Genomic DNA, 103167 nt, shown 5'->3' with positions numbered 1-103167 from the left:
ATTGAGACTTATAAGCCTGTCAGCTAAGGAGTTTCGCTTGGTCGTGAAATCTTTATCCACACCTATTAAAGAGCGAAAACCTATTTTGTCAAATAGAGAAATCAATACATTTAAACTCAACTGTGAGGAACTTAATACCCCATAAAGTAACAACTTAAATACAATTTTGCCTTCAAGTTTCTTGACTTGTTTATCAACATTATGTTCAACAGATAAACGCTCAATTAGTGAATCAGGTAAATATCCAAGTAAAGTCTTAACGGGAATGTTAGTAGCCATAATTTTAATTTTTAGGCTACTAATTTAAACGATTTAAACGTTTCGGACAATAGTGGAAATAAAGCCTTGCAAGCATTATATGCCTTTTCGGGTTCTTTTATTATTGTAGAGGGGAATAGTTACTCCATTGAAAAACTGACAGAAAATGAATTTATTTTTCAAGAAGTATCTCCTTCTAAACCTGATAATGAATTGATTAGGTATCATTATGTTTCAACCCCTGAAAGTTCAGGAAACTATTTTTATCGTCAATTTATTAAACCTTTTATCCGAATTACAGCAAAAGGAGATACAGCTTATGCTTTCAACGAATATATATACCCTAAATTTAAGTATGAATCAAACGGATATTCGGTAGAACTTGACCATTTTGATGATGTTTATGAAACATCTTATAATTACATAGAGAAAAACTTTGTGTATCCACCGCAAAAGAAAAGCAACTTTGCCGTTTCTTTCTCCGTAAATAAGAGCGGAGAACTGAAAAATGTAGCGATAAAAGAAAGCAGCGATTCAAGCTATAATGAAGCATTACTCAGAGCCGTTTATAAAACCGAAAGGCATTGGTTGCCAGCAGTTTATGCAAATAAAAAAGTAGAAACAATTTTTAATTATGTTTTTAAGTATGATAATTCCGAAGACGCAAATGTTGATTTTGATATGGAGGTGTATCTAAATAAGAAGTCTCGGGCTAATCATTTTTTTGAAAAAAAAGAGTACGTCAAAGCCATAAAACTTTACACAGAGTGTATTCTAATGCAAGACGAAGATATTGAACCACTTTTTAAACGTGCAGAGAGCTATTTTGCTTTGAAAATCAATAAAAATGCGTGTTTGGATTGGAGTTATTTAGCCAAAAAAGGACAAAAAAAGGCTGAAAAATTATTCATGGATAACTGCATGAAATGAAAATAAATTCATCAAAATATCACCATACTTACCAAAAACAAACATGAAAAAAAGCCTACTAACACTCCTTTCACTTGGAATTTTGGCTAATGTACAGGCACAAATACGCCGTCCGTTGGGACCACCTGTCAATTCTCCGCAGTTCAACGAGTACGCACCCTCCATTAGTGCCAATAACAAAACCATGATTTTTGAGACAGATAGAGCAGGAGAAGGTAAGTGGGAGCTTTATTACACAACCAAAAATGAAAAAAATAAATGGACTCCTCCCAAACCGATTGTCAATATCAATAAAGTAGCCAGTGAAAATGATTTAATTGGAGGACCTTCAATTAGTTATGATGGCAAAACACTTTTCTTCTTTTCATCATTTGACGGCGGTCAAGGTGACATGGATATTTATCATTCAACTTGGGATGGTACAGATTGGTCATCACCCAAACCCGTTGGTAATAATATCAATACCAAAGCCTACGAAGGTTTTCCGTCGGTTTCGGCAGATGGGAAAACTTTATATTTTATCCGTGATAATTTCTCAAAACGTAAAGACAAAGCCCTGTGTTACACGATATGGTCTTCCAAAAAACAAGAAGATGGTACTTGGGGAGTAGCCGAAAAATTACCAGCACCTATCAACGGAGACTGTGAAAAATCACCTCGAATTATGGCGGATAACCGCACGCTCATTTTTAGTTCAGTACGAAAAGATGGCGTTGGCGGTTTTGACCTTTACCAATCTTTTCAAGAAGATGATGGTACTTGGGCGACTCCCGTAAATTTAGAATATATTAATACCGAAGAAGACGACCAATTTGCATCGGTTTCGGCGGCTGGAGATTTGATGTATTATTATACCGCAGGCGATATTTATACGGTAACTATTCCTGACAAATACCGAAAATATAAATTAGTAACGGTAGATGGAAAAGTGATTGATGCTATCACCAAACAACCAATTGCCACTAAAATTACCTCAAAAAGTAATAATGCCAAAGAAAAAGCTATTTCAACGGTTGTAGATGCAAATGGTTTATTTTCAATGATTTATCGGGTTGGAAGTAAGTACGATTTAACCACAAGCCCCTTGAATGATTATTTTCCGTACAGAGGCTCAATGGATATGTCAACGGCAAAAGAAACGGATAATATTGAGAAAAATATTGAGTTAATTCCGAAGAAAATACCTTACCAGTTTCAATTGCTTGACAAAGAAACCAAAGCTATTTTGAAAGACCCCAAAGTCAAGGTAATGGACGTGGAGACGAAGCAATTATTGGACGTAAAAGTCGAAAAGGAAATCGCTACGGTTACGGTAGAAATTGGGAAACAGTACAAATTTGCGGCAAATGCCTTGGGTTATGCTTTTTTCTCAAGAGCTTTCAAACCTGATACTGCTGATGTTTTTAAAGACCGCTTGAAAAAAGTGCCTTTAGCCATTCTGAAAAAAGATGCCGTAGTGCAATTACAGGACATTACTTTTGAAACGGGCAAAGCAGAGTTAAAACCAGAATCTAATGAAGAATTAGACCGTTTGGTGAGTTTGTTAGAAGGAAATCAGACGATTAAAGTTGAGATTTCGGCACACACCGACGATGTTGGAAATGATGATTCTAATTTAAAACTATCCGAAAAAAGAGCTAAAACAGTCGTTGATTATTTAACGACTAAAGGCATTAAAGTTGATAGAATGACTGCCAAAGGTTACGGCGAAACTCAACCTTTAGTTCCGAATGATACCGACGAAAACAAAGCAAAGAATAGACGAGTGCAGTTTAAGATAAATTAAGTAACGCAGACTTTAGTCTGCACATAAATCAAATAGACTAAAGTCTGAGTTACAAAAAATCCCCATAACAAAATGCTATGGGGATTTTTTATACAATTCAGAAAAAATATTTTTTAGTTTTTCAATCTTTAGTTTGTTTTATTTCCAAACAGACTAAAAGCTGTGTTACAAAAAAAATTATCTTTTTGCTTTTTCAATGATTACAACGTCTTCAACATCTGCCAAAATACGTCCGCAGTGTTCACAAACGATGATTCTTTTCTTGTCTTTAATATCTGCCTGACGTTGTGGTGGTACTGCACTGAAACATCCTCCACAAGCACCACGTTTTACTAAAACTACGGCTAAACCATTTGGATAGTTACCACGTAATTTATCGTAAGGACGTAATAAACGTTCTTCAACGTGTTTTGCAGCTTTGTCACGGTCTTTATTTAACTTCTGCTCGTCATCTTCGCTTTCAGCAATAAGAACATCTAATTCTTTCTTTTTTGCGTCAAGGTCTTTTTTACGAGTGTTCAAACGTGTTTCAGTTTCAGAAACATCGTCTTTTTTGTTCAAAATCTTGAATTCAAATTCACGAGTACGTTTGTCTGCCAATTCCATTTCAAGTTGTTGCAATTCAATTTCTTTCGAGATTGCATCATACTCACGGTTGTTGCGGACATTCATTTGTTGGTCTTTGTATTTGTTTACCAACTTCTCTGCATCCTTTTTAGCATTACGATTTTTTGAAATTTCTTCATCTAAAGCAGCAATTTCTTTGTTGAATTTACTGATACGAGTTTCAATCCCTGCTACTTCATCTTCTAAATCACGTACTTCTTCTGGCAAATCGCCACGCATTTTCTTGATAGCATCTAAAGATGAATCTATATTTTGAAGCTTCAATAGGGCTTCTAACTTCTGAGCAATGGTTGTTTCGGTTGCTACTGCTGCCATTTGGTTGTATTTGGTTTATATTCAGTGAGTTGTGAACGTTCCGCCGTAGCGGTTGAGAGTTGTATTTGTAAGATAAAATAGGTTGCTTCATTGATGAAATAAACAACGTATGCCTTCACAAGTACAATTTACTAAATCACTAATCACAAATTTCTAAAATAACGGACAGGATTGGTATTGACCTGACTTTTGAGAACCGCAAAATTACTAAATTTTTCAGATAAATACCTAACAATTAAGTCCTTTGTGTAAACTTCTGATTCATAATGTCCAATATCACAGATTATAATTTGATTATCGGCATCAAAAAACTCGTGATATTTGTAATCGGCAGTAATAAAAACGTCTGCTCCTTGTCTGATGGCATCACCCAATAAAAAGCCTCCTGCACCTCCACAGACGGCAATTCTCTTGATTTCTTTTCCTCTGAGTGGTGTATGACGTAAGGTTTCTAAACCCATTTTTTCTACCAAATAATTTAAAAAATCTTTTTCGGATAAACTATTTGATAATGTGCCAATTACGCCCGAACCTACCTCCTGATTTTCATTTTCTAAGAGACTCAAATAATATGCAACCTCTTCGTAAGGGTGAGCCGTTTTTAATGCTCTCAAAATTTGATTTTCGAGATGCGAGTCAAATATTACTTCCAAACGATTTTCTCGTACTTCTTCGGCTTTATTGAGTGTTCCGATATGTGGATTAGCTTCTCCTGTGGGTGTAAAAGTGCCTGTGCCTTCTACCCGAAAACTACAATTTTTATATTCACCAATTTGTCCAGCCCCCGCCGAATGTAAGGCGTCTAAAACCGTTTGCGAGTTTTCAAGAGGAACAAAAACGACTAATTTCTTTAAAATCTGTTTTTGAGGGGATAGAATTTTAGGTTTTTCTAAACCCAATTTCTCGGCAATCATATAGTTTACACCACCTTTTACGCTGTCGAGATTGGTATGGGTGGCATAAATGGCAACATCATTTTTTATGGCGAGCATCACGGCACGTTCAACATAATTTTTACCATTAAACCGTTTTAAACCTTTAAAAACGATGGGATGATGAGCCACGATGAGATTACAATTGCGGGCAATGGCTTCTTCAATGATTTCTTCGGTGCAATCAAGCGTAGCTAATACGCCCGTAACTTCTGTTTGTGGATAACCCACAATTAAACCTGCATTGTCGTAACTGGCTTGGTATGAGAGCGGTGCAAGTTGCTCTAAATAATTGGTAATATCTCTGATGGTCATTCTTTTGGTATTCATTAAAACAAAACGTCTCGAATTTAGAGAAAAAATCGAGACGTTTTGTCAAAATCCTAAAACTAAACTAATCTCTTTCAACGGTACTTGCTCCAGAGGTACTAATGGTGGTTGTAGGATTTCCTCTATAACGCACTCTGCTTGCTCCCGAAGCATTTACTTTTAAGTATTTATAGACATCAACACGGGCAGAGCTTGCTCCCGATACTTTAATGTCCATTTCGTCTGAAGGAAAATTTAGCGTATTCAATAAGGACGCACCACTGATTTCGCCAATGATTTTTTGAGCATCTCCCGAAGGTGTAAATTGTGATGAACCCGAAATATCCATGTAAAGTTTGGAAGCGTCTATATCCAGAAATAATTTGGACGCACCCGATAAAATAACATCAAAAGTATTGGCATAAAAACCACTAACATCCGCCGTTGTTGCTCCCGAAAATTCAACCGATGAAAGCGAAGGGACGGTAATATCAATTCTCATGGTGTAATGTTTATTTCGTGCATTGTTTCTGTAGCCGCCATAAAGCGTGCCATTGCGAACATATAAATCCAAATCATCTATGTCAGTTTCATCGCCAGTGGCGGTGACTTTGTAGTAATTCCCTTGAATCACATTAATCTTAAAAGCACTTCCTGTTTTGATATTATTGAAGTTGGGGACATTAAAACTTTGACGTATTTCATAATAAGCAGAAAGTGGGAGAGGGTCATTGTCAATTTTAATGATACAACTATTTAGTATAATCATTAAAAGAATTAGAGAAGTTTTTAATAGATTTTTCATCGTTTCTAAGAGTTTAATTTTTATGTTTGTCAGAATAACGTTTTTGAGGTTTTTTTGAGGAGAAAAGGGAATTGCTCATCAACGTTAGCATGACAATCGGTAGAATAATTTACCCCTACTTAATCACAAAAAATATGAAAGTACGTCCAAGTGTAGCAATCATTGAAAATAACCGAATTTTACTAATGCGGTACCGTTATGGTAATACCGATGTTTATAATTTAGCGGGAGGGAATGTGGATAAAGGCGAAACGCTTGCTTCGACTGTTGTACGAGAATTACAAGAAGAATTAGGAATTGATATTGAATTGGGTGAGATGCTTTTGACAGGTGACGTCATTATGCCTGAAGGTAAAGAAGATGTTTTACATTGTGTTTTTAGTGCAAAAATTTTGAATGGAAAACCAGAACTGAACCCTAAAGAAACTTCAGCTTTGGAAGTGCTTTGGAAGCCCCTTGAAGAATTACACAATTTAGATATGTATCCAAATGTTGGTCTTGAATTGCAAAAAGTGCTTGCTCAAGGATTTGAATATATTGGAAAAGTTAGGCAAGAATGGAAGTAGATATGTTAAGCGAAAAGCGATTTGCGAGAAAGAGAATGAGTAAATCACCAAGAGTCAATCGCTTCTTTTTCAACATTAGACTTCCTGCGAAAGTGTTTTATGATTGAAAAATGGTATATTTTCGCTATTTGTAGCCGAAAAGATGTTGTTTTACGACTTAAAACACTTTCGCAGGAAGTCTATTATAAGTAGCAATCTTTCCCGTGTTTTGAAATTTACACGGGAAAGATTTTGCCTTACATACAACTCAATCGTCCACCATCAACGGGTAAATTTACGCCATTGATATACGCTGCGGCTGGACTACACAAAAAAGCAACGGCTGCACCAAATTCATGAGCTTCGCCAAAACGCCCTGCTGGAACGTCCGACATCATCATTTCTTCAACTTCACCAACTGCAATATCAGCAGATTTTGCTCTGGAATTTACTACAAAATCTAAACGAGCCGTTTTGGTATAACCTGGTAAAACATTATTGACTGTAATTCCGAATTGCCCTAATTCATTTGCCAATGTTTTTGACCACGATGCCACCGCTCCACGAGTAGTATTAGAAACTCCCAAACCATTAATTGGTTCTTTTACCGAAGTAGAAATAATATTGATGATTCGTCCAAACTGTTCAGCTTTCATACTTGGTACGCAAGCTTGTACCAGAATATGATTACAAATTAGGTGATTAGAAAATGCTTGCGTAAATTCTTCTAATTTAGCATCAATAATAGCACCGCCTGCGGGCCCGCCCGTATTGTTTACTAAAATATGAACAATTGGATTTTGCTTTAAATAATTTTCTATGCCTGCTTTCAATTCGTCAGGTTTAGAGAAGTCAGCAACGAAATAAGAATGGTGTTGACCTTGTGAACAGTCTAAACGGTGTAAAGTCTCATTGAGAGAATCTTCATTACGAGCCACAAGCGTTACATTTGCTCCTAACAGAGCCAATTCAATGGCAGAGGCACGCCCAAGTCCTTGCGTACTACCACATACAATGGCATTTTTATTTTTTAAATTTAGATTCATGTTCTTGTGCTTTAGGCTTTATGCTGTAAGTTATATGTAAAAAAATATTTACGCTTTACCTTTAGGCTTTAGGGGTTATGTTTTTTAGCATACCGCTTAATGCCTAAAGCTTATAGCTAATTTACCCACAAATATATGCCAAATCTATCATACCGAAGTAATGAAAAGGAGTTGATTGACGACCTTGAATTAGATAATGATGCCCTTCGTCAGAATCTGGAAGAATTGGCGTTGATAAATAAATATTTGGGCGGAAATCAAGTAACGGTTAGTGGATTGTCAAAATTGATAGCAAATACCAATTCACCAATCACCAATCACCAATCACAATTAAATATCGCAGACCTCGGTTGTGGGGGAGGCGATATGTTGGTGGTTATGGCAAATTGGGCAAAAAGAAAAGGGATTAATGCAGAGTTTATTGGTATTGATGCCAATGATTTTATGATAGATTTTGCTAAGAAACGAACCGCCAATTACGAGAATATTAATTATTTACACCAAAACATTTTCTCAGAAGCATTTAAAGAAAAGTCTTTCGATATAATCACCATGACGCTTTTCTGTCATCATTTCGACGATGAAAGTTTAGTCAAAATCTTTACGCAATTCAAAAAACAAAGTCGTATCGGAATAGTTATTAATGATATTCACCGCCATTGGTTTGCCTATCATTCCATCGCTTGGATTACCAAACTATTTCTAAAATCTTATTTGGTTAAGAATGACGCTAAACTTTCCGTTTGGCGTGCTTTTCGTCGTGATGATTTAGAGAAAATTATTCAACAAGCTGGTTTTACTAAATATTCCATTCGTTGGAAATGGGCATTTCGTTGGGAGGTGGTATTAGAAGTGTAGCAACGGACAGCCTTGTCCGTTGTTCAAGAAACTTTACGGACAGCCTTGTCCCTTGTGCAAAAAACTTTACGGACAAGGCTGTCCGTTGTTCAAGAAACTTTACGGACAGCCTTGTCCGTTGTTCAAGAAATTTTACGGACAGCCTTGTCCGTTGTTCAAGAAACTTTACGAACAAGGCTGTCCGTTGTTCAAGAAACTTTACGGACAAGGCTGTCCGTTGCTACAAATATGAAAATCTTACTTTGGTATCGTAACGACTTGCGAATTCACGACCACGAAGCACTTTTTAAGGCTTCCGAAAAAACTTCGGAAGTAATTCCCGTCTATATTTTTGACCCCCGTATTTTTCAAGAACATCATCTTGGATTCGCCAAGACAGGAGAATTACGTCGTCAATTCTTGATAGAATCTGTGCAGAATCTGCGAGAAAATTTACAGAAAATCAATTCCAATCTTATCGTCAGAATGGGTTTTCCTGAAGATATTATTCCCGCTTTAGCCAAAGAAATTCAAGCCGATGAAGTTTATACTTCGGAAGAAATTACACAAGAAGAAATAGATGTAGATTCAGTAGTAGAAGCACAACTAAAAGCTGATGGACGAAAAATAAAGTTCTTTTGGCAATCAACACTTTATCACATAGATGATTTGCCAATGGACGTGGAGAATTTACCTGATATTTTTACGCAATTCAGAAATAAGGTTGAACGAAATGCTAAAATTCGTCCTGTTTTTAAAACGCCTACCAATCTGATTTTTAAGGAAACTATAGGTTTAGTCGAAATTCCAAGCTTACCCCAAAACACCAATACTATTTTTAAAGGTGGAGAAGATGAAGGAATCAATCGTTTAAACGATTACTTCTGGGAAAAAGATTTATTGAAAGTCTATAAAGAAACTCGAAATGAAATGTTAGGGCTTGATTATTCTTCCAAATTCTCCCTTTGGTTAGCCAATGGCTGTATTTCACCACGATATATTTATGAAGAAATCAAGAAATATGAAGCAGAACGTACTCAAAATGAATCAACTTATTGGTTGATTTTTGAATTACTTTGGCGTGATTATTTCCGATTTGTAGCAATGAAATTTGGTAATAAAATCTTTTATAAATCGGGATTGAAAGGAAACCCCACCCAACCCTCCCCGAAAGGGAGGGCTATCGACATCAAAAGCCCTCCCTCTCGGGGAGGGTTGGGTGGGGTTTTCCCCATCTTTGAAAAATGGCGTTTAGGAGAAACTGGCGTGCCTTTAATTGATGCCAATATGAAAGAATTATTGGCAACAGGATTTATGTCGAATCGGGGAAGGCAAAATGTAGCGAGCTTTTTAGTAAAAGATTTACAAATTGATTGGCGTTGGGGAGCAGCATGGTTCGAGAGTCAGTTGATTGATTATGACGTTTGTTCTAATTGGGGAAATTGGCTTTATGTGGCAGGCGTAGGCAACGACCCACGAGAAAACCGCTATTTCAATATTCTGAAACAAGCCACCAATTACGACGGCAAAGGCGAGTATGTAAAATATTGGTTGCCAGAATTATCGGAAGTTCCCAACGAAAAAATACATTTAGTTGGACTATTGAGTAATGAAGAACAGAAGAAATTTGGCGTGCGGTTGGGCGTAGATTACCCCAATCCGATTGTTGATGTGAAAAAGTGGATTAAAGGATAGATTTTATGGAAATGTTAGTTTTACCAACTTTCAAAAAGTTGGTAAAACTAATTTATTTGACCATCAAAAACCCCAATTCATAATCAAAAACAACCGTTACCCCCTAAAACTCAAATATTCAACATAGATATTATTTGGATTTCAAAAAAATATCTACATTTGGACAGAATTTGAAACACTAATAAAGAAAACGAGTTAGATGTGTCCAAATCATTTTTTTATCGTTTCAAGGTTGATTTTCAAATTCCCAACAAATTCAAATTAAAAATTAATCAAAACTATGTCAAGAAACCTTCTTATCGGATTAGCCGTAGCTGCTGTGTTATTATTTTGGGGTATCGGTGTTAGAAACGGTATGGCTACCAGCAATCAAGATGTACAAGCATCATGGGCTAAAGTACAAACAGCTTATCAACGTCGTGCAGATTTAATCCCGAACTTGGTAAAAACCGTACAAGGTGTTGCCAACTTTGAAAAAGGAACACTTACCGATGTGATTTCAGCACGTGCCAGTGCAACACAAATTAAGTTAGATGCTAATGATTTAACACCTGAAAATATCCAAAAATATCAGGCAGCACAAAGCCAATTAAGTGGTTCGTTATCACGTTTGATGGCTGTGGCAGAAAACTATCCACAATTAAAAGCAACTGAAAATTTCTCTGAGCTACAGTCGCAATTAGAAGGAACAGAAAACCGTATCAAAGAACAAAGAGACCGTTTCAACGATACAGTTAAAGGTTATAACAACAAAATTGTTACTTTCCCTAATAGCTTAATTGCAAGTTTCTCAGGTTTTGCTACAAAAGGATACTTTGAAGCTGACGCAGGTGCATCAAAAGCTCCAACGGTTGATTTTGGAGGTTCAAAATAATATTTTTGGATAAACGGTTCATGGTAAATGGTTCACGGTAAACGGTGAATATTTTACCGTGAACCGTTTGCCGTTTTCCCTTCTCCATTAACCTGAAACTGAAAAATCATGCCCCAAAATTTTCTTACTGATTCCCAAAAAACAGAAATTACAAAGGCTATTCAAGCCGCAGAACTTAATAGCTCGGGAGAAATTCGTATTCATATCGAAAAAATTTGTGCTACCGAAAATGTTCTCGACCGTGCTGCGGAAGTTTTCGTGAATATTGGCATGAATAATACTGCTCAACAAAATGGTGTGTTGTTTTATCTTTCGATTGACGACCGCAAATTTGCCGTTTTAGGAGATAAAGGAATAGATAAAGTTGTTCCCGAAAACTTCTGGGAATCGACTAAAGCTTTACTAAAAACTCATTTTGCCCAAGGACTTTTTACGGAAGGTTTGGTAAAAGCTATCCACTTGGCAGGAGAGCAATTGAAGCATTATTTCCCTTATCAGTCCGACGATATTAATGAGCTTCCAGACGATATTTCGTTTGGATAAATTGTAGCACAGAATTCTACTTAATCGATGAGATTTGTAAAAGAGAAATTGTGTAAGTTTTGGTTTTTAGTGATTTACCCATTCGCTTTCTCGCAAATCGCTTTTCGCTTAGTACACATTACTAATCACCATAATTTCATGTTTAGAAAATTATTTCCATATATAATTACTGTCTTCTGTTTGATGTTCACAGCAATATCGAACGGACAGGATATTCCCGCAAAACCTAACCCTCCGAGATTGGTCAATGATTTTGTGATGAAATTATCACCAACGGAATTACAATCTTTAGAACAAAAACTAAGAGGTTATGCCGATAGTACCTCTACACAAATTACCATCGTAATTGTAAAAACTACGGGCGATTCTGCCCCTTATGATTATGCCATGAAAATTGCCAAAGATTGGGGCGTTGGACAAAAAGATAAAAATAACGGCTTGGTGCTTTTATGGGCTACGGAAACTCGTAAACTCAGAATTGTAACGGGACGAGGTATGGAAGCAACCATTACCGATGCCATTGCCAAAAGAATTATTAATACGATACTAAAACCCTATTTTCAAGCAGGACAATTTTATCAAGGTTTAGATGAAGCCACTTCCGAAATCATGAAACGTGCTTCGGGAGAATTTCAAGCAGACCCAGAATCAGATGAAGATGTTGGCTTTTGGGTTATCTTAATTATCATCATCGTTGTTCTTGTAATATTGTTTATAATTGGTTCGAGAAACGGCGGAGGTGGAAGCGGTGGCAGACGTAGTTACAGAGATTCTGGTTGGGGTGGTCCAATTATCTTCTCATCGGGCGGTTCATCAGGTTGGGGCGGAGGCTCAAGCAACAGTGGTGGCGGAGGCGGTGGCTTCGATTTCGGAGGCTTTGGTGGTGGTGATTTCGGTGGCGGTGGTGCTGGGGGAGATTATTAGAGGTTGATTTGAATATTTAAAGTGTTAATAGTCAGTCGCTTGCCTCTGGCGAGTGACTATTATTTTTAGGCATCTTGCCTATATGTTTTTTTGAAAGAATATATTATGCGTATTCTGCTGGAAGCCTTTTAATAGTCGTCACTCGTCAGAGGCAAGCGACCAATGTCATTAAGTTAAGGAAAAATTAGAACTTTGTCTAATGAAAAAAAGTCTAATTTAGTTATTATTGAGAGCCTTCGAGGCTTTTTATTGCTGACAGAAGTTTCTATAATTTACAAAGAAAAGCCGACAGGTTTTACTCGTAATCTTCAATTACCTTTTCCACGTTTAGTTACTTTTATTCTCATTTTTGGTTCAAGTGAGGGTTCAAGCGATGGTTCAAGCGTTCCAACTGGTTCAAGCGTCCTCGCTTGAACCAGTTGGAACGCTTGAACCAGTTGGAACGCTTGAACCAGTTGGAACTTTTAAAAAAATCATTGATGAACAAGTAAAAGATAATTAAGTGAATCTTCTAACGTCAGATTGCATTTGTTCTGACGTTAGAAAATATCCATCCATTCAAAACCACTCCGCCTTCATTTCCACCGTCACATTATCTTCACTCAAAAGTCGTTTCATCAAAGCGTCAATTTTTACTAATTCGTATTCATAAAAATAGCGAAGTGTAAAGATTTTCCCTTGGTAGAAATTAGCTTCATCGCCCGATGTGCCTGCTTGTAAAGTTTCTTCTGCTTTGATTCCCTGCACTAACCATTGCCAAGCAATCGTCATAATTCCGAAGAGTTCTAAATACAAAGTAGCGTCTGATAAAAAGATTTCTAAATCCTTACTTGCCAAGCCTAAAAGGTGTCGGGTTACACTGTCTGTTTTGCCTAAATAATGTTGTAATTTCTGAACAAAAGGCTTTAAATTCTTAAATTGATTCGCTTTTTCGAGCGTTTTTAGTATTTCGGCTATTAATAATTGAAGCGATTTTCCATTTTTGATAAGAATTTTCCGACCCAATAAATCCAAACCGTGAATGGCAGTTGTACCTTCATGAATCGGGTGAATTCTGGCTTCACGGTAGAATTGTTCTACGGGAAAATCCGTTGTATAACCTGCTCCACCCAAAATTTGCACGGCAGCGGAGGTTGTCAAACAACACATTTCGGAAGGATACGATTTGGCAATGGGCGTGAGCAAATCTAATAATAAATGATAGTTTTCACGTTCTTCCCCTTCGGTTACATGAGCTAAATCAGCATACATCGAGCATTGAATTAAAAGCGATAAAGAGCCTTCTACTACTGCTTTTTGGAACAATAACATCCGTTTCACATCGGCATGACGAATGATTTGAACTTGTGGTTTGGTTATGTCTTTATCCGAAATAATTCTTCCCTGTGGACGTTCTTTGGCGTATTCCAAAGAGGCGTAATAAGCGGCAGTTCCGATAGCGGTGGCGTTCATACCCACGCCAATACGAGCCTCATTCATCATTTGGAACATATAAGTAAGTCCCTTGTGGGGTTCGCCAACCAAATATCCAAAAGTATTATCATTCGAGCCAACCATTAAATGAGCAATTGGAGCTCCTTTATAACCCATTTTATGGTAAACCCCAGCGGTAATTACGTCGTTGTCAATTAATTGTGAGTGGTGAATTATGGATTGTGAGTTGTCAATGCGTTTTTGAGGGACTACAAATAATGATATTCCTTTTGCACCCGCTGGACCGCCTTTTATTTTGGCGAGCATGAGGTGAATTACATTTTCGCAACCATCGTGGTCGCCCGCAGAAATGTATATTTTTTGTCCTTTTATTTTAAAAACGCCTTCATTTTCAGTGTGTTCTGCCGTTGTTGAAATATCCGATAGCGAACTTCCTGCATCGGGTTCGGTCAATGCCATTGTGCCTTGCCACACACCTGCATACATATTGGGCGTGTAGGTATTTTTCAATGCTTCCGAACCAAAACTTCGAATTAAATTGGCAGCTCCCGAAGTCAAAAACGGAAAAACAGAAGCCGAATAATTAGCCGCTTGAAAAATAAAAGCTGCTGAATTAAGTATCGTTGAAGGAATTTGTTGTCCGCCTTCATCGTAAGAAAAACCTGCGTTTATCCAGCCATCTTCCCCAAATTTTTTCAAAATCGGAAACATTCCTTCGTGAATCCTGATTTTACCGTCCACCAATTGCGGTTCTTTTCTATCCATTTCCGTGAGAAGTGGTTTCAAAAGTTTTTCCGCAATTTGCTCCGCCGAATCCAAGACCATGTCAAACGTTTCACGGGCATGGTCTTGGTAATATTCGTACTGTGTAAGCGATTCAGCATTAAATACTTCGTACAAAAGGAATTGTAAATTTCGTTTTGAAAAAAATTGAGTAGCCATGTTTTAATTGTGATTTAGTGATTTTTAGCTTACGACTATTTACCAATAACTAATACCTACTAACTATTCACTAATCTATATCCTCTCAAAAACTCCTCAATACCCATGCGTTTTTTGCCTTCCAATTGTAAGTTTTCAATGGCTAAAATACCGTCAGCACATTGAAAATGAAGATATTTCTTACCGTCGGTTGTGTATGAACCAGCTGTGGTTGTCTGTGGAGACACAGACAACGGCGAAGGGGGTTGGGTGGGGTTTTCCACTATTGTGGCTTCATAAATCCGACAAGTTTTATCATTCAGCATCGTCCAAGCCACAGGATAGGGTGAAAGTCCACGAATAAAATCATAAATTTTCTTCACAGGTTGATTCCAGTCGATTTGGCAAGTCTCTTTAAAAATCTTAGGAGCATGATTCAAATGTACCGATTCATCTTGTGGTTCTTGCGGATAATTTCCTGCTTCGATAGCCTTAACCGTTTTCAAAACTAAACCTGCACCTTTGTGCATGAGTCGGTTGTAAACATCGCCAACATTATCGGTTAAAGAAATCGACTCTTTTTCTTGAAAAATAATTGAACCTGTATCAATATCTTGCTTTAAAAAGAAAGTTGTTACGCCCGTTTCTGTTTCACCATTGATAATTGCCCAGTTGATTGGAGCTGCTCCACGGTATTGTGGCAATAACGACCCATGTAAATTAAAAGTACCCAGAGAGGGCATATTCCAAACGGCTTCGGGCAACATTCTGAAAGCTACAACAATTTGTAAGTCAGCTTGGTAGCTTTTTAGTTCGGCAAGGAAATCTGGATTTTTGAGTTTTTCAGGTTGTAAAATGGGAATGTGCGGAGCATTAGCCAAAACATACTCTTTTACCGCCGACATTCCTAATTTCTGTCCACGACCAATCGGCTTGTCAGGTGCAGTAATGACTGCCACCACATTATAATTATTTTCTACTAAAATGCGTAAACTCTCAACGGCGAAGTCGGGAGTTCCCATAAAAATTATTTTCATTGAAATGCTCTTTAAATATGGTTTTTCTTTTTTGGAGTATTGCAGTTATCCAAGAATCAAATACACAGTTTAATAAGTTTTTGGGGGAAGCTTAATTATCCGAAAGAACTTCTCGAAAATTATTTACCCGCAATGGATATTGTTTCGAGAAGTTGAAACAACTTATTAAACAGCGTATTAAATAAACAGTGTAAAAAAAACCTTTGAAATCGTTAATCGTTTTTGTAATTTTGTTGTTCAAAATTTTACAACAATGCAACGAAAAGAAAAACAGGTAATTTTATATACTAATTGATGCTTCTGCAAAGGTCATAAAAAATCTTGTAGAACGGTCAAAAGCCGTTCTTTTTGTTTGTAAATAATAACGTTTTTTGCTGGGCAATTTCCAGTATTTTTATTTAATCATCAATTTAGAATTTCAGAAATTAATACCCAATTATGGCAAAGTTTCAATACTATACACAAGAGAAATTAGACGAATTAAGAGCTGAATTACAGTTTCTTAAAAGTCAAGGGCGTGCAGATATGGCAAAACAAATTGCTGAGGCTCGTGACAAAGGCGACCTTAGTGAAAATGCCGAATATGATGCTGCTAAAGATGCTCAAGGTTTATTGGAATTGAAGATTTCTAAAATGAACGAAATTGTGGCGAATGCCCGAGTGATGGATGAGACAAATATTGATACTTCTAAGGTGTCGATTTTATCTAAAGTGAAAATTCGTAATAAGAAAAACGGAATGGAGGTAGTTTATACCATTGTTTCGGAAGAAGAAGCGGATTTAAAAGCAGGTAAAATTTCTAATTCATCTCCTTTTGGAAAAGGTCTTTTCGGTAAATCAGTAGGTGAAATCGCTCAGATTCAAGCTCCTGCGGGTTTAGTAGAATTTGAAATTTTAGAAATTTCTCGATAATATTTCTTTAGATTTATAGATAGAAAAGGCTCTTGATGTTAAAATTCAAGAGCCTTTTTGTGTAAATTTAGTATTTATAATTACGCTATTTAACAAGTTATTTGAATGATTTTTATCCTAAAATCTTTGATTGGAGAACTTTCGGAAAGTTGAAATAACTTATTAAATAGGGTAATAATTTCGTAAATGAAATAAATCTTCAAGGCAATGTCATTACCTAAAATATCATACTACTCTCCCGAAGAATATTTGCATTTGGAAAGAGAGGCAAGCTACAAAAGCGAATATTTTCAAGGAGAAATATTTGCGATGGCTGGGGCAAGTTTTAATCACAATATTGTCAATGAAAACTGTTCGGTTCTTGTTGGTTCTTATTTGAAAAAGAAACCTTGTCAGTCTTTTTCCAGAGATATGAAACTCCATATTCCTGCAAATACGCTTTATACCTACCCAGATTTAATGGTGGTTTGTGGCGATAAAAAGTTTTTAGATGACGGCAAAGATGTTATTCTGAATCCTGTTATCATCATTGAAATTCTCTCAAAAAGTACGGAGGCTTACGATAGAGGCGAAAAATTTGCCTTGTATCGCAGTATTCCAAGTTTGAGAGAGTATGTTTTAATCAGTTCTACAAGTATCCGTGCGGAAGTTATGCGAAAAGAAAGTGATTTAGGACTTTGGTTTTTAGCTTCCGAAGCAGACACTTTAGAAGGCTCAATAGAAATTAAAAATATTAATTTAACCCTTTCTTTATCAGATATTTATGAAGAAACGGAAGGTATTGTCTAAGCCGTCTTTTTCACCTGATTTTCAATCATTTGAAACAAATAACCAAATACAATTACCAATACACAACCAATGAGATTTAACCATAAAAATGCCGTTAAATCTATCCACCAAGTGTAAATAACGACGATTTCTGCCAAAATAGTTGCCCAAAATACTGCCGTACTTCCGATAAATTTGAAGTAAAATGCGACTAAAAATACGCCCAAAATTGTTCCATAAAACCATGAACCTAAAATGTTTACGGCTTCTATCAAACTACCAATATTTGCCGTAAATTGTGCCACGATAATACAGAATATTCCCCAAAATAAAGTGGATATTTTGGACGCATTCAAATAATGTTTTTCTGAATCTTGCTGGTGAATAATGCGTTGGTAAATATCCACAATGGTACACGAAGTAAGCGAACTAAATGCTGATGCCATCGACCCCATTGAAGCTAACAGAATGACGGCTATCAATAAACCCACCATTCCTTGTGGTAAATATTTGGTTACGAAGGATAAAAAAATGTAATTGGTATCGTTGGTATCTGCCGTTTTATCCGTTTTTTTGATTAAATCTTTTACTTCATCTCGCAGTCCATTGGCTTGTTTATCGGCAGCTAAAACTGCCGTTCTTCCTGAGTTTATTCCTGCTTCGTCGTTGGTTTTTATAGCGGTGAATAAGGTATTTACAGCTGACTGTTTTTGCTCAAAAACTTCTTTGTTTTTCTTGGTGATTTCTTGATATTCAGAAGTTTGTTCTACTTTTTGCAAAACGGTTTTATTGAAAAATAAGGGAGCTTCATGAAATTGGTAAAATACAAAAACTAATACGCCAACTAATAGAATCAAAAATTGCATCGGGATTTTGAAAATGCCATTCATCAATAATCCCAAGCGACTTTCACCGATAGATTCGCCTGAAAGATAACGCCCTACCTGTGATTGGTCTGTCCCGAAATAAGACAATTGTAAAAAGAAACCACCAATCAATCCTGACCACACATTGTAGCGATTATTTAAGTCAAATTTCCAGTCAATTACGTTTAATTTGCCCATTTTTCCTGCCACTTTCAATGTATCCACAAATCCCATTTCGGCAGGTAATAAATGCACAACCATGTAGCCAGCCAAGAACATTCCACCCAAAACCACAAACATTTGTTGCAATTGGGTGTAAGAAATGGTTTTTGAACCGCCAAATAAACAATAAACCGTCACGACTGAACCCGTTAGGATATTTGTCCAATACAAATTCCAACCTAAAATAGTTGATAAAATAATAGACGGTGCGGCAATGGTTACGCCTGTTGATAAAGCACGTGGAAGCAGAAAAAGTAATGAAGTTAATGTTCTGGTTTTGAGGTCGAAGCGTCCTTCTAAAAATTCATAAGCAGTAAAAATGTTCATTTTTTTGAACATCGGAATAAACGTAATTGAAAGCACAATCATCGCCAAAGGAAGCCCGAAGTAAAACTGAACAAATCGCATTCCGTCGGTGTATGCTTGCCCCGGAGCAGACAAAAACGTGATGGCACTCGCCTGTGTAGCCATCACCGACAGCGTAACATGATACCAAGGCATTTGACGGTCAGCTAATAAATATCCTTCAATATTTTGTTTGGACATTCGCCCTTTCCAAAATCCGAATCCAACAATTCCACCTAATGTAAGCAATAAAACTAACCAGTCAATATTTGTCATTTTCTAAAAAAGTTGATGAGTTATGAGTTTATGAGTAACGTACCATGACTGCATAAATTTTTACACTCCTTATCAAAGCTATTCACGATAATATTAATCTGCAAATTGTTGGCTAAAAAATGTTCAACGTTTACATTTGTTAAAAGCGTTTTGGCATTAGGCTATATGGAGTAGGCTTTAAGTATTTACCACTACCGCATATTGCTTAATGCCTATTGCATAAAGCAAAATAACCCCTAAAACCTATCAAGATGTCCCAACTCAAAAAAGTCATCAACACAACACAACTTTGGTCAATTGCGGTAGGCTTGGTAATCTCAGGCGAATATTTTGGTTGGAATTACGGTTGGGCAAGTTCTGGAACAATCGGTTTTTTGATTTCTACGCTGATTGTAACGGTTATGTATGTGACCTTCATTTTTTCTTATACCGAATTAACGGCAGCAATTCCAGACGCAGGAGGAACTTTTGAATACGCCAGTCGAGCCTTTGGAACATGGGGCGGTTTTATTGCTGCTTTTGCCACGTTAGTCGATTTTTTACTTGCTCCGCCCGCCATTGCTTATGCTTTAGGAAGTTATACGCATTTTTTAAATCCAAATATTCCCGTTATTCCCGTAGCTATTGGAACGTATTTTGTCTTCATCGCTATAAATGTTTTGGGTATAAAAGAATCGGCTCGTTTTTCGTTGGTCGTAACTATTCTTTCCGTTTTGGAGTTGATAATTTTTATGGCAATTATCTTCCCATTTTTCAAGATGGATAATTTTTTAGCCCATAATCCACCAAGTTTAACGGCTGATAATATTTTTGTGGGAATCCCTTTTGCCGTTTGGTTTTTTGTAGCCATTGAAGGCGTTGCTATGGTTGCCGAAGAAGTAAAAGACCCTAACAAAACCATTCCAAAAGCCTATATTTCGGGAATTTTGACATTAGTTTTATTAGCTTTGGGCGTGATGATTTTGAGTGCAGGCGTATGCGATTGGCGAACATTGAGCAATATAGATTATCCCTTGCCCGAAACCCTTGCCATTACTTTGGGGCGAAATAGTTATTGGGCAAAAACCTTTGCTAGTCTTGGATTATTTGGTTTGATAGCCTCATTTCATTGTAATACCATCAGTTATTCTCGACAAATTTATGCTTTGGCTCGGGCGGGCTATTTACCTAAATTTTTATCCGCAGTCAATCAACGTTTTAATACGCCACATTGGGCATTAATTGGCGGTGGATTGGTCGGTTTTGTCGCTATCTTTACAGGAACAACCAGTCAAATTATCATTTTGTCGGTATTAGGTGCAGTAATTATGTACGGAATAAGTATGTTGAGTTTGATAGTTTTGAGGCGAAAAGAACCCGCTTTAGTTCGTCCTTTCAAAGCTCCACTTTATCCGTTTTTCCCAATTATTGCCTTCGTTTTATCCGTGGTTTGTATGATAGCTATTATTTATTTCAACCAGTTTTTAGGAATGATTTTCTTTGCGGGAATGTTAGTTTCATTGGGAGGATTTTATTTGTTTATCAAAAAGAAAAATGCAAGATATTAATAACAGAACAGACGTTGAAAAATTGGTAACAACTTTTTACGAGAACGTTCATAAAGACCCATTGTTGGCACCAATTTTTGAAATGCCTACTGAAGAGTGGACACGCCATTTAACTCGTGCGGTGAATTTTTGGGAAAATTGGCTTTTCGACACAGGCAGTTATACAGGTGGTATGATGTGGGTACACGCTCAAGCAAATATGGCTCACGGACTCACTACGGAGCGTTTTGAACATTGGCTTTCTCATTGGTTTTCAACAGTAGATAGCCTTTTTACAGGTGAAAACGCTACTTTTGTAAAAAATAAAGCCTTAGAAATTGGGCAAATTATGAATTCAAAATTTAATCAAGCTCCCTCAACCTTATGAAAAAAGCACTTGTTTTATTACACGGATTTGGAGAAGATTCCACCATTTGGGGAGGATTCGTCCCATTCATGCAAAAGGATTATTTCCTGATTTTGCCAGATTATGCACGCTTGAGCCATCTCAAAAGCATTGATGATTATGCCGATTTTGTGCATGAAAAAATACAAGAAAAAGGATTTGAAAATTGCGTGATAATCGGACACTCAATGGGTGGCTATATCGCTTTGGCTTTTGCAGAAAAATATCCAAAAATGGTGGCAGGATTAGGGCTTTTTCATTCAACAGCTTATGAAGATTCTGAGGAAAAAAAGGCGGCGAGAGTTAAAAATGCTGAGTTTATTCTGAAAAATGGAACGGAATTATTTATCAAAACTTCTACGCCAAATTTGTACGCAGAAAGTTTTGTAAAGCATAATCCAGAGGTAATTGAACGCCATATTGAATATGCTTCTCAATTCCCTGCTGAGGCGTTAGCCGCTGGTATGTTAGCGATGCGTAATCGTCCCGACCGTCGTCATGTTTTGAAATCTTTGCGTTGCAATGTGATGTTTATTATCGGAGAAAAAGATAAAAGTGTATCGCCCGAAGATGCAAAATCTCAAATTATGATGCCTAAGTTTTTCTCATCATCAATTTTAGATAATGTCGGACACATGGGAATGATTGAAGAACCAGAAGACTGTTTGAAATTTGTGGGTAAATTTTTACTAAAATGTTAGAAATGAATACGATAGCTCTGAAACAACTTTTTGCAGGGGAAGAACTTTATTTGTTAGAAAACGAATTTTCTAAGGCTGAAAATTCTTCTGAAAATGTAGTGAAAGTTGTAGAATCGACACAAAAAGTTGAGGAAATCAAGCCAAATTATTATCAACCCAAAAGTAAAGTTATCATTTTATTGAAATCACTCAATCCTGCTGATAGTGAATTGCTTGGAAAGATTTTAGTAGCAATAAAATTAGATTTTCAGTCGATAGATTTGATTGAATTGGATAAAATTGGAGAGGTAGATTTGAGTCAAATTATTGCTCAAAAATCGGTAAATCAGCTAATTACTTTTGGAATAACTTTGCTGAGTGTAAAATTGCAGATTTCGCTAAATCCATATCAGTTTACCGAACAACAAGGTATTAAATTAATTTATTCCGATTCTCTGACAGATTTGCAAAACGATATTCCAAAGAAAAAAGCCCTTTGGGGAGCTTTGAAGGGGTTTTTGTAGGAAGAAATTAGTATGTGAGATAAATTAGACCACGGATGGCACGGATTTAATAGATTTACACTGATTATTTATCATTTCTGTGAAAATCTGTATAATCCGTATCATCTGTGGTCTAATTTTGGGTAGTCCATATTTTATTGTAAGAACAAGCTATTCAACCTCATTGCTCAAAGTTCCAATGCCTTCAATGGTAATATTAACGACATCGCCACTCAAAAGAGTAAAGTTGTTATTAGGAACAATTCCTGTACCTGTCATCAAATATGCACCGCTTGGGAAAGACATTTCTCTGAACAAATAACCAACCAATTCGTTCAATCCACGTTTGATTCTGTTGATAGAAATATTGCCTTCAAAAACGCCATTTCCGCCACGTACAATTTCAATTGAAATTTGGGTATCAGGATTAATTACGTCCTTTGGTACAAACAAACATGGCCCAATAGCCGCTGCTTTGTCGTAGCTTTTGGCTTGTGGCAAATACAAAGGATTTTCGCCTTCAATATCTCTCGAACTCATGTCGTTACCAACGGTATAACCTACGATTTTACCATTTGAGGTAGCAAAAACCGTCAATTCTGGCTCAGGAACATTCCATTTAGAATCTTTACGGATACGTACTTTTTCGCCCGAACCTACGCAACGAGCCGCCGAAGATTTAAAGAACAATTCTGGACGTTCAGCTTCGTAAACACGTGCATAAAAATCTGCTCCACCCGAATCTTTTGACTCGTCCATACGAGCCTCACGGCTACGCATATAAGTTACGCCCGAAGCCCAAATTTCCTGTTGAACAATAGGAGCAAGAATTCCTGAACCGTCCCAAGAAATTTCGTTAAGTTCTTGGATTTCAGTGCTAACTTCTTCAAAAAGATTGTCACGATTTACATAATTATCCCAATTTTGGGCATCAGAAAGATAAAATTTTTCGTTGGCTTCAATAATAATTCCTTGTGTTGTTCTATAAATTTTCATAGAGATTTTAATTGTTTTGAAATGATAAGCTAAAATTAGTTTAAATTTAATGTTTATGTGTGGTTTGTTATCAGTAATTTATATCCTTTTCTTGTATGCAAAAACTCCTTTTTGTATGTAGCCAAAACAAATGGCGAAGTTTAACAGCAGAAAAAATCTTAGAAAATCATGAAGATTTTTGGGTTAAATCTGCTGGTACCGAAAATGGAGCAAGGGTGAAAATCTCGGCTGGCTTGATTGGTTGGGCAGATATAATTTTTGTAATGGAGAAAAAACATCGTTCTCGAATACAAGAGAAATACAAAGAAACAGTCGGTGGTAAACCTCTATATGTCCTAAATATTCCCGATGACTATCAATTCATGGATGAAGAATTGATTGAAATTTTATTGAACCGAATAGGGGAAATAATTGATTTATAAGCTAATGCAAAAAATCTTCATAATACTGCTGCTTTTCTTTTATTCTCAGCAACTCCAAGCCACAGATTTTGAGTTTAATCCGACGATGCAAAAAGCGTATTCGGAAATTATTAAAACAAAATTAAGTCTTGGAAGAGCCATTCTCGACAACGATAAAAGTAATAATGGCGTAAAAATTTACTTGAAAAGCTATGCCGATTTAGTTCAATTATTAATCACAGAAGATAAAGTTTTTTATGAGCAATTTATTGATAATCAGGAAAGTAGGTTGGGTTTTATTGAAAAAATAGATAAAAAATCACCTTACAATCGTTTTATTCAGGCTGAAATACATTTACATACCGCATTTGTAAAGTTGAAGTTTGGACACGAAGTGAAAGGCTCGTGGGAAATTATCAAAGCCTATAAATTATTGGAAGCCAATGCAAAAGAGTTTCCTGATTTTTTGCCTAATCAAAAATCACTTGGTTTGTTGCATATTCTTATTGGCTCAACGCCCGAAAATTATCAGTGGGTTGCCAATCTTTTGGGATTAAGAGGAAATATCAAACAAGGGCTTGCGGAGTTACAAAATGTTATCTCAAAAGACCCAGTTTTTAGCGATGAAGCTCAATTAATTGACTATCTGATTCATGCTTACATTTTGAAATTTACCCCCAAAAAACTCACAGAATTTCAAGAGTTTATTAATCAGAATTCAGATAATCAGTTATTTACTTTTTTCGGAATAACTACTTTGATGAAAGAGGGGAGGAGTGAGGTTGCTTTGTCAATTTTAGAAAATCGGAAAACGGATAAAAATTATCTTGCTTTTCCATTTTTGGAATACCTCAAAGCTGAGATTTTTTTACAAAAAGGACAGTATCAAACGGCTTCAAAATTGTACCAGAATTTTCTGCTGAAATACAAAGGTTTTAATTTTCTGAAAGACACTTACTATAAGCTGTTTTTGTGTTATTGGCTTAATAATGAAGATGTTAAAGGCATTTTTTTCTTGGAAAAAGTTAAAATTGTTGGAGGAAATATTGTAGAATCAGATAAATCAGCGACGAAATTTGCTGAGAATTTTCTCACTAAAAAATCACAAAGACCAATTGCTCAAAAAATATTAATGAAAGCTCGTTTAGCATTTGATGGAGGATATTACGATAAAGCCTTAGTGTTTTTAGAACCATATTCCGAAACAAGTTTTGACCAAATTGCCGACCGTTCAGAATTTAATTATCGCAAAGGCAGAATCTTTCAGAAACTCAATAATTTAGTACAAACAATTCCATTATTTGAGCGAGCCATCGTACTTTCTGAAAACCAAAATATATCTTTCGGAGCAAGTTCGGCTTTGCAATTGGGTTATATTTTTCAAAGTAAAAATGAGAAATTGAAAGCCAAGAAGTATTTTGAAAAAGCGATTTCTTACAAAAAACACGAATACAAAAATTCGGTAGATAATAAAGCAAAAGCTGTCCTAAATGAAATGGGTTTTTAGTGGTAATTCCGTTATTATTTTCTACTTTCGTTATAATTTCATTTTTTTCAATACCCACAAATTCCAATGAAAATTTTTCGTCAAATTTATATTGTTTCATTCTTGCTTTTTGTTTCACAAAGTGTTTATTCACAGGCAATTAGCTATTATCCTTTTGGGAATGCTCAGCAGTTATCAATTGCAACTAATCCAACCAAAGTTGTTTGGTTAGATGTACGTTTTCAGATGAATTCTTTTATTTCGTCTCTCAATACCGAACCCGCTTTGATGTTTAATTTGGCATATTCACGCAATGCTAATTTTTATGCAGGTGGCGGAGCAAATCTCGGCATTGTAGGTGCAGCGGTTGATAATAGGAGGTTAGTGAATGGGTATTTTGGTAGTTTTGGCGTGCGAGCATATCCTTTTAAAGAAGCACCAAAAGTAAGTATCAATTTTGAGCTTGGACCTTACGTTCAGTACGATGGTGCTGCTGGTCAATTTAGAGCTTGGTTGGGTGTGGGGTATCATTTTGGGGGCAAATAATGAATACTTAAATAATACTTATAAGTTTATGGATAAAGACATTAAAAAGTTGTTACAGTCTGAAGCTGAGCAGGTTAATAAATTGCAGGAAATAGTTAAGCAAACCATGACCGATGAAAAGCTGATTGTTGATAATTTATTGAATCCACCGAAAGATTTACTTACAAGAGGTCAAAAAATATCCGATAAAGTTGCTCAATTTGGGGGAAGTTGGGCGTTTATTATTACTTTTTTCATCATTCTTTTAATATGGATAGTTTTCAATACTACTGCGGTTTTAGGATATAGATTTGACCCTTATCCATTTATTTTGATGAATTTGATTTTGTCTTGTGTGGCGGCTTTACAAGCACCCATTATCATGATGAGTCAGAACCGACAAGAGGAAAAAGACCGCCAGCGAAGCGAAAACGACTATTTAATTAACCTAAAAGCAGAATTGGAAGTAAGAAGTTTACACCAAAAAGTAGATTTGTTGTTGGAAGAACAGATAAAAACGCTTTTTGAAAGCCAAGCGAAGCAATTGGAGATTTTGAAGTCTATTGAGGCAAAGTTGAATTCCTTAAAATAAAAAATGCTTGTTTTTCGATGTTTGATTATGTAAATCCAAACATTGAAAAACAAGCATTGAACATTAATAGGAAATTACCCTACCAAGTTTCTATAATCTTCTCTTGATTTCAAAATAACTTCATGAGCCATTGCAGCACCATAAACTTCGTCAATATCAACAGCAACTTTCTCTTCTCCCGGAATATTTTTGTAAGTCAAGAAATAGTGAACCAAACGGTCGATAATTGGCTTTGGGCATTCTGAAATATCAGTCCATTTTCCATAAAGTGAATCACCTTTCAAAACTGCAATAATTTTATCATCAGCTTCACCTTTATCAATCATTCTGATACCACCGATTGGAATAGCCTGACAAAGAATATCACCGTGTGTGATTGTTCTTTCAGTTAAAACCAAAATATCTAATGGGTCGCCATCACCTTTTTCAATTTCTTTACCAGATTTCTCACGTGCCAAAACTGCTGTACCTTCTCCACAATAAGTTTGAGGAACAAAACCATAAAGAGCAGGAACGATGTTAGAGAATTTCTGCGGACGGTCAATTTTCAAAAAACCAGTTTCTTTGTCGATTTCGTATTTAACGGTATCAGTTGGTACAATTTCAATAAATGCGGTAACAACTTTAGGCATATCTTCTCCGATTTGGATACCATGCCAAGGGTGCGATTTGTAAAAATTTCTTTGCATACTTATTTGTGGATAAACAGTCGGGGAAGGAGAAACTTTTGCAGTTACAATTTCTGGTTTTTGTTTCTTAACTCTCTTTCTCATGTTTCAAGGTTTTGATTACTGAATATCCGATTAAAATTATTTATTATTATTTCTTGTAATATTTCAATTGGTGCATTGCTATATGCAGATGCAAGTGCAAATATACTTGATATTGTGCAATTTTTATCGTCTGTTTCCAAAAACAGTTTTTCTTTAGGAATCATCTTAATTACTTTGCTCGCATTGGAGTTAGGATTGAGTAAAGCAGAGCCTAAAGAGATATAAAATTGGTGTTCAATCAGTTGTTGATAAATTTGAAGATTATTGTTAAAACCGTGAATAATCATCGGAACGGAAGGTTGTATTTTCTTCTTTATTGAGATAATATCTGGAAATGCACGCACGCAATGAATGATTACGGGTTTTTGTAAATGTTCAGCTAATTGAATTTGACGAATAAAAACCTCTTTTTGAAACTCAAAATTAACGTCAATATTTCTGTCCAAACCACATTCGCCAATCATAATAATGTTTTGATTTTTAGACGATTGTTCTAACGTTTGGAAGTCATTTTCAAACGTATTTTTATCTAAATACCAAGGATGAAGTCCAAGTGAAAATAAGCCTGAAGCCTGTCCAAAAGAACCATGAACTTGTGGAGCATTAATGATTTTTAGCGTATTCTCTTCTGTTGTTTGGTTGTGCGTATGAATGTCTATGAATTTGGGCATAGCTTCAAAAGATTAAGCCAATGCTTCTAAAAGCGACTTTTTCCGTTGTTGAGATAATTGTAGTTTCTCTAATAATTTCAGATTCCGTTGATAAGTCGTTACATAATCGTAACGTTTTTGAAGGTTAAGCCATGTTTCTGCTGGAGTTTCTAAAATGCTTTCTAATTTTAACGCCATCTCAATTGAAATACGTCTTTTTTGATTGATAATTTCACTTAAAAGGGGCTGACTAACTCCCAATAAATCAGAAAGTTGCTTCTGTGTAAGTTGCCTTTCTTTCATTTCATCTTGCAAAATCATACCGGGGTGAGTTGGATTTGCAGGAAGAATATTTTCTGTTATCTTGAATGTTTTTTCCATTTTTAATGATAATCTGTTAAGTCTTCAACTAAAATACCTTCAATTTGAATTTCATCTTCTATTAAAGAAAATACAATTCTATATTTCATATTAACTCGTACTGCAAATTTCCCTACTAATTCCCGTTCAAGTGCATGAAGATTAAGTGATTTGAATTGTCGTAAATCTGCTATACTCTCTACTGAAAGCATTAAATCAATTACTTTTCGATATTGACGTAAAACACTTTCTTGGAATTTGGGCTTCCCTTTTTGGTTACCCACATACAGATTCAAGAGTTCTTCCGATATAAATTCTACAATCATAGTGTATTTGTATAACAAGATATGTTATATTTTTTGAAAATCAAAAATGTAAGCGAATCTGCATTTTCACTTCCGAGCGATGTGAAAGTGGAATTTCTTCCAAACCAGAGCTAAAAATTCCTTCGTCAAATAAATCCGTTCTTGCCCAACGAAGCCAAGCATCTACGTTGCGAGAAATTTTGTACTGAGCCATTAAATAATGCCTAATTCCGTGTTGATAATAGGCTGGAAAAGCAAAAGCGTACAAGACATCTTGCTCATAAAAATACTGCCGATTGTCATAATCATCGGTTTTGAAAAATGCCAAACGCCCTGATAATGAGAGTTTTCCGAAGTCAGCATTGACATCTTGAGCAATGGCAAAACCTTGCGTAAATTCCTGACCATCAAACTGATAAGTGCTATACGATGTTCTGGTTTGAATATTCCAGATTTTAGAAATTTTATAATCAAAGTTGCCTATGAAAACCCTACGAGTTCTGTCTCGAACAACGGTAATTTCACGAGTTTTTTCTTTGCCTTTATCGAGATACGTTTCAGTAATTTTGGTATTCTCTTCTTTATTTTCTTGTTTGAATTGAAAGAAAATTTGCAGATTTTTTTGAGGTTGATACGTCAGCCTTCCCAAATAATCAAAGCCTTTTGTGGGTTGTTTATCCACCAAATACCGATACCAAGGAAACTGAAAATAGTCGAAATAAGCTGAAACTGACCATTTCCTGTTCAAAGCGTGTTTTATGCCTGCATATAAACCTGTTTCATTGATATTTCTGGAATTTTCAGAAAAACCATTGGCATAAAAACTGTGGAAATCACGGTCGTATTTTCGGAATAGGATAGAAAAATCCGTTCGTTTTCCTAAACTTGCTAATATGCCAGAAACTGCCCCAATTCCACCAGAACTTGACCGAGCTATTTCTCCAAAGAAATTGAAATTCTGATAGTTATAACTGTAATGTAAACCCGTTAAAAGGTTTGAATTGCCCGAAAATTCATACAAATTATAATCTTTCTCTGCTTTTTGGAGCGTTTTATCGAAGTTGGTTTTCAGAGTTGTAAAGCCAATTTGAAAGGTATTTTCTTTATTTCTGAAAGTAATATCTGTTCCAATATTTTGCTCTAATAAACTGCCTTTATCTGCCATTTCTGAAGCAGTACGGTGTAAACCAGATGTTTGTAAAGAAGAAGCATATTCCAAATTTGTGGCTTTGTCTTGCACAATATTTCCATCTCGATACAATGATGAATAAAAACCCGTAATTTCAAATTTCCCTAATTGATAAGTAGCGGCGATACCTCTGAAAAAGTTATTTTCTAATGCTGAAGTGTAAGGACGAATACCCAAATGATTTCTTCGAGTTGTTAAAACGGTTTCAGAGCCTTTGCCGATATAAAAACCTGCGGACGAAATTAATCCTTGTCCCAACTGTAATTGATAGTCGCCCAAGGTGATTTTTTTCCAATGTCCTTTGTTTTGAAATTGTAAATGAAAAGACTTAAAATCAGTTAGTTGGCTTTCTCCTTCGTCTTTTTCGAGCGTAAAACCTAAACTAAAATCTTTTGACGAATACATTTTATAACGGGCGTATAATTTCATGGGAGAGCCTTCATAGCGTACTTTACTCCGAGAATCAGGTTCGGTAAACCCTTTTTTCGTTTCCAAAATTTGGGAATTTCTCAATAATAAATATTGATTTGAACCTGCAAATCCATCTGTCAAAGTACCAAAAGAAAGTCCATCAGATTTTACCGCCACGAAAGGAATTAGTTTATAAATGGTAGGCAAATAAAAGTCAGGAATGGCTTGTAACTCATAGATAGACAGCAAGTTGCCTGCTTTTAGTCGATAAGAAAAGAATGAATTAAGTTGTTTTTCAGAAAGGACGTAAACAGAAGCCAATTGTTCTCGATTGACTTTATTCAAATCAATTGGATTCAAGTAGTTTTGGTAAAGAGATTCGTACAAATCTTCATTTACGCCACCGTCAGGGTTACCCACAATATCTTGAATGAAATTTCTGATATTGATTTCTTTGCGTGGGTATTCTTGGGCGAATGGTTGCAAATAGCACAACAATAGTGCTAATAGTAGATATTTTTTCATTGAGAACTAAAAGTATAAATGTGATAAAGTAGAAAAGCCCATTCTTTCAAATGGGCTTCATGATAATTCTAAATTAAAAAATCTTGTGAAGATTTACAAGTCTTTTACTATGATTGAAATTTACGACTAACCACTTCCAAGAAATCATTAGCTTCTTCGGCTGCCATAATCCAATTGTATTTTGGTGCTAAAGCCTTGTTCATTAGGTTTTTAGCATCTCCAAAGTTCAGGCAATTATCTAAATCTTCAATGGCTTTATTGTAAGAATTAATATCTCCATCGAATAGTTTTCCGATGAAAACAAATTTCTGATTGATACTTACACCATCAACGATACTTTTGATAGGACGTTTAAATGCCAATTCAGATAATGGTGTTCCACTACCAATAACTTCTTTTTTCAATAAATCATTTACCGTTGGCAAATCATCAATGAAAGTATCATTTAGACGGTCTAAACCGGGTAATTTTACATCTGCAACAGGGCCATCTTGCTCAAACTTAGCTTGAACTTGTGCCACAGTTGGGAGTGGGGCATCTTCATCGTCTAATTCTTCTTCGCTATCAAGGTCAAAGAAAGATTGTGACATTTTTAATGCAGAAGAATCTTCAGCAAGAATTTTTGGAGTTGATTTGATAAAATCTTCTTTTTTCAATGCCACCGTTGCCGAAAGCATATCCAAATATTTGTCTGGATTTTCAAATTCGCCTTTTTCTCCAATTTCGTTTAACCAACCTAAAGCCGTTGTAACGTAAACTTTCTCCTCATCACCTAATTTTTCGGTTAATGCTTTTGAAACCTGTCCGTTAATTTTAGTATATTTTGTTAATTGAGCCAAACGGTCTTTGGTCAACGTAAAATCAGGAGAGTCACGAACAAACTCGTCAAAATGCTTACTTGGGTCTAATAAAAGTACAATTGTTCTATTTACAGCACTCGAAAGCATCGGTTCGAAGTCCTCACGTTTCACCATAATGTGTTGTGAGGCAGTGTTCATGAAAGTTTTTAGAGCGGCTTTAACATCTTCATGTTCAAAATTGAAATACGGACTTTTAAAGGCTTCTGTATCGGCTTTCCAACGCTCAAATAGGTCACTAACCACAAACATATTGACTTGAGCAACATTGCTCAATTTCAATATTTGCTGACCATTGATGGTGGCAGTTCTATTAAAAAAATCATCACATACTTTGGCAGCGTACTGACGCCCGTAGCTTTCTATTGCCGACAAATCTAACTTCATGCTTTCTTATAAAGTTTTAATTTTATTGAAATGGGGTGGGGTAAATTTTAATCAATGGACAGTTTGTTGATTTTTCACTTAGCAATTCAATACTTTTATGTGTTGTGTCCAATACTTTTTCAAAATTACATTAATCCTTTCAGTAGAACGCAAAAACTAAACCAAAGATTTTGAAAGAGGAGAAAGAAATATAATTTAGTGAGTAAATTTGCTGGTTCTTAATCTAAATATATTTTTTCATGAATATACTCTATAAGGTTCTCAAAGGTATTTTATATACTGTGATTGGTGGCATTGTTTTTCTTCTTCTACTTGTAATCTACTCAGAAAATTTTTCTGAATATAAAAAAGAATTTGAATTTAAGGGTATAGCAACAGGGAAATCTGTTTTTTTACAATTTCCTTACAATCCAGATATTACTCGAATTAGGGTAAAAATACAAGGAGAAATCAGTGAAGATGTTGATGTATTGGTTGGTGGAATTACTAATGTGATAAAACTCAAAAAGAGTGCGAATATTGATACCACTTATGAGAGTGATTGTTATTCAAATCAAGTTGAAATACGAACTATTTGTTACAAAAAATGTAAGGGAAATCTGAAAGGAACTGTACGAATTTACTAAATCATAATAAAAAATCCTGAAGAGTTTGAGGTCTTCAGGATTTTTTATTGTGAATATAGAGCGTTTAGCTAATTTCTAACTTTTCACAAGCTTTCATGGCTGCGGTTTGTTCAGCTTTTTTCTTAGAATAACCTTGTCCGACCGAGAATGCCTCTTCTGCTACAAAAATGGTAGCAGTAAATTCTTTGTTGTGTTTTGAGCCTTCTTCTACAATATCAAAACGAATGGCTTTTCCTTCTCGTTGAGCCCATTCAATAATAAGAGATTTGAAGTTTGGATTGTTTGATACAACTGTCTCAATATCAAAATGTTGTGTTAGTATTTTTTTGATAATGAATGAACGTGTAAATCTAAAACCTTTGTCTAAATAAATTGCTCCGATGAGAGCCTCAAAAGCATCCCCATACATAGAAGTACGAGTGAGAACAGTTTTGCGGTTTCCATCATATTCAACCAATTTATCAATGCCCATTTTGCGAGCTACGACGTTTAATGATTCACGACTTACCATTCTCGAACGAATTTCAGTTAAAAATCCTTCGTCTTTAAACGGAAATTTTTTAAATAAATATTCGGCTGTAATCATCCCCAAAACTGAATCTCCTAAAAATTCAAGTCTTTCGTTGGACTCTCTATAACTTTTAGAAACTGTTTCTTTTGAAACCGAGGCGTGCATAAATGCCAAACGATACAATGTCAAATTAGACGGATTTTCGCCTATGATATGTTCGATAGCATTTTTCAGCTTTTTATCCTTGGGGTCGCTGGAAAAAAAATCAAGAATGGGTGAAAGCATTGTGTTCAGTTACCAGTTATCAGTAAACAGTTATTAGTATAATATTTATTATCAGTTATAAGTCTTAAATCGTGTTTAATAACTTATTTTACTGTTTACTGATAACTGTTTACTGTTCTCTGTTTTTATATTTTCTTAAAAATTACGGTTGCGTTGTGACCGCCAAAACCAAAACCATTACTTAAAGCAACGTTGATTTCACGTTCTTGGGCAGTATTGAGTGTTAAATTCAATTTATTATCTACCTCAGGGTCTTCTGTGAAATGATTGATTGTTGGAGGAACTAAATTATGTTGCATTGCTAAAATACAAGCGACTGCTTCTACTGCCCCAGCACCACCTAAAAGGTGACCAGTCATAGATTTAGTCGAGCTGATATTCATTTTATAAGCATGGTCGCCAAAACAATCAACAATAGCTTTTAATTCTTGTGGGTCACCTAATGGCGTAGAAGTACCATGTGTATTGATATAATCTACTTCCTCAGGTTTAATGCCTGCATCATCTAAAGCATCTTGCATCGACAATAACGCTCCGTAACCATCTGGGTGTGGAGCAGTGATATGATACGCATCAGAAGAGAAGCCACCACCGATTAATTCAGCATAAATCTTTGCTCCACGTGCAATTGCATGGTCATAGTCTTCTAAAATTAATGCTCCTGCACCTTCTCCAACCACAAAACCATCACGGTCTTTGTCGTATGGACGAGAAGCTGTTTTAGGGTCATCATTGCGTTCAGACATGGCACGCATGGCTGTAAAACCACCGACACTGGCAATGGTAACAGCAGCCTCAGAACCACCCGTTACACAGATATTAATTCTACCCAAACGGATATAATTAAATGCGTCAATGATGGCATTATTTGCTGAAGAACACGCCGAAACTGTCACGTAGTTGGGTCCACGAAATCCATGACGAATCGAGATATTTCCCGAAGCCGAATCCGCAATCATTTTTGGAATAAAGAAAGGATTGATTTTTGGAGTTCCATCACCTTTGCCGAAATAAATCATTTCGTCTTCAAAGGTTTTTAGTCCACCAATACCCGAACCCCAAATTACTCCAACTTTATTTTTATCAATTTTTTCGAGGTCAAGACCTGAGTCAATAATGGCTTCATCAGAGGCAACAATACCAAACTGAGTGAACATATCCATTTTGCGGGCATCCTGACGAGGAATAAATTTTGTAATGTCAAAGTTCTTTAACTCACAAGCAATGCGTGTACGGAATTTCTCAGCATCAAATCTTGTGATATGGTCGCAACCGCTTACGCCATTTTTTAGTCCTTCCCAATATTCTGGGACGTTATTTCCGATAGGAGTCAATGCTCCGATACCCGTAACAACTACTCTTTTAAAACTTTTCATGTTTTAGCAAATCTCGGTTGTATGAAAATCAATGATTTTTCAAATTTGAACAATTTAATCTGAAAATCAATAAAAATGTGCTAATCTGTCATAAAATTATAGTCCACGAAGAACCCATAATTTCATTTTCAAATTAGCACATAAAGAAGTTTCAATTACTTGGCGTTTTCTTCAAGATATGTGATTGCCTGTCCAACTGTTTGGATGTTTTCAGCTTGATCATCTGGAATAGATACGTTGAATTCTTTTTCAAATTCCATGATTAACTCTACTGTATCCAATGAGTCTGCACCCAAGTCATTTGTGAATGAAGCCTCTGTTGTAACTTCTGCTGCGTCAACGCCTAATTTCTCGACGATAATGCCTTTTACTTTTTCTGCAATGTCTGCCATTTTAAGAACGAATTTTGGTTAGAAAAACGGTGCAAAGATGATGATAAAAATTAGATTATCAAACTATTTTTTACAACCGTATTGCTATGGAAAGATTTATTTTAATTTTTCTAAGAATATTACTAAAAACATAATGACGCAGCTCCTAAAAGTCCTGCATCATTGCCTAAAGTTGCTCTTGTAACGGTCAATCCTTCGGCATGATATTTAGTAAGCCATTGCCCAAACGTCTTGTTTATGGCTGGAAGAATATAGTCAAACGAAGCCGATAAACCACCACCAACTAAGATTAAATTGATGTCAAGAATAGCGATTAAATGGCAAAGACTTTCGCCTAATAATTCACCAACTCTCTCAAAAATTTGGAGAGCCAAAACGTCACCTTCTCCAGCAGCAGCTACTAATCCTGTTGTTGTAATCGTTTCATCATCAGGTAAATGAGTTTCTCCGATAAAACTCTTACGCATAGAGTTTGCTAAGTCTAATAATTCATTTTTACCAATGTTTCTCTCTAATACTTTACCATTCGCTGAAGGCGTATGACCAGGTTCCATGGCATTTCCACGTCCGCCAGTAAATACTTTTTTATTGATAATTGCAGCTCCACCAACACCAGTTCCTAACGTAATAAAGATATAGCTTTCGTCGATTCTTTCTTCTCCGAAATAAAATTCTCCTAAAGCTGCTGCATTAGCATCATTTTCTAAGAAGAAATCTACCGTTGGAAAACGTTTTTTTAGCACTTCCACTAATGGAACGTTATTTAATTCTGGAATTGCCGTAATTTCAACTGGCGTAGTCCGTGATGAATCAATCATTCCTGGTAAACCTATGCCAACTTTGTTAATATGTTTATGGTCAATCAGTTGTAACGCAATAGCCTCTCCGAGACGCTCTTCAAAATGTCCTGATTTTCTCCAACTAACACTATCGTGGCTGTAAAAATTAGAAATGTGTCCTGTCTCAGCATTTACAATGCCCATTTTGACGTTTGTTCCGCCAATATCAATACCTAAATACTCGATTGCCGCCATTAATTCAGAAAATATTTAATAGTTAATGTTTATATAGTTTTTTGGGAGCTCAAAATTACGGTATATTTTTATATTATTTACCAAGACCTGCACTTTTGAGTTGCTCAACGATTTCAAATACAGCAGGACAGACTTTTGTATTCTCTAAAGTTAGAGGCAAAATACTGGCAATATTTTTCCTGTCTGTATGAGGATATTCACGACAAGCTTTTGGTCGATAATCATAAATTGAGCAATAATTATCTGAACCTAAAAACGTACAAGGTGATGAATTTAAGACAAAATCTCCATCAGAGTCGAGGTGTAAATGTTGCTTTACGAGTTCCGCAGGGCGTATTCTGAGGTGTTTTGCAATTCTGTCGATGTCAATATCTGTAAAAACAGGGCTGGTTGTTTTACAGCAATTTCCACAGTTTAGACAATCAATTTTTTCAAAAACTTCATCATGTTTAGGATGAAAAGCTTGGTCTAAATTTTTGAGCTTTTTATTTTTTATTCGGTCGAAAAATTTTCTATTTTCTGGATATTTTAAACGACTTTCTTCGTTGAATTGGTCGATGGTTTCTTCTGTATATATCATGGAATGATGTTTGATACCTCAAAATTACTCAATTACTAACACAAACAGTTCAATAGAAATGATTATGTTAGTGATGACTTTTGTCAATAAACTGTTTTTTACGTATGATGAACACTCCAATAACCTTATTTTTAACAATAATTACTATTATATTTTCTTTTCAAGGATTCCAGAATCAGCGGTTTTTTAATAAATACGCTTTTAATATTGATGGAATTTTAAAGTTTAAAGAATATCATCGTATGATTTCTTCGGGCTTTCTGCATGGCTCTTGGTTTCACTTGATTTTTAATTTATATACTTTTTTTTCTTTTGGGGAAAGCCTCGAAATGGTCGTTGGAAGTGTAAATTTTCTTCTTATTTTCTTCGCAAGTTTAATTGGAGGTAATGTTTTAGCTTTAATAATTCATCGTTTTGAAGGAGAATACACTTCGATTGGTGCGTCTGGAGCAGTTTGTGGAATAATTTTCGCCTCAATCGCTGTTTTCCCCGAAATGCAAATCGGAATGTTTTTAATTCCTTTCTCAATAAGTAGTTGGATGTACGGTTTACTTTTCGTGTTAATTACGATTTATGGTATAAAATCAAGAAGTAGCAATATCGGACACGAAGCACATTTGGGCGGTGCATTGCTTGGCATGATAGCAGCGATTGCTTTATATCCAGAAGTTTTGAAGGAAAACTATTTGCCAATCGTTTTGATTGTTACCCCAACTTTGGCGTTTATTTTTTTGCTAATCAAACATCCCGATTATTTATTTATCGAAAAATTTTCATTTCGTCAAACAGATTACAAAGACATTGATGCTGAATTTAACGAACGTAAAGCTGCCAAACAGGAAGAAATTGATGAGATTTTAGATAAGATTCAACTAAAAGGTATAAATAGCCTTACAGCACGTGAAAAAGAGGCTTTAGAGCGGTTTTCGGGGAAGTAACTATTCGCTTAATGTAATATTTTTAGCTATAACAGATTCTACAAAAATCTTTAAACTTGGATTTTGAAGATAAGAACTTTTAAGTGTTTTAGCTTTTCGAAATCCCTTAGATATTTTATCATAGTCCTTGTATTCTTTTTCAAATTTCCCAGCTTTTTGATGGAGTTTATAGTCGCAATTGTTAGTAATTCCTTGAGTTCTGTCTGCGTAATATAATGGTAATATCCAGCATTCGATTTCATTTACAGAAATTGCAAATAGAATTCTTTGGTGGTATTTATCCCAAAAATCTTGTCCAAACTCATTGATGATAATTTGCTCAAATTTCTCTTTTACCTTTTCTATTAAAATTTCGGGAGAAAACTTTTTGCCTGTTTCGTCCGTCTGCTTTATATTATAGTGAATTTGTTCAGAAACATCGGTATCTATTTGGATGACAAGATATTGAATACTTTGAAAAGCACCTTTGAAATCTTCTGAACGACAATATTCAAATACTTTGTACCAACCGCCAAATGCTTTAATCGCATTTTCGTCGGTTGCTCCACGAATAGGTTGTAAAGTGGTTATGTCATCAGAAATATCATCTTCAAATAAGCCCAAAAGAATATTTTCCAATACCGCATGGTCGGAAGGACCTTCTGCAATGAGTCCAAATAATGGCATAGATTTTAAAAGTTTTTAGGTAAGCCTCCAATATAACCTCTCATAAATTGCTCAGAAAGTCGCACAGGGATTTCACCTTCGGGAACTGGCGTAGGTTTAATACGTTTAGTTTTGGTATGACCATCTTTATTTCTTGAAACCACCAATAGTCTCACTTCATCATCATTCAAATTCAAACCATCCAAAATAGCAGGATTATGGGTGGTGAAAATCACCTGCTTATCATGTTTTTTTGCAAGTTGTGTCAGAATTTTAATGAGTTCAATACATAATTTAGGATTCAAAGAAGCATCAATATTGTCGATTGCGAAGAATTTTGGGGTATATTTTGAAATAAATAAGGCAAAATAAAACATCAAAAATAAAAAGCCTTCATTAGAACTTCGTTGGTCGAAATACTGTAAGCCTTCTTCCAAAAAACGGTCTTTTATTCTGATTCTTCTTTCGGTAAATACCAAATCTTTTGGAATTTCAAAGCCATCAAACCAATCAATTAATTCTAAATTTTCAATGATTTCTTGAAATTCCTCGTGCGTTTCTTGGCTCATTTCTGATAAGAGTTTAAATAAACCTTCTCCACGAATTCCTAAGGGGTCAGTTCTTTCTTCATCTTCAAATTTTCTAAGAAATGTATTTTCGGGGGCGTAGATTAGAAATCTCAAAAGGTTCGTATTTTTATCTAATCTTGTTTTAAAAACATCCGCAAGAAGTATTCGTAAATAGTTCAGCTTTTCTTGTGAGAAGTTTTCTAAGTTGGTTATATCAAATTCTGGCAACTCTTCTGAAATTATTTTTCTATAACCTTCATCAAAATCAGAAAGCCCCATTTTTTTTGCATATAAAGTGTTACCCGCTTCCCATTTTGAATAAGGCATTCCATCATTCCCTATAATTAGATGATATTCCCTATCCAAAGTCGATTTCAAAAATAATTTAATATTTCCTCTATAATAATTTTTAGTAAATCCACTTCGCATAGCTTCAGGTTCAGTAACTCTAATTCCTCTCGCACTCAGAAACTCTTTATCTAACTTATTATCCGCAGCAGCCGAACCAAAAGCAATGGCTTCCAAAATATTACTTTTCCCACAACCATTCGCACCAATTAGGACATTTACACGTCCTAATTCAAGCGTTAAGTCTTGTACGGATTTATAATTTTGTATTTTAATTTCTTTTACCATGTTTGTAACCCGATGCTTCCGCATCGGAAAATATAGCCTGTCGATGCAAAAGCACCGAGTTACATTTTTCTTCAAATAAAAAAGGTTCGACAATTTACAAAAAACTGCCGAACCTTTTGAAAATATTATCTTACAGATTATGCTAATCCACCTCTCAAAACACACTCATCACGGTCTGGACCAGTTGAGATAAAGTTGATTGGTAAAGCTAATTTCTCTTCTAAGAATGCAATATACGCTGAAAGCTCAGCAGGTAATTCTTCAAATTTACGAAGTCCTTCCAATGAACAATTCCACCCTTTCAAAGTCTCATAAACAGGAATAACCGTTGTGTCAGTCATGTCGTAAGGTAATTGTTCCGTAATAGTTCCGTCAGGTAATTGATAAGCCGTACAAACTTGAATATCTTCAAAAATATTCAAAACGTCTGCCTTCATCATTACCAATTGCGTTACGCCATTAATCATCATAGCGTATTTCAATGCTGGTAAATCAATCCAACCACAACGTCTTGGGCGACCTGTTGTTGAACCAAATTCACGACCTTCTTGACGCATTCTTTCGCCAACTTCGTCCATCAATTCTGTCGGGAATGGGCCAGAACCTACACGTGTTGCGTAAGCCTTGAAAATTCCGTAAACTTCACCGATATTTTTTGGAGCAACGCCCAAACCTGTACAAGCACCAGCCGTAACGGTATTTGAAGAAGTAACGAACGGATATGAACCAAAATCAACGTCTAATAAAGAACCTTGAGCTCCTTCTGCTAAAATGGTTTTGTTTTCGTTAAGAGCTTGGTTTACAGAATATTCAGAATCAACTAAGTTAAATTTTTTCATAAATTCAACAGCTTCAAAAAATTCTGTTTCTGCGGCAGTTAAATCATATTCAAATTTATAAACGTCTAAAATTGCTTTGTGTGCATTTACTAATTTTTCATATTTTGCTTTGAAATTCGGAGAAATCATATCACCAACACGCAACCCTTGACGAGAAATTTTGTCGGTATAAGTTGGACCAATTCCTTTTAAAGTTGAACCAATTTTAGCATCTCCTTTTGCTTTTTCGTAAGCGGCATCTAACAAACGGTGTGTTGGAAGAATAATAGAAGCTTTTTTAGAAACTTCTAAATTTTGGAGAATATTGAGGTTGTATTTTGCTAAACCATCAATTTCTTTTTTGAAAATAATCGGGTCAAGTACAACGCCATTTCCGATAATATTTTGTACTTCCTGACGAAAAATACCCGATGGTATTTGATGCAAAACGTGCTTGAAACCATCAAACTCAAGTGTATGCCCAGCATTGGGTCCACCCTGAAAACGTGCAACTACTTGATATTTAGGGGCTAAAACATCAACAATTTTACCCTTTCCTTCGTCTCCCCACTGCAAACCTAACAATACATCTACTGCCATTTCTTTATTTAGAAGTTCCCCCAAGTTTACGTTTAAAAAGTCTCCCCCTCTGAGGGTTGGGGGGCTTTTTCAAAGTTGCAAAGATAAACAATCTAAAAAGAAAAATGCTTGATTTTACTTTACTTTATCAATTCTCTACTAATTAAATCTATTTTAAGTTCAAAATTAACTTTATTCAAAAAGTCTATCGCTGATATTAATTGTAATTTATTTCCAAAGTCCCAATGGATATGTAATTATTCCATTGGCAGTAATGAGTGAAACTGTTTTTGAAGCTAAATCTCCTATTAAAAGTATGTCGGTTTCTGATTGATAGTTTTTATTTTTTGCTTGATTTAGAACAGAAGCAATTAATGTATCGGACACTTTGACTTTCCCTTTTAAACATGGGCAAGGTTTATCTTTTTTGTAATTATTAAGTTCAATTAATAATTCTTTGGTATCGTTGGCTTTTTGTTCTTTTCCTGCCGTAATCATTTTATTCATCCAAGCATTATATTGTGGGCGATAAGGTTCAAATTCAAAAATTAAATCAGGATATTTTCTAATCATTTCTGCTCCATTTTTGAATAATTGAATATGTCCGGGGTCAATGAATCCAACGAAGTTTCCGCCCCAAGTCATGCCATGAAATGCCGTAAGTTCATTTAAAGGACGATAAAGCGATAAATCATTAGAAATTCTGTTACGTCGAAAAACTGCAAAATCTGCTGCAAAACCAAAATTGTGCATCGAGATAGGAGAGGCGGTTTTATTTTTAGAAAGGTATTTTTGCTGATTCGCCATTGAACGCAAATCGGAAATAACTTTAACCGTTCCATTCAAATTTTTCATAATAGTATGAATAGAATCTCTTTTAGCAAGAAATAAAATTCGCTCATCTGCTAATAGTTTTTCCCAACGATTGTACAAATAACGAGGCTGAGTTGCCAATGCCCAAAGGTATTCTTGGTCTTGCCAAGTTAGTGTAAGCGACTGATTAACAGACGAATCTATGATTTGCGGGCGGTCTTCGCCTTGTGCCGTAACGCCATTGATTTTTAATCGCCCTTGTTTGTTGGCAATTGCCACAAAAACTCTTTGAGGCTTAATATTCTGTTTAAGTAAAGTATCAGCTAAATAAAAAGATTGGGTAATATCTTGAATGCTCAGTTCGCTTACTCGCTGGGTGGTGTCGCAAGCGTAGTCTTTCCAAGTAAGGTCATTGTGGAATAATTTATTCGTTCGTTCAATTAAATTACAAGCCCAAAGGGAAAGGCAAGTTAGGGATATTTTGAAAAAATTTCTCAAAAGTAAAGTAGTTAAGAGCATTATAAATAGTGGTTCGTAAAGCTAATGAATTTTGAATTTAGGAATAAACGGTGAGAAAAGATAATTTGAAATTACTTTAAAGAAGTTTTGAATTTTTCCCTTTGTGCCAAATATAAACCTGCAATCACGAGTAAAGTCCCCACGTATGTATAAGTTGTGATGGGTTCGTGCAGAATAAATGAAGCATAAATAAACCCGAAAATAGGACATAGAAACAACCAAAGTGATGCTTTTACAGGGTCAATTTTTAATAAATAAAGCCATAATTGAACTGCACCAATTGATACAGGAATTACCAACCAAAAGACTGAACCCCAAAAACGTAAATCGAAAGTATTGGCTGACCAATCGGTAAAAAATAGAGTAACAGGAAGTAATATAAAACCACCCAAAAGCACTTGCCAGCCGTTAATTACGACGATAGGAAGTTCCCATTTTTGAGAAGAATAATACACCGTTCCAACAGAATATGAAAGCATACTAATTGCCAAAATAATCAGACCTTCCACATCGGCAAAACTGTTTTTGAGCAATGGATATGTAGCAGTTCCAACACCAATAATTCCTAAAATTAAGCCTAAGATTTCTGTTTTCTTGACAGGGCGACTCAACCAAAATGCGGATAAAATGCTGATAAATAATGGATTAGTAGCAGTTGATAAACTGCCAATTCCCGCTGAAACGTGTTTCATCGCTAAAACAAAACAGCCTAAATAAATACTAACGTTTAAGATTCCGTAAATGGTTAATTGTTTCCATTCTGAACCTTTCGGAAGTCTATTTTTCTGGAAAATATAGGCATAAGTGAGCATTAAGATTCCTGCAATGAAAAAACGAAAATTTCCAATAACAAATGGCTGTGCTGATAATAATCCGATTTTTGTAGCTGCCGAAGCCGATGCCCACAACATGGCAAAAAGAATACCTGCAATTAAATTTTTTATCATAAAAAAACCACGAGCGTTAAAACTCGTGGTACAATTTACTTCGGAAATTTCATTTTATAATCCACATCAACTCGTCCCTTTGTGATTTTTGCGAGTTTATTTTTCAACATTCGCTTTTTTATCGGGTTCAAGTGGTCAGTGAAAAGAATTCCATCAATGTGGTCATATTCATGTTGAATGATACGAGCGGCAAGTCCTTCGTATTCTTCTGTATGTTCTACCCAATCTTCGTCAAAATATCTAATCGTCACAAATTCAGGACGATACACGTCTTCACGAATATCTGGGATTGACAAACAACCTTCTTCAAAACCCCAATCGTCACCATCTTCTTCCAAGATTTCAGCGTTGATAAAAACCTTTTTGAAATCAACTAATGAAGGGTCTTTATCACGTTCTTCCATATCTTCGCCTTCATTAAATGGACGACCATCCACCACGAACATACGAATATTTAGTCCGATTTGTGGGGCAGCCAAGCCAACACCTTTGGCATTGTACATGGTTTCAAACATATCTTCTGCAAGTTTTTTTACATCAAAAGATTTGTCAATATCAACAGCGACTTTTCTTAAAACGGGGTCTCCGTAGGCAACTATGGGGTAAATCATTTTTACTATTTGCTTGAATTTTCGTGCAATTTACGAATTTTTAGTTTAATGTAGGACAGGTTTCCAACCCAATATCGTTTAGTTAAGCCGATTAACTTCCCGAAAGTTTTAAACTTTCGGGAAGTTTGTACCAAATAAATTTCTTAACTAAACGACATTGGTTTCCAAGCTATCTTTAGTTTTTAAACACAGGTTGGAAACCTGTGCTACTAAATAATTGCTTGACGAATTTTTACTAATTTCTCTAAAAGTCCTTCCAATTGGTCTAAAGGCAACATATTTGCTCCGTCAGATTTTGCAATGGCAGGATTTGGGTGAGTTTCAATAAATAAACCTTCCGCACCAACTGCAATGGCAGCTTTTGCAATGGTTTCAATCATTTGAGGATTTCCGCCCGTCACGCCTGAACCCTGATTTGGTCTTTGCAACGAGTGCGTGCAGTCCATCACCACAGGTACGCCGTGTGCTTGCATTTCTGGAATGTTACGATAATCAACTACTAAATCTCCGTAGCCGAAAGAATTTCCTCTATCCGTTAAGAAAACTTGAGCATTTGGGTTTTCATGCAGGACTTTTTCAACGGCAAATTTCATCGACACACCCGCCATAAATTGTCCTTTTTTGATATTAACAGCTTTCCCCGTTTGAGCTGCGGCAGCCAATAAATCCGTCTGACGACATAAAAACGCTGGAATTTGTAAAACATCAACATATTTTGCTGCCATCGCCGCTTCTTGCGACTCATGAATATCCGTAACTGTTGGTAAGTCGTAATATTCTCCCACTTCTTTCAAGATTTCCAAAGCCGTAATGTCTCCAATTCCTGTAAAAGAATCCAATTTTGTACGATTTGCCTTGCGATATGAACCTTTAAAAATGTATGGAATACCAAATTGGTCAGTAATTCCTTTGATTTTTTCAGCAATTTCAAAAGCCAAATCACGGTTTTCAATCGCACAACTTCCTGCCATGAGGAAGAAATTATTTTTGTCTAAGTTTTTTAATTTTGGGATGTTCATGTTTTGGGGTTAGGCGTTGGGTATTAGGGATTAAGAATTGAAAGACCAACTTTCTAATGCCTAAATCCTAACACCTAACACCTTAATATTATTCTAAAAGTCTCTTAAATTGTTTAGGGTTCAAAACATTGAGTTTAGGAAAGTCAAGTGTTTTGAAGATGTCAAAATGTTTATCATACGTAACCAAACAATGAGCGTTGACTGATAAAGCTAAATTTGAAAATTTGTTATCATCTTGGTCAATTGTTATCAAGTCCCATTGATAATATGGTTCAGCAAAAATTGTATTATTGGCGTTGCAGAGCATATCAAGGACATAATCAGCCGTAGGTTCTGAATAAAACTCACATAATTTTTCAGCATATTCTTCCAATATTTCTGTACTTACTACCCAATCAAATTGCTTCAAAGCGAATGCTTCGTAAATGAAGAATTCAAAATTATTTCGGTTTATTTGTTGTTCGTAATACATTGGTATCAATAACGACTCTGATTCTACTCATTTCATCTTGGTACGTTGATGTTCATTCCTCAAGTTCTCATAATCCGCTTCCGTAATACCTTTTTCTGCAACGACTCTATCTACTTCATCAAACAATTTATTGGCATAATGTTGTGACAATAAATCTCTAATTTCCACAGATTCTTCGATACTCATGGGTCTATTAAACATTCTTAATAAACCAATTTGTACATCATTTAATCCTACATTTTTGATTGTATTTCTCATAATTGTAAAATTTGATATTCTATATAAAATTAACTTCTACCGATAATTTAATGCCAAATTTCTCAAAAACAGATGCTTGTACTTTCTGAGATAACGCTTTGATTTGTTCGCCAGTTCCGCCACCATAATTGACTAAAACCAACGCCTGACGTGCATGAACGCCTATTTGTCCGTCTCTAAAACCTTTCCAACCTGCTTGTTCAATAAGCCAACCTGCGGGTACTTTCACGGTGCTTTCATTGATTGGGTAACTCGGAATATTCTCAAATTGAGCTTTCAGCGTATCGTATTGTGTTTTTGGAATTTCTGGATTTTTGAAGAAACTACCCGAATTTCCAATTTCAGCAGGGTCTGGCAATTTGCTTTTACGGATGCTGATAACGGCATCGCTGACCGCTTTGATACTCAATTCGACTACTCCCATTTCTTCCAAAGTTTTTTGAATATCACCGTATCCAACTTTGAAAACAGGTTCTTTCATCAATTTGAAAGTTACCGATGTAATAACGTATTTTCCTTTAAATTCATGCTTGAAAACACTTTCACGGTAGCCGAAATGACAATCAGCTAATTTGAAGGTTTCAATTGCTAAAGTCTCTAAATTTAACGCCTGTAATTCTTCAAAAATATCTTTGATTTCTACGCCATACGCTCCAATATTTTGCATCGGGGCAGCCCCAACGGTTCCAGGAATTAGCGAAAGATTTTCCATGCCAGCGTATTGATGCTCAACACAATACATTACTAATTCGTGCCAAACTTCGCCCGCACCTGCTTGTATGTGTATATGAGTGTTGTCTTCAAAGTTTTTATGAATACCTTTGATGTTAATTTTGATAACCAAACCGTCAAAATCTTGTGTCAAAAGCATATTACTACCGCCACCCAAAAATAACTTTTCGATAGACTGAAAATCTGGACTTTGTAGCACTTCCACCAATTCTTCTACCGACTGGATTTCTACGAAAAATTGAGCCGTAGCGTCCAATCCGAAAGTATTATAAGGTTTTAGGGAAATATTTTGTAGTATCGTCATAATTTAATGGTGACTGTTTGAATTGTGATTGAGTGATTATTTTCGTCCAATATTCACTCAATCACAATTCATGTAATCACAAAATGTACAAGGACAAAGTTACAATGAGTGAAGGGTATTTCAAGTTTTTAACAAAAATTGTATCTTTGAAAGAATAACCATCTGTTAGATTTTATGCAACGTAATAATCCTGCTTTTTTATTGATTTTATGGCTATTGGCAAGTGCTTGTAGTTCAAAAGTAGTTTCTGGAGGTAATAGTTCGGGGGCTACCACGAATGATAATTCGACGACAAGTCAATCTTCTAACTCATCTTTTCCGAAGAAAAATACGGATGAAGATTTATCATTATACCGTCCGAAGTTTAAATCTTCAACTGATACTGAATCAAATTCACAAAGTAATTCTTCACAACCTGTGCAGGCATCGAAAACACCTTTGTCGGATATGCCTCTGCACGTAAATAAAAAATTGGATGCTATTTTGGATACTATTGCGATGCGTAATAAAAGCATCAAGTTTACGAATGGTTTTAGAATACAGATTTATGTAGGAAATGACAGAAAAGCGGCTGATGATGCCAAAATTTATACATACCAAAAATATCCAGAAATATTCCCGTATTTGAGTTATCAACAACCGATTTATAAAGTTAAGATTGGGGATTTTTTGAATAGAATGGATGCCGAGCGATATTATGCCGACTTAAAAGAATTGTATCCCTCAGCCATGATTTTACCCGATAGAGTGGAAATTAAGAAAGGAATTATGGTTAAGTAGGGTTTATGAGGATTTGAGTTTATGAGGATTTGAAGATTTGAGTTTATGAGGATTTGAAGATTTGAGGATTTGAGTTTATGAGGATTTGAGTTTATGAGGATTTGAGTTTATGAGGATTTGAGTTTATGAGGATTTGAAGATTTGAGTTTATGAGGATTTGAGGATTTGAGTTTATGAGTCTATGAGGATTTGAAGATTTGAAGATTTGAGTTTATGAGTATTTTCATCGAACTGTGTCAATTTTTACTTTTGGTTTCAAAAATGCTTATTTCAAGGTAATGAGACCACTTTTAAAAATACTTGACACAGTTGAATAAATTACCAATGATACTCAAATCCTCAAATCCTCAAATCCTCAACTCAAATCCTCATAGACTCAAATCCTCAAATCCTCAACTCAAATCCTCATAGACTCAAATCCTCAAATCCTCAACTCAAATCCTCAAATCCTCATAGACTCAAATCCTCAAATCTTCATAAACTCATAAACCCTCAACTCATAAACTCTTAAAGACTCTACTGCTCTTTATAATGAAAAGTCAAGCCACCATCTACGTAATAAGTTGAGCCTGTAACATATTTTGCGTCGTCGGATGCTAAAAATGCTATTACGGCGGCAACGTCTTCGGGTTCTCCCAAACGACCCAACGAAATATTGTTTTGAAGTGTTGATAATAATTCTGGTTTACTCAGAAGGTCAGCATTGATGGGCGTTTTAATTGCACCGGGAGCTACATTGTTGATTCTAATTCCCAAAGGTGCTAATTCCACCGCTAAGTTTCTCATTACCATTTGCATTCCGCCTTTGCTGGCACAATAAGCCGTAAAATTCGGGAAGGGCAATTCTTCATGCACCGAGCTATTATTAACCACTACGCCCGCACGATTATTTTCCTTTACGTACTTTACAAATGCCTGCGTTAAGAAAAACATTCCTTTCAAATTGATATTCATTACTGAATCGTAATCTTTTTCAGTTACTTCCCAAAATGGAGCGTTAATTTCAATTCCTGCATTATTGACTAAAATGTCTAATTGACCAAACACTTTAAGTGTTTCTTCGACCATGGCAAAAACTGCTGAAACTTCTGAAATATCGGACTGAATGAAATGAACTTTAGCCCCCGTTTCACTTACTTGGCGAATCGTTTCTGCTACATTTTCGTCATTTTTTCTTCCATTGAAAACAATATTTGCTCCTTCCTGAGCCAAACGAACACAAATTGCTCGTCCAATTCCACGTCCACCACCGCTAACGAGTGCTACTTTTCCTGAAAATCTTTTCATAAATGATTGATTAAGTTTATCGATTAAAAAACAACGTAAGTTTAATCAATAAATTACAGATTGATGTTTAGAAAAGATTATTTCTTATCGTCTTTTAAATGCCAAGATTAATTCAGAACCATGATAAACAAACATTCTATTGCCCTCAATAACGTAGTTTCGGGTGAGTGGTAGTAACTCAAAAAATGCTTTTTCTTTCTCGGTCAAATTACAAGCTGATTTTGTGCTACCGATGTTTTCAAAACGCACTCGATTTTTATCTAAATCTCTCAATGTTCCAAAATAACGATTGCAAGGACCTTGACCAAATACTTTTTTTTGGGCGAAATCCATCGTTAAAGTTGCTTCAAAATCTTTAGCTTCCAAACCGTTATTCTTGTAAATAAAATCAGTTAAAACCCATTCTGTGGCTCTGCTTTTATTAATTGGTGGCGTTGGCGTAACTGGAATAATACTGGTTGCTATATTATTTGACTCCATCGCTCTTTTACTAATTACTTTTTTCAAAACATACTTTACAAACGAGCCATCTTCTAAACCTTCTGGAACGTCCACAATTTCGATAAGTAGCTGATATTCATAGCCTTGTTCGTGTTTGAAGCCTTCTATTTGGTCGTAAAAATATTCCCAATTCTTTTCTGGGGAGTTTTTTACCATCATACATTTTCCTTTTCCTTCGCCTGTACAATCGACGGTTTTTGCACCTACAAATAGCTTTCTATACGGAGATTTGATTTTTAATTTAGGAGATTTCGTTGGGGTAAAGCACAAGAAGATAGCACTCAAACAAATTAATAGTTTGACTTTCATACGATTTTTTATGGGTTTTAAAAACTTACTTAGTGACCCCACAAAACGAGCAAAAATGATGCCTGTGTTTACTGAATGGCAATAAAAAAGAAAACCTCAACTTGTGGTTGAGGTTTCTTAATCATGGTTAAATAGTTATTATGAGAGGAGTTGTAAATGCACTTAGAAATTCAAAAAATATTTAGTTAAAATAAAAATCAGGATTGTTTTTGGAATAATTATTGAACTTTAAAATATGAGAATTTTTATATTGTTCATAATTATGCTACAAAGATAATTTTATTTCACAAATAAAATATAACTTTCTTGACTTTTTTTTTCACTTTATGGCTATTTTTTGATTGGCCAATTTCATAGAAATTTGCTTAAACGAAAAAATCCTTTCTCCAATGAAGAAAGGATTTATGGAAATATCCAAAAACAATCTCAAAAAATTAAATATTTTGATAGTCTTTTCAGACTAATGAATGTTAGTAACAAAAAAGAATGGTTTTAAATCATTCTTTTGCAATGGGTATTATTTGTTGATGAAGTTGTGTTGTCATTTTTCACGAGAACATTTCAATATTAACTCAGAAGTGTTAATTTCACTAAGAACTTATACTTATGAGAGAGTGCGTAGCCGCTCTGAATCTCTTGGAATTGATAATACTTTAGTGTCTTGATGAAAAATGATACTTCGATAATAATACATAAAATGATAAGTCCAAATGTTTTTTTGTTAAATTTTTTGAGGATACAATTTTTTCTTAAAAACATTCAAAAACAACGTGTGTTTTGTAGTATTATTTTAATAAAAAGTATAATTGTGTAGAAAAGTCGTTTTTTGTTTCTTTTAACATGGAATAAATTGTAAAAATAATCTCAGGGTTATTTATGAGCATATTTACTCAAAACAAATTCAGAATATTAAGTCTATTTTTGATATATATTAAATTGTATTAAATTAAGAATTGAAAAATAGTAAATTGAAGCATTTATAAGTATTAAAATTGAAAAATAAGCCATGCAAGAACTAACATTAGAGCAATTACGCTACCCAATCGGGACATTCAAAAAACCAGAAATTATCACCAATGAAATATTAAAACAATGGATTGCTGATATTGAAGCTCTGCCAGTATTGTTAAGCAAAGCCGTAGAAGGTTTGACGGAAGAACAATTATTGCTACCATATCGTCCAGATGGTTGGACGGTTCGTCAGACGGTTAACCACGTAGCGGATTCTCATGCCAATGCTTTTATTCGCTTTAAATTAGCTCTGACTGAAAACACGCCAACTATTAAACCCTATGAAGAACATCTTTGGGCAGAATTAGAAGATGGTAAAAATGCCCCAATCGAGTGGTCTTTAACGATGCTGGATGTATTACATAAACGTTGGGTGATGTTATTAAAATCAATGACTGACGCACAATTTGAATGTCAATTTATGCACCCCGAAACCAAACATTTGAATGCCTTACGCACTGTAACAGGAATGTATTCGTGGCATGGAAAACATCATACCGCTCATATTACAGAGTTGCGTAAACGAATGGGAATCTAAAATATTTTTGCCGATTACTCATTGAAAAACATAAATCCTAACCACAATACGTTATAAATAAGAACCCATAAAAATAGTAATGAAAAAATACATAAACCATAAACACATAAAAGAGAAAAGGCGGCGTTTGTTGCCGTTATTCTTTGTGATGTTTTGTTTTCTCTACAATCCTTGTTTTTCACAATCGTTTTTTTCTAAGTTATTTAATAGCGACGGAACAAAACGAAAAAGTTTATATGAACCTCATTCGGATATTTCATTTGGGATAGGTACATCAACTTATTATGGCGACCTTGCCCCTTATAATCGTCCAATACAATCAACCATCCAAAATATAAGATGGAATGTTGCCTTTGCATATACTCGTCATTTTAGTCCACATTTTAGTGGTCGATTAGGCTTGACATGGGCAAGAATTGCTGGTGATGATAATAAATTTGAAGGCATCGCAGGACTTGAACAGTTATATATGCGTAATGCCCATTTTAGAAATGATGTGAAAGAATTGTCATTTTCGGGCATTTATAATATTATTGCAGAGTCACGCAGTTATCGTAATCGTCCGCAAATAATTCCTTATCTATTTACTGGAATAGCCGTTTTTCATCATAATCCTGTGGCAAAAGCACCAGCAGATTATGCAGGTACGGAAGCATATCCAGGTGAATGGGTAAGTTTGCAACCGCTCAATACTGAAGGTCAGGGATTGACAGGTTATACCGACCAACCATACAATTTAGTAAACGTAAGTATTCCGTTTGGGGCAGGTGTTAGATATAAAATTAATAGAAATGTTGATTTAGGATTTGAGGTTGGCGTGAGATATACTTTTTCAGACTATCTTGATGATGTAGGTGGGTATTTTGCAAAATCTTCAGACTTATTAACTATTAGCAGTTTAGCGGCAGCAATGGGACATCGTGAAAATGAGTTGATTGCAGCCTATTCGGGTAAAAATCGTGAGGCATTTATTCGTAATTATTATGGTACAAGAGTCAATCCTGCTTATAATGACCCAACTCTAACACCTGTGAATACTTTTCCTGAATTGGACGGAACAATTGGTGGCGTAAGAAATAGTTCTTCAAAACTCAACGATATGTATTTATTAACGAGTTTTAAAATTATTTATCATATTGCCCCAAGTATAAAATGTCCTGTTATTAAATAGAATATCCTTCGAATCAATGATTTTAGGAGTCTCTTTAATTAAGCACTTGATTCTAAGCGTTTTGTTGAAGGTTTCTAAAATCATTGATTTTTTACGCATTTCTTTCCTTTAAAAAACTCAATTCTAATTTGTCATTGTGCTTGGTTTCTATTAATTTAGTTTAATCACCATTTATAATATGCAATGTCAAAAACCGTGGAACCCGTAGCAATTGATTTAGAACAGGAAAGAAAGGAAATCCTCAAACGGTACAGAAAATTACTTCATACCGCTCGTCCATATCTTCAGGATGATGATGCCAAATTAATAAAGAAAGCCTTTTTGATGTCAGCTGATGCCCATAAAGAAATGAGGCGGAAATCTGGCGAACCCTATATTTACCATCCCATTGCCGTCGCTCAAATTTGCGTGGAGGAAATCGGTTTGGGTGCTACTTCTATTATGTGTGCCTTATTGCATGATGTGGTAGAAGATACAGAAATCGAATTGAGTGAAATTGAAGGTTATTTTGGGAAAAATGTTGCTAAAATTATTGACGGACTCACCAAAATTTCTGGGGTTTTTGACTATGGAAGTTCGCAACAAGCAGAGAATTTCCGTAAAATGCTCTTGACGCTTTCTGATGACATTCGAGTGATTTTGATTAAACTCGCCGACCGTCTTCACAATATGCGGACGTTGGGCAGTATGGCAAGAGATAAACAACTCAAAATCGCTTCTGAAACGTTTTATTTGTATGCTCCATTAGCTCACCGTTTGGGTCTTCATGCTATCAAATCTGAATTAGAAGATTTGTGTTTGAAATACACCGAACCTGAAGCATACAAAGACATTGCTCGAAAATTAAAGGAAACGAAAACTTCTCGTGAAGGATTTATTCAAAACTTTATTCGTCCAATAGAAAAAGATTTGAATGAAATGGGATTTAAACACGTTGTGAAAGGTCGTCCAAAATCCATTTATTCGATTTACAATAAACTCAAAAAGAATAATACGCCTTTCGAGGAAATTTATGACCTTTTTGCCGTAAGAGTTATTTTGAATGTACCAGCTGAACAGGAAAAAGCGGCTTGTTGGGCGGTTTATTCAATGGTGACTGACCATTATAAGCCCAATCCTGACCGTCTGAAAGACTGGATTTCTAATCCAAAATCAAACGGTTATGAGTCCTTGCACACAACTGTAATGAGTTCTGGAAAGCGTGGACGTTGGGTAGAAGTTCAGATTCGGAGTACACGAATGGACGAAATTGCCGAGAAAGGTTTTGCCGCTCACTGGAAATACAAAGGTAATGATACCCGAACCAACACCGCTTTCGAGTCGTGGTTGAGTCAAATTAGAGAAGCTTTAGATAATTCTGACAAAACACAATCTGCCGTTGATTTGGTGGACGATATTCGCAGTAGTTTATACAACGAAGAGGTTTTTGTTTATACGCCAAAAGGTAAATTAGTGGTTCTGAAAGACGGAGCAACCGCTTTAGATTTTGCTTTTGAAATTCATACCGAAGTAGGAGCAAGGTGTATCGGAGCAAAGGTAAATAACCGTTTAGTACCCTTGAGCCATAAACTCAAAACGGGTGATATTATTGAATGTATGACTTCGCCAAAGCAAAAACCGTCGGAAGATTGGTTGCAGTTTGTGGTAACTACCAAAGCGAAGTCACGTATCAAAGATTATATCAAAGAAGCCAATAAGTCACACGTCATTATGGGGCGTGATATGGTTGAACATCGCTTAAAAGTGCTTGGCATTACGCCATTGACTTTAGAAGTTACCAATCAGTTAAGAGCTTATTTTAATGCCAAAGATTCTAACGATTTATTCTATCGCTTTGGCAAAGGATATTTGCAATTAGATGAGTTAAAACGTTGGAAATCAGACCGAGAAGCACACGAACGTAAGCAAGAAGCAAAGGCAATTAAAGAGCCTTTGATGGATACCAAAAGTGTTACAAAGGAACTCAAAAAACTGCATGGAGATAAGAAAAATGCAGATGGAATCTTGATTGGCGAAGACATGGATAAGGTAGATTATACCTTAGCAAAATGTTGTAACCCGATTGCAGGTGATGATGTTTTTGGTTTCGTAACAATCAATGAAGGTATCAAAATTCACAGAACGGCTTGTCCAAACGCTACCGAATTATTGTCTCGTCACGGAGATAGAGTTATTAAAGCCTTCTGGACGAGTCAGGTGCAAATGTCATTTGTGGCTCATTTGGTTATTCGTGGAACAGACCGTATGGGCTTAATGAGTGATGTTACACGGGTTATTTCGCAAGAATTAAAAGTAAATATTCAGAACCTTTCAATTGGTGTAAAAGAGGGTATTTTTGAAGGTAAAATAGCTTTAATGGTAAGCGATACCAGTCATTTAGAAACGCTCGTTAATTCACTTGAACAAGTAGAAGGTGTTATTGAAGTAGAAAGAGAAGGATAGTGATTTGATGTTCGTTTTTCGGAACTTGATGTTGGGTAATTGTCTGACATCAAGTTCCGAAAAACGAACTTCGACTATTTATAAAACTCTCCAAAATGCTATAAAATTCCAGATGGGTCGTGTAAAAAACATTCCCGTCCCCACTCATAATTTTGGATGGGCGTTATTCTTACATCTTCGTATTTATCCACTAATTTTAAAGCTGAAATTTCCTCCCAATAACGAGCAACATCGTCAACTTCCAAGAAAATCATAGAGTTATCAATCCAATCTTTAACATAAGCGTCTTGTAAGTAAAAGCCCAAATCCTCTGTTTTGAAATAAGACATATTATGTCCTAAAATCACTTCTTCAAAGCCTAAATCCCGATAGAAATTTCGTGAAATCTCAAAGTTTTTAGCACCAATAAATGGTCTGATTGATACAGCTTTATGTTTCATATTGATTGTTTTATGGTTTCTCTTTTTACAAATCTACCTTTTCTTATACTAATTTAAAAATAGACAACTTTCTAAATATTCTTCTCAATATTTACTTCCAATAGCATTTTACGTATGTCTTGATGCCAAACAACGAACTCGAAAAATGATTTGATTGTTGTATTTCAAGTAAATAATTTCTCTATGTATTAAAAAATGATTTAATTTGTAATACAAAATAGAATTAGTCCAAATTAGTGATGAGTCGGGCTAACATTACCACAAAGAATGCAATCAAATTCAGATTCTGTTAAAAAAATATTTACGGCGTATCTTGAGAATAAAGGACTTCGTAAAACCCCCGAACGCTTTGCTATTTTGGAGGAAATATATTCACGTGATGACCACTTTGATGTTGAGGAATTATATATTTCAATGAAAAATAAGAAATATCAAGTCTCACGTGCAACGGTCTATAATACGCTTGATGTATTGGTTGAGTGTGATTTGGTAACGAAGCATCAATTTGGACGTAATCAGGCTCAGTATGAAAAATCATACGGTCGTCGTCAGCATGACCATTTAATTTGTACCGATTGTCATCATGTTACTGAATTTTGCGACCCACGTGTACAAGGTATTCAAAATATGGTAGGAGAGATGCTCCAATTTAATGTGATGCACCATTCATTGATTTTTTATGGTTCATGTACCAAAACGGATTGTGAACACAAAAAAGCGATGTTGGCTGAACAAAGAGAAGTTGCTTAGAAAAGTAGGCATACGGTCAAAGAAAACGAAACTATAAACTATTTAGACCACAGATTGAACTGATTTTACGGATTTACACTGGGACGCAGTCAGATAAAATCAGCGAAAATCTGTTAAATCAGTATAATCAGTGGTCTATTGTTTGTCTTGTGACAAACCCTTTATCATTCAAAAAAAATAACTGTAATGATTTTCATTACAGTTATTTTTTTTGAATTTACTTTACAGACTAAAGTCTGTGTTACTTAGAATGATTTTGCGATGTTTGTAAACTCACGAGATTTCAATGAAGCTCCACCGATAAGTCCACCGTCAACATCTGGACAAGCAAAAAGTTCTTCTGCATTTTTCTCATTACAACTTCCACCGTATAAAATAGAAGTATTATCTGCCACTTCTTGACCGTATTTTCCAGCGATATGACCTCTCAAATAAGCGTGCATATCTTGTGCTTGTTGAGAAGAAGCCGTCAAACCTGTACCGATTGCCCAGATTGGTTCGTAAGCAATAACTACTTTACCAAATTCTTCAGCAGAAAGATGGAAAAGACTATCTGTTAATTGAGAAGCTACGAATTCAAGGAAACCTTCTGCTTGACGTTGTTCTAATGTTTCACCACAACAGAAAATAGGCGTTAAACCATTTTCTAAAACGATGTTTACTTTTTCAGCCAAAACTTCGTTGCTTTCGTTGAAATATTGACGACGCTCAGAGTGTCCCAAAATAACGTGAGTTGCTCCGATTGACTTCAACATAGAAGCTGAAATTTCACCAGTATAAGCACCAGAAGCTTTATTTGAACAGTTTTGAGCAGCGATACCCATGTTGGCAACTGCTTCTGTATGTTTTTGTAAAGTTGTTAAATACAAAGCAGGAGGTGCAATAATCACCTGAACGTCAGTATTTACTTCGTCCTTAACCATGTGAACCACTTCAGAAGCTAAAATCAAGGCTTCTTCCATTGATTTATTCATTTTCCAGTTTCCTGCAACAATTTTCTTTCTCATTATTTTTTGGTTTTATTTATGCAAAATTATGAATGTCAATCTTTAATTCCGAATCTATCTTGAAAAATTCGATAACTGATGTAGTTGTTAAAAAGTAAAAGCCTTGTAGAAGTGATTTCCACAAGGCTTTTCAATATTTCGAACATCGATTTACAATTATCGAGCATCGAAATTACAATTCTTTTTTCACTGCGTAATCGTCAGAAATAATTTTGAAGATATATCCCGAAATCCACGCTACGTCACCACCTTTGATGAAGTAAAAACGTTTCTGAACACCATCACGAGCGTATTCTTTCATTACTGTTTCTAAGATTGTTGCTCCCGCAATAATATCTTGGTTGTTGTACAATTTAGTGGTAATCAATTTTACGTCTTCTTCCGCAATTTGTTTTACGATTGGGTCAGCAATTTTACCATAATCAGGGTTGATTAATTCTTCGTAATTTGACACTGCCATTTGACGGAATTTTTTTACATCATCTAAAGAAACTTCTACTGGACGACCAATAATTGCGGCACGTTCTGGGTGTAATAATGTGTTCATTACAAAAGCGATACCGCCCAATAAATACACATTTTTACGGTTTTTCAAGCCAACACGACGGTTCATTTCGATAGCCATTTCTTCACGAACAGCTACAATTTCGTTATCAACCCCTGCGATATAACCTTTGATGTCAGCATCTGGATATTTTGTTTTTACAATTTTACCGAATGCTTTTGTACCATAAGGAAAGTTAACTGCTTCAAATTTTGAACGGTTCAATAAATAGCCACCTTTTACGTTACCACCGCCAATATCCATGATTGATGATGATAAGTGCAATTCTGGAACAATCATTGCCAATGCACCGTATTTTGCTTCATCTTCAAACGAAACTACGTCCACTTTCAAATTTGGATTTCTTGTAGCTTCTTTAATAGCAGCTACCAATTCAGCTTCTTTTCCCGGAGCTTTATCAGTTGCTTGTTTTAAACCACTACTCATAACTACAAAAAGACGGTCAGACACAACTGAGTTTTTTACGGTTGCCGTGTCAATTAAATCTCTAACCGCAGCAGCCGTTTCTTTGATTGATGCAGCCGATAATGCACTTGGTTCAGTGTTGATAGACATACTTTTTCTCAAGTTGTACGTCAATCCTTTTTTAGGAGAAACCGAAACACCGATGATACTTAATTTTACGCCTTTTGAGCCAATATCGATACCTGCAAAAAGTTCTTCAGAATCTTTTAAACCTGCCATCAATTGCATAAGAGCTTTTTCACTCATTGCCATTTTAAGCGAACGATAAATGTCAATGGCTTTGCTGAAATTACGAGATGCTTCAAGTATATTTTCTTGGTCACGATACAAAAAACCTAAGTTCTCATAAGCCGCAGCTTCCCAATATTTGTCTTTATTTCTTACAATATTTAGGGCTTTATTAAGGTATTCTTCGGCTTGGTCATATTGTTTTACTTCACGTAAAGTATTACCAGCTTTGATATATTTGAGGGCTGAATTGAAGTCTGAGGTAGTCTGAGCGAAGCCTGAAGCCCACACACACATTCCTAAAATAAGGGTGAGGATTAATTTTCTCATGATTTGGGTTAATAAGGAATAATTTAATTTGAAAAAGTATAATTGATTTTAAACAATAAAAACTAAACCAGTAAAATAGGTTTAACGATTATTTGTTTTTTGATACAGCGGCGAGTTTGTGTTGGCTGGGTCTATATCGCTAAGCGTGTCTTTTCGGATGGCATTGGGTTTGCGTCCTTTGGTTTTCGCTTTTCCTTTTTTAACAGGTTTTGCTTTTGTTTTCGCAGAGGTTGGTTGTTGAGCGACTGAAAAATTAGTTGCCCCAACTTCCGAAAAAGGACTCAACGAAAAAAATAAAAAAACTGCTAAAATTACCGAGAATAGTGGAAATACAGATGTGTGGTGTGTTTTTTTACAAACAGTTAAGTAAGCAAAAAAAGATTCTTTTTCAGTGACGGGTTTCATTTTATTAAGATTATTAGCGATTAAATACTTGATTAACAGATACTTGTTTTGTTACGAAAGTACTTATTGTACTTTTGATAAGCAAAGAATGTTCCAAAGTTTTAAAAAAAAATGATATGAATCATTCGTAGGAGTAAAAAGGTGGTATTTTTTACTTAGAAATAGAGGGAATATTATCTGAAAATATAGATAATTGTAGAATACTATTACAAAAATATTAGATTGTTTTATAAAATCAATTTAATATTTGCAACTGACTATCAATCAATTTTTACTTGAGTGTTTACCAATCGATATATAAAAAGGGAAGATTTCACAAGATGAAAATCTTCCCTTTTTATATATTAAATATTGAAATTCTATTGACCCATTTTATTAACGATTTCTTCTGAAATACCAACACCGCTAAATCCTCCGTCATGGAAAAGATTTTGCATTGTTACTTTCTTCGTTAAATCAGAGAATAAGGTAATTACGTAGTCAGCACATTCGTCAGCAGAAGCATTTCCTAAAGGAGACATTTGTTCTGCGTATTCATAAAAGGCATTGAAACCAGAAATACCCGTTCCTGCCGAAGTTTTAGTTGGCGACTGAGAAACGGTATTTACTCTTGTGCCGTTTTTCTTGCCATATACATAACCATAAGAGCGAGCGATAGACTCTAACATCGCTTTTGCTTGTGCCATATCTGTATAGTCAGGGAATGAACGTTGAGCGGCAATATATGATAAAGCTACTACCGAACCATTGTTGTTGATTGCGTCCATTTTATCCGCAACTTGTAACATTTTGTGGAATGAAAGAGCCGAAACATCTAAGGATTTCAAAAACCATTCATAGTTCAAATCACCGTAAGGACGGTTTTTACGGATATTTGTACTCATTCCGATTGAATGCAATACGAAGTCAATTTTACCTCCAAGAGCCTCCATCGAACCTTCATAAAGTTTCTCTAAATCTTCCACAGAAGTTGCATCAGCAGGAATAATTTTTGCTTCACATTCTTCTGCTAATTTATTGATTTCGCCCATACGCATCGCTAATGGTGCGTTTGTGAGCGTAATGATAGCACCTTCTTCTTTGGCACGTTGAGCCACTTTCCAAGCGATTGAGTTAGCATCTAATGCTCCTGAGATAATACCTCTTTTTCCTTTTAAAAGACCGTATGACATTTTGATTTGGGATTTTTAATTTCTGATTTGGGATTTTAAAAGTCTCCCAAAATTAGATTTGTATATTCTTTTGTGTTACAAAAGTACATAGATTTTATAAGAAATAACAAAAAAGTCGCTTGCTGAAAATCAACGAGCGACTATTACTTAACCAAAACTAAATTAATTATAAAGGCTTCACGGTAAGGTTGCCAGAACTCACTTTGAAGTTTACGGGAATACCACCACCGTTGAGTGTCCCTCTGACGGTATTGTTTTGAGTATTTCCTTCAAAATGGTTTAATGAACTTACATTTATTTTGTTAGCTGCCCAGTCTAAAGTTGCACCTTTATCCATTGGCATTCTTACGTTCATACTTCCTGATGATACGCTTAAATTTAGAGATTTACCTAATTCTAAAATTTCAGCATCAATGCTTCCTGCACTTGTTGCGGCGTCTAAAGTTCCACGAATTTCACGAAGTACAATTGAACCGCCTGATGTTTTTACGATAGACTCGCCTCTTAATTCGGTGGCTTTGATACTTCCACCTGAGGTAATGGCACTTGTTTTTCCTCTTAAATTATCTAAAGAAATACTTCCTCCTGATGTTTTCAGGTCGATTATTCCGTCTAAATCCGTAGCAGAAATACTACCGCCAGAAGTAATAAGGTCAATATCTCCTGTACAATTTGTGGCAGAAATACTCCCGCCAGAAGTTTTTAAGTCTATTTTATTTTTACAATTTGTTACCGAAATACTCCCACCAGAAGTTTTACCAACAGCGTTTCCAGCAATATCTTTTACGCTGATACTTCCACCGCTGGTACTTAAATCAGTTGTGACATTTTCTGGAACGAATGCTTTGAAGGCTATGCTAAGTGATTTTTTGCCCCAATTATTGGTTTTGTTTTTTGAAAAAGCTACTAACGTATTTCCATCTTGAGAAACCGTCAATTCATAGTTTTGTAAACGTTCTTCCAGTTCTTCTTTGCTGATTTCATCATTCCAATTATTGCCACGAACATATACTTCTATTCTTGCTTCCGTATCGTTTGAACCTGTAACAGTTAAGCTACCGCCCGAAGTGGTCATTTTTAAATTTTTAATGGCATTTGCAGAGAAAGTCTTTGTCATGTAAGGTTTATCTCCATTTTTTTGAGCCATTACCGCAAAAGTTGCCAATAGGATTGTGAGGATTGTGTTGAGCGTTTTCATATTGTTGAAGGTTTTATTGATAAAATCTGAAATCTATTTAGACAGATGCTTTTGTTGATTAGATAGTTGCATCACTGATAAAATTTAGGCTAATCGACCATCTAATAAATTCACGATTCTACTTCCGTAAGTGGCATTTTTTTCTGAATGCGTCACTTGCACAATGGTTACGCCTTCTTGATTTAAGGTTTGAAATAACTCCATGATTTCTTCGCCTTGTTTTGAGTTGAGGTTTCCTGTGGGTTCATCTGCCAAAATCAAATCTGGTTTGGTAATAATGGCACGGGCAATGCCAACTAATTGTTGTTGCCCACCCGAAAGTTGATTAGGGAAAAGGTCTTTTTTACCTACAATATTAAAACGGTCTAAAACGTCAGCCACCATTGCTTTTCGTTCCGAAGAACCAAAACCATGATACAATAAAGGTGTTTCGATATTTTCATAAACCGTTAATTCATCAATTAAATGATACGCTTGAAAAACAAATCCGATGTGTTTTTTATAAAGTTCAGCTCTTTGTTTTTCCTTGATATTGAGTACGCTATTGCCTAAAAAAAGATATTCGCCTTCGTTTGGGTCGTCCATCATGCCCATCACGTGTAGGAGTGTGGACTTGCCCGAACCCGACGGCCCCATGATAGAAACAAATTCACCTTTTTGAATTTCGAGACTCACATCACGCAAGACGAAGGCACGATTTGCACCTGAGTTGTACCAACGGAAAATGTTTTTGAGTTGTAGCATCGTTTAGAAAAATTGAAGAATCTCAATATTTGAAGTAATATGATACTTCAAATATTGTAAAGATTGTGCCAATAAGTTAATTGTTTGATTTTGAGTTGCTTGAAGAGTAGAAAGGTGTTGAAAACTGTTCGTTTTTGATACAGTTCTGTTCGATATTGATGTAGTACGGACAGCCTTGTCCGTAGTTTGAAATTTGTTTTAGAATCTTGACAAGGCTGTTTGCACATCATAAATTTCTTCATCAACACGTACTCTTTTCGACATTTTTATTAAATCTTCCAATAAATTCTTCAAAAATTTCTGATGACTTTCTGACTTTTCATTGAATGGACGATGATTGATAGCACGGCGAATTTGTTGCCATTCTCCGATAAAAGATTTTAAATTTTCGTCGAAATATGTTTCTGCAAATTTCTCAAAAATGTATTGCTCTGCCACTTCGTTGGGGTGAATCAAATCGGGCTTATAAAAACGATAATCACGCAAATCGTCCATCATTATTTCGTAAGATGGAAAATACGTAATGTCTTCATAGTCAGTAGTTAAGTAATGACAAGCAGCTCTAAGAATTGACTTTGAAAGTTGATTTTCAGGAACACCATCTTTCGTATGTCTTACGGGAGAAACCGTTAGAATAACTTTTAAATCTGGATTTACCTCTTTCAATTCTTTGTATAAAATGGCAAAGGATTTACAAATATCTTTTACGCTCAATAAGTTTTTTTCAAACAAATTATTGGGCATTTTATGGCAGTTGGAGATGTATGTTTGAGGATTGAGCAGTTTGTAAATAAACGCCGTTCCGAAGGTAATAATTAAATGCGTAGTAGTTGATAGGAGCGTGTTAATAGCATAAATAGTCTGATTAACCTGCTCTTGTAAATTCTCTTTTGAATTGCTCACAAACTGAGAATGAAAATCATAGTTGAACCATAGTTTTTGATTTTCCACAAATAATCTTTCGTCGGCTTCACGATAGGAGGGAGAAAGAATTTTAAAAATAGAAAGTGGATTGAAAAGTGTTCCAAACGGGTTTACTAAAACATCTAATTTGTTCTCTCTTAATTGTCCACCCACTACATCGGCAAAGCATGAACCCAACGTTAGCATTTGCGAATCAAGCGAAATTTGATGTTTTGATACTGGTATTTGGAAGGTTGTTCTGAAATTTTGCATGGTATTTTTTGTAATAACTTAGCTACTTTCAAGCATATTTGATTATGGTCAGAAACAAAAAAAGGGATAAAAGAAATGTCATTTCCTTTTATCCCCTTCTGTATTTCTGTTTTTTATCTTTCCTTTACTAAAAATGATAAAGTATCAGCATTTACACCTGTAAAAATACCAAGTCCATTGGTGATGGTGGTTGGTGGCGTACTGATATTTTGAGAAGTCGTCCCAGAGGTATTATAAAGTGCGGCATAATCTGGATTTACCTTTAAAACCACAATATTATATCTACCAAAATATTGAAATTCTTGAGAACGCAAACGAGTTGCTGTTCCTTGTACGGGTTGGCTTCTAAAACGACGATTAAAATCTGAAACGGTTGTAGAACTTGAAGTTGGCAAAGTAACCACCAAATCAAGATTTGGCTCAATATTGTCTGCAACTACAAAGTGGTATTCGTTATTTGGGTTCGTCCAAGATAAATTAACGTCAACATTATCATCTAAATTTCTTCCAAAACCTCCCGTCGTCGTAATTACTTGGCGTGTTCTCACGATTGATTTTACGTCAGAAGCTATTCCCACAGGTTTAGTAGGAATAATGGTACTTGCAGAAACGTTTTTGCCATTATAATCGAATGATAAATTATACGTTACCCCAACTTTTAGTTTCACGTTGCTCTCTGAAACGTACAAAGTATCTTGGAAAGGTTTCAAAGCATAAGATGTTCCGTCTGAGCCTGTAACCTTGATAGATAAACCTGCAATAAATGTCTCTTTGTTAGTTAAGTCTTCGCTATACGCAATTTCTTTTTTTACTTTTAAGGTTATGGGCTTATTTGGAATTAAATATGCTTCAACAATTGCTTTTGCTCCTCCCGGAATAGAAGTTGATACTTCTTCACAAGCACTTAAAAGCCCCACTGCCAACGCACAAATAAACGTTGAGGCAATGAGTTTTATATATTTTGAATTTGATTTCATATTTAGTATTTCAATGAGTTATGCTTGGTTTTTGAATTTAGAATAAAATCCCGTAAACCAATTCAGATTTATTCTAAAGATAAACTATCTAAATTTATACGTGAATGTAATATTTGGTGTAAATCCAAGATAGTTAACATCTGTAATTGACAAATAACGCTCGTTTGTGGTGGCATCAGTTACAGTTTGGTATTTTTTGTACCAAACATTGGTACGACCATAAAGATTGTAAATTGATAACCCGATTGTACCATGCGAATAATTATAGTTAGCCGATACATCTAAACGGTGCGAATCTGGTAAACGGTTTCCGTTGGTAATTGATGGGTCTGTAAAATCTTTTGTTGAACCATCTAATAATTTCACGGTATAACCTCCAACGATAGATGTATAAGGTTTACCTGTTGCAAAAATCCAAGTAGCTCCTAAATCCCAACGACCTAATTTGTAAATATTGACAGACTTAAATTCGTGTCTTACATCAAAATTTGAAGGGAATGGGTCTGATGAAAATTGAGTAATTACTTTGTCAGACTGAGCTAAAGTATAACCAACCCAACCTGTATAATCTCCAAATTTCTTCTGAACCAAAAAGTCAATACCTTTTACTTTTCCTGTACCATTAAAGAAGGTTTCGCTTGCTAATAAACCACGACCAATTTGCGGAGCAAAACGAAGTGTATAACGAGTATCGTTTTGAATATCTTTATAATAACCTTCTACGTCAAAAAGGTAGTCGTTCAATTCATAACTAAATCCAAAGATATAATGCGTTGAAGTAGTCACTGGTAAATAAGAATTATTGGCTAATACCCAGAAATTACGGCTACCATTTGTGATGTCTTCACGTTCAACTTGTTTCGCAAATTGATTATAAATACCCCATGCACCTTTGAATTTTAAACGGTCGTTAACGGCATAAGAGGCAGATAAACGTGGTTCAAAATAGGTTTTTGAAGTAGGAGTAAAATATGACATTCTTAAACCACCTTTTAAGGCTAAGTTTCCTAATTTCAATTCATCTTGAATGTATGCCGCAATTAGATTTCCTCTGTCTCTCTTACCAATAATTTCAAGAGTATCGTTTTGGCTATAAGAATAATCAATCGCTAATTTGTTGGCTTGAATACCAAACAGAACGCTATTGGTTGGAGAAGTTTTATATTCTACATCAAATTTTGCTGAGAAGTCGGTCAAGTTATTCGATTCTAACGCTCCGAATTTTACAGTACGAGTTTCAGTAGCAGTAGTAAAAGTTGAAGAATTTGTGTTATCTCTGTTACTAAAGAAGTTTGAATAACTTACCAGTGCATTGGTGTAAAATTTATCGCTCCAACGTTTCGACCATTTCAAACTTGACCCTGTGTTTCCCCATTTAGAAAGGTCAGTATTGCTAAATCCACCTGTTCCACCAAATGGAGACGTAATACTTTGAGAGTTATCCAAAACGTCGTCACCATTATAAAAGCTCAATGCAATATTTTCGTTTTCGGAAGGCTTGAAAGTTAATTTTCCATTCAAATCATAAAAATATGAGCTGGCAGTTTGTGAATTAGTTGTTTGACGACGGAAACCAATTCCTCCTGTTTGTGCCGTTGAATTATTGAAAGTATCAAAGATTTTGTTGTAAAGAGGTCCAGCCCATGAGCGTCTACCAGCAACCGAGAAAGTCAATCTTTTATCTTTATTAACAGGCCCTTCTGCCCAAATATTAGCACTCATTAGGGTGATGTCACCACCAAAATTTCTTTCACGTTTGTTACCGTCTTTACTCGTAATTTCTACTACGGAAGAAATACGTCCGCCAAACTTAGCATCAAAACCACCTTTGTAAAGTTGAACGTCTTTGATTGGGTTTGAGTTGAAAGCTGAGAAGAAACCATATAAGTGGTCAACGTAATAAACCGTAAAACCATCATAAAGAACCAAGTTTTGGTCAGGCGTACCACCACGCACATATAAACCAGATGAAGACTGATTAGCAGCACTAACTCCTGGCATTAATTGGAATGAACGGAAAATATCTTTTTCTCCAACATTTGGCAATTTAGCGATATTTCGAGGCGTCATTTTAAACATACCGATTGTTTCAGCTGCTTTTAAAACTTCTGTTTTTTCGCCTTTAACTACCACTTCGTCCAACTCTGAATTATCAGGTTCCATTTCAATAGTTACACCATTGATAGGGGCATCAGGCACAAGTTTGATAGTTGTGGTAATGTATCCAATGTAGCTCAAAACTAACGTAGTTGTATCTGTTGGCACCTTCAATAACGTAAAATATCCATCTACGTTACCTTGCGTTCCAGATTTGTTACTTCTGATTGAGATATTAACAAAAGGGAGAGGTTCTGAAGTACGTGTATCAATAATACGCCCTGTAAAAGTAAAGTTGTATTTTGTCGGAGATTTTACAACTTGTCTGTTATTGATAACCGCAATTTTAGGGCGTTCCGTTTGGATAGGAGCAACACCTGTTGATGGTGTATTTGGCACAGTTGGAGCTGCAATGGCTGGTACATCACTTGCATTTCCTCCATAATACGTACCACTGTTGTAGCTACTTTTTACGTAAACTTTCTGTGACTTTGGAATGATGTTTACCACTTGGTTATCATCTACATAGAATTTTAGTCCAGAGCCTTTCAAAAGCCCTTTCATTCCTATTTCCAACGACATATTATCAAACCAATAACTTGCATAAACTCCTTTAAGAATGCTTGGTTCGTATTTGAATTTAGCTCCTGTTTTAGCTTCTAAATCCCCTAAAATTTCAACCAACTGTCGATTGTTATAAAATTCATCTTTGATGGTAATTCCCGTAGATGTTGTCACCTGCGAGAATCCTTGCAATGAGCATATAAGAAAGGTGGCTAATAGAAAAAGTTTTTTCATTTACTTGTTTTTTAAAAAGAATACAAAGTTAGGGCAATCTTATCAAGAAATTGCCATTTGCTTATGTAATACTGAACTGGAGAAAGGTTTTCTACTAATAATACACCGAATTTTGGGTAAATATTGTGAAGAAGTAACGTTAAAATTTGTTAAATAGTAATTATAGAGTTTACAAAACATAAAGCCGTTCTGTGATTTAGTGCTATTGCCAGCCACTAACCCCTAAATTATTGACGATTGCTTTGATTTAGACGGGGTGCGTAACCTTGACGAATTGGTCTTTAATCGTAAATCGAGTTATTCGTAAATCGTAATTATGGGTACAACTCGGCGAGCCAATTCATCTCCTTACTGTCCAATCAATTTGAAAAAATCTTCAGAATAGCTTTCACTTACAGGTATTTGTGCATTTCCGATTTTGATTTTTAAATTTCGGATAGACTCAATTTTATCTAAAGATACAATGAAGGATTTGTGGACACGGAAGAATTCTAAAGAAGGTAGTTTTTCTTCGATAGATTTCATCGTCATTCGGGTAACAATCGGTTTTGTAGATGAATTTAGATGGATTTTGATGTAGTCTTTCAAACCCTCAATATACGTGATTTCATCTATTTTCAATTTCACTAAAGAATAGTCGGCATTGACAAAAATGGTAGTAGGTTTGGCAGGTTCAACAACATTTTCAACAAGGTTTGATTTTTGTTTCAAATTATGAAGTTCGTAAGCTTTGTTAACTGCTTTTAGAAAACGCTCAAAATCAATTGGTTTTAATAAATAATCAATCACATTTAAGTTAAAACCTTCCAAAGCATATTGTTTGTAAGCCGTCACAAAAATAACCATTGGGCTATTTGGAAGACTTTGTAAAAACTGTACGCCAGTAATTCCAGGCATTTGAATATCTAAAAATAGTAAGTCAATTTCTTGATTTTGGAGGATTTCCATTGCTTCAAACGCATTTTTACATCTTTTTACAAGATTCAAAAATGGAATTTTCTGAATATTATCTTCAATAAGGTCAAGTGCCAGATTTTCGTCATCAACGGCGATACAGTTTAGCATAATTTTATGAGTTTTAAAGAGTAGCACAGACTTTAGTCTGTAATTTCTATTTGATTTACAGACTAAAGTCTGTGCTATTTTTAACTAATTTCTAAATAAATACCATAAAATTGGTCTTCATCTTTAATCGTTAGCCTATGGTTATCGGGATATAATAATTCCAAACGTCTTTTTACGTTAGCCAAACCAATACCCGAAGCTCCGTCTTTTTCCTCTTTATATTGTCTGTTTACTTTATTCTTTACTTCAAACGTAATTTTACTGTCTGTTGTATGTAAATCAATATCAATTGTTGGATTTATAATCATACCAACGCCATGTTTGAAGGCATTTTCAACAAATGGAATCAATAACATGGGTTCAATAGTTTTGTTTCCGTTTAGATTGTCAGCATTAAAATTAATCTCAATGTCATCACCAAAACGTAATTGTTGGAGTTCTATATAGGCTCTAAGGTATTGAGCTTCTCGTTGCAATGTAACTTTGGCATCATCAGATTCGTAAAGCATATAACGCATCAAGTCTGAAAGTTTAACTACCACAGGTTCAACCTTTTCTGGTTTTCTTCGTGATAAAGAAACGATACTATTTAGCACATTAAACATAAAGTGCGGACTAATCTGTGAACGTAAAAATGATAGTTCAGATTTTAGTTTTTCAGTTTCTTGCTCTTTCTGTTCTTGTTCATATTGCAAATTATCGGACATAATTCTGTATGCAGCACTTATTGCCAAAAAGAAAAGCAACTGAAAAGATGAGCCTGTTCTTGGAATAAATTGACCGGGAAAAAAAATGTCTTTAATTAATGTATGCAGAAAAAAAACTCCTACAATTAATCCTATTGCTGAAATTAAATATACTAAAATCCCTTTTTTATGTAATATTTTTGGAATTAAGATTTCACTATTCAAATAAAAGAAAGGAACATTGATGAGGGCAAAAATTGTGAAGAATTCAGTCATTGTGAACGACTGAATGACTGTCTTTTTATGTATTCCTGTTGGGGGAGTTGAATACTTTAACAAAAATGGTAATGCTAACACAAATGCCCAAAAAGCAAGGTGTAAAAATATAGTTTGATATTTAGGAAGCGTTTTGGTCATGGTATGTTTTTTTACAAATCTAATAAAACATAAGCATCAGAGAAATAGAATCCTTACATGGCATGAATTTTTAACGACCATAAAACATTTTCATGCGACCAGTCCTTTCTAAAATAAAAACAGGTTTCTACAAACTTGCAGAAACCCGTTTTATATGCTTAATAGAAACGAATCGATTGATTATAAAGTACGTTTCACTTCTTTCATTTCGTAACACTCAATAATGTCACTTACTTCTAAGTCATTGAAGTTTTTGATAGAAAGACCACATTCGTAGCCAAACTTAACTTCTGCAACATCGTCTTTGAAACGTTTCAGAGCAGAAATTTCACCTTCATGAATTACTACGAAGTCACGAATTACACGGATTTTGTTAGAACGTTTAACCGTACCGTCCAATACATAAGAACCAGCAACTGTACCAACTTTTGAGATTTTGAATACATCACGAACCTCAATGTTTGCGGTAATTACTTCTTCGAATGTTGGAGCTAATAAACCTTCCATTGCATCACGAACATCATCAATTGCTTGGTAGATAACTGAATATGTACGGATTTCGATTTGTTCGTTTTCTGCCAAACGACGTGCGTTTGTACTTGGACGAACTTGGAATGCCACAATCACCGCATCTGAAGCCGAAGCCAACAATACGTCTGATTCTGAAACTTGTCCAACCCCTTTATGGATAATTCTTACTTGTACTTCTTCGGTAGATAGTTTCAATAATGAATCTGATAATGCTTCTACTGAACCGTCCACGTCACCTTTCACAATTACGTTCAATTCTTTGAATGTACCAATTGCTTTACGACGACCAATTTCTTCAAGTGTAATGTGCTTACGAGTACGTAATGATTGTTCACGTAGGATTTGTTCACGTTTGTGAGCAATTTCACGAGCATCACGCTCATTTTCCATCACGCTCAATTTATCACCTGCTGCTGGAGCTCCACTTAAACCCAATACTTGTACTGGTGTTGATGGACCTGCTGTTTTTAGCTTGTTTCCACGATAGTCGAACATCGCTTTTACACGTCCGTAGTGAGCACCTGCAAGCATCATGTCACCTACTTTCAATGTTCCTGCTTGAACCAAGATATTGGCAACATAACCACGTCCTTTATCTAATGAAGCTTCTACAACTGTACCTACGGCACGTTTGTTTGCATTAGCTGTCAATTCTAACATTTCAGCCTCAAGCAATACTTTTTCGAGTAGTTCATTTACCCCCATACCTGATTTAGAAGAAAGTTCTTGCGTTTGGTATTTACCACCCCATTCTTCTACAAGGATATTTTTGATAGATAATTGTTCACGAATTTTTTCAGTATTTGCTCCTGGTTTATCAATTTTAGAGAATGCAAACACAATTGGTAAGCCTGCAACCATTGCGTGGTTGATTGCTTCTTCTGTTTGTGGCATCACAGCATCGTCAGCCGCAATTACGATAATGGCAACGTCTGTTAATTTTGCACCCCTTGCACGCATGGCTGTAAATGCCTCGTGACCAGGTGTATCTAAGAAGGTAATTCTACGACCATCGTCTTGTTTTACTGAATATGCACCAATGTGCTGAGTAATACCACCTGCTTCACCTGCGGCAACTTTTGCACGACGAATGTAGTCAAGCAATGAAGTTTTACCGTGGTCAACGTGACCCATAATGGTTACGATTGGAGCTCTTGGTTCTAAGTCTTCTGGTGAATCTTCTTCTTCTTGGATAGCTGCTTCAATTTCTTCTTCAGCAGATACAAATTGTACTTCAAATCCAAATTCTTCAGTAATTAAAGCAATAACGTCAGCTTCAAGGCGTTGGTTGATTGAAACGAACATTCCTAAGCTCATACATGATGAGATAATTTCGTTTACCGAAACATCCATCAAAGAAGCCAATTCACTTGCTGAAATAAATTCAGTTACTTTTAAGATTTTTGCTTCTTCGTCTTCTGCTAATTGACGTTGTTCATTTCTATCTGCACGGAATTTACGTTTTTCACGACGTTCCTTCGCACCAAAGTTCGACTTGTTTGACTGTCCTTGCAGACGAGCCATTGTTGCCTTGATTTGGTCTTGAATTTGCTTGTCAGTAACTTCTCCTTTTTCTTGCGGTTTAGCAGCTCCAGTGTTATTATTGTTGTTGCCTTTACGCTTGTTATTGTTATTATTGTTGTTGTTACCGCCGTTATTGTTATTATTATTGTTGTTTCCTTGTCCGCCTCCTTGAGTGTTTCCACCTGTTGGTTTTTTAGCATTAGGGTCAACTGGTGCTCCGTCTTTTTTCGGACGAGGGGCTCCTTTTTCGTTACGGATTTCAGCCTCAGTTACTTTCGCTCCACCTGGCTTATCAATACGTTTACGTTTTTTCTTATTGTTGTTATTATTATTGCGGTTATTTCCTCCACGACCTGTCTCTACTGGCAATTCAATTTTACCCAATACTTTCAAGCCTCGCAATTGTTCTCCTTTTGCTTCAATCAATTCAATAGCTGATGTATCTTCAGGAATGGCGTCATTACGTCCTAATTTCTGAGGTTTATTGTCAGGTTGTTGAATTGGCTTATTTGCTTGATTTTGAGTGTTATTATCCTGAGGTTTAGGCTGTTGTGGCGTGTTATTCCCGCTACCTTGTTGCTTATTCTGAGGATTTTGATTATTTCCATTACCACCTTGTTGTCTGTTTTGGTTTTGGAAATTCTGATTGTTACCGCCACCCTGTTGTTTATTCTGAGGGTTTTGGTTGTAGCCACCTTGTGGTTTGTTTTGAGGGTTTTGATTATTTCCTCCACTCACTTGTTGTGGTTTATTCTCAATAACTGGGTTATTGGGCTGAGTTACTGGTTGTTCAGAAGCTTTAGGTTGTTCTACAACCTCCGCAACTGGAGTTTTTTCTACTACTGGTTGCACGACTTCTGCTACTGGTTTTTCAACGATTGGGGCTTCAACAACTGGTTTTTCAATCACCTCTGGTTTCGCTTCTTCTACGATTGGCTTTGGAGCTTCCTCTATTTTTACTGGTATTTCTACTACTGGTTCAACCGCTTTTGGTTGTTCTACTACTTCAACTACCACTGGTTTCACTTCTTCAACCTTTGGTGTTTCTATTTGCGGCTCAGGTTTTGGTTCTACAACTGGTTTTGGAGGAATTACATTTCCTTTGGCGTCCAATTCTACTTTACCAATTACTTTAAGCTGAATCTCTGCTTTTGCAACAATTTTTTCTGGCTCTGGAGCTACTTCTTCAACCTTTGGCGTTTCTGTTGGCGTAGTTGCAACAGGCTGATTTTTAGCACCTTCACGAGAATATAAAGGCAAATAATCGTCATCTTGTCTCTTCACAGGAGGAGCCACTACTACTTCTTCTTCAGCTGCTTTAGGAGCTGGAGCAGATTCTTTTAAAAGATATTCGGCACCGAATTCTTTTGCGACGATTTTTAATTGTTCAAAATTTAATTTGGCGTTTGGGTTATTTTCTACCCGATGACCTTGAACAGAGAGCTTTTGTACGATGGTTGAGGTACCTACGCCAATTTGCTTTGCCACAAGGCTCAAACGCATCATTTTATCTTCTGCCATACTTTTTGATTGATACTTTTCTATAATAATGTTGGATTATGTGATGTTAGTTTATGAGTTTAAGGTTTATGAGTATGCCGTTTATTTTATTAAACGGATTGGCTCTAACCTCATAAACTCAATGCTTTGAATGATAGAATAGCTTTGATGGGTAAGTGAAATGAATACAACGACTATTCTATCATTCTATCACTTACTCATGCTACATTACTCAAACTCCGAACGCAAGATTGACAATACTTCCTCTACTGTTTCTTCTTCGAGTTCAGTACGACGAATCAATTCGTCGCTATTTAAAGCCAGAACTTGCTTGGCTGTATCCAAACCGATTTTGTGTAATTCTGCAATTACCCAGTCTTCGATTTCATCAGAGAATTCTGATAAGTCAACGTCTTCGTCGTCAATCTCGTGTTCTTTAATATCACGATAAACGTCTAATTCGTAACCCACTAATTTACCTGCTAACTTAATATTTTGTCCACCTTTACCGATTGCCAATGATACTTGGTCGGGTTGTAAATACACCGCAATACGTTTTTTCTCTTTGTCGATATTCATTGAACTTACTTTGGCAGGGCTTAATGCACGGCCTACTAAAAGTTCAAGGTTTTCTGTGTAATTGATTACGTCAATATTTTCGTTCTGTAATTCACGAACAATTCCATGAATACGAGAACCTTTCATACCTACGCAAGCTCCTACTGGGTCGATACGGTCATCATACGATTCTACCGCTACTTTTGCACGCTCACCTGGTTCACGTACAATTTTACGAATCATGATTTGACCATCGTAAATTTCTGGAATTTCTTGTTCAAATAAACGTTCCAAGAAAACTGGCGATGTTCTTGACAAGATAATTTTAGGTGTACCATTATTCATGTCCACTTTGTGGATAACTGCTTTTACGGGTTCACCTTTCTTGAAACGGTCTTTTTGAATCATTTCAGATTTTGGAAGCGTCAATTCATTACCTTCACCGTCAGTGATGATAAGTTCTTTTCCGACAATCTGATAAACATCTCCCGAAACCATTTCTCCCACTAAGTCTTTATATTTGTCAAAAAGTCCTTCCTTCTCTAAGTCTTTGATTTTTTGAATAAGTGTTTGACGTGCGGTTTGTACAATTCTACGACCGAAATCTTCTAATTTAACTAATTCTGCTACTTCTTCGCCAATTTCAAAGTCAGGTTCAATTTTCTTTGCCTCTTCCAATGGAATTTTATCATAATCCCAGATGTCTTCTGAATTGTCATCGACGATTTCACGAGTACGCCACATTTCTAAGTCGCCACTTTCAGGGTTGATGATAACATCGAAGTTTTCATCAGTTCCATATCTCTTACGAATCATCGTGCGGAATACGTCTTCCAGCACTTTTATCATCGTCGGACGGTCAATGTTTTTTTCTTTTGCAAAATCCGCAAACGACGAAATTAATTCTGCACTATTCATCTTTTCATAATTTTAAATGAACGTAAGGTTTTTAGGTTTTTGGTTTTGGGTTTGTACTAACCCCTAACCCCTAACAACTAATCCCTAATTCATTATTTAAACGATATTTGTACTTTGGCTTGTTGAATATTTCCAAACGGAATAACAATACTTTCTTTGGGTTCAACTTTTTTGCCCTTGGTTTTCTTGACTTCTTCTTTAAAAACGATTCCTTCTTCGGTTACATCTTCTAATTCTCCTACTATTTCTCCTTCGGCTAAACTTACTTTTAGGCTACGACCAATATTTTTTACGTACTGGCGTTGAAAGGTTAATGGTTGGTCGATTCCGGGTGATGATACTTCTAAGTTGTAAGCATCTACGATGAGTTCGTTGGTTTCGATAAAATGTGCTAATCTGCGACTTACCGAAGCACATTCTTCAATTTTAATGCCTTCGTCGGTATCTAACAAAATGGTTATGTTTTGACGAATTTTACTGGCTGTTACAGTTACATCAACAATGAAGATTCTGTCATCTTCTAAATAGGGTTGAAGTAATTCTATTATTTTTTCTTTTGTCATTCAATTATTGTAACACAGACTTTAGTCTGTCCGTTTGTCCGATTTACAGACTAAAAGTCTGTGTTACGGAACGCCTTATCAAAAAAACAAAAAAGAGGGATTATCGACCCCTCTTTCTTTAAATTCTTCGCAAAAGTAGTGAATTGTTAATAAAAAAGCAAGTGTTTTTACGTCTGTCTTGAAGATAAAACCTTGATTTATATTAGATTGCTGAAATTATTTCTTTGAAATGATATTTTTTGATGAACTTATATCATTATTGGTTTATCTGCACATAGCTTTATAAAAACTGTGATGTTAAATTAATCGTCTCAAGTTTACCGTTGTAAAGAAAATTTCATTTCCTCTTTTTACCATTAGATTGATGGGCTTGCCTTCTCCTTTTTGAAATATTTTATAGATTTCACTAATGGTTACGTCTTTTGAGGATTTGTTATTAATGAAAATTACTCTGTCACCTTGTTGTAAACCTGCTAACTCGGCGGGAGAATTTTCAATCACTCTATCAACCATGAATTCGTGATAATCTTCACCTCTTGCCATGAGTTCAATGCCACTCATATTATGTTCAAAAGGTTCTTTCATTCTACGATTAATGGGCTTCAAAACGATGTATTGGTCACGATAATTGAAGGTAACTTTAAAGCGTCTCAAAAATTCACAACCGATATTACCTTGGCGTTCAGTAATATCAATTCCTCTGATTCGGTATGAAGCACTATCAGGGAAAGAGGCAACTAAGTTTTTTATCTCAAATTTTCCAATTTTCAACATGGGGATTCTGCCTAAGTTTCCATTGATAATGCCACTAAGTCCACGCCCTAATTGTGCCTTCACGATTTTTTCGGGCATTGGAATGCTGTTTTTCTGGTTAGCGTCCAATGAAATGGCATGACCTGCCCCTGTGTCTAAAATAACTTTGAGGGGTAAGTTTTGATTATCATTCACTAACTCAATAGTACTTAGATAAGGTTTGTTTTCTTCAATTGTAATTGGAAACCGTTCGCCCTTGTTGGGTTTGTATTTGTAGCTTTCCGGGTTTTGTAGGATTAATTCATTTGTTGAAAAATCAATCGTAACCGCAAAACGATTAAAAATTTCATAGCCAATAATTCCATGAATTGGTCTGCCCACAAATTCACTCAGTTTGAGTACATCGTCTTTAATAACAACCAAATTCTGACGGTAACCAATCATATCGCCCATCGTTATGGTATTTTCCAAAACAATGCCTGCTTCGATATTATTTCCTTCTCCAACACCTGCAATACTCACATTTCTGATAAACTTCATGTGTTGTTGTTTCACAATATTTGCATCTGTTAGAATAATTGAACTAACGCCTGTGTCTAAAATGAAACGCAATGTGTCTGAGTTATTGACTTTTACGGGTACTATCACTAAATTTGCTTGAAATTCAAATGGAATTCTCGTTATCTTCCGCTTTTTAATGAGTTGAAAACCAAATTTTTCATCAGAAACCGCCTTTAATTTTACTTTTTCTTGGGTTGAATTTTTCTCTTTAGTTGAATATATTTGTCTCTCAGAACCTAAACGTTGTTTTGTTTCAAGATTTGTTCGCTGGTCTTCTGGTTGGATACCTTGTTTGCTACAATATACTACTAAAGGGAATATTGTAAGTGCCATTATTTTTAGCCATAATAATTTCATGATTATTTATAGAGAATAATGTTGAGATTGCGAATTGGATAATTGTATTACCTGTTTTAAAATATATGAGACTTTTGTCAAATTCTTATACTAATATAAATTAAAATTTATGAATATTCAAATATTTAATGTTGATTTTTAGGTATTTGAAATTAAAATAAACCATAACCCCCCTAAAATCATGATTAATGTTCTCCGTAAAGAAAGTGTAGTTCTTGCGTTAGCGATTATGGTTAGCTCGTGTGTGAGCCAAAAGCAATACACAGAGTTAGCAAAAGACAAAGACCGTCTGGATGTAAATGTTGAAAGAGCTCATAAAGAGATTCGAGAATTGAAAGAGGTAAAGCTTACCTTAGAAGACCAAATTAAGGCTAAAAACGTAGAAATTACCAAACTTGAACAACAAGTAAATATTTTCAAACGTCAGACGGATGAGATGGGAGCGAAGTTTAATGTGCTGGATGAACAAATGAAGAAAATGACGGTTGATTTAGAAGCTAAAAAATCTGAAAGTGCCTCATTAATTGCAAGTTACGAACAAAAAATTACAGAATTACAAATTGCTAATGCGGCAATGGCTTCTCGTAAAGCGGGTTTGAAAAAGGGAAAAGTAAAGCGTGCGAAAGTTGCATTACCAGCTGCTTTGAAATTATAATTTAGGATTGTCGGCGGAGGCTTTTAGGGGTTCGCTTGATATAGTAAAATGCTTGAAATAGTAAAAACTAATATTTAGATTTTATTATTTCAAGCATTTCTTTTTATTGGGACATTGGTAAGTAAGTATAAGGACGATTTAAGAATTACGATTTACGATTATCATAAGCTTAATTATCAATGGTTTGTGATATTTTAAAATAGCGTTTTATTTTGTCTCATTACTTAGGGTTTGGAATTTAGCCTTAATAAATAGCGAGTTGTAGCACTAAATCCCAACATCTAAATCCTAATCCCTATTAAAAATCAATATCAATTTTATTTACACCTAAGCTGTCAACTGAAAAAGTTAGGTACTCTGATTTTTCTATTTTATTAATCAGAAAAGATTTCGAGTTTCCATTTACTCGTAAAGTATTAGGTTTTTTATTTTGCGGTAATAAAATCTCTAAATCTGCCAATGTGCCTGTGCTTGTATAAAAAATTACCATTTTATTGTCGGAGTATTTATATTGATAAGTAATATAACCTCCTGATGCTTCGTATTTTACAGTTACGGAAACTTCTTTTTCTCCAGTGGCTTCCCAACGTGGTGATAGCTTTACACGTTCAAACATGGTGGCGGCATCTTTTACCCCAGCTAAGCCCTCCAAAAGTGCATAAGTTACGGCTGAAGCTCCCCAACGGTCTGGAATGCCAAAAGATAAATCATCTTTTGACGTATCCTTACCTTTTAGTTCAATAACAGAGTCTCCCAAAGTTACGCCTGCAATCATCCACCGAGATTTTGAATTTTTCATCCCAAAAAACTCTATTGAAAGAATCATTTTATCAGGATTGGGATTGACAATTTGCGTGATTCCTAAACCCACAAATGGTGATTTTTTGTTTTTGCCAAACCATGCAACTTTGAAATTATCTTTGTCTTGCGGAAACCACCAATTCCCGATTTTATCACCAAAAATATAGTCTGTAAAAGTTGAACCATCTCCGTATCGTATCGTGAGCATTCCAATCATATCTCCTTTCGACTGTGCGTGGAGGATATAAATTGTTGTTGCTTTTTTACTCACTAACAAGGCGGTTGAGATTTGATAATCTTGCTCAATATCATCAGAAAGAACAATACATCCTTTATCTGAATTATCCAAAGAGTCAGTTATTTGAAAGGGAATTCCTAAAAATAAATGTTGCCCTAAAGGAATATTTGAGGCGTCGTTTTCTTCTCCATCACCATTCCAACCCGGAACTCCTTGATTATTTTTTCCAGAAAAGTTAGCATTGGCAGATTTTGCCAAACTAATAGGCGTAAAATTGCCAATTGGAGATTCTGTGATTGCTCCTTTGTAGGTAGCATGAAGATAATCGTTGTGTTTACGAGCGAGCGTTAAAGTTCTATTTAAAATATCTACGCCATAACTTTCATAACCATGTTGAAATGCTCCATGAGCCAATTCTCCCGCCACGACGGTACTTACGCCACCGTTCATATATTCCCATTTTTCAGCGTCTTTTTGAAAACCCTGTTCAAACGGAGGATAAATGTTGTACCATTCAGCCACTGAAGTTTTGGGCATTTCGCCTCTTAATTTTTGATATTCATTCAAAATGCCAAGTGCTTGCAAATGGGTTATGCCACGATTGAGGGCATAAGCATTGGAAAGTGAAAGTTGTTCGTTAGGTTTGGTTTTACCAATATTTCGTTTTTGAAAAAACTGTGGGTCTTCGGGAACGAAATGGACATAGTGCTGACCATTCCAAGCCAATTTATCCAAACGGTCTTGAATATTTTTTGCTTCTTGTTTGAAATAATTTGCTTCGTCTTTTCTGCCACTCACCAAAAGCATTTCAGCTAACATTCTGTATGCTGAAATCAAGCCATTATTGTCGCCAAACATAATGCCGAAATCCGTTTTTTCGTTAATCAACATATTGGCATCATTGGTGGCTTTGGTGTCAAATTCGTGCTTAAAGTTCCACGTATCAATGGTAAAGGCTCGTTTGACTAATTGGTATTTTTGCGACCAACGGTAGGTATCAGTTGTTAAATATTTTAAGGCTTTAATGGCAAAATCGAGGTTTTCACGCATCCAAGCGTTGTCGCCTGTGGCTTTCCAAGCTTCGTAAAGACATTGAACAAATAAGTATTCCACATCTGCTTCAACAGGTTGGCGTTTCAATTCATACGTGCCGTTTTCTACTTTTTTGATGAAATTATCTTTTGTCAAAACGGAGTCCCACCAATTAGGTTCTTTTGTTCTGGGATAGATATTGTCCCAAATCATACCATCTTCTCGTTGATTATTGGCATATAAATCAAATCCGTCTTTGAGATTTGGATTGAAATATTTCATTGCCTTCATCGTATGTGTATGGTCACGAAGCCATCCTACAAAAACTTTATAAATACGTCCATTGAGACGATAGGCAGACATTTCGCCAAATTCGCCAATCATCGACCAGTGAAGTGTCTGTAATAATTCTTTATAAATTCCACTACTATCAACAATTTCAGTCTGGCAATTTACCGAGAAATAGATTGAGTCAATACGGTCGCCGTTGCTGTTTCTAATTTCACAAAAATGATTTCCTAATGCTCCACCCGCCCTAAAAGTTATACTATTTACTTTGCCTTCACCTTTTCTGTACATTCTAAAACGCCCATCTCGGATGAAAAAATAACCTGCTTCGGTAGTAGTAATGGTCACTACATCAAGGGGTTTGATAACTTGCCCTTTTTCGTGAGAGGTAATAAATAATTTACCATTTTGGCTTTCAATTGGGAATATGACGGTTGGGTTTTGGGCAAAGCTTGAGAAGCCTATTCCAGAGATTAGAGAGGTAGCTTTAAGGAAATTTCGACGACTTTCGTGGTTCATCAGATACACAATAATTTAAATTGAGGCTTATGATTGGTAGTTTGGTGGTTTTTCGGGCGGGAAAAAACGGAGCGGAATGGAATACGAAATAACGAATTTTTAGCTTATGGAACAAAGAAAATTTGCATTTTCGGCATTCTGAGATTTACTTTGCATCATCAAATCAATATCCTTCGAGAGTTTCTTCTCATCAGGTAGTTGATTTATAAAGAAGAAGGGAGAGAATAGGCTCTATGAACTTCTGGCAACCTACCGACTCGTAAAGGCAAGGTGCTAATTCCTACCTGTTTTGGTTATTAGTTATTAGTTATTAGTGATTAGGTTTCAGCCTGAACCAATCACCAATCACCAATCACCAATCACTATTTCGGGAAATATAAACCAATTACGATTCAATTCCAGCCTTTAATTTTTTGCTGTAAATTATTCGTCAGGTTTAATTATTTATTATTCGATTTTAGTCATTTCGATGCTTGATGTTTGTATTCCAAATATCGAATAACGAAAATCTAACATCTAAACACGTAAAAAAATGACATTAGAACAATTACAGTATCCCGTTGGAAAATGGGCTGCAAAGGAGAACTATTCTTCAGAGGAAATTCAAGCAAATATTGCGGAGGTTTTGGCGTATGCCACGAAGTTCAAAGAATTAACCCAAAATCTATCGGAAGAAGATTTAGAAAAAACGTACCGTGAAGGTTCTTGGACGATTCGTCAGGTGATTCATCACGTAGCGGATACGCATTTGTGGCATTTTATCAGAATTAAACAGGCTTTGACGGAAGAAAATCCCGCAGGCGTTTTTGGAAACGTAAATGCTTTGGCGGTTTTGCCAGATACACAAAAAGCTCCGATTGAAGACTCTTTGCAGATGATTGAAAGTACGCACAAACGTTACGCCTACGTATTTTCAAATATTCCAGCAAGTGATTACGGACGTACCTATTATCATCCATTCCGACAAATTAACGTAACTGTTCCGCAAGCTCTGGATATGACCGTTTGGCATTCAAGACACCATTATGGGCATATTTTGATTGCGTTGGGATTTTCTATTTAGTGATTTGTGAATTAGTGATTTAGTGAATTTTTTACGACGCTCAATAGCTTTAGGCTACAAAAAATGAACTCAAATTATAATCCATGATTAGGTTTATTTTGCTACCTTTTATTATTAATAAAATTGAAAACGACTACTTTCAAATACAATAAACCCTTCCAATTAGAAGCAGGAGGTATTTTGCCAGAAATTGAACTGGCATATCAGGCATTGGGAGAAATTAATGACGATTGCTCAAACGTTGTGTGGGTATGCCATGCCTTCACGGGTTCTCAGGATGTGGAGGATTGGTGGCAAGGCTTAGTGGGTCGTGGCAAGTTATTTGACCCTGATAAACATTTTATCATTTGTGTCAACGTTTTGGGGTCGCATTATGGAAGTACAGGACCACTTTCTGTAAATCCAGAAACGGGTGAGCCGTATTTCCATAATTTCCCTTTAATCACGATTCGGGATATTGTTAATTCATTTGATTTACTGCGTGAACATTTGGGAATTCATCAAATTAATACTTGTATTGGTGGTTCTTTGGGCGGTCAACAGTCGGTAGAATGGGCAATTTCTCAACCTGATTTGATTGAAAATCTGATACTAATTGCTACAAATGCACAACATTCTCCGTGGGGAATTGCCTTTAATGAGTCGCAGAGAATGTCGATAGAAGTTGACCCAACTTGGCAAGAAAGCCACCCGCAAGCAGGTATAAAAGGGATGATGGCGGCAAGAGCAACGGCGTTGATTTCTTACCGAAATTATGAAACTTATGGAATTACGCAAGCTCGAAAAGATGAACCTTTAAACAAGCCTCACCGTGCGATGACTTATCAGCGTTATCAGGGTGAGAAATTGGCACAGCGTTTCAATGCGTTTTCGTATTATGTACTCTCGCAAGTGATGGATTCGCAGGATGTAGGGCGTGGACGTGGTGGAGCAATTCAAGCATTATCACAAATAAAATCGAAAACTTTGGTAATGGGAATTGAGTCAGATGCTTTGTTCCCGATAAATGAACAGGAGTTTTTGGCAAAACATATTCCTGGAGCAACTTTCCAAGCATTAGATTCTTTGTACGGACACGATGGCTTTTTGATTGAAAGTCAATTGATTACCAAAGCGATAAAGCTGTGGCAAAAATTTGTCAAATTTGATGTAAATCCGATGTACGATTTCTTTAAGGGATTGGAGAAGAAAAAAGAATTGGTAGTGTAACCCGATGCTTCTGCATCGGACAGTGACACCGATGCAGAAGCATCATGTTAGAAATTAAAAATGCTATTCGCCACTACCTAAAAGACGTTTTTTATGCCAAGCCTTAGGATTTTTAGTATGCAAATTCATGAGCCAAATATAAACGATTATGCTACTAAAAACGCCAATTATAACTCCACCAAGAACATCTTCGGGGAAGTGTTGGAATAAATAACATCTTGAATAACCTGTTAACCAAGCCAACATTACGAAGACAAAACCCCAATTTTTATTCTTAGAAAAAAGCGTAAGCATGGTAAAAATGGCAAAAGCCGTAGTGGTATGCCCCGACGGAAAACTGAGGTGAACATTAATATCTATACCTTCCACTAAATGCCAATTTGCTTTTATATTTCTAAAAAAAGCGATGGGACGTAAAGTATCAAAAAAGAATTTTAAAGAAGTTGAAAGAAGGGTACTCAATACCAAAGAAGCCGTGAAAATCAATGCTCTATTGTAACTCACAAACAAAAAAAGCAAAATAATTGCCGCCCAAAACCAGCCTTCTCCCAACTGTGTAGCTCCCACAAAGAAATAATCAGCCCACAAATCATTATGTGAATTGATAAACTGCATTTGGTCAAACTTAGAAGTGGTAAGCACGCACGCCAAAACTACAAGCCAAATAATGATGGTCGGAACGAAAAAAGTTAGATTTTTTTTGAAAATTTGCTTCATTCCACAAAGTTCGGAACGGAATATGTTTATTCAAAATCAAGATAGATTTACTTTGTCGCCAAGACACTAAGCCTCAAAGATTTTAATAGTATTTTAAGAATATATTTGTTTCTTGATATTTACAATTATAGTTAAGAGAGTTTTAGGTTTTATATCTTCGTGTATTAGTGTCTTTGTGGCAGAAATTTACATTTAAACCGCCATTACATTGAATAAAATCACTTTGATTCTCTTATTGTGTTTAACCTCAGCGACTTTTGCTCAAACTATTTTACCCGAAAGTAACGTTGCTGAAATGGAATTGAGTTTGAATAAAATCAATCTCGTACATCGTTTTTTCCCTGTTTTGATGGGCGAAGGTTTTACCATTGCTATTAAAGAAAACAAAATAGATTCCTTAGATATTGATTTTCAAGGACGTTTAGTTCGGTCGAATTTAACGTCAAGTTCATTTTCGAATCATGCGGCGGACATGGCAACAATTATGGCTGGGGCGGGGAATAATTCGGTTTCCAGAAAAGGCATCGCATGGAAAGCCAAAATCATGTCAATTTCTTTCGCCAATCTTCTCCCAGAATCGGATGACTTTTATAGAAAAAATCAAATCTTTCTCGAAAACCATTCCTACGGCACAGATATTCAGAATGTTTATAGTACAAATGCTATTGCTTATGATGCTTCAATAAACCGCCTGAATGATGTTTTGCACGTTTTTTCTTCGGGAAATTCGGGAAACATTACGCCAACTGATGGCAACTTTAAAGGTATTGCCAATTATTCAAATCTTACAGGCAGTTTCAAGCAAGCTAAAAATATCATAACGGTTGGGGCGGTAGATTCTGTCGGGAAAATAGAAACTCGTAGCTCTCGTGGTCCCACGTATGACGGGCGACTCAAACCCGAATTAGTAGCTTTTGGACAAGATGGAAGTTCGGGGGCAGCGGCTTTAGTTTCGGGTGTGGCTACGCTTTTGCAACAACAATTTGCACGAAATAGAAATAACGTAAAACCACCTTCGCATTTGGTAAAAGCCCTTTTGATAAATAGTGCCGAAGATGTTGGTTCAAAAGGTGTTGATTATCAGAGTGGTTATGGAAATGTAAATGCCTATGCAGCGGTTCAAACACTTAATTCGGGGCGATTTTTTACGGGAGAAATTACCAATGGAGTTAGTCAAACATACTCTATTTCTATCCCTTCAAACGTAAAAAACTTGAAAATTACCTTAGTTTGGAATGATTTACCCGCTACCGAAAAAGCTACCATTGCTTTGGTAAATGACCTTGATTTATCTGTAGTTTCTCCCGAAGGACAGCGTATTTTGCCTTGGGTTTTGAGTAACTTTCCGAATGCTGATTCTTTGAAAAAACTGCCCGTTCGTCGTAGAGATGGGTTAAACAATGTGGAACAAATTACGCTTGAAAATCCTTCTTCGGGCAAATATTCAGTGGTGATTTCGGGTTATAAAATTCCCAAAGGAAGTCAATTTTTTTCAGTGGTATATGATTGGGAATTAGGCGATGAATTTCAATGGCAATTTCCACAAAGTCAGGATAATTTAACGCCCAATGAAAATAATTTAATTCGTTGGAAATCAACGTTTTCAGACACAAAAGGGATTTTGGAATATTCGCCCAATGCAGGGCGTTCTTGGCAACGAGTGGGCGACATTGATTTGTCGAAAGGTTCATATCGTTGGAAAGTGCCAAATTTGTTTTACACGCCTGCCCGTTTGCGTATGAGCGTTGCCAATAAAGCATTTTTGAGTGATACTTTTAGCGTTTCAAAACCTTTAGAAATTAAGTTGGGCTACAATTGTCCAGATTCACTTTTGCTATTTTGGAATACGCCCGAATTTGTCAATCGTTATGTAGTTTATCAATTAGGAAATCAATATTTAGAGCCAATAATTCAGACTAATCGTTCGTCAAATGTTATCAATAAAAAGAAATATGGAGCTAAATATTTTGCCGTTGCTCCGATTTTAGAAAACGGAAAATTAGGACGTAGAAGTAATGCCATAGCCATTGACAATCAAGGAGTAGGATGTTTTTTGAAGACTTTTAATGTGGATAATTTAGACGATAAAAATGCTCAGTTAAGTGCAGAACTCTCAACATTGAGTCAGGTTAAATATGTTATTTTTCAGAAATTAGACGGAACAGATTTTAAGGATTTATACAGTTTAATTCCAAACCAAAATCGTTTGAAATATCAGTACGCAAACCTGTTGTTGCAAGGTGAAAATACGTATCGTTTGAAAGTAGTTTTCCAAAATGGAACGGAGGGCTTTTCTAATCATGAAACCGTCTTTTTCTTCGCCGAAAATCAATATATTTTGTATCCAAATCCGATTAGAAAGTACGATGATTTGAAATTTAAGCTCAAAAATCCAACGAATGAAATTTGGCAATTGTACGATGGGAGAGGAGCGTTGATTTTGCAAAAAGAATTAGCAAATACAGATGAAATTGAGCCAATAAATTTGCCTTCGGGACTATATTTTTACGTAATTTTGAAAGACAAGAAAATTATGGCTTCGGGTAAATTAGCCGTTGAATAAAACGGTTACTGGTTACTGGTTACTGGTTACTGGTTACTGGTTACTGGTTACTGGTTACGAAGTATTTTAAATCTAACTTAAATGATGACCCCTAAATTTCTATTTGTTTTATTATTTGTTATTCTAATTTCTCCGGGAAAAATATTTTCACAAACTGCTCTTGCTGCCAAAATAGATTCCTTTCTGAAAACACAAATAAAACGCCCTTTTAACGGTGTTATCCTGATTTCTAAAAATGGAAAAGTGTTTTATTCCAAAGTGCAAGGTTATTCAAATTTAGAGAAAAAAAAGCCTTTGGTGCTTGATAATCAATTTATTATTGGTTCAATTAGTAAGCAAATGACAGCCGTTGCGGTTTTGCGAGAATTTGAAAAAGGAAAAATTGAACTTCACGTTCCTGTACGAAAATATTTGCCAGAAATGCCCCAAACTTGGTTAGATTCCATCACTGTTCATCAGTTATTGAATCATACTTCAGGCGTAACGGATTGGAATAAACCTTTGAAATTTAAGCCGTCAACAGGTTTTTCGTATTCAAATATTGGCTACGAATTATTGGCAAAAATTGCGGAGAAAGTTTCGGGAAAATCTTATGCGGTTTTAATGAGTGAAATCTTTAAAACGTGTGGAATTAAAAACTCGATGAGTCCAGCCCTAAACCAACATAAAAAATTAGTCAACAGTTACGTAGAAGATTCGACGGGCAAAGTGAAAATCGTAGAAGGACTTTTGCTTGATTTGAGAATTCCATCGGGAGGAATGATTTCGACGGCAAAAGATTTGTTATTATGGAATAAAAATCTGCACGGAGGGAAGCTACTTTCTAAGAAAAGCTACAATTTAATGACCACCGCTTCATCTTCAAGAGACCATTTTATTTTCGGAAAAGTAGATTATGGCTACGGATTACAAATTGACCGTAAAGGAAAAACCTTAGAAATTGGTCACAGTGGCTATGCAACAGGTTTTGCCTCTGCCAATTTTTATTATCCCGAAACCCAAACAAACCTCATCATTTTAGAAAATATCGCATGGGATGCCGATAATTTTAAAGACACCTTCAAGCATCATGTAGAAATTCGGAAGATTTTGGGTGGAGGAATTGAAAAGTAATTGTTCTTAAAGGATTTTAAATTGTATTTTTGTTATCAGATAATTGAGGAAAACCCAATAAAAAAGGATTAAGTTAAGTAGAAATTAAACAATCTTACCCCCAAAATAAATTCAACCAAAAAATGTCAAAAATTAAAGTAGGTGTCGTAGGCACAGGATTTATCGGACCAGCTCATATTGAAGCTCTTCGTCGTCTTCCAAATATTGAAGTTACTGCTCTTTGTGAAGTAAATATTGAATTAGCCACTGCCAAAGCGGCTCAATTGGGTATCGAACGTCCATGTACGTTTGACCAATTATTAGCGATGGAAGATATTCAGTGTGTGCATATTTGTACGCCTAATTTCTTGCATTATTCACAGTCAAAAGCGGCTTTATTAGCTGGGAAACACGTTGTTTGTGAAAAACCATTGGCGAAAGACTTGCACGAAGCAGAGGAATTAGTGGTTCTTGCTAAAGAAACAGGTTTAGTAAATGCGGTTCACTTCAACTTGAGATATTATCCATTGGTTCGTCAGATGAAAACCATGCGTGAAAAAGGCGATTTAGGTGATGTTTATTCAATCATCGGGTCTTATTTACAAGATTGGTTGTTCTTCAATACAGATTATAACTGGCGTTTAGAACCAGACAAATCGGGAGATTCTCGTGCTATTGCAGATATTGGCTCACACTTGATGGACGTAATCGAATACATCACAGGCTTAAAAACGGTAGAAGTTATGGCTGATTTTAACACCGTTCATAAAACTCGTAAAAAGCCATTGAAGCCAGTTGAAACGTATTCTGGAAAAATGTTACAACCAGAAGATTATGCTGATGTAAATATCAATACGGAAGATACGGCTAACGTTTTATTGCGTTTTGACAACGGAAATAAAGGTTTAGTAACGGTTTCTCAAGTTTCGGCAGGACGTAAAAATCAGTTGAAATTAGAGATTTCAGGTTCAAATAAAACGTTTGCTTTCAATTCAGAAGCACCAAACGAACTTTGGATTGGTAATCGTGATAGCTACAACCAAGTATTAATGCGTGACCCATCATTGGCATACCCAGAAGCAGGTGCATTAATGACTTTCCCAGGTGGACACAACGAAGGTTTCCCAGATACATCAAAGCAGCTTTTCAAAGAAGTTTACGCAGCCGTAGCAGCAGGAAAAATGCCAGAAAACGCTCCATTCCCAACATTTGCAGATGGTTACCGTGAATTATTAATCTGCGAAAGAATCTTAGATTCGCACAGAAGCCAAGGCTGGGTGAAGGTTTAGTTTTTTAATTGTGATTTAGTGAGTTGTGAATTGTGAGTAGTTATAAAGTGCTAATCTCAGTTCACAACTCATCAATGTATTTATCTACAAAACTATTAAAATGAATGATTCTACTCCGTCAAAAACTCAAGACGAGTTTGCTGAAATGCTATTTCAAAGAATAAAATCCTTTGGTTTGAGGTGTATTCCTGTTTGTGATAATTTATTTCAGAAAAGTCTTTCTGCTAAAAATATTGCAGGACAACTCGTTCGTTCTTCTGCATCTTCTGTCGCAAATTATCGTGCTGCCAGAAGGTCAAGAAGTAGTAAAGAGTTTTTTGCGAAATTAAGTATTGTAATCGAAGAATTAGACGAGAGTTTATTCTGGTTAGAATACTCAATTGATGCAAATTTTCATCAAGAATCCAAATTGAAAAATTTAATTGATGAAGGCAGTGAAATTTTAAAAATACTCTCAAAATCAAGAAAAACAGTTGGAGATGCACTTCAACGGAAAAATAATTTACCTGATTAGGAGTTTTGTGGTAGTATATATTCACAAATCACTAATTCACTAATTCACAATTGATTATGAAAACAATCAAAGGACCTGCTATATTTTTAGCCCAATTTTTAGACGATAAAGAACCATTTAATTCACTTGATTCTATTACGGATTGGGTTTCGGGTTTAGGTTATAAAGGTATCCAAATTCCGACTTGGGATTCACGTGCCATCGACCTTGAAAAAGCGGCAACTTCTAAAACTTACTGTGATGAACTTACAGGAAAGTTAGCTGATAAAGGTTTGCAAATTACCGAGTTATCGACCCATTTACAAGGACAATTAGTAGCAGTAAATCCTGCTTACGATGCGGGTTTTGACGGTTTTGCTCCAGATTCAGTAAAAGGAAATCCTAAAGCTCGTACTGAGTGGGCGATTCAACAATTGAAATGGGCAGCACAGGCTTCTCAAAATTTAGGGTTGAAATCGCACGCAACATTTTCGGGTTCTTTACTTTGGCACACCATGTACCCTTGGCCTCAAAGACCACAAGGTTTGGTAGATATGGGTTTTACAGAATTGGCGAATCGTTGGTTACCAATTTTGAACCATTTTGACGAACATGGCGTGGACGTTTGTTACGAAATTCACCCAGGAGAAGACTTGCACGATGGCGAAACGTATGAGATGTTTTTGGAAAAAGTAAACAATCATTCACGTGCTTGTTTGTTGTACGACCCATCTCACTTTGTATTACAATGTCTTGATTATCTGCAATATATAGATTTTTATCACGAAAGAATCCGTGCTTTCCACGTAAAAGATGCAGAATTTAATGCAACAGGAAAACAAGGTGTTTATGGAGGGTATCAGTCGTGGGTAAATCGTGCTGGACGTTTCCGTTCATTGGGCGATGGTCAAGTAGATTTTGCTTCGATTTTCTCAAAATTAACGCAATACGGTTTCGACGGTTGGGCAGTTATGGAATGGGAATGTGCTATTAAAGACCCCGTTCAAGGAGCAGAAGAAGGAGCACCATTTATTGCTTCTCACATTATTCAAGCAACATCAAAAATATTTGATGATTTTGCAGGTGGTGGTGCTGATATTGAATTGAATAAAAGAATTTTAGGTTTGTAAAATTGTAGAGACGTTGCCTGCAACGTCTAATAATTCCCAAAAATCAAACAAAAAAAGCGTTGAAATTTTCAACGCTTTTTTTATTCCTATTGCTATATGTATAATGTTAAATTCATACCAATTTTAATAATTTGATGCGTACTTTACGGAAGTCGTCGTTTTGAACGACGACTTCCGTTGAGAGTCAGATACGCAATAACTTTTTTAAATTAGTATCAAGACGTTGCAGGCAACATTTCTACTAATATTTTTCCATCCTATTGCTATATGTATAATGTTAAATTCAAGACGTTGCAGGCAACATTTCTACCAATATTTTTCCATCCTATTGCTATATCTCTAATGTTAAATTCAAGACGTTGCAGGCAACATTTCTACTAATATTTTTCCATCCTATTGCTATATCTATAATGTTAAATTCAAGACGTTGCAGGCAACGTCTCTACCAATATTTACCACGTTTTTTAATAATCAAATTTACCCCTCTGAATAAAATTTGTAAATGTGCCGTTATTGCACCTGATAAACCAAAATGTTTTTTCAATACTTCATAACGGTCTAATAAAGAGCGTTTTAGTTGTTGGTTTGATACTCCGCCTGTCAAGTATTTTGCCACGACAAAATCTAAATATTGAATCTTTTTGGCACGTTTCAAACATTCAATTTCCCAATCAACATCGGCACTCAAATTATTTTCCATGTAAAAAGGAGCAACTGATTTTCGAGCAATAAATGCTTGATGACAAACCAACATTCCGAGTTTCATATCTTGCCATTTCAGATTTTTAGGTAAACGATGCGGGGTAATTTCAGAACGTAAACCTTGAATATTACCGTTATTATCTACAAAATAAGTATCCCCGTAAAGTACGTCTGTATTATCAGAAATGGCTTTGTAAATATGCTCAATCGCTCGGTTGTCGTTGATTTCATCACCTGCATTCATAAACCAAACAAAATCACCCGAAGCGGTTTTTAAGCCTTTATTCATGGCGTCGTAAAGCCCTTTGTCACGTTCAGAAATTAGTATATCAACCCGATTTTTGTATTTCTCTGCAATTGCTAATGTCCCATCTTTTGACTTTCCGTCAATGATAATGTATTCAAAATCTTGGTTAGTTTGTGCCAAAATACTTTGGATAGTACGTTCTAAAAATTGCTCAGCGTTGTATGTTATGGTAATGATTGAAATTTGCATGGAATGGCTATTGGGTTGAGAGTTTATGAGTTAAAAGGTTATGAGTGTAGGAGGGCAACCAATGTCATTAAGTTAAGGGTTTTGAATTAAGAATTCTGAATCAGAAATGTAGATTTTAGAAGTTTTACAGGGGTATTTTACTTCTTCATTCTTTATTACTTTTGTTATAAACGCTGATTTATTTCTTAACCCAATGACATTGGGAGAGCGATACTCATAAACTCTTAACTCATAGACACATAAACTCTTTTATACTTTTCGGCGACTACTTTTTCAGAATAATTATCTAATACTTTTTGTCGTGAATTATGGGCAAGTGATTGATAATCAGATTCAAATAAAGTCCAATAAATACCTTTGGCGAGGTCTTCAGCAGATTTATACTTGGCTAAATAGCCTGTGGGTGGCACTCCGCTTGTTTCATGTTCAATCATTTCTGGAATTCCGCCTACATTAAAACCCACGGCAGGCGTTCCGCAAGCCATAGATTCCATGATGGTATTGGGTAAATTTTCTTCCAAAGACGGAATCACAAAAACAGAAGCCGCAGAATAGGCGTGGGCAATTGTTGATAAATCAGAAAGTCGTCCGAGAATATTAACTTTAAATGGAAGCGAATCAAAATCAGAAGCCTCCGCTTGACCAAAAACGATAATTTCGATGCGACCGACGCTTCGGTTCGATGTTCGATTCGGGCGGCGTTCCGCTTCGAGATTCAATAAACGAGCATTTAAAATTGAAAGTGCCTCTGCAAAATAAGCAAATCCTTTGCCTACTGCATCCACTCGCATGGCAGCAAAAAGAATATATTGTTTGTCTTCCGAAAGTCCGAACTTTTGACGAGCTTTTGCTTTATCAATCGGATGAAAAACATCAATATCAATTGGATTTGGAATAGATTCTACCCGAACATTTTTGAATAATGAACTTTGTTTTGCCCGATTCCCAAGCCATTGGCTACACGTAATAACCGTAAGATTTGCTCCTTCAAATGCTTTTGTTTTATCTTTCCAAATTTGGTTTGAAAGGTCATTATCAGAAGGGGTTTTTAAGAATTTATCGCAATTACCACAAGATTTTTGATAATTTTCGCATTCACCTGAGTGATGACAACCTCCCGTAAATGCCCACATATCGTGCAAAGTCCAGACGATAGGTTTTTGGGTTTTGAAGAGTTTTTGAAGAGAACTAATAGAAAGAAAACCAAAGTTTATCCAATGTAAATGAATAATATCAGAATTTGTAATGTCTTGATTTTTAGAAATATCCATGCCAAATTTGGCGGGATTAAAGAGAAAGCGAACTTCTTTAGACTTCTCAAAAAAGAAAAAATAAAGCCTTTCTGCCACGAATCGCAAAAAAGCTTTTTTCTTTGAAAACCACGAATTATTTAATTGAACAACTCCTTCTTGTCCAGATTTACTTTCTTGCACCAACATCTGTGCATTTACACCCGTATGAGTACGTAAGGCTTTGAGCAAACGGCGACAAGCAATGGCTGCTCCGCCCGTAAAATCGTCTGTATTTAGTAGGAGAATTTTCAATGGTTTTATTAAGGACAAGTGATTTGATTTCGGACAAAATTGCCCGTATCGTCAATAGTTACACGCCAACAAGTACCATTTGGAGATTTTAAAATAATACCTCTCGATGGATTTTCTACATAAACATCACCGTTGGTTACTTGCAGTTTAGCATTTGGGGCAGTTGTGCCGATACCTACGTTGCCGTCTCCTGTGATTCGCATACGTTCTGGGGTATTTGCTCCAACTTGAAAAGTAATTCCATCAAAAACATAATATCCATTTGCATCTGGAGAGGAGCGAATAACAAGCCCACTTCCACCTCTTGCAATGAGCGTTCCTCGATTGGCAAAAGTGCTATTCAAATAAGAGGAATTGCCATAATTTGAGCCAAATATTCCAAGTTCTAATCTTGCTCCACTTGTACCAGCAGTCATCACATGGGTAACGGCTGAGTTGGTAGTGACATCTGTATTGTTAAGTTTAATGAAATCTCTTTCATCTACGGGGTATGTGTTTGTAGAATTATCCTCAATGTACAACTTATTAAGTGTAGCAGGATTACTTCCAATACTCACTTTATTACTTGTCAGATAGGGTTTAACAGCCGTTGTCCCAGAAGGTAAAGACTGTGAAATAATAAGATGAAAAACGGATAAATTTAAAATGATTGTAGCGATGATTTTTTTCATGTGAGTTGAATTTATATTTAAAAAAAATGTAGTAACATATCCTGAAAGGTACTTAGTTGTTTAAAATCAGCTCTTACTTGGTACTCATAACCTTGTTTTTCAAATGGTAATAAAAACTCTCCCATTTTTGAAGACTGATTTTCTATTTTATGATGATATTCCATAATAATTTGCTTGAAAACACTTTTGTCAAGTTTATTTGTATCAATCAAATCTTTAAGGATAAAAGTTTCAGCTCCTTCAACATCTATTTTTAATAAATCTATTGGTTCTGAAATGATAGAAACGAAATCTGAAAGTTTTCTACACTCAACCGTTACTTTTTTCCCTGTAGAACGCTCCTGTAATACACTTGACATAAGATTTGAACTATCTTCTCCAAAAAAATCAATAGTCCCATTACTATCAGATAATGCTAAATTAAAGTAATGGACATTCTGAAGATTATTTCTCTTAATATTTCTTTCTAAAATATCAAAAGTAGATTTTTGAGGTTCAAAAGAATATATTGTTGCATTAGGTTGTAACCATTTGAAAAATAGTGTAGCCATACCAATATTTGCACCACAGTCAACAATAATAGGTGCCTTATTTTCAGTTTGGAAATAGTATTCATTAGCTACAAAAACCTCTTTGATTAAGTAATCTAAAAGTCTGTAATTATAGTTTTCAATTATTAATCCAAAAAGTTGAATTGTAACATTTGTCTGGTTTTTACTGAAAATTTTTAAAAAGGCTAATTTGAATAAAACCCAATCCAGTTCAAATTTTTGAGAAAAGCTTAATGGAAGTTTTCTTACTTTTAAAATAGCGATAAATAGTTCAAAAAATATATTCATTAGAAATTATTACCTATAATAAGGCTTTTGTTAAATACTGACCAATAATGAAACTGTTTTGTAAAGTTAGTTTAAGTATTTTGGATTTAAAATAAAGACCTAAAACACTCAAACCCAATTCGGGATTTGAAGTACAAATTTTAGTCCAACGATGAGCCAAAATGTATTTTAGGGCTTCTATGTCATAAATCTTATTTTTTTGATTATGTTGTTCAAGTTTCAATAACCAATTTTCAGCCTTTTTAATAAACTCTTTATCTGTCTTTTCTCCGTGTTCAAAACCCAATTGATAGTGTAAATTGAGTTCTTCGAGACTTGGTTCAATACCTAATTTCCTCAATTGCCCTTCATGATTTAGTTTTACGGTACGCATCGCTTTGTCGTTTTGGGTAAAACTAATATTGGTATCATGCACCCGATAATCCACCAAAATATCTTTTAAAATGGCAATAGGATGATTTTGTGCAATTCTCACCCAAAGTTCATAATCTTCCGTCGGAGGATAATCAAGATTATAATGCTGTGTGGGTAATAGTGATTTTCTGAGTAAAACACTCGACTGAACGATGTAATTTACGAATAATAATAGAGCAGATAAATGCGTGTCGGGAATATAAGATTTAATAAAACCACCCGTTGGATTCCCGTCATTATCTACGAGCCTTGCCCATGAAGCCACAAAGGCGTGTTTTGGGTGTTTTTCCAAAAAATCAACTTGTATTTTCAGTCTTTCGGTATGGGCAATATCGTCTGAATCAAGCCAAGCAATAAACTCACCTTTTGCCTCAGCAATCAATCTGTTTCGAGTTTTGGCAAGTCCTTGATTTTGTTCGTTATGGACTAATCGAATACGTTTGTCTTGGTAAGAATGCACGATATTAACGCTCTCGTCGATAGAACCATCATTGAGAATAACTAACTCAAAGTCTTGAAAAGTTTGATTTAAAATGCTCTCAATAGCTTTTCTGATGTATTTCTCAGAATTAAACATGGGCATCAAGACGGACACTTTGGGCATAAGTATTTGATATTTTGTAGAGACGTATGCAATACTAATGCTGTCAATTTAATGAATTTATCCGCCTAACGCTGTCAGGGTTCAAAACCCTGACAGCGTTGAAATTGGAATTTTGGAACAATTAAAAACACTTTAAATTGACAGCATTGGTATCGCATAAGCCCATACCTGATTAACATTATTTAATTTTTTTCCCCAGACGAATTAACGGTTTTTCAAGCCATGAATATATTAAAAAGCTAATGAAAACGGTAACAAAAAGGGCAATAACAAAGAATGTCTGCGGAGGAATTTCAATATAATTAGCCAAAAATTGACGAAGTTCTAAAAAAATAATCGGATGAATAAGATAAACTCCGTAAGAAATTTCTCCTAAAGTAGTCAAAGGTTTTTCGATAATTATTGGTAGTTCTACTTCTGATGTAAAAATGAAATAGCAAATAGCAATCGACAGAACTGAGAAAACGATTCGATTAATCCCTGAAATTAAATTTGTTTGTTGCCCGACCGTAGGATAAAACACAAATAAGCTAATCATCAAAAAAAGAATGATAAAATTTAACGTTTTATGTTGCTTGAAAAAAAGCGTTGAATCAGACATTTTGCCCAGACTAATCCCTGCCACAAAAAAGAAAAGCTGATTGAATGGATTGGTATAAGTCAGCCATTGGGCAGTCATGCTTGAAGTATTATTTAACAAGGAAAAAGCGAAGAAAATGCCAATAGAAACACTCCAAATTACGGTTAAAAAAAAGTGCTTTCTATCTTTTGAAAGCCAAATCAACAAAGGAAAAAAGGCGTAAAATACCAATTCATTACCGATTGACCAACCGCCAGTAGTTAATGATTTAGTGTTAATAAAGGCAAATAAACCTGTAATATTCCAAAGAATATCCATGTTTGTGGCGGGAGTCTCTAAAAAGAAAATACTACCCAGACAAGCCAGCCAATAAAGTGGATAAATACGAAATATTCGTTTGATGAAAAATGATTTGATGGCTTTTGAATCTTGCATTTTGTGATGATAGACCAAATACATCGTTAATCCACTCAAAACAAAAAATATAGAAACGCCATAAAGACCAATACGTCCCAAAAATGAGTCAGCTGTGTGAGCTTCACCCTTATTTGTCCATATCGAAAAATGATAGAACATAATGGCAAAAGCCGTTAAGCCTCGAAGAATATCTAAAGATTTTAGTCTGTTCATCGAATAACTTTTTTGAGCAATCCATCTACTATTTGGTTTACATCCGACGAGATTTTTGTAAAATAAATAGCACTTCCGAAGAGTATTGACACAATGAATGAACGAATAGGCGTATCAATCATAAAACTTGGAATACTACCAATGGCAGGGAAAGTTGGAATCATCATCGTTAGTCCAAAAACCAATGCAGATATGATGATAACGCCAATGTTTTTCAAAGAAAATGGAAACATCCCGAAGGCAATCCAAACAAAAAAGGTTCGGAAAATATTAAAAATGAGAATAATAGAAGCCGTAGCAATGGCACTTCCCGTAATTCCGTAAATAGGAATAAGCCATTGATTCATCAACCAAGTGCCAACGATGAGAAAAACCATAAAAATAACATCATAGAAATAATATTTTGATGTTTGAAGAATAAGCCCATTCAAACCCGTAGCCATATCGAAAAGTTTGCCTAAACCAATCCAAATTACGACCCATTTCCCAGCTTCGTATGCAGGTAAAATTTCAAAAACATTGTGCAAATTTGTTACAATACCAATGAATAAAAAACTACCGATGATGAGTAAAGTCAAGCAGCTTTTTTCATAAACATCTTTGATAGTTTTTAAATCATTATTTTTCCATGCTTCGGCAATTACAGCACCGCCAATTCTTGAAATATGCGTTGTAGGCGTGAAAATGACCGTTCCAAACATCATCATAGTTGAATAAATCCCATTGGCATCAAGATTTATGATGGAAGTTACTTGGAGTTGGTCGAGGTAAATAACTACTTGTGACGTAAATCCAGATAGAAATGTTAAACTGCTTAGACTAATAAATTCCTTTCTGATTTTATTAGTCCAAAAACCTTTAATGGGCTTAAAGAAAAAGTTGCCTTGTTGCCATACTCTCAATGCCATAAAAACCGTAGGCAAGCATAAGCCAATGCAATATGCTGCTACAAAGCCTTTAAAATCAACGATTTTGAAGAGATACAGAATAATAGCAATGAATAGAAAAACTCGTTGCCCAAATTCTCTTAAAAACGTTCCTGAAACAGTATCATAAAGCACTCTGGCATAATTGTCAAATACTAAAAAGAAAACGCCAAAGATGGTAAGTGGAAATATCCAAAACAGGTATTCTCGAAGTAAAGGAGAGGCTTTTACATTGAGTAAATTTAGAACAAACTCGTAATTAATGGCAAATGTGCCAAGCGTGATGCACAAACCCACAAAGGAAACCACACAAGCCCAAAATAAATAACCATTATGTTGCCGTTCGGAGTTTCTAAAATAGGGGAATAGTCGTCCGCCTGCGGCATTAAATCCCAGATTGGAAACTTGAGCCAACAACACCATCACAGAAACCAATAATCTAACTAAGCCAACTTCCGCCTCTGTCAATACTTTAGGCATTAAAAATGCCGTAGTGATAAAGCCTAAAGCAATGCCAATGTAAGCGTAAATAGAACTTTTTATGGTTTGTTTAATAATAATTCCCATTCAGTGATTTTGTTATTCGGAATTATTTAAGATTTGTCTTGCGATGAATTCCGTTGTTATTTCTACAAAATTAGGTTGAGTTTGGCAAATTGGTATAATAATAGGTAATTTTATGCTTGGAAAGCTTCACTAAACATTAATCCGCTAATCCCTTGATTCAACGTATTCTTAATATTCAACGCTTTTTTGAGCAATTATTTGATAGTATTTTTTCAATATTAAAGGTCATTGTTTGGTCGAAATTTAGTGTATCTCATCCGCCAGTTCAATCTGAAAATTGTGTTATTCTTGGAAATGGTCCTTCATTGAAAGATTCTATGGATAATCATAAAGATTTTATTCTTCAGTCGGATATTTTCTGTGTTAATCTTTTTGCTATTTCCGATTATTACACGCAACTAAAGCCGAATAATTATTTATTGTTAGATGAAGCATTTATTAATCCAAATCATGAAAGAGCAAGCCAAGCTATTGAACATTTAGTAAAAGATACGGCTTGGAAAATCAACGTTTTTATTCCTTATAAATTCAAGAAATCGGCTTACTTTCAAGATAAATTCTCGAAAAATCAATTTATTCAGCCTGTTTATTTCAATTATGTTATCTTTGGCGGGTTCGATTGGCTTCGTTTTTGGATATATAAAAAAGATTTGGGAATGCCTCAAAGTCAGAATGTTTTGATTGCTTCTGTTTTTAGATGTATCAATTTAGGATACAAAAACATCTATCTTTTGGGAGCTGACCACACTTGGCACGAGTCGATAAGGTTGGATGAAAATAACGAAATTATTGCCGATGATTCTCATTTTTATGGTAATAAAACCTACCAAATAAATCAGTTAGTTAGTCAAGAAGAGTCTTACATGGCACGTCAATTTTTGTCTTTACACAAAGCATTTAAAGGTTATGAAGTCTTGGCGAGATATGCTCAATATCGAGGAACAAAGGTTTTAAATGCCAGCAAGCGTAGCTATATTGATGTTTTTGAGAAAATTAAATTATTTTAAATAGGGGTTAGGATAAAATCATTTAGAATACTTATTAATTCTACTTTGGCACTTTAAAGAAATATAGATGGGGATTTGGGTATTTACCGTTCAACTTCCCGAAAGTTTAAAACTTTCGGGAAGTTCTTCCAAGTCAAATTTGGTCTATTTCTTTAAAGTCCTAACGTAGAATTAAACACTGGACATAAATAATGGATTTACAAAATAAAAAAGTGTTAGTAACGGGTGCTGATGGGTTCATCGGTAGTCATTTGGTTGAAAAACTCATAGAAGAAGGTTGTCAAGTAACTGCTTTTGTGTATTATAATTCTTTCAATTCATGGGGTTGGTTAGATTCCCTCCCGAAGGAAACTTTACAGAAAATCGAAGTCATCACGGGAGATATTCGTGACCCACATGGGGTGAAAAATGCCATGAAAGGCATCGAAGTAGTTTTCCATTTGGCCGCACTTATTGCAATTCCTTACAGTTATCATTCGCCCGATACGTACATTGATACCAACGTAAAAGGTACATTGAATATCGTACAAGCGGCTCGTGAATTAGGCACGGAAAGAGTTCTTGTAACCTCAACTTCAGAGGTTTACGGAACCGCTATGTATGTGCCAATTGATGAAAAACATCCAAGACAAGGGCAATCGCCCTATTCTGCCACTAAAATTGGAGCAGATGCCATGGCGGATTCGTTTTATAGAAGTTTTAATGTGCCAATCAGCATTGTCCGCCCGTTTAATACTTATGGTCCACGTCAGTCGGCAAGGGCGGTAATTCCAACGATTATTACCCAATTATTGAACGGAAAGACCGATATAAAATTAGGCTCATTACACCCAACTCGTGATTTGTTGTTTGTGAAAGATACCGCCAAAGGCTTTATCGAAATTGCAAAATCAGACAAAACAATCGGGCATGAAGTCAATATTGCCATGCAAGAAGAAATAACGATTGGGGATTTGGCTCAAAATATCATTAATCAAATCAATCCTGATGCAAAAATCATTACGGATGAAATCAGATTAAGACCTGAAAAAAGTGAGGTAGAAAGATTATTTGGTTCAAACCAAAAAATCAAAGAATTAACCAATTGGAAGCCTGATTATACCCTCGAAAGCGGCATTGCCGAAACGATTCAGTGGTTTTCTAACAAAGCAAACCTTTCACAGTACAAAGCAGACATTTATAATATATGATTCCTCTTTCAGTCCCCAACCTTGCTGGCAATGAGTGGGAATACATCAAAGATTGTTTAGATACCAACTGGGTTTCTTCGGTTGGAAGTTACGTCAATCGTTTTGAACAAGCATTAGCTGATTTCACAGGAGCAAAATATGCCATTGCCACCTCAAACGGAACATCAGCTTTACATATCGGTCTGCAATTATCAGGCGTAAAACAAGGCGATTTAGTCATTGTACCCAATATTACGTTTGTTGCAACTGCCAATGCCGTAAAATACACAGGTGCAAGTCCACTTTTAATTGACATTGACACCGATACTTGGCAAATTGATTTAGATTTATTAGAAAAATTTCTGAGAAATAACACCCAAATCATTAACGGAGAAACCTATCATTTGGACAATCAGAAGCGTATCAAAGCTATTATGCCCGTACACGTATTGGGCAATATGTGTGATATGGAAAGATTGATGGAGATTGCCAATCGCTTTCATTTGCAGGTCATTGAAGATTCTACGGAAGCATTAGGAAGCACTTTCAAAGGCAAACACGCTGGTACTTTTGGACTATTTGGAACGAGTAGTTTCAACGGAAATAAAATTATCACAACGGGTGGCGGAGGAATGATTTTGACCAATGATGAAACCTTGGCAAAACGAGCCAAACACATCACAACAACTGCGAAAGCCGATGCTTACGAGTATTTTCATGATGAAGTAGGGTATAATTATCGTTTGGTAAATATTTTGGCGGCAATGGGCGTGGCTCAAATGGAGCAATTGCCTGCTTTTTTGATTAGAAAAAAAGCAATTGCTGATTTGTACAATGCCGAATTATTGAAAATTGAAGGAATTATTCCTCAAAAAATTACGGATGGCGTTCAAGCAAATCATTGGTTATATACAGTAAAAGCACCTCGACAAAAAGAATTGCTGAAATTTTTGGGAGAAAACGGTATTCAGGCTCGTCCGTTTTGGGTACCCATGAACCGTTTACCGTTTATGTCGGAAGAATTATATATTACTGAAAACGATGTAGCAGGTAATATATATGGGCAATGTGTAAGTTTACCTTGCTCAACCAATATTACAGACGAAGAAGTAAAGGTTGTTATTGAATTGATTAAAGATTTTTATGCCAGATAATCAACTAAATATTCTCTTTTTAGGAGGAGCAAAACGGGTTTCTTTAGCGGAAAGGTTAATTTCGGCAGGAAAATCGTTGGGAAAAGAAGTCAAAATCTTTTCTTATGAATTAGATAAATACGTTCCTATTGCAGGTGTGGGTGAGGTGATTATTGGCTTAAAATGGAAAGATGAACAAATTTATACCCATCTTACGGAAATTGTAAATCAATATCAAATTCATATTATTTTGCCTTTTGTTGACCCTGCTACGCTAACGGCTTCGGTTTTGAAAGAGAAATTGCCCAATGTTTTCATTCCCGTTTCAAGTATTGAAACTTGTGATATTTTTTTCGATAAAGCCAAAGCAAATCAATGGTTTTTAGGTGAAAACTTTCCCGTTCCTCATCAAGATTTGAGTAAATTTCCTTTGATTGCAAAACCCATTAAAGGTTCAGCATCGCAAGGTATTGAAAAAATAGAAAATGAAGCAGAATTAACACAATTCTTAGCCAGTCATCAAGCAGAGGATTATTTAATTCAAGGTTTTATTGAAGGTGATGAATATACAGTTGATTGTTATGTAGATATTGAAGGAGAAATAATGAGTATTGTTCCCCGTAAAAGATTAGAAACTATCAGTGGAGAAGTAAGTAAATCAATTACGGAAAAAGATGATTTATTGATTGAATTTTCGGCACAAATCCTAAAGAAAGCTAATTTTCTTGGAGCAATTACCATTCAATTTTTGAAAGATTCAACTGATGCTTACATCATGGAAATAAATCCTCGTTTGGGTGGTGGCGTAATTACTTCTATTGAAGCAGGAGCAGATATTCCACTAATGATTCTGAAAGATTATTTGAATATTAAAAATACAAAAGTTACAAATTGGACGAACAATTTGTTGATGATGAGAGCAAATCGAGAGTTTTTTATCCAAACATAAAATGCAATTTATCATAGATTTAGACGGAACAATTTGTACCGAAGAAAAAACATATAGCCGTTCGATGGCAAAACCTTTGGAGGGGGCTATTGAAAACCTCAACAAACTTTATGAAGACGGGCATACTATTATTATTTATACTGCCCGTACTTGGATGGAGTTTGAAATGACCACTGATTGGCTACAAAGACACGAAGTTAAATATCATCAATTGATGATGGGCAAACCTATTGGCGATATGTGGATTGATGACCGAGCTTTGGGTTTTAAGAGTTGGGAGGCAACAAAACAGGCAATTCAAGAGAAAATTGACAAGAAAAAATGAGCGAAAAAGTATTAATTATAGCCGAAGCAGGTGTAAACCACAACGGTAACTATGATTTGGCAATCAAATTGATTGACGAAGCTAAAAAAACAGGTGCTGATATTGTCAAATTCCAGACGGCAGTTCCAGAATTGGTAATGTCTAAATTTGCTGAAAAAGCTGATTATCAGAAGGTTTCGACGGGAGAAGGCGAGTCGCAATTGGCAATGGCGAAGAAAATCCATTTGCCATTAGATGCTTATAAATCGCTTCAAAAATATTGTAACGAAGTTGGCATTGAGTTTCTTTCAACGCCTTTCGACATGGTTTCGATTGACGTTTTGATTGAGTTGAACCAAAGAATTTTCAAAATTCCTTCGGGAGAAATTACCAATTTGCCTTATTTACGGAAAATAGGTTCGTTAGGCACAGAGATTATTATTTCAACGGGCATGGCAAATTTACAAGAAATTGAAGATGCCATCAAGGTTTTGGTAGAAGCAGGAACGAGTAAAGACCGCATCACGGTTTTACATTGCAATACCGAATATCCAACGCCTATGCACGACGTAAACTTGCGGGCTATGAATACCATTCAGAATGCTTTGGGCGTGAAAGTTGGATATTCTGACCATACCAATGGGATTGAAGTACCCATTGCGGCGGTAGCTTTGGGGGCAACCGTTATTGAAAAACACTTTACGTTGGATAAAAACATGGAAGGTCCTGACCACCAAGCCAGTTTAGACCCGCAAGAATTGAAAGCGATGGTTGATGCTATCAGAAACGTAGAAATTGCCATTGCAGGAACAGGGATTAAAGATACTTCTGAGTCAGAACGTAAAAATATGGTCATTGCTCGCAAAAGCATTTTAGCAGCAAAAGATATTAAAAAAGGTGAAGTTTTTGACGAAAATAATCTAATTGTAAAACGCCCCGGAAATGGTATTAATCCAATGCGTTGGGATGAAATAATTGGGAAAGTTGCGATAAGAGATTTTCAAGCAGATGAATTGATAGAATTGTGAAAAAAATATGCGTCATAACGGGTACTCGTGCCGAATACGGATTGCTTTCGCCTTTGATGAAAGCAATACAAAATGACGATGCTTTTTGTTTGCAAATTTTAGCAACAGGAATGCACTTGTCGCCAGAATTTGGCTTGACTTATCAGCAAATTGAAAATGATGGTTTTGAGATTTCGGAGAAAGTAGAAATGTTACTTTCGTCGGATACTTCGGTGGGAATTGTCAAATCTACGGGTTTGGGCATGATT

General features: G+C 35.6%; 97 protein-coding genes, 1 pseudogene and 1 riboswitch (1 of these 99 cut by a window edge). Of the genes and pseudogenes, 41 read left to right on the top strand and 57 right to left on the bottom strand.

Features of this window, described 5'->3' with window-relative positions; all coding sequences use genetic code 11:
- Window positions 1–279, bottom strand: a pseudogene (locus tag LV89_RS13700) (hypothetical protein); the annotation flags it as partial.
- A gap of 66 nt (window positions 280–345) precedes the next feature.
- Here LV89_RS13700 and LV89_RS13695 point away from each other — a divergent pair.
- Window positions 346–1188 carry an energy transducer TonB gene (locus LV89_RS13695; protein ID WP_109743468.1) on the top strand — a complete coding sequence of 281 codons (843 nt, stop codon included), beginning with the start codon at window positions 346–348 and terminating at the stop codon, window positions 1186–1188.
- Window positions 1189–1231: 43 nt separating this feature from the next.
- Window positions 1232–2974 (top strand): OmpA family protein, encoded by a 1743-nt coding sequence (locus tag LV89_RS13690; protein WP_109743467.1) that lies wholly within the window; start codon window positions 1232–1234, stop codon window positions 2972–2974.
- Between the two features lie 177 nt (window positions 2975–3151).
- On the opposite strand, the gene LV89_RS13685 is transcribed toward LV89_RS13690, so the two are convergent.
- From LV89_RS13685 to LV89_RS13675, 3 genes are all read right to left on the bottom strand, one after another.
- Complete coding sequence (locus LV89_RS13685; RefSeq protein WP_109743466.1) at window positions 3152–3916, bottom strand: zinc ribbon domain-containing protein; 765 nt, start codon at window positions 3914–3916, stop codon at window positions 3152–3154.
- 143 nt (window positions 3917–4059) lie between these two features.
- Window positions 4060–5163, bottom strand: coding sequence for a Nif3-like dinuclear metal center hexameric protein (locus LV89_RS13680; RefSeq protein ID WP_109743477.1), 1104 nt, complete (start codon window positions 5161–5163; stop codon window positions 4060–4062).
- 79 nt (window positions 5164–5242) lie between these two features.
- Window positions 5243–5962, bottom strand: coding sequence for a head GIN domain-containing protein (locus tag LV89_RS13675; protein WP_109743465.1), 720 nt, complete (start codon window positions 5960–5962; stop codon window positions 5243–5245).
- A gap of 134 nt (window positions 5963–6096) precedes the next feature.
- Here LV89_RS13675 and LV89_RS13670 point away from each other — a divergent pair, with 134 nt between their 5' ends.
- Window positions 6097–6528 carry an NUDIX domain-containing protein gene (locus LV89_RS13670; RefSeq protein WP_109743476.1) on the top strand — a complete coding sequence of 144 codons (432 nt, stop codon included), beginning with the start codon at window positions 6097–6099 and terminating at the stop codon, window positions 6526–6528.
- Window positions 6529–6764: 236 nt separating this feature from the next.
- Here LV89_RS13670 and LV89_RS13665 read toward each other — a convergent pair whose 3' ends face one another.
- The gene (locus tag LV89_RS13665; RefSeq protein ID WP_109743464.1) at window positions 6765–7553 is read right to left on the bottom strand and encodes an SDR family oxidoreductase; all 789 of its coding nucleotides are present in this window, start codon (window positions 7551–7553) and stop codon (window positions 6765–6767) included.
- 135 nt (window positions 7554–7688) lie between these two features.
- On the opposite strand from LV89_RS13665, the gene LV89_RS13660 reads away from it, so the two are divergent.
- The 6 genes from LV89_RS13660 (at window position 7689) to LV89_RS25815 (ending at window position 12928) form a co-directional block, all read left to right on the top strand.
- A complete protein-coding gene (locus tag LV89_RS13660) occupies window positions 7689–8411 on the top strand; it encodes a methyltransferase domain-containing protein (RefSeq protein WP_109743463.1) in 723 nt (240 codons plus the stop codon).
- Between the two features lie 54 nt (window positions 8412–8465).
- Complete coding sequence (locus LV89_RS13655; protein ID WP_310588785.1) at window positions 8466–10085, top strand: DASH family cryptochrome; 1620 nt, start codon at window positions 8466–8468, stop codon at window positions 10083–10085.
- A 280-nt stretch (window positions 10086–10365) separates the two neighbouring features.
- The gene (locus LV89_RS13650) at window positions 10366–10959 is read left to right on the top strand and encodes a LemA family protein (protein WP_109743461.1); all 594 of its coding nucleotides are present in this window, start codon (window positions 10366–10368) and stop codon (window positions 10957–10959) included.
- A gap of 108 nt (window positions 10960–11067) precedes the next feature.
- A complete protein-coding gene (locus LV89_RS13645) occupies window positions 11068–11502 on the top strand; it encodes a TPM domain-containing protein (protein WP_109743460.1) in 435 nt (144 codons plus the stop codon).
- Between the two features lie 138 nt (window positions 11503–11640).
- Window positions 11641–12426, top strand: coding sequence for a TPM domain-containing protein (locus LV89_RS13640; protein ID WP_109743459.1), 786 nt, complete (start codon window positions 11641–11643; stop codon window positions 12424–12426).
- A 373-nt stretch (window positions 12427–12799) separates the two neighbouring features.
- Complete coding sequence (locus tag LV89_RS25815; protein ID WP_262509863.1) at window positions 12800–12928, top strand: hypothetical protein; 129 nt, start codon at window positions 12800–12802, stop codon at window positions 12926–12928.
- Window positions 12929–12984: 56 nt separating this feature from the next.
- Here LV89_RS25815 and LV89_RS13635 read toward each other — a convergent pair whose 3' ends face one another.
- Window positions 12985–14802 (bottom strand): acyl-CoA dehydrogenase, encoded by a 1818-nt coding sequence (locus LV89_RS13635; protein ID WP_109743458.1) that lies wholly within the window; start codon window positions 14800–14802, stop codon window positions 12985–12987.
- A gap of 59 nt (window positions 14803–14861) precedes the next feature.
- The gene (gene fmt / locus LV89_RS13630) at window positions 14862–15818 is read right to left on the bottom strand and encodes a methionyl-tRNA formyltransferase (protein WP_229201516.1); all 957 of its coding nucleotides are present in this window, start codon (window positions 15816–15818) and stop codon (window positions 14862–14864) included.
- A gap of 438 nt (window positions 15819–16256) precedes the next feature.
- Here fmt and greA point away from each other — a divergent pair, with 438 nt between their 5' ends.
- Both greA and LV89_RS13620 read left to right on the top strand, forming a co-directional pair.
- Complete coding sequence (gene greA / locus LV89_RS13625; RefSeq protein WP_109743456.1) at window positions 16257–16730, top strand: transcription elongation factor GreA; 474 nt, start codon at window positions 16257–16259, stop codon at window positions 16728–16730.
- 207 nt (window positions 16731–16937) lie between these two features.
- On the top strand, window positions 16938–17519 hold the full coding sequence (locus tag LV89_RS13620) for a Uma2 family endonuclease (RefSeq protein ID WP_109743455.1): 582 nt from the start codon (window positions 16938–16940) through the stop codon (window positions 17517–17519).
- Here LV89_RS13620 and LV89_RS13615 read toward each other — a convergent pair.
- Window positions 17516–19207, bottom strand: coding sequence for a sodium:solute symporter family protein (locus tag LV89_RS13615; protein ID WP_109743454.1), 1692 nt, complete (start codon window positions 19205–19207; stop codon window positions 17516–17518). The genes LV89_RS13620 and LV89_RS13615 overlap by 4 nt on opposite strands.
- 251 nt (window positions 19208–19458) lie before the next feature.
- Here LV89_RS13615 and eat point away from each other — a divergent pair, with 251 nt between their 5' ends.
- Genes eat through LV89_RS13595 form a run of 4 tightly spaced genes read left to right on the top strand, consistent with a single transcriptional unit; the run spans window position 19459 to window position 22343 of the window.
- Window positions 19459–20754: an ethanolamine permease gene (gene eat / locus LV89_RS13610; RefSeq protein WP_109743453.1), complete on the top strand. Its 1296-nt coding sequence runs from the start codon at window positions 19459–19461 to the stop codon at window positions 20752–20754.
- Window positions 20741–21121, top strand: coding sequence for a group III truncated hemoglobin (locus LV89_RS13605; RefSeq protein ID WP_109743452.1), 381 nt, complete (start codon window positions 20741–20743; stop codon window positions 21119–21121). The genes eat and LV89_RS13605 overlap by 14 nt, the downstream gene beginning before the upstream one ends.
- The gene (locus LV89_RS13600; protein ID WP_109743451.1) at window positions 21118–21840 is read left to right on the top strand and encodes an alpha/beta fold hydrolase; all 723 of its coding nucleotides are present in this window, start codon (window positions 21118–21120) and stop codon (window positions 21838–21840) included. Before LV89_RS13605 ends, LV89_RS13600 begins: the two co-directional genes overlap by 4 nt.
- 2 nt (window positions 21841–21842) lie before the next feature.
- Window positions 21843–22343 (top strand): hypothetical protein, encoded by a 501-nt coding sequence (locus LV89_RS13595; protein ID WP_146199160.1) that lies wholly within the window; start codon window positions 21843–21845, stop codon window positions 22341–22343.
- 150 nt (window positions 22344–22493) lie between these two features.
- On the opposite strand, the gene LV89_RS13590 is transcribed toward LV89_RS13595, so the two are convergent.
- Window positions 22494–23318: a fumarylacetoacetate hydrolase family protein gene (locus tag LV89_RS13590; protein WP_109743449.1), complete on the bottom strand. Its 825-nt coding sequence runs from the start codon at window positions 23316–23318 to the stop codon at window positions 22494–22496.
- A gap of 95 nt (window positions 23319–23413) precedes the next feature.
- Here LV89_RS13590 and LV89_RS13585 point away from each other — a divergent pair, with 95 nt between their 5' ends.
- The 4 genes from LV89_RS13585 (at window position 23414) to LV89_RS13570 (ending at window position 26322) form a co-directional block, all read left to right on the top strand.
- Window positions 23414–23740 carry a low molecular weight protein tyrosine phosphatase family protein gene (locus tag LV89_RS13585; protein WP_109743448.1) on the top strand — a complete coding sequence of 109 codons (327 nt, stop codon included), beginning with the start codon at window positions 23414–23416 and terminating at the stop codon, window positions 23738–23740.
- Window positions 23741–23744: 4 nt separating this feature from the next.
- Window positions 23745–25226: a tetratricopeptide repeat protein gene (locus tag LV89_RS13580; protein ID WP_109743447.1), complete on the top strand. Its 1482-nt coding sequence runs from the start codon at window positions 23745–23747 to the stop codon at window positions 25224–25226.
- Between the two features lie 66 nt (window positions 25227–25292).
- On the top strand, window positions 25293–25751 hold the full coding sequence (locus LV89_RS13575) for a hypothetical protein (RefSeq protein WP_109743446.1): 459 nt from the start codon (window positions 25293–25295) through the stop codon (window positions 25749–25751).
- Between the two features lie 28 nt (window positions 25752–25779).
- On the top strand, window positions 25780–26322 hold the full coding sequence (locus LV89_RS13570) for a DUF1003 domain-containing protein (protein WP_109743445.1): 543 nt from the start codon (window positions 25780–25782) through the stop codon (window positions 26320–26322).
- A gap of 74 nt (window positions 26323–26396) precedes the next feature.
- Here LV89_RS13570 and LV89_RS13565 read toward each other — a convergent pair whose 3' ends face one another.
- From LV89_RS13565 to LV89_RS13540, 6 genes are all read right to left on the bottom strand, one after another.
- Window positions 26397–27011 (bottom strand): inorganic pyrophosphatase, encoded by a 615-nt coding sequence (locus LV89_RS13565; protein ID WP_109743475.1) that lies wholly within the window; start codon window positions 27009–27011, stop codon window positions 26397–26399.
- 80 nt (window positions 27012–27091) lie between these two features.
- Window positions 27092–27766 (bottom strand): TatD family hydrolase, encoded by a 675-nt coding sequence (locus LV89_RS13560; protein WP_109743444.1) that lies wholly within the window; start codon window positions 27764–27766, stop codon window positions 27092–27094.
- Between the two features lie 12 nt (window positions 27767–27778).
- Entirely contained in the window at window positions 27779–28126 is a 348-nt protein-coding gene (locus LV89_RS13555) for a HigA family addiction module antitoxin (protein ID WP_109743443.1), read from the bottom strand.
- A gap of 2 nt (window positions 28127–28128) precedes the next feature.
- Window positions 28129–28431: a type II toxin-antitoxin system RelE/ParE family toxin gene (locus tag LV89_RS13550; protein ID WP_109743442.1), complete on the bottom strand. Its 303-nt coding sequence runs from the start codon at window positions 28429–28431 to the stop codon at window positions 28129–28131.
- Window positions 28432–28471: 40 nt separating this feature from the next.
- Window positions 28472–30535: a hypothetical protein gene (locus LV89_RS13545; RefSeq protein WP_109743441.1), complete on the bottom strand. Its 2064-nt coding sequence runs from the start codon at window positions 30533–30535 to the stop codon at window positions 28472–28474.
- A 107-nt stretch (window positions 30536–30642) separates the two neighbouring features.
- The gene (locus LV89_RS13540) at window positions 30643–31779 is read right to left on the bottom strand and encodes a DUF8457 domain-containing protein (RefSeq protein ID WP_109743440.1); all 1137 of its coding nucleotides are present in this window, start codon (window positions 31777–31779) and stop codon (window positions 30643–30645) included.
- A 239-nt stretch (window positions 31780–32018) separates the two neighbouring features.
- Here LV89_RS13540 and LV89_RS13535 point away from each other — a divergent pair, with 239 nt between their 5' ends.
- Complete coding sequence (locus LV89_RS13535) at window positions 32019–32405, top strand: hypothetical protein (RefSeq protein WP_109743439.1); 387 nt, start codon at window positions 32019–32021, stop codon at window positions 32403–32405.
- 64 nt (window positions 32406–32469) lie between these two features.
- On the opposite strand, the gene rnc is transcribed toward LV89_RS13535, so the two are convergent.
- The 5 genes from rnc to LV89_RS13510 all read right to left on the bottom strand — a co-directional run bounded on the left by rnc (window position 32470) and on the right by LV89_RS13510 (window position 36583).
- On the bottom strand, window positions 32470–33201 hold the full coding sequence (gene rnc / locus LV89_RS13530; RefSeq protein WP_109743438.1) for a ribonuclease III: 732 nt from the start codon (window positions 33199–33201) through the stop codon (window positions 32470–32472).
- A 125-nt stretch (window positions 33202–33326) separates the two neighbouring features.
- Window positions 33327–34577: a beta-ketoacyl-ACP synthase II gene (gene fabF, locus LV89_RS13525; RefSeq protein WP_109743437.1), complete on the bottom strand. Its 1251-nt coding sequence runs from the start codon at window positions 34575–34577 to the stop codon at window positions 33327–33329.
- A gap of 155 nt (window positions 34578–34732) precedes the next feature.
- Window positions 34733–34969 (bottom strand): acyl carrier protein, encoded by a 237-nt coding sequence (locus LV89_RS13520; protein ID WP_109743436.1) that lies wholly within the window; start codon window positions 34967–34969, stop codon window positions 34733–34735.
- A 122-nt stretch (window positions 34970–35091) separates the two neighbouring features.
- A complete protein-coding gene (locus tag LV89_RS13515) occupies window positions 35092–36003 on the bottom strand; it encodes an ROK family protein (RefSeq protein WP_109743435.1) in 912 nt (303 codons plus the stop codon).
- A 73-nt stretch (window positions 36004–36076) separates the two neighbouring features.
- Entirely contained in the window at window positions 36077–36583 is a 507-nt protein-coding gene (locus LV89_RS13510) for a YkgJ family cysteine cluster protein (RefSeq protein ID WP_109743434.1), read from the bottom strand.
- A 104-nt stretch (window positions 36584–36687) separates the two neighbouring features.
- Here LV89_RS13510 and LV89_RS13505 point away from each other — a divergent pair, with 104 nt between their 5' ends.
- Window positions 36688–37521: a rhomboid family protein gene (locus LV89_RS13505; RefSeq protein WP_109743433.1), complete on the top strand. Its 834-nt coding sequence runs from the start codon at window positions 36688–36690 to the stop codon at window positions 37519–37521.
- Here the strand turns inward: LV89_RS13505 and LV89_RS13500 are convergent, their stop codons facing one another.
- The 10 genes from LV89_RS13500 to murB form a co-directional block, all read right to left on the bottom strand.
- Window positions 37522–38187: a phage tail protein gene (locus tag LV89_RS13500; protein WP_109743432.1), complete on the bottom strand. Its 666-nt coding sequence runs from the start codon at window positions 38185–38187 to the stop codon at window positions 37522–37524.
- A 5-nt stretch (window positions 38188–38192) separates the two neighbouring features.
- Window positions 38193–39371, bottom strand: coding sequence for an AAA family ATPase (locus LV89_RS13495; RefSeq protein WP_109743431.1), 1179 nt, complete (start codon window positions 39369–39371; stop codon window positions 38193–38195).
- A gap of 137 nt (window positions 39372–39508) precedes the next feature.
- A complete protein-coding gene (locus LV89_RS13490) occupies window positions 39509–40789 on the bottom strand; it encodes an adenylosuccinate synthase (RefSeq protein ID WP_109743430.1) in 1281 nt (426 codons plus the stop codon).
- A 207-nt stretch (window positions 40790–40996) separates the two neighbouring features.
- On the bottom strand, window positions 40997–42100 hold the full coding sequence (locus LV89_RS13485) for a M15 family metallopeptidase (RefSeq protein WP_109743429.1): 1104 nt from the start codon (window positions 42098–42100) through the stop codon (window positions 40997–40999).
- Window positions 42101–42171: 71 nt separating this feature from the next.
- Window positions 42172–43047: a DMT family transporter gene (locus tag LV89_RS13480; RefSeq protein WP_211321205.1), complete on the bottom strand. Its 876-nt coding sequence runs from the start codon at window positions 43045–43047 to the stop codon at window positions 42172–42174.
- Between the two features lie 35 nt (window positions 43048–43082).
- Entirely contained in the window at window positions 43083–43658 is a 576-nt protein-coding gene (gene def, locus LV89_RS13475; protein WP_109743428.1) for a peptide deformylase, read from the bottom strand.
- A 209-nt stretch (window positions 43659–43867) separates the two neighbouring features.
- Window positions 43868–44677, bottom strand: coding sequence for a 3-deoxy-8-phosphooctulonate synthase (gene kdsA / locus LV89_RS13470; RefSeq protein ID WP_109743427.1), 810 nt, complete (start codon window positions 44675–44677; stop codon window positions 43868–43870).
- An 88-nt stretch (window positions 44678–44765) separates the two neighbouring features.
- Window positions 44766–45149 carry a PIN domain-containing protein gene (locus LV89_RS13465; protein WP_109743426.1) on the bottom strand — a complete coding sequence of 128 codons (384 nt, stop codon included), beginning with the start codon at window positions 45147–45149 and terminating at the stop codon, window positions 44766–44768.
- A gap of 27 nt (window positions 45150–45176) precedes the next feature.
- A complete protein-coding gene (locus LV89_RS13460) occupies window positions 45177–45407 on the bottom strand; it encodes a DUF8507 family protein (RefSeq protein ID WP_109743425.1) in 231 nt (76 codons plus the stop codon).
- Window positions 45408–45426: 19 nt separating this feature from the next.
- Window positions 45427–46446: a UDP-N-acetylmuramate dehydrogenase gene (gene murB, locus LV89_RS13455; RefSeq protein ID WP_170117759.1), complete on the bottom strand. Its 1020-nt coding sequence runs from the start codon at window positions 46444–46446 to the stop codon at window positions 45427–45429.
- Window positions 46447–46617: 171 nt separating this feature from the next.
- Between murB and LV89_RS13450 the strand changes: the two genes are divergently transcribed.
- Window positions 46618–47223 (top strand): SPOR domain-containing protein, encoded by a 606-nt coding sequence (locus tag LV89_RS13450; protein ID WP_109743423.1) that lies wholly within the window; start codon window positions 46618–46620, stop codon window positions 47221–47223.
- A 516-nt stretch (window positions 47224–47739) separates the two neighbouring features.
- Here the strand turns inward: LV89_RS13450 and LV89_RS13445 are convergent.
- Both LV89_RS13445 and LV89_RS13440 read right to left on the bottom strand, forming a co-directional pair.
- Window positions 47740–48510 (bottom strand): SDR family NAD(P)-dependent oxidoreductase, encoded by a 771-nt coding sequence (locus tag LV89_RS13445; RefSeq protein ID WP_109743422.1) that lies wholly within the window; start codon window positions 48508–48510, stop codon window positions 47740–47742.
- An 84-nt stretch (window positions 48511–48594) separates the two neighbouring features.
- Window positions 48595–49320 (bottom strand): DUF4377 domain-containing protein, encoded by a 726-nt coding sequence (locus tag LV89_RS13440; RefSeq protein ID WP_109743421.1) that lies wholly within the window; start codon window positions 49318–49320, stop codon window positions 48595–48597.
- Between the two features lie 1006 nt (window positions 49321–50326).
- Here LV89_RS13440 and LV89_RS13435 point away from each other — a divergent pair.
- From LV89_RS13435 to LV89_RS13425, 3 genes are all read left to right on the top strand, one after another.
- Window positions 50327–50869: a YfiT family bacillithiol transferase gene (locus LV89_RS13435; protein WP_109743420.1), complete on the top strand. Its 543-nt coding sequence runs from the start codon at window positions 50327–50329 to the stop codon at window positions 50867–50869.
- Window positions 50870–50948: 79 nt separating this feature from the next.
- Complete coding sequence (locus LV89_RS13430) at window positions 50949–52040, top strand: DUF6089 family protein (protein ID WP_146199159.1); 1092 nt, start codon at window positions 50949–50951, stop codon at window positions 52038–52040.
- 183 nt (window positions 52041–52223) lie between these two features.
- The gene (locus tag LV89_RS13425; protein ID WP_109743418.1) at window positions 52224–54482 is read left to right on the top strand and encodes a RelA/SpoT family protein; all 2259 of its coding nucleotides are present in this window, start codon (window positions 52224–52226) and stop codon (window positions 54480–54482) included.
- 98 nt (window positions 54483–54580) lie between these two features.
- On the opposite strand, the gene LV89_RS13420 is transcribed toward LV89_RS13425, so the two are convergent.
- The gene (locus LV89_RS13420; protein ID WP_109743417.1) at window positions 54581–54922 is read right to left on the bottom strand and encodes a VOC family protein; all 342 of its coding nucleotides are present in this window, start codon (window positions 54920–54922) and stop codon (window positions 54581–54583) included.
- A 267-nt stretch (window positions 54923–55189) separates the two neighbouring features.
- Between LV89_RS13420 and LV89_RS13415 the strand changes: the two genes are divergently transcribed.
- Complete coding sequence (locus LV89_RS13415) at window positions 55190–55672, top strand: Fur family transcriptional regulator (RefSeq protein ID WP_109743416.1); 483 nt, start codon at window positions 55190–55192, stop codon at window positions 55670–55672.
- A gap of 245 nt (window positions 55673–55917) precedes the next feature.
- Here LV89_RS13415 and tpiA read toward each other — a convergent pair whose 3' ends face one another.
- From tpiA to LV89_RS13340, 15 genes are all read right to left on the bottom strand, one after another.
- Window positions 55918–56679 (bottom strand): triose-phosphate isomerase, encoded by a 762-nt coding sequence (gene tpiA / locus LV89_RS13410; RefSeq protein WP_109743415.1) that lies wholly within the window; start codon window positions 56677–56679, stop codon window positions 55918–55920.
- A 172-nt stretch (window positions 56680–56851) separates the two neighbouring features.
- Window positions 56852–58267, bottom strand: a complete 1416-nt coding sequence (locus LV89_RS13405; RefSeq protein ID WP_109743414.1) for a tetratricopeptide repeat protein — start codon at window positions 58265–58267, stop codon at window positions 56852–56854.
- Window positions 58268–58348: 81 nt separating this feature from the next.
- Window positions 58349–58672 carry a hypothetical protein gene (locus tag LV89_RS13400; protein WP_109743413.1) on the bottom strand — a complete coding sequence of 108 codons (324 nt, stop codon included), beginning with the start codon at window positions 58670–58672 and terminating at the stop codon, window positions 58349–58351.
- Window positions 58673–59031: 359 nt separating this feature from the next.
- The gene (locus LV89_RS13395; protein WP_109743412.1) at window positions 59032–59844 is read right to left on the bottom strand and encodes an enoyl-ACP reductase FabI; all 813 of its coding nucleotides are present in this window, start codon (window positions 59842–59844) and stop codon (window positions 59032–59034) included.
- A gap of 166 nt (window positions 59845–60010) precedes the next feature.
- Window positions 60011–61042 carry a DUF4097 family beta strand repeat-containing protein gene (locus LV89_RS13390; RefSeq protein ID WP_109743411.1) on the bottom strand — a complete coding sequence of 344 codons (1032 nt, stop codon included), beginning with the start codon at window positions 61040–61042 and terminating at the stop codon, window positions 60011–60013.
- Window positions 61043–61126: 84 nt separating this feature from the next.
- On the bottom strand, window positions 61127–61786 hold the full coding sequence (locus tag LV89_RS13385) for an ABC transporter ATP-binding protein (RefSeq protein WP_109743410.1): 660 nt from the start codon (window positions 61784–61786) through the stop codon (window positions 61127–61129).
- A gap of 198 nt (window positions 61787–61984) precedes the next feature.
- On the bottom strand, window positions 61985–62962 hold the full coding sequence (locus LV89_RS13380) for a GSCFA domain-containing protein (protein WP_109743409.1): 978 nt from the start codon (window positions 62960–62962) through the stop codon (window positions 61985–61987).
- A 113-nt stretch (window positions 62963–63075) separates the two neighbouring features.
- On the bottom strand, window positions 63076–63939 hold the full coding sequence (locus LV89_RS13375) for a DUF4249 domain-containing protein (RefSeq protein WP_109743408.1): 864 nt from the start codon (window positions 63937–63939) through the stop codon (window positions 63076–63078).
- 84 nt (window positions 63940–64023) lie between these two features.
- Complete coding sequence (locus LV89_RS13370) at window positions 64024–66834, bottom strand: TonB-dependent receptor (protein ID WP_109743407.1); 2811 nt, start codon at window positions 66832–66834, stop codon at window positions 64024–64026.
- 348 nt (window positions 66835–67182) lie between these two features.
- On the bottom strand, window positions 67183–67899 hold the full coding sequence (locus tag LV89_RS13365) for a LytR/AlgR family response regulator transcription factor (RefSeq protein WP_109743406.1): 717 nt from the start codon (window positions 67897–67899) through the stop codon (window positions 67183–67185).
- A gap of 80 nt (window positions 67900–67979) precedes the next feature.
- The gene (locus LV89_RS13360) at window positions 67980–69002 is read right to left on the bottom strand and encodes a sensor histidine kinase (protein ID WP_109743405.1); all 1023 of its coding nucleotides are present in this window, start codon (window positions 69000–69002) and stop codon (window positions 67980–67982) included.
- A 180-nt stretch (window positions 69003–69182) separates the two neighbouring features.
- Window positions 69183–72578: a translation initiation factor IF-2 gene (gene infB / locus LV89_RS13355; protein ID WP_109743404.1), complete on the bottom strand. Its 3396-nt coding sequence runs from the start codon at window positions 72576–72578 to the stop codon at window positions 69183–69185.
- 207 nt (window positions 72579–72785) lie between these two features.
- Window positions 72786–74033, bottom strand: coding sequence for a transcription termination factor NusA (nusA, locus tag LV89_RS13350; RefSeq protein ID WP_109743403.1), 1248 nt, complete (start codon window positions 74031–74033; stop codon window positions 72786–72788).
- 92 nt (window positions 74034–74125) lie between these two features.
- Window positions 74126–74596, bottom strand: coding sequence for a ribosome maturation factor RimP (gene rimP, locus LV89_RS13345; protein ID WP_109743402.1), 471 nt, complete (start codon window positions 74594–74596; stop codon window positions 74126–74128).
- 297 nt (window positions 74597–74893) lie between these two features.
- Complete coding sequence (locus LV89_RS13340) at window positions 74894–76243, bottom strand: aspartyl protease family protein (protein ID WP_158279581.1); 1350 nt, start codon at window positions 76241–76243, stop codon at window positions 74894–74896.
- A 205-nt stretch (window positions 76244–76448) separates the two neighbouring features.
- Between LV89_RS13340 and LV89_RS13335 the strand changes: the two genes are divergently transcribed.
- Window positions 76449–76922 (top strand): coiled-coil domain-containing protein, encoded by a 474-nt coding sequence (locus LV89_RS13335; RefSeq protein WP_109743400.1) that lies wholly within the window; start codon window positions 76449–76451, stop codon window positions 76920–76922.
- A 298-nt stretch (window positions 76923–77220) separates the two neighbouring features.
- Here the strand turns inward: LV89_RS13335 and LV89_RS13330 are convergent, their stop codons facing one another.
- Window positions 77221–79800: a hypothetical protein gene (locus LV89_RS13330; RefSeq protein WP_109743399.1), complete on the bottom strand. Its 2580-nt coding sequence runs from the start codon at window positions 79798–79800 to the stop codon at window positions 77221–77223.
- A gap of 200 nt (window positions 79801–80000) precedes the next feature.
- Window positions 80001–80109: riboswitch (SAM riboswitch) on the top strand.
- Between the two features lie 223 nt (window positions 80110–80332).
- Between LV89_RS13330 and LV89_RS13325 the strand changes: the two genes are divergently transcribed.
- Both LV89_RS13325 and LV89_RS13320 read left to right on the top strand, forming a co-directional pair.
- On the top strand, window positions 80333–80863 hold the full coding sequence (locus LV89_RS13325) for a YfiT family bacillithiol transferase (RefSeq protein ID WP_109743398.1): 531 nt from the start codon (window positions 80333–80335) through the stop codon (window positions 80861–80863).
- Between the two features lie 123 nt (window positions 80864–80986).
- On the top strand, window positions 80987–82072 hold the full coding sequence (locus tag LV89_RS13320; protein ID WP_374755146.1) for a homoserine O-acetyltransferase family protein: 1086 nt from the start codon (window positions 80987–80989) through the stop codon (window positions 82070–82072).
- 63 nt (window positions 82073–82135) lie between these two features.
- Here the strand turns inward: LV89_RS13320 and LV89_RS13315 are convergent, their stop codons facing one another.
- A complete protein-coding gene (locus LV89_RS13315; protein WP_109743396.1) occupies window positions 82136–82789 on the bottom strand; it encodes a phosphatase PAP2 family protein in 654 nt (217 codons plus the stop codon).
- 208 nt (window positions 82790–82997) lie between these two features.
- Between LV89_RS13315 and LV89_RS13310 the strand changes: the two genes are divergently transcribed.
- From LV89_RS13310 to LV89_RS13290, 5 genes are all read left to right on the top strand, one after another.
- Window positions 82998–85352, top strand: a complete 2355-nt coding sequence (locus LV89_RS13310) for a S8 family serine peptidase (RefSeq protein WP_109743395.1) — start codon at window positions 82998–83000, stop codon at window positions 85350–85352.
- Between the two features lie 81 nt (window positions 85353–85433).
- Entirely contained in the window at window positions 85434–86465 is a 1032-nt protein-coding gene (locus LV89_RS13305; RefSeq protein ID WP_109743394.1) for a serine hydrolase domain-containing protein, read from the top strand.
- 122 nt (window positions 86466–86587) lie between these two features.
- Window positions 86588–87733 carry a Gfo/Idh/MocA family protein gene (locus tag LV89_RS13300; protein ID WP_109743393.1) on the top strand — a complete coding sequence of 382 codons (1146 nt, stop codon included), beginning with the start codon at window positions 86588–86590 and terminating at the stop codon, window positions 87731–87733.
- Window positions 87734–87833: 100 nt separating this feature from the next.
- Complete coding sequence (locus LV89_RS13295; RefSeq protein ID WP_109743392.1) at window positions 87834–88247, top strand: four helix bundle protein; 414 nt, start codon at window positions 87834–87836, stop codon at window positions 88245–88247.
- 56 nt (window positions 88248–88303) lie between these two features.
- Window positions 88304–89356, top strand: a complete 1053-nt coding sequence (locus LV89_RS13290) for a sugar phosphate isomerase/epimerase family protein (protein WP_109743391.1) — start codon at window positions 88304–88306, stop codon at window positions 89354–89356.
- 442 nt (window positions 89357–89798) lie between these two features.
- Here the strand turns inward: LV89_RS13290 and LV89_RS13285 are convergent, their stop codons facing one another.
- The 7 genes from LV89_RS13285 to LV89_RS13255 all read right to left on the bottom strand — a co-directional run bounded on the left by LV89_RS13285 (window position 89799) and on the right by LV89_RS13255 (window position 97329).
- Complete coding sequence (locus LV89_RS13285) at window positions 89799–90554, bottom strand: glycosyltransferase family 2 protein (RefSeq protein ID WP_109743390.1); 756 nt, start codon at window positions 90552–90554, stop codon at window positions 89799–89801.
- Between the two features lie 224 nt (window positions 90555–90778).
- Entirely contained in the window at window positions 90779–92098 is a 1320-nt protein-coding gene (locus tag LV89_RS13280) for a glycosyltransferase family 4 protein (RefSeq protein WP_109743473.1), read from the bottom strand.
- An 8-nt stretch (window positions 92099–92106) separates the two neighbouring features.
- Window positions 92107–92769, bottom strand: coding sequence for a hypothetical protein (locus LV89_RS13275; protein ID WP_109743389.1), 663 nt, complete (start codon window positions 92767–92769; stop codon window positions 92107–92109).
- Window positions 92770–92786: 17 nt separating this feature from the next.
- Complete coding sequence (locus tag LV89_RS13270) at window positions 92787–93608, bottom strand: FkbM family methyltransferase (RefSeq protein WP_109743388.1); 822 nt, start codon at window positions 93606–93608, stop codon at window positions 92787–92789.
- A 13-nt stretch (window positions 93609–93621) separates the two neighbouring features.
- Window positions 93622–94626 (bottom strand): glycosyltransferase family 2 protein, encoded by a 1005-nt coding sequence (locus LV89_RS13265; RefSeq protein ID WP_109743387.1) that lies wholly within the window; start codon window positions 94624–94626, stop codon window positions 93622–93624.
- Window positions 94627–94804: 178 nt separating this feature from the next.
- The gene (locus LV89_RS13260) at window positions 94805–95836 is read right to left on the bottom strand and encodes an acyltransferase family protein (protein WP_109743386.1); all 1032 of its coding nucleotides are present in this window, start codon (window positions 95834–95836) and stop codon (window positions 94805–94807) included.
- The gene (locus LV89_RS13255) at window positions 95833–97329 is read right to left on the bottom strand and encodes a lipopolysaccharide biosynthesis protein (RefSeq protein WP_109743385.1); all 1497 of its coding nucleotides are present in this window, start codon (window positions 97327–97329) and stop codon (window positions 95833–95835) included. Before LV89_RS13255 ends, LV89_RS13260 begins: the two co-directional genes overlap by 4 nt.
- Before the next feature lie 152 nt (window positions 97330–97481).
- Between LV89_RS13255 and LV89_RS13250 the strand changes: the two genes are divergently transcribed.
- The 7 genes from LV89_RS13250 to neuC form a co-directional block, all read left to right on the top strand.
- A complete protein-coding gene (locus LV89_RS13250) occupies window positions 97482–98336 on the top strand; it encodes a hypothetical protein (RefSeq protein WP_109743384.1) in 855 nt (284 codons plus the stop codon).
- A 191-nt stretch (window positions 98337–98527) separates the two neighbouring features.
- A complete protein-coding gene (locus LV89_RS13245) occupies window positions 98528–99526 on the top strand; it encodes an NAD-dependent 4,6-dehydratase LegB (RefSeq protein WP_109743383.1) in 999 nt (332 codons plus the stop codon).
- A complete protein-coding gene (locus LV89_RS13240) occupies window positions 99523–100659 on the top strand; it encodes a LegC family aminotransferase (protein ID WP_109743382.1) in 1137 nt (378 codons plus the stop codon). Before LV89_RS13245 ends, LV89_RS13240 begins: the two co-directional genes overlap by 4 nt.
- Entirely contained in the window at window positions 100649–101587 is a 939-nt protein-coding gene (locus LV89_RS13235) for an ATP-grasp domain-containing protein (RefSeq protein ID WP_109743381.1), read from the top strand. Before LV89_RS13240 ends, LV89_RS13235 begins: the two co-directional genes overlap by 11 nt.
- A 1-nt stretch (window position 101588) precedes the next feature.
- On the top strand, window positions 101589–101912 hold the full coding sequence (locus LV89_RS13230) for an HAD hydrolase family protein (RefSeq protein ID WP_109743380.1): 324 nt from the start codon (window positions 101589–101591) through the stop codon (window positions 101910–101912).
- The gene (gene neuB, locus LV89_RS13225; RefSeq protein WP_109743379.1) at window positions 101909–102919 is read left to right on the top strand and encodes an N-acetylneuraminate synthase; all 1011 of its coding nucleotides are present in this window, start codon (window positions 101909–101911) and stop codon (window positions 102917–102919) included. The genes LV89_RS13230 and neuB overlap by 4 nt, the downstream gene beginning before the upstream one ends.
- Window positions 102916–103167: the beginning of a UDP-N-acetylglucosamine 2-epimerase gene (gene neuC, locus LV89_RS13220; RefSeq protein WP_211321204.1), read on the top strand. Its footprint extends 912 nt past the window's final position; 252 of the gene's 1164 nt are visible here — the first part of the coding sequence; its start codon is at window positions 102916–102918; its stop codon lies beyond the right edge, outside the window. The genes neuB and neuC overlap by 4 nt, the downstream gene beginning before the upstream one ends.

Source organism: Arcicella aurantiaca, from assembly GCF_003148625.1.
GTDB classification, from domain to species: Bacteria; Bacteroidota; Bacteroidia; order Cytophagales; family Spirosomataceae; genus Arcicella; species Arcicella aurantiaca.
The sequence above is the reverse complement of the archived record's forward strand: the minus strand, read 5'-3'. Positions and strand labels throughout refer to the sequence as shown.

Coding starts and splice junctions, on each gene's coding strand:
- LV89_RS13380 (WP_109743409.1), bottom strand. CDS start 62,962: ATGCAAAATTTCAGAACAACCTTCCAAATACCAGTATCAAAACATCAA.
- nusA (WP_109743403.1), bottom strand. CDS start 74,033: ATGAATAGTGCAGAATTAATTTCGTCGTTTGCGGATTTTGCAAAAGAA.
- neuB (WP_109743379.1), top strand. CDS start 101,909: ATGAGCGAAAAAGTATTAATTATAGCCGAAGCAGGTGTAAACCACAAC.
- LV89_RS13585 (WP_109743448.1), top strand. CDS start 23,414: ATGCAAAAACTCCTTTTTGTATGTAGCCAAAACAAATGGCGAAGTTTA.
- LV89_RS13600 (WP_109743451.1), top strand. CDS start 21,118: ATGAAAAAAGCACTTGTTTTATTACACGGATTTGGAGAAGATTCCACC.
- LV89_RS13590 (WP_109743449.1), bottom strand. CDS start 23,318: ATGAAAATTTATAGAACAACACAAGGAATTATTATTGAAGCCAACGAA.
- LV89_RS13670 (WP_109743476.1), top strand. CDS start 6,097: ATGAAAGTACGTCCAAGTGTAGCAATCATTGAAAATAACCGAATTTTA.
- LV89_RS13440 (WP_109743421.1), bottom strand. CDS start 49,320: ATGAAAGTCAAACTATTAATTTGTTTGAGTGCTATCTTCTTGTGCTTT.
- infB (WP_109743404.1), bottom strand. CDS start 72,578: ATGGCAGAAGATAAAATGATGCGTTTGAGCCTTGTGGCAAAGCAAATT.
- LV89_RS13685 (WP_109743466.1), bottom strand. CDS start 3,916: ATGGCAGCAGTAGCAACCGAAACAACCATTGCTCAGAAGTTAGAAGCC.
- LV89_RS13370 (WP_109743407.1), bottom strand. CDS start 66,834: ATGAAAAAACTTTTTCTATTAGCCACCTTTCTTATATGCTCATTGCAA.
- LV89_RS13405 (WP_109743414.1), bottom strand. CDS start 58,267: ATGAGAAAATTAATCCTCACCCTTATTTTAGGAATGTGTGTGTGGGCT.
- LV89_RS13390 (WP_109743411.1), bottom strand. CDS start 61,042: ATGAAAACGCTCAACACAATCCTCACAATCCTATTGGCAACTTTTGCG.
- LV89_RS13510 (WP_109743434.1), bottom strand. CDS start 36,583: ATGATATATACAGAAGAAACCATCGACCAATTCAACGAAGAAAGTCGT.
- def (WP_109743428.1), bottom strand. CDS start 43,658: ATGATTTACCCCATAGTTGCCTACGGAGACCCCGTTTTAAGAAAAGTC.
- LV89_RS13640 (WP_109743459.1), top strand. CDS start 11,641: ATGTTTAGAAAATTATTTCCATATATAATTACTGTCTTCTGTTTGATG.
- LV89_RS13645 (WP_109743460.1), top strand. CDS start 11,068: ATGCCCCAAAATTTTCTTACTGATTCCCAAAAAACAGAAATTACAAAG.
- LV89_RS13415 (WP_109743416.1), top strand. CDS start 55,190: ATGCAATCAAATTCAGATTCTGTTAAAAAAATATTTACGGCGTATCTT.
- LV89_RS13445 (WP_109743422.1), bottom strand. CDS start 48,510: ATGAAAAGATTTTCAGGAAAAGTAGCACTCGTTAGCGGTGGTGGACGT.
- LV89_RS13635 (WP_109743458.1), bottom strand. CDS start 14,802: ATGGCTACTCAATTTTTTTCAAAACGAAATTTACAATTCCTTTTGTAC.
- LV89_RS13480 (WP_211321205.1), bottom strand. CDS start 43,047: ATGATAAAAAATTTAATTGCAGGTATTCTTTTTGCCATGTTGTGGGCA.
- LV89_RS13365 (WP_109743406.1), bottom strand. CDS start 67,899: ATGCTAAACTGTATCGCCGTTGATGACGAAAATCTGGCACTTGACCTT.
- tpiA (WP_109743415.1), bottom strand. CDS start 56,679: ATGAGAAAGAAAATTGTTGCAGGAAACTGGAAAATGAATAAATCAATG.
- LV89_RS13555 (WP_109743443.1), bottom strand. CDS start 28,126: ATGGAAAAAACATTCAAGATAACAGAAAATATTCTTCCTGCAAATCCA.
- LV89_RS13485 (WP_109743429.1), bottom strand. CDS start 42,100: ATGCTCTTAACTACTTTACTTTTGAGAAATTTTTTCAAAATATCCCTA.
- LV89_RS13575 (WP_109743446.1), top strand. CDS start 25,293: ATGAAAATTTTTCGTCAAATTTATATTGTTTCATTCTTGCTTTTTGTT.
- LV89_RS13515 (WP_109743435.1), bottom strand. CDS start 36,003: ATGGCGGCAATCGAGTATTTAGGTATTGATATTGGCGGAACAAACGTC.
- greA (WP_109743456.1), top strand. CDS start 16,257: ATGGCAAAGTTTCAATACTATACACAAGAGAAATTAGACGAATTAAGA.
- LV89_RS13400 (WP_109743413.1), bottom strand. CDS start 58,672: ATGAAACCCGTCACTGAAAAAGAATCTTTTTTTGCTTACTTAACTGTT.
- LV89_RS13570 (WP_109743445.1), top strand. CDS start 25,780: ATGGATAAAGACATTAAAAAGTTGTTACAGTCTGAAGCTGAGCAGGTT.
- LV89_RS13660 (WP_109743463.1), top strand. CDS start 7,689: ATGCCAAATCTATCATACCGAAGTAATGAAAAGGAGTTGATTGACGAC.
- LV89_RS13605 (WP_109743452.1), top strand. CDS start 20,741: ATGCAAGATATTAATAACAGAACAGACGTTGAAAAATTGGTAACAACT.
- LV89_RS13420 (WP_109743417.1), bottom strand. CDS start 54,922: ATGAAACATAAAGCTGTATCAATCAGACCATTTATTGGTGCTAAAAAC.
- LV89_RS13500 (WP_109743432.1), bottom strand. CDS start 38,187: ATGCCATTATTTGGACTCATTGCAGAAGGTCCTTCCGACCATGCGGTA.
- LV89_RS13495 (WP_109743431.1), bottom strand. CDS start 39,371: ATGGTAAAAGAAATTAAAATACAAAATTATAAATCCGTACAAGACTTA.
- LV89_RS13375 (WP_109743408.1), bottom strand. CDS start 63,939: ATGAAATCAAATTCAAAATATATAAAACTCATTGCCTCAACGTTTATT.
- LV89_RS13520 (WP_109743436.1), bottom strand. CDS start 34,969: ATGGCAGACATTGCAGAAAAAGTAAAAGGCATTATCGTCGAGAAATTA.
- LV89_RS13300 (WP_109743393.1), top strand. CDS start 86,588: ATGTCAAAAATTAAAGTAGGTGTCGTAGGCACAGGATTTATCGGACCA.
- LV89_RS13545 (WP_109743441.1), bottom strand. CDS start 30,535: ATGAAAAAATATCTACTATTAGCACTATTGTTGTGCTATTTGCAACCA.
- LV89_RS13565 (WP_109743475.1), bottom strand. CDS start 27,011: ATGCAAAGAAATTTTTACAAATCGCACCCTTGGCATGGTATCCAAATC.
- LV89_RS13270 (WP_109743388.1), bottom strand. CDS start 93,608: ATGAATATATTTTTTGAACTATTTATCGCTATTTTAAAAGTAAGAAAA.
- kdsA (WP_109743427.1), bottom strand. CDS start 44,677: ATGAACATCCCAAAATTAAAAAACTTAGACAAAAATAATTTCTTCCTC.
- fabF (WP_109743437.1), bottom strand. CDS start 34,577: ATGAAAAGTTTTAAAAGAGTAGTTGTTACGGGTATCGGAGCATTGACT.
- LV89_RS25815 (WP_262509863.1), top strand. CDS start 12,800: ATGGTTCAAGCGTTCCAACTGGTTCAAGCGTCCTCGCTTGAACCAGTT.
- LV89_RS13460 (WP_109743425.1), bottom strand. CDS start 45,407: ATGAGAAATACAATCAAAAATGTAGGATTAAATGATGTACAAATTGGT.
- LV89_RS13360 (WP_109743405.1), bottom strand. CDS start 69,002: ATGACCAAAACGCTTCCTAAATATCAAACTATATTTTTACACCTTGCT.
- LV89_RS13430 (WP_146199159.1), top strand. CDS start 50,949: ATGAAAAAATACATAAACCATAAACACATAAAAGAGAAAAGGCGGCGT.
- eat (WP_109743453.1), top strand. CDS start 19,459: ATGTCCCAACTCAAAAAAGTCATCAACACAACACAACTTTGGTCAATT.
- LV89_RS13675 (WP_109743465.1), bottom strand. CDS start 5,962: ATGAAAAATCTATTAAAAACTTCTCTAATTCTTTTAATGATTATACTA.
- LV89_RS13550 (WP_109743442.1), bottom strand. CDS start 28,431: ATGATTGTAGAATTTATATCGGAAGAACTCTTGAATCTGTATGTGGGT.
- LV89_RS13240 (WP_109743382.1), top strand. CDS start 99,523: ATGATTCCTCTTTCAGTCCCCAACCTTGCTGGCAATGAGTGGGAATAC.
- LV89_RS13665 (WP_109743464.1), bottom strand. CDS start 7,553: ATGAATCTAAATTTAAAAAATAAAAATGCCATTGTATGTGGTAGTACG.
- LV89_RS13330 (WP_109743399.1), bottom strand. CDS start 79,800: ATGAACCACGAAAGTCGTCGAAATTTCCTTAAAGCTACCTCTCTAATC.
- LV89_RS13275 (WP_109743389.1), bottom strand. CDS start 92,769: ATGAAAAAAATCATCGCTACAATCATTTTAAATTTATCCGTTTTTCAT.
- LV89_RS13315 (WP_109743396.1), bottom strand. CDS start 82,789: ATGAAGCAAATTTTCAAAAAAAATCTAACTTTTTTCGTTCCGACCATC.
- LV89_RS13395 (WP_109743412.1), bottom strand. CDS start 59,844: ATGTCATACGGTCTTTTAAAAGGAAAAAGAGGTATTATCTCAGGAGCA.
- LV89_RS13425 (WP_109743418.1), top strand. CDS start 52,224: ATGTCAAAAACCGTGGAACCCGTAGCAATTGATTTAGAACAGGAAAGA.
- LV89_RS13255 (WP_109743385.1), bottom strand. CDS start 97,329: ATGGGAATTATTATTAAACAAACCATAAAAAGTTCTATTTACGCTTAC.
- LV89_RS13560 (WP_109743444.1), bottom strand. CDS start 27,766: ATGCCCAAATTCATAGACATTCATACGCACAACCAAACAACAGAAGAG.
- LV89_RS13595 (WP_146199160.1), top strand. CDS start 21,843: ATGAATACGATAGCTCTGAAACAACTTTTTGCAGGGGAAGAACTTTAT.
- LV89_RS13580 (WP_109743447.1), top strand. CDS start 23,745: ATGCAAAAAATCTTCATAATACTGCTGCTTTTCTTTTATTCTCAGCAA.
- LV89_RS13435 (WP_109743420.1), top strand. CDS start 50,327: ATGCAAGAACTAACATTAGAGCAATTACGCTACCCAATCGGGACATTC.
- rimP (WP_109743402.1), bottom strand. CDS start 74,596: ATGACAAAAGAAAAAATAATAGAATTACTTCAACCCTATTTAGAAGAT.
- LV89_RS13505 (WP_109743433.1), top strand. CDS start 36,688: ATGATGAACACTCCAATAACCTTATTTTTAACAATAATTACTATTATA.
- LV89_RS13615 (WP_109743454.1), bottom strand. CDS start 19,207: ATGACAAATATTGACTGGTTAGTTTTATTGCTTACATTAGGTGGAATT.
- LV89_RS13295 (WP_109743392.1), top strand. CDS start 87,834: ATGAATGATTCTACTCCGTCAAAAACTCAAGACGAGTTTGCTGAAATG.
- LV89_RS13450 (WP_109743423.1), top strand. CDS start 46,618: ATGCAACGTAATAATCCTGCTTTTTTATTGATTTTATGGCTATTGGCA.
- LV89_RS13260 (WP_109743386.1), bottom strand. CDS start 95,836: ATGAACAGACTAAAATCTTTAGATATTCTTCGAGGCTTAACGGCTTTT.
- LV89_RS13385 (WP_109743410.1), bottom strand. CDS start 61,786: ATGCTACAACTCAAAAACATTTTCCGTTGGTACAACTCAGGTGCAAAT.
- LV89_RS13465 (WP_109743426.1), bottom strand. CDS start 45,149: ATGTATTACGAACAACAAATAAACCGAAATAATTTTGAATTCTTCATT.
- LV89_RS13235 (WP_109743381.1), top strand. CDS start 100,649: ATGCCAGATAATCAACTAAATATTCTCTTTTTAGGAGGAGCAAAACGG.
- LV89_RS13690 (WP_109743467.1), top strand. CDS start 1,232: ATGAAAAAAAGCCTACTAACACTCCTTTCACTTGGAATTTTGGCTAAT.
- rnc (WP_109743438.1), bottom strand. CDS start 33,201: ATGCTTTCACCCATTCTTGATTTTTTTTCCAGCGACCCCAAGGATAAA.
- LV89_RS13650 (WP_109743461.1), top strand. CDS start 10,366: ATGTCAAGAAACCTTCTTATCGGATTAGCCGTAGCTGCTGTGTTATTA.
- fmt (WP_229201516.1), bottom strand. CDS start 15,818: ATGAAAATAATTTTTATGGGAACTCCCGACTTCGCCGTTGAGAGTTTA.
- LV89_RS13335 (WP_109743400.1), top strand. CDS start 76,449: ATGATTAATGTTCTCCGTAAAGAAAGTGTAGTTCTTGCGTTAGCGATT.
- LV89_RS13245 (WP_109743383.1), top strand. CDS start 98,528: ATGGATTTACAAAATAAAAAAGTGTTAGTAACGGGTGCTGATGGGTTC.
- LV89_RS13265 (WP_109743387.1), bottom strand. CDS start 94,626: ATGCCCAAAGTGTCCGTCTTGATGCCCATGTTTAATTCTGAGAAATAC.
- LV89_RS13290 (WP_109743391.1), top strand. CDS start 88,304: ATGAAAACAATCAAAGGACCTGCTATATTTTTAGCCCAATTTTTAGAC.
- LV89_RS13285 (WP_109743390.1), bottom strand. CDS start 90,554: ATGCAAATTTCAATCATTACCATAACATACAACGCTGAGCAATTTTTA.
- LV89_RS13230 (WP_109743380.1), top strand. CDS start 101,589: ATGCAATTTATCATAGATTTAGACGGAACAATTTGTACCGAAGAAAAA.
- LV89_RS13680 (WP_109743477.1), bottom strand. CDS start 5,163: ATGACCATCAGAGATATTACCAATTATTTAGAGCAACTTGCACCGCTC.
- LV89_RS13490 (WP_109743430.1), bottom strand. CDS start 40,789: ATGGCAGTAGATGTATTGTTAGGTTTGCAGTGGGGAGACGAAGGAAAG.
- LV89_RS13325 (WP_109743398.1), top strand. CDS start 80,333: ATGACATTAGAACAATTACAGTATCCCGTTGGAAAATGGGCTGCAAAG.
- LV89_RS13305 (WP_109743394.1), top strand. CDS start 85,434: ATGATGACCCCTAAATTTCTATTTGTTTTATTATTTGTTATTCTAATT.
- LV89_RS13340 (WP_158279581.1), bottom strand. CDS start 76,243: ATGGCACTTACAATATTCCCTTTAGTAGTATATTGTAGCAAACAAGGT.
- LV89_RS13620 (WP_109743455.1), top strand. CDS start 16,938: ATGTCATTACCTAAAATATCATACTACTCTCCCGAAGAATATTTGCAT.
- LV89_RS13540 (WP_109743440.1), bottom strand. CDS start 31,779: ATGAAGTTAGATTTGTCGGCAATAGAAAGCTACGGGCGTCAGTACGCT.
- LV89_RS13535 (WP_109743439.1), top strand. CDS start 32,019: ATGAATATACTCTATAAGGTTCTCAAAGGTATTTTATATACTGTGATT.